The organism is Burkholderia sp. IT-111MI5 (genome assembly GCF_949752865.1).
Classification (GTDB): Bacteria; Pseudomonadota; Gammaproteobacteria; order Burkholderiales; family Burkholderiaceae; genus Burkholderia; species Burkholderia pyrrocinia_C.
The window spans coordinates 1-112,520 of the sequence record NZ_CATKIF010000005.1; the positions used below are offsets into that span (position 1 = coordinate 1).

Sequence of the window (112,520 nt, forward strand, 5' to 3'; positions counted from 1 at the left end):
CCCCGCCCCCCTTCTCGTGGCAACCCCAAATTAAAAAATTCATGTCACGGGAATGCCCGAAATCGCCCGTATGGCGGCGTCGTTCGTCGCTTGTTTGGCGCGGCCAAACGGCGCTCCTCACTTCTTGCCCTACGCGCGATTTCGGGCATTCGCATGTGCGTTCCATACGCGAACAGCCCCTAATCAGTTGAACAGGCCGAGCACGGTCTGGAACAGCGTCGACGCGGTCTGGATCACCTTCGCGTTCGCCTGGTAGAGCTGCTGGTACTGCATCAGGTTGGCCGCTTCCTCGTTCTGGTTCACGCCCGACACCGACTGCTGCGCCTGCGTGATCTGGCCGACCAGCGCGGTCTGCGCGGCGCTCGACGACTTCAGCTGGCTCGTCGTATTGCCGATGCTGTTCACGTAGTTCGCGTATGCGCCCGTCAGCGTGGTCGAGCCGTTGCCGAACGATTTCGAGTTGACGAGCTTCGACAGCGCGAGCGCGTTGCTGCCGTCGTTCGTGCCGCCCGTGTTCGGCGCGACCGTGAACGTGTCACCCACCGCCGGCGTGCCCGACACCGTCACCGTGACGCCGGCCGTCAGCGTGATCGGCGTGCCGGACTGGTACGGCTGCGCGCCGGTGGTCGTCGGCGGCACGGCCGTGTTGTCCGTGACCGTATAGGTCGGCGCGGCCGACGTCCCACCCATCGTGATCGTGTACTTGTGCGCGTTGGCCGCGGCCGCCGCGCTCGTGACCGACAACCCGCCGATCGTCCCGGTACCCGTGTTCGTCGTGGTGGCCGACGGCACGTACGGCGCCGCCGCCGCGATCGCCGAGCCGTTCGACGTCGCGAGGCCGAAGCCGTTCAGCGCGCCGCGTGTCGGCTGCACGGTGAACTTGTCGCCGGCGCTCATCGAGCCCGACGTGAACGAGAAGTTCAGCCCGCCGATCGACGCCGGCATCGACGCCGACGAGCCGACCACCGTGCCGCTCGCGCGATCGGTCAGCGTGTAGTTCGTGCCGTCGTACGACAGCGTGTAGTCGCCCGTGGTCGGCTGCGATGCGTTCGCGAACGACACGGACAGCGCCGCGTTGCCGGTGTTGCCCTGGTTCGCGTAGATGATCGGCGAGCCGGTCGCGAACAGGTTGCCGCCGACATTGCCCGACAGGTCGATGCCGAGCGCATTCTGCGCGTTGACCTGCGCGGCGAAGCTGGTCGCGATCGCGCCGAGCTGCGCCTGCGCGGGGTCGAGCGTCTGGCTGCGGAACGCGAGCAGGCCGCCGAGCGTGCCGCCCGACAGCGACGCGTCGGACAGGAACTGGTTCGGCCCCTGCGGGGTCGCGCCGGCGATCCCCTGCGACACGACGGTCAGCTCGCTCGGATCGGACGGCGACGTGACGGTCGCGAGCTGGTAGCTCTTGTCCGCGACGACGAGCGGCGTGCCGCCCGCGAGAAACACGCTGTAGCCGTCGCTGTTGCGCACGACCTGCACGCCCGCGAGGTTCGACAGGTTCGACACCGCGAGGTCGCGCTGGTCCATCAGCTGGTTCGGCGGCTGGCCCTGGCTGCTCGCGGACGCGATCTGCTGGTTCAGCTGCGCGATCTGCGCGGTGTACGCGTTGATCTGCGTGACGGTGCTCGTGAGCTGCGTGTTCACGCTCTGGCGCAGCGCGTCGTACTGCTGGCCGGCCGCCGTGATCTGGTTCGCGAGCGTCTGCGCGTTGCTCATCGCGGTCTGCCGCACCGACGAGTCGGACGCGCTGTTCGCGACGTTCTGCAGCCCCGTGAAGTAACTCGTGATCGCGGTCGAGATGCCGGCCGTCGGGCTGCCGACGTAGTTGTTCAACTGCGTGACGAGCGAATACCACGTCGACAGCGCGCCGCCCTGCGTCTGCGCGCCGTTCAGCTGGTCGCTCAGGTACTGGCTGTACTGCCGCTGCACGGTGACGGTGTTCACGCCCTGAGGCATGTAGCCGCTGCTCGTGTACTGGCCGCTCGCCTCGGCATAGACGGGTCGTTCGACCGAATAGCCCGGCGTCGCGGCGTTGCTGATGTTCTGGCCGGTCGTCGTGAGGCCCCAGAGCGCGGCATTCAGGCCGCTGACGCCGAGGTTCATGAGTGAGTTGGACATGCGCGATCCTGATGAGCCGGCCGCGCTGCGGCCGCCGGGTTGCGTAACTCCCGGTATAACGGCCGCGGATCGAAAAAATTGAGGAAAAAATGCACGCGCGACGCGCGGGTGCGCAGCGCCGGTCGGAGCGTCCGGCCGGCGGGGCCGGCGGCGGTGCGCGGGCGGCCCGTGCGGGCCGGCGGCCGCGTGCGCGTCAGGCCCGCACGAGCGAGCGGCGCTTCATCTCGAGCTGCGTGATCAGCCGCTGCAGCGTGTTCTCGGCGCTGCCCGGCAGCGACATGTAGCGGAAGCCGAGCTGGTAGCGCCGCGACCCGTTCGGCATCTGCGTCGAGCGCTGCGACACGAGCTGCAGGTCGAGCGACAGCTTGCCGTGGCCGGTCAGCTCGAGCTCGACGTCGGGCAGCAGCGTGCCGACCTCGAGCGCCTCGACGCGTTCGTCGGCCGTGCGCAGCCCCACGCCGCCGAGCGACAGGTTGTGCACCTCGAACAGGAAGCTCTCGCCGTCCGGCAGCTTGCCGCGGCACAGGAACGGATCGACGATCGGCGCGTCGACCCGGAAATATTCACGGCGCTGGATGCACGTCAGGACTTCGGGGAAATCGGCGACGAACGCGGGCAGCCCCTCGTAGCGCGTCTCGCGCGGCGTGCCCGTGGTGAATTCGACGCGCACGCCCTCCGGCGACGCCGCGAACGTGCAGTGCGACGCGCCGAGGATGCCGGCGTTCTGCTCGGACAGCGCACCCCAGTCGAACGTGAACGTCCGCGCGCCGACGTCGACCTCGAGCAGGCGCGTGACGAGCTGGCCGCCCGGATACTGGACGGTCAGGAAATCGCCGCGGTTCACGAGGTTGCGCAGCTGCACGCCGATTTCCAGCGGATTGCGGCGGGCATAGTCGGGCCCGGAGTGGCCTGCGTCCAGGCTGGGGTCCGTCGACATTTCGATATTCATGGCTAGCCGGTCTTTCTTGTCATGGGCGCACGGACAACCGGTGCGCAATAAAACCGGGCCAGAACAAGGCCCGGTCGCAGGTCTCTCACACTTAGCGGCAGTGCTGACCGAAAGTTTAGATCGATTTCCCGATTTTTTTCGCGCAAACGTTGAAACCGCGCGCGGCGGGCTGCCGGGCGCGGTCCTGAGAGGGTAATCGACGGTGGGCCGGAGCCTGTTATCGGCGGGCGCAGGCCCTGGCCCGTCAGCCGATCTGCTGCATGATCGAGATCAGCTTCTTCGCGTAGTTCGGGTCGGTCGCGTAACCGGCCTTCTGCATCCCGTGCGCGAAGCCTTCGACGCTGCGGCTCGCGCTCAGCACGCCCGAGTAGCGCGGATTGTTCTTCAGCAGGTTCGCGTAATCGGTCATCGCGTGCTCGTACGAGTCGTACGCGCGGAATTTCGCGACCACGCGGCGCGGCGTGCCGTTCACGTATTCGGTCGTCAACGCCGACACCGTGCGGCCCGTCCAGCCCTTGTTCGCCTTGATGCCGAACACGTTGTAGCTGGTCGAGCCGTCGGCCGCGCGGATCTCGCGCTTGCCCCAGCCCGATTCGAGCGCGGCCTGGCCGACGATGAAGCGCGCCGGGATGCCGGTCGACGCACTGGCCGCCTGCGCGGGAGCCGCGAGCCGGTCGACGAACGCGTCGGCGTCCGGCGCGCCGCTCGCGCCCTTCAGCGGCGGCGTCAGCGCGCTGCCGGCCGAGTAGCCGCGCGCGCCGGCGAGCCCGCCGTTGTTGCCGGCCGCGTTCGCGTACGCGCGCGCCATCGCGTTCATCGCGGCGAGGCTGCCTTCGTTGCCGGCCGTGCCGAGACCGCCCGCGCCGACGCCGGCCGTGTCGCTGCCCGCGCCCTGCCCCGCATTGCGCAGCAACTGCTTCATCAACGCGTCGGCGACGCCGATCCCGCGCGTCGACATCTGCTGCGCGAGCTGCTGGTCGAGCATCGACGTGTACATCTTCGACGTATGCGAATCGAACAGCCCGCCGTCGGGCGACGCGTCGCGCATGCTCTTGAGCATCATCTGCGTGAACATCGCATCGAACTGGCCCGCGACGGCCTTCGCACCGGCCTGCGGCGACTGCTTCGCCTGCGCGCGCAGCGCGTCGAAACCCTGCACGTCGAGCGCGAAGCGCTGCGTGAGGTCGTTCGCGTTAGGAAGATTCGCTGCCATTTAGATGACCTCCAGGTCGGCGCGCAGCGCGCCGGCCGCCTTCATCGCCTGCAGGATCGACATCAGGTCCGCCGGCGTCGCGCCGAGCGTGTTCAGCGCCTTCACGACGTCGGCGAGGTTCGCGCCGGCCGTCACCATCTTCAGCGCGCCGTTGTCCTGCTTGAGCTGGATCTGCGACTGCTGCGCCACCACCGTCTGCCCGTTCGAGAACGGCCCCGGCTGCGACACGACCGGCTGCGTGTTGACGACGACCGACAGGTTGCCGTGCGCGACCGCGCAGCTCTGCAGCGTGACCATCTGGTTCATCACGATCGAGCCGGTGCGCGCGTTCAGGATCACCTTCGCCGCCGCCTTGTCCGGGCTCACGTCGAGGTTCTGCAGCCGCGCCATGAACGCGACCTGCTGCGCCGAGTCGGCGGGCGCCGCGAGCTGGATCGTGCGGCCGTCGAGCGCCGTCGCGATGCCCGGGCCGAAGCTCGAATTGACCGCGGACACGATCCGCTGCGCGGTGCCGTAGTCCATGTCGTTCAGCTGCAATTGCAGCACGCCGTTCATCTGCGCGATCGCGTTCGGCACCGAACGCTCGACGATCGCGCCGCCGACGATCCGGCCGGCCGCGAGCTGGTTCACCTGCACGCGGCTGCCGTTCGCGCTGGCGCCCGCGCCGCCGACCGCCATGTTGCCCTGCGCGAGTGCGTACACCTGCCCGTCCGCGCCCTTCAGCGGCGTGAGCAGCAGCGTGCCGCCGCGCAGGCTTTTCGCGTTGCCGAGCGACGACACGGTCACGTCGAGCGCCTCGCCGGGCCGCGCGAACGGCGGCAGCGTGGCGGTCACCATCACGGCCGCGACGTTCTTCAGCTGCATGTTGTTCAGCGACGACGAACCGCCGTTGGCCGAGCCGTTGTTGATCGAGATGCCGAGGTTCGCGAGCATGTTCGCGAGCGTCTGCGTCGTGAACGGCGTCTGCATCGTCTGGTCGCCCGTGCCGTCGAGGCCGACGACGAGGCCATAGCCGATCAGCGGGTTGTCGCGCACGCCCTGGATCTGCGCGAGATCCTTCAGGCGTTCCGCGTGCGCGGGCACCGCGCCGAACACGCAGGCCGCGGCCGCGAACGCGACGGCGAGCCGCGCGAACGCTCGCGTGCAGGACGACAGGCGGTTGAAAAGGGGCTTCTGCATCGTCATCACCACGGCGCGATGTTGAGGAAGAAGCGCTGCAGCCAGCCCATCGTCTCGGCTTCGTTGATGTAGCCCTTCGCCGAGTATTCGATCCGCGCGTCGGCGACCTGCGTCGAGTAGACCGAGTTCGCGCCCGAGATCGTGTTCGGGTTGACGATGCCCGAGAAGCGCACGAATTCGTTGCCCTGGTTGATCAGCATCTGCTTCTCGCCGCTGACGACGAGGTTGCCGTTCGGCAGCACGTTGGTGACGGTCACCGTGATCGTGCCGTTGAACGTGTTCGCCGCGCTCGCGCCGCCGGTCGCCGCGAACTTGTTGTTGCCGGCCGCCGACAGGTTCGCCTTCGCGAACAGCCCGCCGAGGAAGCCGGCCGTCGGCACGTCGAAGCCGGTGTTGCCCTGCCGGTTCGTGTTCGCGCCCGACGATTTCGTCGCGTTGATGTTTTCCGCGATCACGATCGTCAGGATGTCGCCGGTGTTGCGCGGCCGCTGATCCTCGAAAAGCGGCCGCCCCGCGTAGCCGGGGTTGTAGATCGAGCCGGGCGCCTGCATCGACATCGGCGCTGGCGGCTGCGCCGTCATCGGCTGCTGGATGATCGGATCGCGCGGGATCTGCGCGCAACCGGCGAGCGCCGCCACCGCGACCGCGCACGCGGCGCGGACGGTGGCTGACGGGAGGAGGCGAACCTGCTTCATGGCGACGACGGGGTGTTCCGGTTAGCTCTTCATCTGCGTGACGGTCTGCAGCATCTGGTCGGACGTGGTCACGGCCTTGCTGTTGATCTCGTAGGCACGCTGCGCCTGGATCATGTTGACGAGCTCCTGCACGACGTTCACGTTCGACGCTTCGACATAACCCTGGTTGAGCACGCCCGCGCCGTTCAGCCCCGGCTGCGACACGTTGGGCGCGCCCGACGACGTCGTCTCGGAGAACAGGTTCTCGCCGCGCGCCTCGAGGCCGGTCGGGTTGATGAAGGTCGCGATCTGCAGCGAGCCGATCTGCACCGCGTTGCCCGAGCCCGGCTGCGTGACCGACACGACGCCGTCCTTGCCGATCGTCAGCGACTGCGCGTTCTGCGGCACGGTGATCGCCGGCAGGATCTGGTAGCCGCTCGACGTGACGAGCTGGCCCTGCGCGTTGGTCTGGAACGAGCCGTCGCGCGTGTACGCATTGGTGCCGTCCGGCATCAGCACCTGGAAGAAGCCCGCGCCGTTGATCGCGACGTCCTTCGAGTTGCCGGTCTGCGTGAGGCCGCCCTGCGTGTACAGGCGCTCGGTCGCGACCTGCTGCACGCCGGTGCCGAGCTGCAGGCCCGACGGCAGCTCGGTCTGCTGCGTCGAGTTCGCGCCGGGCTGGCGGATCGTCTGGTAAAGCAGATCCTCGAACACCGCGCGCGACGCCTTGAAGCCGTTCGTGCTGGTGTTCGCGAGGTTGTTCGAAATCACGTCCATCTGCGCCTGCTGCGCATTCATGCCGGTGGCGGCGATGTAGAGCGAACGGTTCACTTGTCGATTCTCCTGCGTGGGCTGGCGCGGGCGCTCAGCTGAAGTTGAGCAGCTGGTTTGCCGTCTGCTCGTTCTGGTCGGCCGTCTGGATCAGCTTCGACTGAAGCTGGAACGCGCGCGCGTTGTCGATCATCGCGACCATCGCGGACACCGGGTTGACGTTGCTGCCTTCGATCGAATTCGGCGTGACGACCACGTTCGTGTCGGCGTCGGCCGGATTGCCGTCGGCGGTGCGGAACAGCCCGTCGTTGCCGCGCGTGAGCGTGGCCGGATCGGGATTGACGAGCTTCATCTGGTCGACGATCGCGACCGCCGTCGGCGGGTCGCCCGGCATCAGCGCGGACACGGTGCCGTCCTTGCCGATCGTCACTTCCGCGTTCGGCGGCACCGAGATCGGGCCGCCGTTGCCGATCACCGGCAGGTTGCTCGCGTTGACGAGCTGGCCGTTCTGGTCGACGTGCAGGTTGCCGGCGCGCGTGTACGCCTCGCTGCCGTCAGCCGTCTGCACGGACAGCCAGCCGGCGCCCTGCACGGCGACGTCGAGCGGATTGCCGGTGCGCGTGATCGGACCCGGCGCGTAATCCGCGCCGGGCGTCGACGCGAGCACGTAGGTGCGCGTCGTCGTCGGGTCGATGTTGCTGCCGTCGCCGAAATTCATCGGCACCGCGCGATACGTCGCGAGCTGCGCGCGAAAGCCCGTCGTCGATGCGTTCGCGAGGTTGTTCGCGACGATCGCCTGCTGGTCGAGCGACTGCGACGCGCCCGTCATCGCCGTGTAGATCAGTCGGTCCATGGCTGCCGGTTATCCGCGCTTACAGGTTGATGAGCGTCTGGTCGACGGTCTGCTGCGTCTTGATCGTCTGCGCGTTCGCCTGGTAGTTGCGCTGCGCGGTGATCAGGTTGACGAGCTGCGACGTGAGGTCGACGTTCGAGTTCTCGAGCGCGCTGCCCTGCAGCGTGCCGTGGTTCGTGCTGCCCGGCGCCGAGATCTGCGGCACGCCCGATGCGGAGGACTCCGCATACTGGTTGCCGCCGAGGTTGACCAGCCCGTTCGGGTTGTTGAAGTTCGCGAGCGCGATCAGGCCGAGCACGGCGGTCTGGCCGTTCGAGTAATTGCCGGTCAGCTTGCCGTCGGCGCCGATCGAGTAGGTCGTCAGCGTGCCGCTCGCGTAGCCGTCCTGCGCGAGGTTGTTCACGCCGTCCTTGCCGCCGTACTGCGTCGTGCCGGTCAGGTCGAGCGTGAGGCTCTGCGGCGTCACCGAGCCGTCGGTGTTCGGCACCGTGAACTGGAACTGGCCGAGCGACGCGGTCGGCCCGCCCGCGGCCGGCAGCGTCGTGCTCTGGATCGCGCCCGACGAATTGAACGTGACCGTGCCGAGATCGGTCGTGGCGCCGCCCTGGACGCCCGCGTACGCTTCCCACGTGCCGGCCGCCGACTTCACGAAGTACATGTTGACCGCCTGCGAACCGCCGAGCGAGTCGTACACCTGGATCGACGTCGAGTAGTTGTAGGTCGTGGTGTCGGTCGCGTTGAACGGCGTCTTGGCCGGCACCGTGTCCTGCGAGTTCAGGTTGAACTGGCCGGTGATCTTGGTCGTCGCGGTCGGCGCGATGTTGGACGTCGGCGCCTGCAGCGGCACGGTCTGCGCGGTGTTGATCACGCCGCCCGAGCCGGCCGCGTAACCCATCAGGTTGCGGCCCTGCGAGTCGACGATGAAGCCGTTCTTGTCGCGCTGGAACGTACCGTCGCGCGAGTACGTCGTCACGCCGTTGTTCGACATCTGGAAGAAGCCGTTGCCGTTGATCGCGACGTCGAGCGACGAGTTCGTCGTATTGATCGTGCCCTGGCCGAACTGCTGCTGCACCGACGCGAGCGTCGTGCCGATGCCGATCTGCGTGTTGACCGACGTCGCGACCGAGTTCGCGTACATGTCGGCGAACTGCGCGGTGCTCGACTTGAAGCCGACCGTGTTCGCGTTCGCGATGTTGTTGCCGATCACGTCGAGCGCGTTCGATGCGCCGGCGAGGCCGCTCAGACCCTGTTGATAACCCATTTCGGTCTCCGTTTCGGGAAAGCTGAATCAGTTGGACGTAGTGCCGCCGGACGACGACGTGTTCGGGAAAATCGACGCGACCTGGGTGAGCCCCACCGTCGTGCCGTTCGACAGCACGAGCCCCGCCGTGCCGTCTGCCTGCTTGATCACGCTCTGCACCTGCGCGGCCGCGAGCGTCGTGGCCGCCTGCGGCGTGCCGGCGCTGTTGGTGTACGACGCGCTGATCGTGTACTTGCCGTCCGGCAGCGCATTGCCCGCCGCGTCGGTCGGCGTCCAGTTGAACGGCACGGTGCCGGCCGACTGCGCGCCCGCGTTGATCGTGTTCACGACGGCGCCCGCCGAGTTCTTCACGGTGATCGTCAGGTTCGACACCGAGCTTGCCAGCGACACGCCGAACGGCGACGCCGCGCCGCTCTTCACCGCGACGGCGTTGCCCGGCGCGAGCACGTTCGAGCCGATCAGCAGCGCGGCCTGCGTCTGCTGGCCGGCCGTGAGCTGCGTCGACAGCGACGTGAGCGACGTGTTCAGTTGCGCGATGCCGCTCACCGTGTTGATCTGCGCGAGCTGCGACGTCATCTGCGAGCTGTCGACCGGGCTCGTCGGATCCTGGTTCTGCAGCTGCGTGACGAGCAGCTTCAGGAACGTCGCCTGCAGGTCGCTCGCCGACGTGCCGTTGGTCGACGACACTTTGTTGGTGTTCATCGTGTCGGTCGGCAGGGTCGACACGTTCGTGCCGTTGCCGCCGATCGTCGTGCTGGAGGAAGTCATCCTGGGTGGCCTTCTATCGGAACTGTCGGGTCTGTAAGGTCGGTCGGCGCGCGGCTCACGAGCCGATCGTCAGCGTCTTGAGCATCAGCGTCTTCGCGGTGTTCAGCGTCTCGACGTTGGCCTGGTACGAGCGCGACGCCGAGATCATGTTCACCATCTCCTGCACCGGGTCGACGTTCGGCATCTGCACGTAGCCGTTCGCGTCGGCGGCCGGGTTCGCCGGGTCGTAGGTCGACTTCATCGGCGACGGGTCGTCCATCACCTTCGTCACGCGCACGCCGCCCACGCCCTGGCCGGACGCGGTGCGCGCGCCGCCCATCGGGTCGGTCGCGAACACGACCTGCTTGGCCTTGTACGGCTTGCCGTCGGGGCCGGTGGCGCTGTCGGCGTTCGCGAGGTTCGACGCGGTGACGTTCAGGCGCTGCGATTGCGCGGACAGCGCCGAACCGGCGACGCCGAAGATGTTCATCAACGAAGGCATGGAGGCTCCTTGTGCTTGTGCGCGGGTTCGGAAGCGGCGCGCTTACGAGTTCGTCGAGATCGCGGCGATCATGGCCTTGATCTGCTGGGTCATCACGGTCATCCCGGTTTCGTAGTGCAGCGCGTTGTTCGCGAACTGCACGCGTTCGACGTCGAGATCGACCGTGTTGCCGTCGAGCGACGGCTGCAGCGGCATCCGGTACTGCGCGCGGCCGTAGTCGTCGGCCGGGCCGCCCGTCGGGATCAGCTTCGCCGTACCGGCCATATGGCCCGCCGCCGTCGACACCATCGACATGCCGCTCGTCACGCCGGCCGGCTGTGTCATCGGCAGTTGCGCGGCGTTGCTCGGCGCGAGGCCGCCGTTGGTCTGCTTCAGCGAGCGCGCGAGCGTCGACGCGAAATCGACGTCGCGGGCCTGGTAGCCGGGCGTGTCGGCGTTCGCGATGTTCGACGACAGCAGTTCCTGCCGATAGGCGCGCACGTCGAGCGCCTGTCGGCCGAACGCGAATTCCGCATCGAGTTTGTCCAGCATGTGTGCGTCTCTCCGTATGAAGCGCTGCACGCCCCTCGCGCCGGATGGCGACCCGAGAGGCTTTTTTCCATGACAGCGATGGTAGGCGTCGCACGCAACCGGCAATCGGGCGAATAACGCGGCAAAGCCCCCCTCTATTCATCGTTTGCGCGGCGGCCCGGCTCCCTAGAATGCAAATCGGATCAACGGATCGAGGACACGGCTATGACCGGCAGCGCACTTCGCGGCACGAACGGGCGGCTCACGCACGTCCGGCGTGCGTTTGCGCTCGCCGCGGCGCTGTGGATCGCCGCCCCGGCCGTGTATGCGGACGACGGGATGATCGTGATTCCCGGACGCGGCGAGACGGCCGAAACCGCGCTCGCGCACGCCAATGCGGCGAGCGGCGGGCAGTTCGGCGGGAATGCGGGGACGGGTTCGGGCGCAGGCATGGCGCCGGACGCGGGGCGCGCGGCGGCAGCTGCTGTCGGTGTGGGTAGTGCTGTCGGCGCTGTCGGCGCTGTCGGCGCTGTCGGCGCGGGTGGTACTGCCGGCGCGGCCGGTGCTGCCACCGCCGGCTACGCGGCGCAGCCGGCCGGCACGATGGTCGTGACGAACGTTCCGCCGCCGGCCCCCGCGCCGCCCCCCGTCTACGCAGCCGCTCGCGCGAACGCCGCCTACGGCGCGCCGCGCGCCGCCGATCCCAACGCCATCGCGACGGTCGTCGCCGGTACGGCCGAGCCTGCGTCGAATCCCGCGCGGCCGGCGCCGCGGGCAATCGCCGCGCGCATGGCAGCGGCCCGCGCCGCGTCAGCCGCGCCGGCGCCGCGTGCGCCGATGGCTTCCGCCAACCCGGCCCAGGCGGCCCCCGCTGCCCAGCCCGCGACGCCGCCCGGCCAGCAGGACCCCGACTCGATCCGGCGCGCGGCCCTCGCGTTCCTGCAGCAGCAGATCGCGGGCCTGCCCGGCAAGACCACCGCGACGGTCACGACCGCGTTTCCGCGCGGGCTCGCCGCATGCACGACGCTCGAGCCGTTCCTGCCGACCGGCGCGCGCCTGTGGGGCCGCACGACGGTCGGCGTGCGCTGCGCGGGCGAACGGCCGTGGACCGTCTACCTGCAGGCGAAGGTCGCCGTGCAGGCCACCTATTACGTCGCCGCGCGCCAGATCGCGCCCGGCGAGCCGCTGGGCGCGGCCGACCTGGTCGCCCGCGACGGCGACCTGACGGTGCTGCCGCTCGCGGTGATCACCGATCCGGCGCAGGCGGTCGGCTCGACCGCGCTCGCGCGCATCTCGGCCGGGCTGCCGCTGCGGCAGGACATGCTGAAGAGCGCGGCGTCGGTGTCGGCCGGCCAGACGGTGCGGGTCGTCGCGGCCGGCCCCGGTTTCACGATTTCGGCCGAGGGCAGCGTGCTCGCGAATGCGGCGCCCGGCCAGTCGGTGCGGGTGCGGATGGCGGCGGGCCAGATCGTCACGGCAATCGTCAAGGACGCCGGCACCGTGGAAATTCCGCTGTAGGGACGGATCCCGCCGCAAGATTGCAAAGAATTGTTTATTCGGAGAATTTCGGGCTCACGATGCTAAAGTTCGGGCCGACCCGGCCGTTATCTGGGTCAAACCGTACAGGAAACCCATCGTGAAGATCGATTCCACTCCGAAACCGAGCCCCCTCGCGCCGTCCGGCAACGGCGCGGCCCGTGCACAATCCGGCGCGGCCCAGTCGTCCGCGCAGGCGGCCGACGCAGGATCGACCGGCGGCGACGCGACCGTGAACCTGTCGGGTCTGTCCGGCCAGTTGCGCTCGGCATCCGCGTCCGGCAACGCCGATATCGACACGGGCCTGGTCCAGTCGATCAAGGAAGCGCTGAACAACGGCACGCTGACGATCGACGCGAACAAGATTGCCGACGGCGTATTGAACACCGCCCGCGAACTGCTGCAACAGCAGCGCCCGCAGGGCAGCTGAGCCGGCCGCCTCGCGGCCGGTCCCCCCGGTTTGCCGGCGCGCCGCACCCCGCGCTCCGGCGCGACGAGCATGACGCGATGAGAGAAGAGCTGCTGGCCACGGTCAACGACGAACACGCGACGGTCGAGGCGTTCGCGTCCCTGCTCGCCTACGAGGAAAAAGCGCTGACGACGGCGGAGCCGCTCGAGATGCTGCCCGGGATCGTCGAGAAGAAGAGCGAGCTGATCGACCGGCTCGCGCAGCTCGAACGCACGCGCGACACGCAGTTGTCCGCGCTCGGCTTTGCATCGGGCAAGAAAGGGATGGACCAGGCCGCCGAGCGCGATGCGCGCCTCGCCGGCCGCTGGCAGTTGCTGCAGCAGGCCGCCGAACGCGCGCGCCGGGCCAACGCGAACAACGGGATGCTGATCCGGATCCGGATGGACTACAACGAGCGCGCGCTCGCGGTGCTGCGCTCGGCGCCCGCACCGGCCGGCGTCTACGGCCCCGACGGCCGCGTGTCGGCGCTGACGCGCTGACGTCGCGCCGCGCGGCCGCCCGACGGCCGCGCGCCTGCCTTGCCTTTCCTTACAACAGCGGACACGCGGTGACCTGCGTGCCGCGCTCCACGCACAGCCGCTCGTAGTCGCGCAGGTACGCGCGCTCGTCGTCGTCCAGCAGGTCGAGATCGATCAGGTCCCAGTCGTAGCCGACCGTCACGATGTTCTCGAACGTCACCGTATCCGGCTGCGCTTCGTCCGGCCGGATGATCACGATGTTCTCGATCCGCACGCCGCCCTTGCCCGGCACGTAGATGCCCGGCTCGAGCGAAATCACCGCATTCGGCACCAGCCCGTATTTCGCGCCCGGCGCGAAACGCACGCCGCCTTCGTGCACGTGGATCCCGACGCCGTGCCCGGTGCCGTGGCCGTAATCGTGGCCGTGATCGCGGCACACCTGCCGCACGAGCGCATCGACGTCGCTGCCCGTCGCCGAGGCCGGGAAGCGCGTGACGAGCCCCTTGATGCAGGCCTTCAGCGCGACCGTGTAGATCTCGCGCTGCCACGGCTGCGCGACCGTATCCGCGCGCGTGCGGCGCAGCACGACGCGCGTGCAGTCCGTCGCGAAGCCGGCTTCGTAGTACGCGCCGCTGTCGAGCAGCACGAGTTCGCCTTCCGTCAGCTCGACGTCGGCGCTCGCCGCCGTGTAGTGCGCGAACGCGCTGTTCGCACCGTTCGCCGCGATCGACGGAAACGTCAGCCCAACCGCCGAACGCGCGCCGTACGCGTCGTTGATCGTGCGCGCCAGGTCGTATTCGGTGTGGCGTGCGCCCGGCTCGCCGGTCTTCGCCCAGCGCATCGTCTCGGCGATCGCCGCGGAGCTGCGCGCGAACGCGTCGCGGAACCGGTCGAGCACCGCCGGCGTCTTAGCGGCCCGCATCGCCTCGACCGGATTGAAGTCGGCATGCCGCGCGTGCGGCCACACGCGGCTCACCGCATCGACGAGCGCGCAGTTCACCGATTCGAAGCCGTAGCACACGTGATCGACCGCGAACTGCGCGAGAAAGCGCTCGAGCGCCGCGACGTCGCGCCGGATCACGTGCAGCGCCGGATACGACTCGAGCGCGACTTCGCAGCGGTCGCAGCCTTCCGGCAGGAACAGCGCGACCTCCCCGCCGACCGCGAACAGGAAGCCGAGATGCGACGACGCATTCGGGATGTGATAGCCGCGGCTGTTCAGCAAATACGCGAGATCGTCCGACGCGCAGGTGAAGAACGCGGCCTTGCCGTCGGCCGCGCCGGTATGCGCGGCGAGCTTGCGGTTCAGCGTGTCGAGGTTCTGCGCGACGCTCAGGCCCGTCATCGATTCCGGCAGCTCGAAGATCGGCCGCTCGACGACCCAGCCCGGCAGCGCGATCGCGCGGTCGATCTCGCGATCGGCGAGGCTCGTCCAGTCGAGCACCGCGGCCTGCGTCTGCTCGAGCAACCGGTCGCGCTGCGCGACGCTGATCCGCAGCCCGTCGTAGCCGACCCGCGCGAGCCGGCTCGCATGCGCGACCAGCCAGTCGGCCATCGCCTGCCAGATCGTCAGGTTCATCCCGAGCTTCTCGATGCGCACGCGCGCCGGATCGCACTGCTGCTCGGCCTGCAGGTGATAACGGCCGTCGACGAACAGCACGAACGGCGGCACGCCGAGCGCCCGCGCGGTCTCCGCGCTCAGGAAGATCCCGCAGCCGGCCGAGCCGTCGAAGCCCGACAGCGCGTAGCGCGGGTTATTGCTGCGCGGCAGGTACTCGGTGACGTATTCGTCCTGCGACGTGACCACCACCGCGTCGAGCCGCGCGGCGTCGAGCAGGCGCGACAGGCCGGCCTGCGTGTCGGCGACGGACGCGTCGTACGGGGGAAGGCCGGAGAAGCTGTATTTCAGTCGATCGATCATCGGATGCCCACGTTATCCATGGTTGTCGGCGGCCGGCGGCGTGACGCGGCGGGGCGCATGCCTGAAGCAGGCTTGTCGCGGCACGGCGCCGATGGTCGGGCGACGCGCGGCACTGCACGCCGCCGGGCCGCTGTGCAGTGCCAGCGGCAGGTCCGCGGAAATTTTTGTCTCACTTAACTTTGTTTGATGCGCGCGACAGAATCTAGAGCACGCTGAAATTGAGGTCAAGCCAAAATTTTCGTAGGACTAAAATCGGCGACACGGTTCCGCACGCAGGCGCGGCGTGGCCTCGCCCGGCGACACCGCGCGGTACAATGCGCCGGCATCGTCGTCCCGACGGCCGTGCTTCGTGCGATGCGCGGAAAGCAACGTCCCGGCGACTGCACCGCCCCTCCGCTCGCCTCCCGACTCGTTGCCACGAAAGAGATTCATGGATTCAGACATCATGCGTATCGGCCAGCGCATTCGCCGCCTGCGCCGGGAAGCGAAGAAGACGCTGCTGGAAGTCGCGACCGAAGCGAAGCTGTCGGTCGGGTTCCTGTCGCAGGTCGAGCGCCATCTCACGGGCATCTCGCTGTCGTCGCTCGTCAATGTCGCGAAGGCGCTGGGCGTGCCGCTCGGCGCGCTGATCGACCAGCCGCGCCAGGCGCAGCCCGATTCGCACGAAGGCAGCCGCAAGCCGTACGCGGTCGACAGCGCGTCGCAGTGGTACGAACGGCTGTCCACCACGTTCGACGGCAGCCAGATCAACGCGGTCAAGGTGCAGATGATGGAAGGCTACCGCTCGGAATGGGTGTCGCACGGCGGCGACGAATTCGTCTACGTGCTGACCGGCCGCATCTGCTATACGGTAGGCAAGAAGGATTACCCGCTGGCGCCCGGCGACTCGCTGCACTTCGACGCGCGCAAGCGGCATCGCGTCGCCAACGTGGGCGACGGGCCCGCCGAACTGATCGTGGTCGGCACGCTGCCGCTGTTCGACGACAGTTGCGCCGAATTCGTGTCCGCGACGATGGAAATCAGGCAGCCCGAGCCCGGCGTGCGCATTGCGCCGGGCGAGCCGCGCGCGAGCCGCCGCGAACCGGCGCCGAAACGCGGCCGCGACGCCGATCCGGCACGGCCGGCCGGCGCGGCGGAAAAGAAGGCTGCGGCCAAGCCGCGCGCATCGGTCGGCAAACGTCCGGCGGCCGCAACCCCGGCGCGCAAGGCAGCCGCGCGCAAGAAGCCGTAACGGCTGGCGGCCGCGCGCCGCCCACCGCCCGCCGCCGTCATACCTGCCGCCCTATTCGCCGATCGCGAGCGCCTGCGCGACGGCCTGGATCCGCGCGCGATGCACGGCATCCTTGATCTTCTCCGCCTCGTTGCCGATGCCGCGCGCGATCGCGCCGGCATCGACACTGCGCGCGGCCGCGAGCGCCACGCGCAGCCGCTCGGCCTGCGGATACGGCTGCGCGTCGAGCCCGAGCCGCCCGCGCGCATCCGATTCGCAAGCCTGCAGCATCTCGGCGAAACGCGCCGGCTTGCGCAGCGCGTCGCTGCGCTCGAACAGCCGTACCAGCGCGGCCGCGCCCATCTCCATCACGCGATGCAGGTTGCCGTGCTCGCGTGCGACCACGAGCGCGAGATCGCGGCAATCGTTCGGCACGCGCAGCCGCTCGCACAACGGCTTGAGCAGGTCGACGCTGCGGCCCTCGTGGCCGACGTGGCGCGGCAGCACGTCCGCCGGCGTCGTCGCCTTGCCGAGATCGTGCGTGAGCGCCGCGAAGCGCACCGGCAGCGAATAGCCCTGCTTCGCCGCGTAGTCGACGACCATCATCACGTGCACGCCCGTATCGACTTCCGGGTGATAGTCGGCGCGCTGCGGCACGCCCCACAGCGCATCGACCTCGGGCAGGACGCGCGCGAGCGCGCCGCAGTCGCGCAGCACCGCGAACATCCGCGACGGCTTCGCCTCCATCAGCCCGCGCGCGATTTCCTGCCACACGCGTTCGGGCACCAGCGCGTCGGCCTCGCCCGCGTCGACCATCCGCCGCATCAGCGCGAGCGTTTCGTCGGCGACCGTGAAATCCGCGAACCGCGCGGCGAAGCGCGCAATCCGCAGGATCCGCACCGGATCCTCGACGAACGCGTCGCTCACGTGCCGGAACACGCGCGCGCGCAGGTCGGCCTGCCCGTCGAACGGGTCGATCACGGGCCCGACCAGCGCGCCTTCCGGGCTCACCTCGCGCGCCATCGCGTTGATCGTCAGGTCGCGCCGCGCGAGATCCTCGTCGAGCGTCACGTCCGGCGCGTAATGGAACTGGAAGCCGTGATAGCCGGCCGCCGTCTTGCGCTCGGTGCGCGCCAGCGCGTATTCCTCCTGCGTGTGCGGATGCAGGAACACCGGAAAATCCTTGCCGACCGGCCGGAAGCCCTGCGCGGCCATCTGCTCGGGCGTCGCGCCCACCACCACGTAGTCGCGGTCCTGCACGGGCACGCCGAGCAATTCGTCGCGGATCGCACCGCCTACTGCGTAGATGTTCATGGCTGCGGCTCGTATTCGGCGATCACGTTGGTCTCGCGGCGCGCCGCGTCGATCCACCGCTGCACCGCCGGCAGCGCCGTCACGCGCGCCGCGTAGCCGGCCGCGTCCGGCGACAGGCCCGGCTCGTACGTGTTGAATCGCATCACGACGGGCGCATACATCGCATCGGCGATCCCGAACTCGCCGAACAGGAACGGCCCGCCCGACGCCTCGAGGCACGCGCTCCACAGCGCGTCGATGCGCGCGACATCGGCGAGCGCGTCGGGCGTCGCGCCGCGCCCCGGCATCGACGCGCGCACGTTCATGCCCATCTGCGTGCGCAGCGCCGCGAAGCCCGAATGCATCTCGGCCGCGATGCAGCGTGCATGCGCGCGTTCGAGCGGATCGGCCGGCCACATCGGGAACTGCGGATAGCGCTCGGCGAGCGTCTCGGCGATCGCGAGCGAATCCCAGATCGCGACGCCGTGGTCGTCGACCAGGCACGGCACCTTGCCGGACGGCGAATACTCGAGGATGCGCGCGGCCGTGTCGTCGCGGCGCAACTCGACCGCGATCTCGTCGAACGGGATGCCGAAATGCACGAGCAGCAGCCACGGGCGCATCGACCACGACGAGTAGTTCTTGTCTCCAATGACGAGTTTCATGACGGTGTTCCGGAAAACGCGAAGGTGGAAAGGAAGAGGCTGAACGACGGCATCCCGGCCGCGCCTAGCGGCGCGAGCGGAACCAGTCGAACCGCGACCGCTCCGCGGCCTTGCCGAGATACGCGGGCGCAATGCTTTCGAGACTCGCGGGCGAGATCCCGAGTTCCGGCGCGAGCGGCCCCGACAGCACGTTCGGCACCGACATCGACGCGAGATTGTCGCGCGTGAGTACCGGTTCGCCGGGCAGGCACTCGAACACGCTTGCCTGCAGCCGCGCGAGCGCGTCGGGCAGCCGCACGATGCGTGCCTGCCGGCCGACCAGCGTGCCGCAATAGCGCACCAGCTGCTCGAGCGTATAGACGGTCGGGCCGCCGAGCTCGTAGGTCTTGCCGTGCGCGGCCGCGAGATCGAGCGTGTTGACGAACGCGCGCACGACATCGCCGACGAACACCGGCTGGAAGCGCGCGTCGGGCATCGCGAGCGGCAGCACGGGCACCGTGCGCTGCAGGTTCGCGAACGTATTGAGGAATGAGTCGCCGGGGCCGAACACGACCGACGGGCGGAAGATCGTCAGCGCGAGCGAATCGGTCGCCGCGACCGCATGCAGCGCCGCTTCGCCGTCGCCCTTCGAGCGCTGGTACATGCTCGCGCCGTGCGAATCGGCGCCGAGCGCGCTCATGTGCAGCAGGCGCTGCACGCCGACCTCGGTGCACGCGCTCGCGAGCGCGGCCGGCAGCGCGACGTGCGCGCGCTCGAAGCCGGGCCCGTACGGCGTGCCGCGGCCGCCGTGCAGCACGCCGACCAGATTGATCGCCGCGTGCGCGCCGGCGACGAAGCGCGCGAGCGTGCGCGTGTCGAGCGCTTCGAGCTCGACGATCTCGACCGGCAGCATCTGCAGATGGCGCGCGTGGTCGCGCCGCCGCGTGCCGATCCGTACCTGCTTGCCGGCGTCGATCAGCGCATTGACGAGCCGGCTGCCGATGAAGCCGGTGCCGCCCAGCAGCGCGACGGTCTGACGATCCATGTTCGACACTCCTAGGGCCTGTTCACGCTAATAACGGACTTTCGCTGGCCACCAGAAGGGCCGAGCGCAAGGACTGCGACGAAGCGAATACTCGACGTATTCGCAAGGAGCATGACGCAGCGATCGGCCCTTCTGGCGGCCAGCCCCATTCATGACTTTTTCCCGGTCAGGGGAACGTGCCTTGCCGGCCGCATTGCGGCGTCGCGCGTCGCTTGTCCGGCTCGGTCAAACGGCGCCTCCTTGCTTCTTGCACCGCAGCCGGCAAGGCACGTTCGCAAGTCCGTTATTAGCGTGAACAGGCCCTTAAGAACACTGCCGCGTCTCGCGCGGCAGTGTGAAGATTGCGGATCAGGGCGAGATCATGCCTAGACGTTTCTTCAACGACTGCGGTTTGCCCTCGAAGAGCGCCGCGTAGTAGACGGTATTCGACAGCACGTTCTTCACGTAGTCGCGCGTCTCGTTGAACGGAATCGTCTCTGCGAAGATCGCGCCTTCGACCGGCTGCGTCAACACCTGGCGCCACTGGCGCGGCCGGCCCGGGCCCGCGTTGTAGCCGGCGGTGGCCAGCACCGGCGAGCTGTCGAAGTTGTTGTAGATGTCCGCCAGATACCAGGTGCCGAGCTGGATGTTGGTATCGATGTCGTGCATCTGCGCGCGCGTGATCGTGCCCATGCCGAGCTTCTTCGCGACGAGCTGGGCGGTGGCCGGCATCAGCTGCATCAGGCCGCCCGCACCCACCGACGAACGCGCGCTCGTGATGAAGCGCGACTCCTGGCGGATCAGCCCGTACGCCCACTCGATGTCGAGGCCCGTCGATTGCGCATAGCGCTCGACGATGTTGCGGTACGGCGACGGGTAGCGCAGCGTGAAGTCGTGCTCGGCCTTCGTGCGGTCGGCCGTGTTGACCGTGCGGTCGAGCAGCTCGACGCGCTTGCCGTACTCGGCGGCCGCGAGCAGCTGGCGATCGGTCATCCCGCGCAGCGGCCAGTTCCATTCGCGGTTGCCTTCGAGGCGCAGGTTCAGCGCGTAGAAGCGCTGCGCGAGCGCGAAGCCCGGAATCTTGCCCATCGCGTCGATCTCGGCGTCGCTCACCTTCGTGCGCGGCGGGACCGTCGTGCGCTGGCCGAGCTCTTCGCCGGCGAGCTGCCCGTAGAAGTTGAACTGGCCCGCGACCTGCTCGAATTCCTGGTTCGCCTGCAGCGTGTCGCCGCTCTGCTTGAGCGCGCGCGCATGCCAGTAGATCCACGCCGGATCGCTGCGCAGCGACGGCGGCATCTGCTCGATCGACCAGCGCACCATCGGCCAGTTGCCGGCGAGCAGCGCGGCGCGCGTGCGCCATTCGTAGCCCGGGTTCGACAGCGGCGCGTTCGCGGATTTCGCGTACCAGACCGACGCGAGCGGCGAGCGCTTGATCGCGCCCTGGTAACCGATTGCGCCCCATGCGATCGCCTGCTCCTGTTTCGTGAGCGAGCCGGCGACCGACGTCAGCATCCCGGCGGCCGCGTCCGGATCGTTGCGCGCCATACGGCCGAGCGCGATCAGCGCGAGCTGGTGCGACGTCGCGTCGGGGCCGACGCCGCGCGCGAGGAACAGCGGCGGCGCGCTCGTCGCCTGGTCGAAGGCGACCGGGCGCGGGCCGAGCGCGTCGACGATCTTGCCGCCGAGCGTCGTGTAGTTCTGCTCGTACGCGAGGCGCGCCTGCTGCCACACGTCGTCGCTCGTGAACTGCTGGTTGACCGTGAGCGCGGTGATCAGGTCGACGCAAGCGTCGCCGTAATTCTTCGGCTCGACGAGCAGCGCGCGCGCCGCATCGGCGACGTTCTCGCCGCGCGCCGCGCGCGATTCGAGCGCGTAGCACCTGACCTGCGTGTCGTCGTCGAGCACGAAGCGCTTGTATTGATCGTCGAAGCTGCGCCAGTCGTGGCGCGCGCCGAGCACGAGCAGGTAGTCGTTGCGCAGGCGGTCGGCGATCGCCTGGCCGTCGTAGCGCTGCAGGAACGACTGCACCGGCGCGTCCGGCGCGTCGACGCGCGCACGGCCCGTCGAATCGAACAGCTGCGGCTTGATCTGGAAATACTCGACGTAGGACGGGACCGGATAGTTCGGGATCATCGACGCAAGCTGCGCGGCTTTCGCGGCGTCGTTGCGGCGTGCGGCTTCGCGAAGCTGCACGAAGATCTGGTCATCCCCGGCGACCGTGTCGTCGCCCGGCGCGGCGCACGCGGCCGTGCCCGCGACCAGCGCGGCCGCCGAAAGCGTCAGCGCGACCGCGCGATATACTCGGAAAAGGCTGTTCGACATCGTTTTGAATGGAGCACGAATTGAGCGAAAGCATAGCACGCCACCCTGTGCCGAACCCGAAGGCTGCACTGCGCAAAACGCTGTCCGGCGCGCGTCGCGACGCCGCGTCGCAGCCCGCCGCGAACGCCGCGCTCGACGCGCGGCTGCGCACGCTGCTCGACCGGCTCGCGCCGCGCACGGTCGGGTTCTACTGGCCGCTGCCGGGCGAATTCGATGCGCGCGATGCGGTGCTCTCATGGTGTGCGGCAGGCGCCGGCCGGCGCGCCGCGCTGCCCGTGATCGGCGAGCGGCACACGCCGCTCGCGTTCCATGCGTGGGACGCACACACGCCGATGCGCGAGGGTCATCACCGGATTCCGGAACCGGCGGCGGGAATCGTCGTCGTGCCCGACCTGCTGCTGATTCCCTGCGTGGGATTCGATCCGCAGCGCTACCGGCTCGGCTACGGCGGCGGCTACTACGATCGCACGCTCGCCGCGTGGCCGGGCGACACGCTGCCGGTGACGGTCGGCATCGCGTATGAAGCGTGCCGCGTCGACGCGCTGCCGGCCGAAGCGCACGATCTCGCGCTGCGCTGGATCGTGACCGACGGCGCGCTCTATCCGGCCGCCGGATGACGCGGCGCGCGGCGCCACGGCCGTCGCCGCACGCCCGTCAGCGCAACGCCGCGCGCAACACTTTCCGCAATCGTTTACAGCGACGTTTACAACGACGCCGCCGCGCGCGCGGCCGTGTCGTACAGGCCCGATGCGTGGCGCAGCAACTGCGCCGCGTCGCCGATCTGCTCGTTGGTGAGCCCGCTGTCCTTCAGCGTCTCGATCAGGCAGTGCTCGCGCACCTCGCGATACTTCAGGCACAGGTCGCGGCCCGCGTCGGTCGCGAAGAAGAACACTTCCTTGCCGTTTTTCTCGCTCTTCACGTAGCCGCGCGCGATCAGTTTTTTCAGCGCATAGGTCGCGACGTGCGTATCCTCGATATTGAGCACGAAGCAGATGTCGGCGAGCTTCTTCTTGCGTTCGCGATGGCTCACGTGATGCAGCAGCGACACCTCGACCGCCGTCATGTCCTTCGCGCCGGCCGCCGACATGCAGCGCACCATCCAGCGGTTGAACGCGTTGCCGGCCATGATGAGCCCGTATTCGAGCTCCGACAGCTCCGCGCTCGAATCGGAAACGAGGTGTTCGGATGACACGATCTTGGTCGGAGAACGCTTCATGGAAAGGCGGCGCAAGCAGGATGTCAGGGTGTGCCGAGTGTACGTCAGAAGCCCCTGTATACGGGCTAGGCGAAAACGCTTATTGGTAAGTTGTCGATATTTTGTTGACAATGTGCGCTAACATTGCCGTCCGAACCGTGCCAGTCCGATGACGCAACCCCGCTTTTATCCGCTCGGCGATGCCGCCCTCGTCTGCGAGGTGCCGCCGCCCGCCACGCTCGATTGCCAGCGCCGCGTCTGGGCCGTTGCCGAGGCCGCGCGCGCGTGGCCCGACGTGATCGACGTCGTGCCGGGCATGAACAACCTGACCATCGTGTTCGACCCGCTCGCCGCGACGGCCGAGTCGCTCACGCCGGCGCTGCGCGACGCGTGGGAGACCGCCGACGTCGAGCACGCGGACGGTCGCGACGTCGAGATCCCGGTCGAGTACGGCGGTGCCGCCGGCCCCGATCTGGCGGCCGTCGCCGCGCACACGGGCCTGTCGGCCGACGAGGTCGTCGCGCGCCACGCGGCCGGCGAATACGTCGTGTTCTTCATCGGCTTCCAGCCGGGTTTCGCGTATCTCGGCGGCCTCGACGCGTCGCTGCATACGCCGCGCCGCGCGGCGCCGCGCCTCGAGGTGCCGGCCGGCTCGGTCGGCATCGGCGGCGCGCAGACGGGCATCTACCCGGCCACGTCGCCCGGCGGCTGGCAGCTGATCGGCCGCACGTCGCAGGTGCTGTTCGATCCGGCGCGGCCGCAGCCGACGCTGCTGCTGCCCGGCGACCGCGTGCGCTTCACCATTGCAGGAGTCGACGCACGATGACCCAGAGCAACGCACCGGGCACCATCGAGGTGGTGCGGGCCGGCCCGCTGTCGACCGTGCAGGATCTCGGGCGGCGCGGCGCGCGCCATCTCGGCGTCGCGCAGGGCGGCGCGCTCGACGGCCTCGCGCTCGAGGTCGGCAACCGGCTCGTCGGCAACCGCCCCGACGCGGCGGCCGTCGAGATCACGATCGGCCCGACCGCATTCCGCTTCACGCGCGCCACCCGCATCGCGATCACCGGCACCGAGTTCGGCGCGACGCTCGACGGCCGGCGCGTGCATTCGTGGTGGAGCCTGCCGGTCGAAGCCGGGCAGTTGCTCGTGCTGCCGGCCGCGAAACGCGGGATGCGCGGCTACCTGTGCATCGCGGGCGGCATCGACGTGCTGCCGATGCTCGGCTCGCGCAGCACCGATCTCGCGTCGCGCTTCGGCGGCCTCGGCGGCCGCACGCTGCGCGACGGCGATCGGCTCCCGGTCGGCGTGCCGCCGGCCGGCGCGGGCTGCCTCGCGGCCGACGCGCCCGAATTCGGCGTGAAGGCGCCCGCGTGGTGCGCGTTCGCGCGCGTCGACGAGCCGCCGCGCCGCCACCGCCCCGCGCATGCGCCGTGGGCGATGCCCGTGCGCGTACTGCCGGGCCCCGACTACGCGTCGTTCGCAGCCGATTCGCAGCAGGCGTTCTGGGACGACGAATGGCTCGTCACCGCGAACAGCAACCGGATGGGCTATCGCCTCGCCGGCGCCGAGCTCGTGCGCGAGCGGCCGGCCGAGCTGCTGTCGCACGCGGTGCTGCCCGGCACGATCCAGGTGCCGCCGAACGGCCAGCCGATCGTGCTGATGCACGACGCGCAGACCACCGGCGGCTATCCGAAGATCGGCACGGTGATCCGCGCCGACCTGTGGAAGCTCGCACAGGCGCGGCTCAACCTGCCGATCCGCTTCGTGCGCACGACACCCGACGCGGCACGTGCCGCCCTCGCCGCGGAACGCGCGTATCTGCGGCAGATCGACATCGCGATCGACATGCGCGAGGAAGCGCGCCGCCGCGCCCAATCGCGCGCGGCGTGACAATGGCGGAAGCGGTACGGAAGACGCGCCACGCAATCAGTGGACGAGGAACATCATGGAAATCGATCTGAATGCCGATCTCGGCGAAGGATGCGGATCGGACGAGGCGCTGCTCGACCTCGTCACGTCGGCGAACATCGCATGCGGCTGGCACGCGGGCGGCGCCAATGCGATGCGCGACTGCGTGCGCTGGTCCGTGCAGAAAGGCGTGTCGATCGGCGCGCACCCGAGCTTTCACGATCCGGAGAATTTCGGCCGCAAGGAAATGCAGCTGCCGGCCGGCGACATCTACGCCGGCGTGCTGTACCAGCTCGGCGCGCTGTCGGCGATCGCGCAGGCCGAAGGCGGCCGCATCGCGCATGTGAAGCCGCACGGCGCGCTGTACAACCAGGCCGCGCGCGACCCGATGATCGCCGATGCGGTGGTGTCCGCGATCCACGATTTCGATCCGTCGCTCGCGGTGTTCGGGCTCGCGAACAGCGTGTTCGTCGCGGCCGCGCGGCAGGCGGGGCTCGCCGCGGTGGAGGAAGTGTTCGCCGATCGCGGCTACCGCGCCGACGGCTCGCTCGTGCCGCGCAGCCAGCCCGGCGCGCTGATCGACGACGAAGAGGCGGTGCTCGCGCGCACGCTCGACATGGTGCGCAACCGGCACGTGCGTGCATTGAGCGGCGAATGGGTGCCGCTGAACGCGCAGACCGTCTGCCTGCACGGCGACGGGCCGCATGCGCTGGCGTTCGCGAAGCGGATCCGCGCGGCGCTCGAGGCGGCGGGTGTCGACGTCGTGGCACCTGGCGCGCTACAGGCCGACGAAGGCGCGTGACGCGTATCCGTCGCGTGACACGTGCATTGCACGCATCCGTCGCCCAAAAGAAAAAAGCGCCCTCGTGGCGCTTTTACGTTGGCGCAATCGCCGCGGCTTCGCCGTCTGTCGATTCGCCCCCCGAAACCGTCTTTCGACGGTGACCGGAAAAACATTCCGGATTAAAAAACGTCCGCCATCGCCCGATCACTGCATTCCCCGGTCAGACGACGGAACGTTGCTTATCTGCAAGTCGGCCCGCATGCATTTGTTGTGTCCGACGATGATTGGCCCCGCCGTGCATGCAGACACTCCGCGGCCGGCACGCGCTTCACGTGCCGGCAACGCTAACCCCGCGCTTTATTTCTGCTACCCCGTAGAACTTATCTATTCTTTTCATTTTTTCAACTTGTGGGGTGAAGAATAGATATTGGCAGAACAGGATGTCAATCGTTTCAAACGCTATTTTCCGACGATTCAAGGGTTTTCCTTATCGATTGCCGCGGCCGCACCGGCGCCTCGCGACGTGCGCGCGATGGCAATCAAACAGGGGAAGATCGGTGCATGCCGCCGGGCGCGATCAGTTCGCGTCGACCCGGTATCCTTGCTGGCGCAACAATTCGAGCACGCCGCGCGAGCCGCCCAGATGCAGCGCGCCGATCGCGACGAACAGCGGCCGGTTCGGCGCGGCGATTGCCGTCATCCGTGCAACGAAGCGCCGGTTGCGCTCGTACAGGATCTTGTTGTCGATCGACGCCGACAACGCCTTCGAACGCGCGAGCCGCTCGCTCTTCGCGACGGCCCACGCCGAGATCGCGTCGGCGTCGCCAATTCGCCACAGCCGGTGCAGCGCCTTGATGTCGTCCGCGTTCTGCGCGGGTGTCTGCACCATGTCCTGCGCGAGCATCTCGCGCTGCTCGGCCAGCGTCAGCCCGGTGAACGCGCGCATCTGTTCGGCGAGCGTCTCGAGCCCGATCACGCGGCCGCCCTTCTTCTTCAGGAACACGTTCTGCAGTTGCGCCTCGGTGCCGTATTCGGTCTGCAGGCCGGCCGACAGCGAATCGTAGGTCTCGACGACGAGCGCCGCGAGCCACGGCCGCATCTTGCGGATCTCGGCGAGCGCGGCCGGGTTGCCGCGCAGGCGCGCCGCGAGCCGCTGCCAGAGCGGCTCGGGCAGCAGGCGCTGCAGGCACGGGTAGCGGCACACGCCGTACTTCGACACGTCGTCCTGCGATTCGAGCAAGTCGTCGGGCGACAGTTCGAGCGCGAGCGTCGGCGACGCGGCGAGCGCCGCGAGGATGCGCGGCCGGAACGGCTGCGCGCTCGGGTAGTCGGACGGGTCGCCCGTGTGCAGCGTGCCGAGCACGTAGAGCGTGACCTTGCCCCTGGTCGCGACGTAGAACGGCATGCGCGCGGGCTGCACGCGCACCGCGCCGCTCGCGACCGTGCCGTTCGACACGGCAGGCGCGTGAAAGCCCGGCAGGCTCATGCCGGGCGGCGGGACTTGCGACGGATGAATCGGCGAGGTGGCCGGCGCGCGCCCTTCGGCGCGCGCGGCCTCGACGGGAACCGCGAGGCTGGCCGCCACGCACGCACCGGCCAGCGCCGCGCCCGTAACGGTGCGCACGCTCCAGCGCCGCGCGTAGCGGTACGCGCGCATCACGCGCGCGCTGCTTGCCCCCGAACGGCGCACGCCGGACACGCGCGCCGCCAACGCTTCAGGCATTCGCCTCCCCTACCTCCTCGGCGCGATGGCAGGCCACGCGCCGTCCGTCGACCTCGCGCAGTTGCGGCTCCTCGACGCGGCAGCGCTCGACCGCATACGGGCAGCGCTGGTGGAACGCGCAGCCCGACGGCGGATTGAGCGGCGACGGCAGTTCGCCCTGCAGCTTGATCTGCACGCGGCGGTCTTCCTCGAAGATCGCCGGCGTCGCCGACATCAGCGCGCGCGTGTACGGATGGCGCGGCCGCGCATAGATCGTCTCCTTGTCGCCGAGCTCGGCCACGCTGCCGAAGTACATCACCATCACGTCGTCCGCGACATGCTCGACCACCGACAGGTTGTGCGAGATGAACACGTAGCTCGTCTTGAACTGCTCCTGCAGATCCATGAACAGGTTCAGGATCTGCGCCTGGATCGACACGTCGAGCGCGGACACCGGCTCGTCGGCGACGACGATCCGCGGATCGAGGATCATCGCGCGCGCGATCGCGACACGCTGCCGCTGGCCGCCCGAGAACATGTGCGGATAACGCTTCGCGTGCTCGGGCCGCAGGCCGACCGTGCGCATGATCTGCGCGATGCGCTGCGCGCGCTCGGCGGCCGTCAGGTTCGCGTTGATCTCGAGCGGCTCGGAGAGCGTCTGCTCGACGGTCTTGCGCGGGTTGAGCGACGCGAACGGGTTCTGGAACACCATCTGCACGCGGCGGCGCAGGTCGGCGACCCGGTGGCGGTCCGCGCCCGCGACGTCCTTGCCGTCGATCGACAGGTGGCCGGACGTCGGCGTCTCGATCATCGTCAGCTGCCGCGCGAGCGTCGACTTCCCGCAACCGGATTCGCCGACGACGGCGAGCGTCTTGCCGCGCTTCAGCGAAAACGACACGCCGTTGAGCGCCTTCACCGTACCCTGGCCGAACATGCCGCGCTTCACCGTGTAGTGTTTCGCGAGCTGGTCGGCGACCAGTACGACATCGTCGTCGTGCGGCGTGGCGCGCGTTTCGTGGACTGCGTTCATCGTGCGCCTCCCGTCAGGTCGAGGTTGGAAACATGGAGCGGCTTGATGCAGCGTGCGCGCATCGCATCGTTGCCGGACACCAGCGTGTCGAGCGCCGGCCGCGCCTTGCGGCAATCGTCGACGACATACTTGCAGCGCGGCGCGAACAGGCATCCGGACGGGCGATCATCGCGGCCCGGCACCATGCCGGGCAATGCGGCAAGGCGACGCGCCCCCTTATTGTGCTCGGGAATCGCCGCGAGCAGCGCTTCGGTGTACGGATGATGCGGCGTGCGGAAGATCTCGGGCACGCTGTTGGTCTCGATGATCTCGCCCGCGTACATCACCGCGACGCGCTGCGCGACCTCCGACACCACGGCCAGGTCGTGCGAGATCAGCACGAGCGCCATCCCGCGCTCCTTCTGCAGCTTCACCAGCAGATCCATGATCTGCGCCTGGATCGTCACGTCGAGCGCGGTGGTCGGCTCGTCGGCGATCAGCAGCTTCGGGTTGCACGCGACGGCCATCGCGATCATCACGCGCTGGTTCATCCCGCCCGACATCTGGTGCGGGAACGACGCGATGCGGTTCTTCGCATCGGGAATGCCGACCTGGTCGAGCAGTTCGAGCGCGCGCCGGTGCAGCGCGTCGCCGCGCAGGCCTTCGTGCAGCTTCAGCACCTCCTTGATCTGGTAGCCGACCGTATAGCTCGGGTTCAGGCTCGTCAGCGCGTCCTGGAACACCATCGCGATGTCCTTGCCGACGATCTTGCGGCGCGCCTTCGCCGACGCCTTCAGCAGGTCGACGCCGTTGAACGTGACCTCGTCGGCCGTCACCTTGCCCGGCGCGTCGATCAGGCCCATCAGCGCCATCATCGTCACGCTCTTGCCCGAGCCCGATTCGCCGACGACGCCCACCACCTCGCCCGGCGCGATCGACATGTTGATCCGGTCGACCGCGGGGAGACCGTTGAAGTTCACCGCGAGATTGCGGATGGTCAGAAGATCTTGGCTCATGTTCATGCCATCCGCTTCAGTTTGGGATCGAGTGCGTCGCGCAGCCCGTCGCCGAGCAGGTTGATCGCGAGCACCGAAATCAGGATCGACAGGCCCGGCATCGTCACGATCCACCATGCGTTGTCGATGTAGTCGCGCGCGGACGCCAGCATCGCGCCCCACTCGGCGGTCGGCGGCTGCACGCCGAGGCCGAGGAAGCCGAGCGCGGCCGCGTCGAGGATCGCCGACGAGAAGCCCAGCGTCGCCTGCACGATCAGCGGCGCCGTGCAGTTCGGCAGCACCTGCGAGAACATCAGGCGCAGCGTGCCGGCACCGGCCACGCGCGACGCCGTCACGTATTCCTTCTGCAGCTCGCCGAGCGCCGACGCGCGCGTGAGGCGCACGTAGGCCGGCAGCGCGACGATCGCGATCGCGAACATCGTGTTGGTGAGGCCCGGGCCGATGATCGCGACGACCGCGACCGCGAGCAGCAGCGACGGCAGCGCGAGCAGCACGTCCATGATGCGCATCACGGGCGTGTCGGCCCACTTCTGGAAGAACGCGGCGACGAGCCCGAGCACGATGCCGGGGATCAGCGCGAGCACGACCGACACGAAGCCGATCCAGAACGACATCCGCGCGCCGAACATCAGCCGCGAAAGAATGTCGCGGCCCGCTTCGTCGGTGCCGAGGATGAATTTCCAGTTGCCGCCGTCGAGCCATGCGGGCGGGATCTTCACGTAGTCGCGGTATTGCTCGACCGGGCTGTGCGGCGCGATCAGCGGCGCGAGCAGCGCGACCAGGATCAGCGCGATCACGACGATGCCGGCGCCGACGGCGCCGCGGTTGCGCGAGAAGTTGGCCCAGAACTCGCGCAGCGCGAGCGCACGGCCGCCGGCCGGCGCGGATTCGCTCGGCAGGGTGTTTTGCAGATTGCTCATGGAATTACCTCGTGTGGCGGATGCGCGGATTCAGCACGCCGTACAGCAGGTCGACGACCAGGTTCACGACGATCACGAGCGTCGCGATCAGCAGGATGCCGCCCTGGACGACCGGATAGTCGCGGCGGCCGATCGCATCGATCAGCCACTTGCCGACACCGGGCCACGAAAAGAGCGTCTCGGTCAGCACCGCGCCCGCGAGCAGCGTGCCGATCTGCAGGCCGATCACGGTGACGACCGGGATCAGCGCGTTGCGCAGCGCATGCACGACCACCACGCGCACGGGCGACAGCCCCTTCGCGCGTGCGGTGCGGATGTAGTCCTCGCGCAGCACTTCAAGCATCGACGAGCGCGTCATCCGCGCGATCACCGCGAGCGGGATCGTGCCGAGCACGATCGCGGGCAGGATCAGGTGGCTGACCGCCGACTTGAACGAGCCTTCGTCCGGCGCGAGCAGCGCGTCGATCAGCATGAAGCCCGTCGGGTGCGGGAAGTCGTATTCGACGGCGATGCGCCCCGACACGGGCGTCCAGCCGAGGTACGACGAAAACACCATGATGAGGATCAGCCCCCACCAGAAGATCGGCATCGAGTAGCCGGTGAGCGCGGTGCCCATCACGCCGTGGTCGATGACCGAACCGCGCCGCAGCGCGGCGATCACGCCGGCCGGCAGGCCGACGGCGAGCGCGAACACGAGCGCGCACAGCGACAGCTCGACGGTCGCCGGGAAGCGCGCGAAGAACTCGCCCGCGACACTGGTGTTGGTGATGATCGACGTGCCGAGATCGCCGTGCAGCGCACGGCCGATGTAGTGGACGTACTGCAAGGGCAGCGGCTGGTCGAGCCCGAGGCGTTTCATCGCCTCCGCGTGCATGGCGGGATCGACGCCGCGCTCGCCCATCATCACTTCGATGGGGTCGCCCGGTATCAGGTGAATCAGCGCGAACGCGAGGATGGTGATGCCGATGAAGGTCGGGATCACCATCCCCACGCGGCGCAACACGAATCGGAGCATGATGCTTCTCGTATTTTCTTGTGGGAAATGTGCGACCGGCGACGGGGGGCTTTTGGCCTCCCGCCGCCGGATGATTTCAAGCCGGTCTTCTCAAGGACGACAGCTTACGCCGGTCGTATTACTTCACGCCGACGCCGTCGAAGCGCGCATAGCCGAGCGGCTCGATGCGCATGTCGACCACGTTCTTGCGCACCGGCTGGTAGACCGTCGAGTTCGCGATCGGCGAGAACGGCAGCTGTTGCGCGAAGATCTGCTGAGCCTGCGTGTAGAGCTTCGTGCGCGCGTCCTGGCCCGTCGTCGTACGGCCCTTCTGGACCAGCTCGTCGAACGGCTTGTAGCACCAGTGCGAGAAGTTGTTGCCCTTGATCGCCTCGCAGCCGAGCAGCGTGCCGAGCCAGTTGTCCGGATCGCCGTTGTCGCCGGTCCAGCCGATCAGCATCGTGTCCTGCTCGCCGCCGTGCGCGCGCTTGATGTACTCGCCCCATTCGTACGTGACGATCTTCGCCTTCACGCCGATCTTCGCCCAGTCGGCCTGGATCATCTCGGCCATCAGGCGGGCGTTCGGGTTGTACGCGCGCTGCACGGGCATCGCCCACAGCGTGATCTCGAAACCGTTCGCATAACCGGCCTTCGCGAGCAGCGCCTTCGCCTTCGCGGTGTCGTACGCGGCCATCTTCAGGTTCTTGTCGTACGACCATTGGGTCGGCGGCATCGGCGCGCTGGCCGCCTGGCCCGCACCCTGGTAGACGGATTCGAGGATCGCCTTCTTGTTGATCGCCATGTCGAGCGCCTGACGCACTTCGAGCTTGTCGACCGGCTTGTGCTCGACGTTGTACGCGAGATAGCCGAGGTTGAAGCCCGCCTGCGACGGCATGTCGACGTTCGAGTCGGCCTTCAGCGTCGCGATGTCGGCCGGGCGCGGATAGCTCATCACCTGGCATTCGTTGCGCTTGATCTTCTGCACGCGCACGCCCGGATCCGGCGTGATCGAGAAGATCAGCTTCGACAGCTTCACTTCGCCCTTCTTCCAGTAATCAGGATTGCCGTCGAATCGGATCGTCGCGTCCTTCGTGTAGCTGCGGAAGATGAACGGGCCCGTGCCGACCGGCTTCTGGTTGATGTCGGCGGCCTTGCCGGCCTTCATCAGCTGGTCGCCGTATTCGGCCGACAGGATCGACGCGAATTCCATCGCCATGTTCTGGATGAACGGCGCGTTCGGCTCGGACAGCGTGAACTTCACGGTGTACGGATCGACCTTCTCGACCTTCGTGATCAGCTTGTCGAGGCCCATGTCGGTGAAGTACGGGAACGACACCGGATACGCCTTGCGGAACGGCTGGTTCGGGTCGAGCATGCGCTGGAACGAGAACAGCACGTCGTCCGCATTGAATTCGCGCGTCGGCTTGAAGAAGTCGGTCGTGTGGAACTTCACGCCGTGGCGCAGGTGGAACGTGTACACCTTGCCGTCGGACGACACGTCCCACTTCTCGGCGAGGCCCGGCTCGACCTTGGTGCCGCCGCGCTCGAATTCGACGAGGCGGTTGTAGACGGTGAACGTGGCGGCGGTGAAATCGACGCCGGTCGTAAATTGCGCGGAATCAAAACCCGCCGGGCTGCCTTCTGAGCAGTAGACGAGCGTTTTGTTCGGGATCTGTGCGAATGCAGAGCCCGCGACGCCGAGCGATGCCGCTGCCACGCCTGCAATGGCGGTAACACGCAGGGTGTGCAACAGACGGTTGTATTCCATGTTTCCTCCAGGTCTCCAGATCGGAACCGGTCCCGCCAGGGTCCGGCGTACGCGGATATTACTTGAGCTAATGATGTGGCAACAAGCTGGAGAAAAAACTCTTCTATACGCCCCGCCGGGTTTGTGCCAATGTTTAGTGTGGGTAAAAAATGCGAAAACGCGCGCGGGCGACAGTTCCGTGCATCCCGCGCATGTTTCGTTCGAAAACTAAACAATTCGGGTGCGAACGCGAAGGGCCGGCGCGCCGTTTCCCGCGATTGGCCGCATATCATTGCGTTTTGCGAAACGATTCGATGACGGTCTTCTCCCTGTCACGCCGTCACGCCGGCGCGTCGAGGTCGGCGCTGCGCGCGGGCACGAACGCGACCGCGACGATCGACAGCGCGAGCCCGGCCATCACGTAGTAGGTCGGCGCCAGCGGCGTACCCGTGACCTTGATCAGCCACGTGACGATGAACTGCCCGAAGCCGCCGAACAACATCACCGCGACGTTGTACGCGATCGACAGCCCGGTCGAGCGCACGTTGGCCGGGAACAGCTCGGCGATCATCGCGCCGAACGGCCCGTAATAGCCTGCGAGCGTCACCGACAGCACGGCCTGCACCGCGATCAGCCGCCCGATGCTCGGCGCCGCGTCGAGCCACGCGAACAGCGGATACATCAGCACGAGCGTCAGTGCGAGCGACCACAGCGACAGCCCCTTGCGGCCGATGCGGTCCGACCACGCGCCCGCGACCGGCGACAGCACCATCAGCAGCAGGTTGCCGACGATCACCGCGTAGAACGATTCCGAGTACGGCAGCTTCAGCTGCTTCACCGCGAAGGTCGGCAGATAGCTGATCAGCACGTAGATCGTCACCGTCAGCGCGATCACCGAGCCGAGCCCGCACAGCACCTCGCGCGGGTGGCGCGTGAACACTTCGCCGAGCGTCGCGCGGCGCGCGCTCTGCTGCGCATGCAGGAATGCTTCGGAATCGGCGAGATGGCGGCGGATGTAGAAGCCGATCGGGCCGATCACGAGCCCGAGGACGAACGGCACGCGCCAGCCCCAGCTGTGCAGCGCGTCGTGCGACAGCCCGCGCGTGACGGCCGCGCCGACGAGCGCGCCGATCAGCAGCGCGGCCGCCTGGCTCGCCATCTGCCAGCTGCCGTAGAAACCGCGTTTCGAGAACGGCGCGGCCTCGATCAGCAGCGCCGTCGCGCTGCCGAATTCGCCGCCCGCGGAGAAGCCCTGCAGCAGGCGGCCGAGCACGATCAGGATCGGGCCGCCGATGCCGATCGCCGCATAGGGCGGCGCGATCGCGAGCAGGAAGATGCCGAACGTCATCAGCAGGATCACGAGCGACAGCGCGGCCTTGCGGCCGGCACGGTCCGCGTACAGCCCGAATACGATGCCGCCGATCGGGCGCATGAAGAACGCGACGCCGAACGTCGCGGTGGTCAGCAGCAGCGACGAGTATTCGCTGGAGGTCGGGAAGAACAGCTCGGCGATCACGACCGTCATGAAACCGAACACCGTGAAGTCGTACCACTCGAGCGCGTTGCCGATCACGGCGGCCACGACCGCGCGCCGATTCAGCGCACGCTCGGGCCGGATCGTTTTCGTTGAATTCGCAATCGTCGCCATGCGTGCCTCATCCTCGTGAATTCGCCGTGTCGGGCGGCGCGGCGCAGTGTGCCGCGCCGCGCTGGTTTGCAGCGAGTGTAGAAAGCGACGGAACCGTTTTCAAGCAATAAAAACGCCCGCCGTCTTTCGACGGCGGGCGTTTTGCGGTTTTCGCCACATTGCGGCATCGCACGATGCCGCACGGGCCTCAACCCATCTTCGAGAATGCGCTGCACCAGCCCTTCGCCGACACCTGCTTGCCGGGGAAAGCGCCGCACGGGCCCGAAGCGGAACCCTTCTTGCCCTGGTACAGCATGCAGGCCGCGCAATCCTGGCCCGCTGCGTATTTCGGGTACTTTGTCTTGTCGACCTTCGTGGCATCGGCCTTGTAGCCGAGCGCCACCGCGGTCGGATCGGTTTCCGACAGCATCGGCGCATCGGCCAGCGCTTCACGCGACAGCGCCAGCGCCAGCGCGGACACGACGCCAACGCTCGAAATCAGGAAACTCCGACGGGATGTTTTCATGGGGACTCGCTCCAACGTTATCGGTTTGAAAGCTGTTCTGGCGACAGCCGTTCGACAGAATAACCGCCAAGCGAATAAATGTGCGCGCCGAAATGCCGGAGATAAGGGATTTCACACGGCGCGACGCGCACGGGCGCGTCAGCCGTATGCGGCCATGTCGCCGACACGCTGCGCGAGCGCGAGCGACGCGGTGAGCCCCGGCGACTCGATGCCGAACAGGTTCACGAGCCCGCGCACGCCGTGCTGCGCGGCGCCCTGCACGATGAAATCGGCCGGCGGCTCGCCGGGCCCCGCGACCTTCGGCCGAATGCCCGCGTACGCCGGCTGCAGCGCACCGTCGGGCAGGCCCGGCCAGAACGCGCGGATCGACGTGTAGAACGCGGGGGCGCGCGCCGGATCGACTTCGTAGCGCAGCGAATCGACCCATTCGACGTCCGGCCCGAAGCGTGCCTGCCCGGCGAGGTCGAACGTCAGGTGTACGCCGAGCCCCGCGCGGTCGGGCATCGGGTAGACGAGATGCGAGAACGGCGCACGGCCCGACAGGCTGAAATAATTGCCGCGCGCGAGATAGAGCGGCGGCACCCAGTGCGGGTCGAGGCCGCGCGTGCGGCGCGCCAGCGCCTGCGCACCGAGGCCCGCGCTGTTGATCACGCAGGCGGCCTCGATCTCGGCGGGCGTGTCGCCGCCCGTGCGCACGACGAAGCGCCCGCCGCGCAGCACGTCGATCGACTCGACCGGGGATTTCAGCGCGCACACGGCGCCGTCGCGTTCCGCGGCGCCGAGCAGCGCGAGCATCAGCTGGTGGCTGTCGACGATGCCGGTGGACGGCGAAAACAGCGCTTCCACGCATTCGAGCGCGGGCTCGAGCGTCTGCGCCTCGACGCGCGTGAGCGGCAGCAGGTCGAGCACGCCGTTTTCGGCAGCACGCGCGGCGATCGCCTTCAACTGCTTCACCTGCGCGACGCTCGTCGCGACCAGCAGCTTGCCCGTGCGCCGATACGGCACGTGATGCGTGTCGCAGAATTCGTACAGCAGATCGCGACCGCGCACGCACGACATCGCCTTCAGCGAACCGCGCGGATAGTAGAGCCCCGCGTGGATCACTTCGCTGTTGCGCGAGCTCGTGCCCGTGCCGATCGCGTCGGCGGCCTCGAGCACGAGCGTCTCGCGCCCGCGCGCGGCCAGTTCGCGTGCAATCGCAAGGCCGACGACGCCCGCGCCGATCACCACACAATCCATCTGCTCCATGACGTTTCGCGCTGCTAACGCGTCGAGGGGAGAGAAGAGAATTGTACGTCCCGGTTCGCAAGCCTGCCGAAAGCATGTGTGCCGCGTCGCGACGACACTGCGCACGATTCGGCGCGCGCACCTCGGCCGTGCGCGCGCCGCCGGTTCAGAAGCCGATCGGCCTGCGCTTCGCGGCCCCCTCGTCGGCACGGATGTCGTGCGGCCCGATCGCGTCGCGACCGTCGAGCCGCGCGGCGCCGAAGGCATGCAGCAGCGCGCGGCGCATCGTGCGCGGCGGCGTAGCGGCCAGCACGTCGAGCGCGTCGTCGCCGAGCGTGTCGGGGAAGCGCCGACCCCATGCGTGCGACGTGCGGATCTCGTCGTAGATCGTCTGCGCGATCCGGCGCGCACCGGCCGCATCGGGCGGCGCGATCTCGTACACGTTCATCCGGTTGAGCAGCGGCTCCGGAATCGCCTGCGCTTCGTTCGCGGTCGCGACCCAGATCACGTTGCCCGCATCGATCGGCACTTCCGCGAATTCGTCGACGAACGCGCGCGCGGTGTCGTGCTCGAGCAACGCATACAGCGCGCCGAGCGGATCGTATTGCGCATCGCTGCCGGCCTTGTCGATCTCGTCGACCGCGATCACCGGGTTCGCGTAGCTGCCGTTCACGAGCGCGTCGAACACCTTGCCGGGCTTCGCGTTCTTCCATTGCGACGACGCACCCGACAGGATCCAGCCGGCCGTCAGTGAACTCATCGGCACGTAGTGGTACGCGGTGCCGAGCAGTTGCGCGAGCGCCTTCGCGAAATGCGTCTTGCCGATGCCGGGCGGCCCGAGCAGCAGGATCGGCATCAGTTCGAGCCGGTCGTCCGTTTCGAGGCACAGCGCGACCTGCTTGTGCACGTCGTCGAGCGGCTCGGTGAAATTGGGCAACGCGTCGCCGAGCGCGTCGAACGACGGCATCCGGTTCGGCTTCACGCAAAAGCGCAGATTCCCCGTCTTGAGCATCCTTTCGTAGGTGGCGCGCAATGCGTCGCTCGCGCTCTCGTTCAGGTCGCTCAGCGCCGTCTCGACCTGCTCGAGGTCGTACACCGTGCTGAAGGACGCCACCGCCAGTTCCTGTTTCACCATCGCCGTCGTCATACCAACCTCGCTGCCGCTTGCTGTCGCACAACCATCAGACCCTTACGATTTCAGTGTAGCGGGCCCGTATCCGCGCGCAAGCAAGCAGCCGTGCGAGTCTGCTGCTAACACCCGGCGTGCGCTGCACGGCTGCACGGCGCGGCGTATGATCGTCGGTTCACCCACCCGCCTCAAGGCTTCGCCGACGGCGCCCGCGCGGCGCGTCGCGCCCCGTCCCGAAGGTATGCCGATGTCCGCCCCCACCGCTTTCCCGCGCATCGACGCCGATGCGATCGCCGCCGTCGACGCGGCGCTCACGTCGCGCCGCGCGATCCGCGCGTTCCTGCCGACGCCCGTGCCGCGCGACACGCTCGAGGCGATCCTCGAAGCCGCGAGCCGCGCGCCGTCCGGCACCAACATCCAGCCGTGGCGCGTGTACGTTGCGACAGGCGCCACGCGCGATGCGCTCGCCGCCGCGCTGACCGCGGCCCACGACGATCCCGCGCGCGACGAGAAATACGTCGCCGAGTACGACTACTACCCGCGCGAATGGGTGTCGCCGTATCTCGACCGGCGCCGCAAGGTCGGCTGGGACCTGTACGGGCTGTTGAACATCGGCCGCGACGAGAAGGCGCGCATGCACGCGCAGCACGCGCGCAATTTCCGCTTCTTCGATGCGCCGGTCGCGTTGTTCTTCACGCTCGATCGCGTGATGTCGTACGGCGCGTGGCTCGATTGCGGGATGTTCCTGCAGGGCGTGATGACGGCCGCGCGCGCACGCGGGCTCGATACCTGCCCGCAGGCCGCGTTCGTGCCGTTTCACCGGATCGTCGCCGAACATCTCGGCATTCCCGCCAACGAACAATTCGTCTGCGGCATGTCGCTCGGCCATGCGAACCCCGACGCGATCGAGAACCGCCTCGTCACCGAACGCGCGCCCGTCGCCGAATTCGCACGCTTTTTCGCTTGAAAATGCATGACGCGCACCTACCTTTCGGACAGGACCATATTGCGCGACGAACCTGTCGCGGCGCGTCCTGTCACATCACGATCGAAATCGATCGGGCGTAAGATGTGCGTCCGTTCCCCGCTATTCCGCGTTTCCGGAGACGTTTCATGCTGAAACACGGCCTGGCCGTCCTGCTCGCGAGCCTCGCGCTCGCCGCCCATGCGCAGAGCCCCGCACCGGCCTCCGTCGCGTGGGAGATCCAGGTAGTGCGCGACGGTCAGACGATCGACACGTTCCAGCAGCGCACCACCGTGGGTCAGACCCGCACCGATACCCATCGCTATCCGTCCGCCGTGCCGGTCGGCTGCGGCAATGCCGCGCGCGTCGTGCCGACCGAGCGCTCGCGCTCGGTGACGGTCGCGCCGCTCACCGTCGACACCGGCGCGAACACGGTGTCGCTCGCGCTCGACGTGCAGGAAACGCTCGACGACGAAAACGCGACGCGCGGCGATCCGTGCGTGCCCGCGTCGCCGCGACAGATCGTCGCGAGCCACCCCGGCCTGTCGGTCGGCAGCGACGCGTGGACCGACTGGACGCTCGTCGAGCAACGTCCGCACCTCGTGTACCGCGTGCGCGCGCACGTCGCGAAGGACTGAGCGTCATGTCCGCAGACGCCCTGTCCCTGCCGTTCGCCGAACCGCACGCCGCCCCCGACGAAATCACCGCGGTCAGCTGGAACCTGCACAAGGGCCGCTCGCCGCTCGGCTTCACCGCATGGAACGCGATGCGCAACTGGATGCAGTCGACGCACGCCGACGTGTATTTCCTGCAGGAAGCGATGGCGCGCCGCATGCCGCGCCCCGTGCTCGCGCCCGGCTTCGGCGCGCCGATGGACGACGAGGTCGACGACGTATGGCACTGCCAGGCCACCGAGATCGCTCATGCGCTCGACTGGCAGATCGCGCTCGGGCCGAACGTGTTCAAGCCGTCGTGGCGGCACGGCAACGCGATCCTGTCGCCGCATCCGCTCGATCTCGGCGGCCGCTGGGACATCTCCGCGCACCGCTTCGAACGGCGCGGGCTGCTCGTCGCGCGCGCGACGCTCGCGGGTGCGCGCCCGGTCACGCTGCTGTGCGCGCACCTCGCGCTCACGCGCGCCGCGCGGCTGCGCCAGATGCACTGGATCGCGCACTGGATCGTGCGCAACGCGGGCGACGGCCCGCTGATGCTCGCCGGCGACTTCAACGACTGGCGCAACGATTCGGTCGCGCTGTTCGGCGAGATCGGAATGTCCGAGGTCGCGACGCTGCTCGGCGAATCGGGCCGCACCTTCCCCGCGTTCTCGCCGGCGCTCGCGCTCGACAAGATGTTCGTGCGCGGCCTGACGCCGCTCGAATGGCGCGCGCCGTCCGGCGAGGCCGCGTGGCTGTCGGACCACCTGCCGTACATCGCGCGCCTGCGCCTCGATCCGCAATAACGACACGATCGCAATCCGCCGCCAGCGCGGCTGCCGGCGCGTGCGGTGCCCGCTCGGCACGCTGTGCGGCGTGGCGCTCGTCGGCTTCGGCGCGAAACCCGCGGCCGATCGACGAAAGTCAGTTGAAAGAATTCGTTGCGCCAAATCCGCGCAGCCGCGCGGGTCAAGCCCGCGATCAGCGCCAACAGGGTAAAATAACCAGTTCGTCAATCGTCTGTCATCGAGAAGGCGCGTGTCCGACGCGCCGGCCGGCCGATCCTCGATCGGGCCGTCGCACTCGGTTTTTTTGCCCGTTTTTGGGCCCGTTACACGCGTTCGCCACGCGCGTCCGTTTTCAAAGCCATGAGCAAATACGACACCGCCACCGTCCAATCCGTCCACCACTGGACCGACACGCTTTTCAGCTTCACCTGCACCCGTGAGGCGAGCCTGCGCTTCAACAACGGCGAATTCACGATGGTCGGCCTCGAGGTCGATGGCAAGCCGCTCGCGCGCGCCTACTCGATCGTCAGCCCGAACTACGAAGAGCACCTCGAATTCTTCAGCATCAAGGTCCAGAACGGCCCGCTGACGTCGCGCCTGCAGCACCTGAAGGTGGGCGACACGGTATTGATCGGCAAGAAGCCGACGGGCACGCTGGTCGCCGACAACCTGCTGCCGGGCAAGACGCTGTGGATGCTGTCGACGGGCACGGGCCTCGCGCCGTTCATGTCGATCATCCGCGATCCGGACATCTACGACCGCTTCGACAAGGTGATCCTCACGCACACGTGCCGCCTGAAGGGCGAACTCGCGTACATGGACTACATCAAGCACGACCTGCCGGGCCACGAGTACCTGGGCGACATCATCAAGGAAAAGCTCGTCTACTATCCGACGGTCACGCGCGAAGCGTTCGACAACGAAGGCCGGATCACCGACCTGATCGCGACGGGCAAGCTGTTCACGGATCTCGACGTCCCGCCGTTCTCGCCGGAAAACGACCGCGTGATGCTGTGCGGCAGCACCGCGATGCTGAAGGACACGACCGACCTGCTGAAGCAGGCCGGCCTCGTCGAAGGCAAGAACAGCGCGCCGGGCCACTACGTGATCGAACGCGCATTCGTGGACTGATCCGCCCCGAAATTTGTGCCGCATCAAAAAACCGGAGCAAAAGCTCCGGTTTTTTTTCGTCCCCACTTGGCGAATTCGTAACAAACTGGGACCATCTCATCTCAAATAGTTACATTTGGATACGTCATCGCCCGGTGCTTGGGTGTCAGTGTTTTTCCTACAACAGCTTCATCCGGATTGTTCACATTTACCCTTAAATGTCCGCCCGACATGACTTTTACGGAATTTTTGAGATATTATTCGGCGCTCGTGGTCGCCGTTCGGACGGGTGTTGAAGGGTCGGATGCAAACGTTACAAAATGTAACTTTTGTTACCTCGGCATGGAGCGATTCCCTGGCGGCGACCGTCATCGAAACGACAGTCGTTCCACGCAGCCAGCCGGTGTCTGAACCGCTTTCTGACAGCAGGGAGAGTCATGGATACGTCGCTTAACGCGCCCCTGGGCGCCCACGCCCCGTTCCCGTCGCGGCAGCTCGTACAGGGCTGCGCCGCTACTCCGCCCATTGCCGAAGCCGCGTCGAAACGCAACGCCTCCGCTGCGCGCATCGCCGCGCTGTCCGCCCAGCTGCTTGCCGCCGACGAAGCCGCGCGCCGCCATCTGGCCGGCGAGCTGCACGACGGGCTCGGCGCCGAACTCACCGCCGCGCGTTTCGCGCTCGCAAACGTTCAAACGTGGCTGCCGGCCGATGCGCCGGACGGCTGCGTGCGCGCGCTGGAGCTTGCCCAGCAGGCGCTCGACGCCGCGACCGACGCGAATCGCCGGCTGATCGACGAACGCGACACGCCGACGCTCGACGCGGGCGTGGTCGGCGCGCTGTCGTCGTGGGTCGACAGCCATGCGACGCGCACGGGCCTGCGCACCAGCTTCGTGTGCGCGGCCGACGCGCGCCTGACGAAGATCGCCGGCGCCAGCGCGCTCGCGGTGTTCCGCGTCGCACAGGAAGCGCTGTCGAACGTCGCGAAACACGCACGGGCGAAGTCGGTCGACGTGCGGATCGTCACCGACGGCTCGCACCTGTCGCTGATCGTCGCCGACGATGGCACCGGTTTCGCCCGGGGCCGCCGCACCGGCTACGGCCTCGCCGGCATGCGCGCACGCTGCGAAGCGTTCGGCGGCAGCTTCGAGACGGCCACGCCGGAAACCGGCCACGGCACGCGCGTCACCGCGCGCTTCGCGTGGGATTCGCTGCTCGCGACGCCCGTCGCGGCACGCCGCGCGTCGCGTTCGTGAGGTCGTCATGAGCCTGAACATCCTGCTCGTGGACGATCACGCGATCGTCCGGCAAGGGGTCCGCCAGTTGCTGATCGACCGCGGCATCGCGCGCGACGTCACCGAGGCCGAGACCGGCGGCGACGCGATGGCGGCCGTCGACCGGCAGGAATTCGACGTGATCCTGCTCGACATCTCGCTGCCGGACACGAACGGCATCGAGGTGCTCAAGCGCCTCAAGCGCAAGCTGTCGCGCACGCCGGTGCTGATGTTCTCGATGTACCGCGAGGACCAGTACGCGGTGCGCGCGCTGAAGGCCGGCGCCGCCGGCTACCTGTCGAAGACGGTCAACGCCGCGCAGATGATCGGCGCGATCCAGCAGGTCGCGGCCGGCCGCAAGTACGTGAGCCCCGCGATGGCCGAGGCGCTCGCCGAATACGTGTCGTTCGAGAACGAGCCGCTGCCGCACGAGAAGCTGTCCGACCGCGAATACCAGACGCTCTGCATGCTCGCGTCGGGCAAGCGGCTCACCGACATCGCGAACACGCTGTCGCTGTCCGTGAAGACGGTGAGCGTGTACCGGTCGCGGCTGCTCGAGAAGATGCGGCTGTCGAACAACGCGGAGCTCACGTTCTACGTGATGAGCAACCGGCTCGTCGACATGTCGCCCACGGCCGGCGCCTGATTCAACGGATTCGCCCGATACATCGGATTCGTACGATTCAACGGCGCGGCGCACGCCGGGTCGCGCTCGACCGCCGCCCGTTTTCGCGCGCAAGCGCTTGTTTTATCGGACGATTCCGCGCCGCGCCGCTGCGCCGCAGCGGGCCTTGTCCGCCAAATCGGCTAAAATTGCGGGTTTTCACTCAGTCAGCGCCGCCGCGCTCGCGCGCGCTGGCAATTCATCCGCAATGTCCCTCTTCCGCAAGAAAAACGTCGATCGCATGATCGCCGGCGCGCACGCCGCCGGGCTCAAGAAAGCGCTCGGCGCGATCGACCTCACCTTCCTCGGCATCGGCGCGATCATCGGCACCGGCATCTTCGTGCTGACCGGCACCGGCGCCGTGCAGGCCGGCCCGGCACTGATGCTGTCGTTCGTGATCGCCGCGATCGCATGCGGCCTCGCGGCGCTGTCGTACGCGGAATTCGCGTCGACGATCCCCGTCGCCGGCTCGATCTACACGTATTCGTACGCGACGCTCGGCGAGCTCGCCGCATGGATCATCGGCTGGGACCTGATGCTCGAGTACGGCCTCGCGGCGTCGGCCGTGTCGGTCGGCTGGTCGGGCTACCTGCAGTCGCTGCTGCAGGGCTTCGGGCTGTCGCTGCCGACCGTGCTGACGGCGGCACCCGGCGCGGTGCCGGGCGTCGTCACGTGGTTCAACCTGCCCGCGTTCCTCGTGATGCTCGTGATCACGACGCTGCTGTCGATCGGCATCCGCGAATCGACCCGCATCAACAACATCATGGTGTTCATCAAGGTGTCGGTCGTGCTGCTCGTGATCGCGGTCGGCCTGTTCCACGTGACGCCCGCGAACTGGAAGCCGTTCATGCCGCACGGCTGGAACGGCGTGTTCGGCGCTGCGGCCGTGATGTTCTTCGCGTTCATCGGCTTCGACGCGGTGTCGTCGGCGGCCGAGGAAGTGAAGAATCCGAAACGCGACCTGCCGATCGGCATCATCGCGTCGCTCGCGGTGTGCGCGGTGCTGTACGTGACGGTCGCCGCGGTCGCGACCGGCATCGTGCCGTCGGCCCAGTACGCGAACATCTCGCACCCGATCTCGTACGCGCTGCAGGCCGCCGGCGAGAAGTGGGTCGCAGGCTTCATCGACCTTGGCGCCGTGCTCGGCATGCTGACCGTGATCCTCGTGATGAGCTACGGCCAGACCCGCGTGATCTTCGCGATGTCGCGCGACGGGCTGCTGCCGGCGACGCTGTCGCGCGTGCATCCGCGCTACGCGACGCCGTTCCTGACGACCTGGCTCGTCGGCCTGTTCTTCGGGCTGATCGCCGCGCTCGTGCCGCTCAACGTGCTCGCCGAGCTGATCAACATCGGCACGCTCGCGGCGTTCTCGATGGTGTCGATCGCGGTGCTCGTGCTGCGCCGCACGCACCCCGACCTGCCGCGCGCGTTCCGCTGCCCGGGCGTGCCCGTGGTGCCGATCCTCGCGGTCGCGTCGTGCCTGTTCCTGATGCTGAACCTGCAGCCCGTCACGTGGGCCGCGTTCGGCATCTGGCTCGTGATCGGCCTCGTGATCTACTTCCTGTACTCGCGTCACCACTCGAAGCTCGCGCACGGTCACCACGACGCGCACTGACCTCCGCCGCTGCGCGCGCACGCCGCGCGCAGCGGTGCGACACCGCGCCGGGCCGTAACCGGCCTCGTGCGGCACGCCCCTTCCCCGCCGCATCAGCCGCCGCCGGACACGCGCCGCCGTGCCCTTCCCGCGCGCGATCGTGTCCGATCGTCGCGATCTCTTGCCCGATCCTCCGGATTTGCCCGCACGACTTGCACGCTGCCTGCACACGCGCGCCGGGCGGTTCATAATCCCGCCATCGAACGACGGCCCGGACCGGCGGGCCGCCCGGCAACAGGAAAAAGATGATGGAAAGCGTCGATCTCGATGTACTGAAATCCAGCGCGCGCTGGCTCGAAGAAGGGCGCCGCGTGCTGCTCGTGACGGTCGTGAAGACGTGGGGCTCGTCGCCGCGCCCCGAAGGCGCGATGCTGGCGGTGCGCGAGGACGGGCTCGTGGTCGGGTCCGTGTCCGGCGGCTGCATCGAGGACGACCTGATCGCCCGTGTGCACGCAAGCGGGATCGCGGCCGACGCGCGCCCGGAAGCGCTCAAGTACGGCGTGACGGCCGAGGAAGCGCACCGCTTCGGGCTGCCGTGCGGCGGCACGATCCAGCTCGTGCTCGAGCCGCTCACGCGCGACAGCGGGATTGCCGCGCTGTGCGCTGAAGTCGAGGCCGGCCGCCTCGTCACGCGCACGATGACGCTCGCGACCGGCCGCGCGTCGCTGTCGCCCGCGCAGGCGGCCGACGGGCTCGCGTTCGACGGCGAACGGCTCGTGACGATCCACGGGCCGCGCTACCGGATGCTCGTGATCGGCGCGGGCCAGTTGTCGCGCTATCTATGCCAGATCGCGGTCGGGCTCGACTACCAGGTGACGGTGTGCGATCCGCGCGACGAATACACGGATGCGTGGGACGTGCCGGGCACGCGCGTCGTGCGCACGATGCCCGACGATACGGTGCTCGACATGAAACTCGATGCGCGTTCGGCCGTGATCGCGCTCACGCACGATCCGAAGCTCGACGATCTCGCGCTGATGGAGGCGCTGAAGACGCCCGCGTTCTACGTCGGCGCGCTCGGCTCGCGGCGCAACAACGCGGCGCGGCGCGAGCGGCTGCGCGAGTTCGACCTGAACGAAGCGGAACTGGGCCGGCTGCACGGGCCGGCCGGCATCTACATCGGCAGCCGGACGCCGCCGGAAATCGCGATCTCGATCCTCGCCGAGATCACCGCCGCGAAGAACAACGTGTCGCTGCCGACGATCCTGCAGGTCGAGGGCGCAAAGGCCGCGCGAGAAATCGCGGCGAACAGCGGCGCGGCCTGCGGCCTCTGATCCGCACTGGCTAGCCGGACGAAGCGGCTCGCGCCGGCGGCAGGCCGGCGCGAGCGCCGATCAGGTCAGGCCGGCCGCGAGCGCCGCGGCGACCGAACCGACCACCAGCACGACGCCGACCGTGCGGCGCTTGTTCAGCTCGGTCCACAACAGCACGCCCGTCAGCGACAGCAGGATCAGCGAGCCCGCGATCGTATCCATCAGCAGCACCCAGCCGAGGTTCATCCCGACGCCGCGATGCAGGTTGTTCAGCGTCGTCAGGAACGTGTTGTCCGTGCGCTTCACCGACACATAGCCATTGCCGACCCAGTATTCGGCCTGCAGGTTCCGGTGCGGGCCGAACAGGCCGAACTGCCAGTGCTCGGGCTGCATCACACGCTGGTCGCCCCATGCGACGGCCTGCGCGGGATCCTTGCGGATGCGGCCGGGCCGGCCGTCGAAATGCAGTTCCTGCTGCAGCCATTTCGTCATCGCGGCGGGCGTCTTCGGCGCCGGATCGGGCAGCGCGATCTGCATCTGCTCGACCTGCGGCTCGCCGGTCGAAATCTTCAGCGGCGGCGCGCGGTGGTTCAGCACCACGCCCGTCACGCCGAACAGCAGCCCGAGCACCGCGCCCCACAGCCCGACCCAGCCGTGCACCTTGCGCAGCCACTTGATGAAGGTCGCGCGACGCGAGCGCTGGCGGCGCGCGGCCAGTTCGTCGTCGGTCAGCGGGCGGGCCGCCGGATGCAGCACGGTGACGCCCGCGCGCGGCATACCCGCCTTGGGAGAGTCGATCGTTTCGGGCGCGTTCACGCGAAAGTATCCATTCGTTCAAAACAACGGGCGGCGCGCAGAGATCGCACGCCGCCCGGGCAACATGAAAATGAGAATGGATATCATTACATAAATCGAATTCCGGCTCAATCGGTCCGGCTGCGCTGCAGCGCGCTCGACGAGCGAAGAAACGCCGACGAAGCGAACACGTTGCATCGAAATATCGCTCGATAGGCGACCAATGCCGGCCGAATGACCCCGCAAGGCCGAGACAGTGTTTCGTAAGAAGCGGCGCGATGGCGCGCCGTTCAGCGCAGCGGCGGCAGCGGAAAGCGCGGTGCGGCGGCGTCCGGCCCGGGTTCGGTGCGATCGAGCGCGTACAGCCACGCGAGCAGGTCCGCGACGGCCTGGTAGAGCTGCGGCGGAATCCGGTCGTCGAGGTCGACCTGCATCAGCAGCGACACCATCTCCGGCGCGGTATGCACGTACAGCCCCGCATCGTGTGCGCGCGCGACGATCATCTCCGCGAGCACGCCGTAGCCCTTCGCGACCACGCGCGGCGCGGCATCGCCGCCTTTCGGGTCGTAGACGAGCGCGGCCGCGCGCTTGCGGGACGACATGCTCATTGCGGCACCTCGTCGTCGGCGCCCGGTACGCGCGTGCCCGGCCCGCCCGCCGCACCGCGCGCATACGCGGCGGCCGCCGCCTGTGCGGCAAACAGGTCGAAGCCGTCCGGCCCGTCGTCGACCGCGCGGATCGACAGCCCGCCCACCCGTAGCCCCGATCCCTCGAGCCGCTGCCGCAGCGCGGCCTCGTGCCGCGTGAGGCGGTCGGCGCCCGTCTGGTTCGCACGCAGCCGCGCGACGAGCTGCGCGCCGTTCAGCACCAGCTCCGCGTCGACCGTACCGAGCGACGGCAACGTCAGCGTCAGGCGCGTGCGCCATGCAATGCCGTCGCCCGCGTCGTCGCCGCCGCGCGGTGCGCGGCTGCCCGGATCGTCGGGTTCGATCGTCCAGTCGAGCCGCGCGCCGGGCCACGCCTCGCCGGTCCAGCGGAACTGGTCGGTCGCGAGCGCGTCGAGCTGTTGCCTGACGAGCGGCACCGCGGCCGGGTGCACGGGAGCGAGCGGCTGCGCCTGCGGGTCAGACGACGCGGCGGCCAGCCCGGCACGCGCCGGCGTCCAGCGCGGGTCGGCGTGCGCACCGAGCGGATCGGCGGTATCGGGCGGCAACGACGCGCCCTGCCGGGCGGCCGCCGGCAACGCCTGCGCGGCGTCGCGAGCGGGGGCGCCGCCCTGGGCCGGCGCGCCCGCTTGCGCAGTCGCCCGCGCGGTCGCCGGCAGCGGCGGGCGCTGCGCGAGCAGTTCGTCGAGCACGTCGGTCGAGCCGGGCTGCGCGGCATCCGGGTCGGCCGGCGCAAGCGCGGCCGTCAGGCGCGCCTGCGGCTCGCGCATCAGCGCCGCGAGCGGACGCTGGCCGGCCAGCCACTGCGCCAGATGGGATTCGTAGAAGAGGCCGCTCTCGCTCACCGCTTGGGCGAGCGCCGCACGCAACGCCGCGACCGGCAGCGGCGCGGCCGTTTCGCGCGCCGCCGCGGCGGACGACGCCGCAGCGGAAGAAGGCGTGGAAGACGACGCCGCCGGATCGGATGCGGCCGGCGCACGCGCCGGCACGGCCGTATCGATCAGCAGCACGGCGGGATCGGCCAGCAGCGGTGCGCGCCCGGCGATCGCGGGCGTCGCGTCGCCGCCCGCGCGCGAGATCGCGTCGAGCACGCGCCCGACGTCGGACAGCGCGGTCTGCGTGGAGGCTTGCGGCGCGACGGGCGGGCCGCCGGCCGGAGGCGAGGACGACGCGCCGGTGCCCGGCGTGCCGACCTGCGCGGTCGCGCCGCCGCCGGCGGGCGCCGATACGGTGCCGGTCAGCAGGCTGTCGAGGCGGCTCGCCAGCAGCGCGGCCGCAACGGAATCGATACCGGTCATGATCGGAGCCTGCTCACCTCAGCCACATCGTTGCGAATCCGGGAGCGGCACGCCGGTGCCGCCCGCGGGAACAGCGCGCGTGCCGCGTGCGGTAACGGGCACGGGCGCCCCGCGCCCGTCTCCCCGAAAAGCGGGCCCTACCCGCGCGCGCGGTAGAGATCGGTCAATACCTTGGTCGAGCGCCGCGCCTCGAACAGCGCGGACAGCCGCGCGACGTCCGGGCTCGCGAGATCGCGGATCGCGGCGTCGTCGGCCAGGATGCGGCGAATCAGGTCCAGCTTGCGGCCGAGATCCGATTCGTCGAGCGCGACGCCCGGATCGGCTTCCTTCAGCCCGTCGACGAGCTGCATGAATTCGACCTGCAACCCCGGCAACGCGGCCCAGTCGGCGTCGCGCGCGGCGCACAGCATCCGGCCCGACACGGCTGCGAGCGCCTCGTAACGCGCGAAGTATTCGGCCTTGAGATTCATCGTGCTGCTTCCACTGCCTGTTGCGCGGCCATCCGCGCGACTTCCGGGGCGATGCCCGTCCATGCTTCCTCGAGCGTTGCGAGCAGCCCGTCGACCTCGACCAGCATCGCGTCGCTCGCCTGTGCGTTCGCTTCCAGCAGGCGCCGGCCGATATACGCATACAGCGCGTCGAGCCGGCCCGCGATCTCGCCGCCCGCGTCGCGGTTCAGCGACGCCTGCAGGCCGCTCTCGACGATCCGGATCGCCTTGCCGATCGCTTCGCCGCGCGCGGACACGTTGCCCTGCTGCAGATGCATGCGCGCCAGCGCGATCGCCTGCCGCGCGCCCTGGTACAGCATCGCGATCAGCCGGTGCGGGGAGGCGCCCATCACCCCTGTCTCGACGCCGACACGCGCGTAGGCACTGGCTCCAGCGTGTCCTGGGGAAAACATGCGCTTCTCCTTGTCATGCCTTGGCTATACGGGAGCCGCCGCCGTGCATCGCACGACGCGGCCTTCTCCGGAGTTATCGGAAGGGATTTGAAAAGCTTTAGGCGCGCGGGGCCGCGGCCGGGCGCGGAAAACCGGGCCGCCGGCCCCGCCCGGCAAGGCTGGTTGGCCGTCGCCGGGTGGCCGTCGCGGGGATGCCCTTCGCCGGTTGGCCGTCCCCGGGTGCCCGTCGTCGGATGGCCGCCCCCGGGATGCCCGTCGCCGGATGGCCGCCCCCGGATGCCCGTCGTCGGATGGCCGCCCCGTCACACCGACATCTGCATGATGTCGTTGTAAGCGCTCACCAACTTGTTGCGGACCTGAAGCCCGAACTGGAAGCCGACGTTGGCTTTCTGCATGTCGACCATCACGTCGTTCAGCGACACGTTCGGCGCGCCGACCTCGAACGCCTGCGCCTCGCCGAGCGCGTGCTGCTGGTCGCCGCTGATCTTGTCGAGCGACGCCTTCATCGCGCTCGCGAACGTGCCGGCCGTCGCCGCGCCCGAGCCGGCAAGCGCCGCCGTCGGGCTCGCGACGCCGCCGGACGCCTGCGCGGCCATCGACTGCATCTGTTGCAACACCGAACCGATTCCGCTGACGTTCGCAGTCATGCTGTCCCCAGACATAAGAGAAGAGACCCGGACGCACCGGGCGTTTCCGCCAGCGCCGCACCACGCGCACCATGCCGGATCGCGAAAAAGGATAGCAGCGCGCCGCGCGGCAAAGCCGAGAAAGTACGGGGGAAACCCCGCTCTTTTCGGTCGATCGGAGTACGGCCCGGATCACGATAATCGCATCGTGTCATTGTCCGCCCGCTCGCCCGAGCGAGCTCAGTCGTCCCGCTCCGGAGAAACTCGACGCATGGATTCGCAGGCCAACTCGCTGATCAACCCCGACGCCCGCGCGGGCCTCGCCAGCCCGGCGCCCGGCGCCGCCGCGGCCGCCGCGTTGCCGGGCGCGGGCGTCGCCGGCGCGGACTTCGGGCTCGGCGGCTTCGCGGAACGCATTCCCGGCATCTCGCGGATGAAGGGCAACCCGAAGCTGCCGTTCCTGATCGCCGCGGCGCTCGCGATCGCCGCGATTACCGCGCTCGTGCTGTGGAGCCGGACGCCCGACTACCGCGTGCTGTACAGCAACCTGTCGGACCGCGACGGCGGCGCGATCATTACCGCGCTCCAGCAGGCAAACGTTCCCTACAAGTTCGCCGATGCCGGCGGCGCGATCCTCGTGCCGTCGAGCCAGGTGCATGAAACGCGCCTGAAGCTCGCCGCGATGGGGCTGCCGAAGGGCGGCTCGGTCGGCTTCGAGCTGATGGACAACCAGAAATTCGGCATCAGCCAGTTCGCCGAACAGATCAACTACCAGCGCGCGCTCGAAGGCGAGCTGCAGCGCACCATCGAATCGATCAACGCCGTGCGCGGCGCGCGCGTGCATCTCGCGATCCCGAAACCGTCGGTATTCGTGCGCGACAAGGAAGCGCCGAGCGCGTCGGTGTTCGTCGACCTCTACCCGGGCCGCGTGCTCGACGAGGGCCAGGTCCAGGCGATCACGCGGATGGTGTCGTCCGGCGTGCCCGACATGCCCGCGAAGAACGTGACGATCGTCGACCAGGACGGCAACCTGCTGACCCAGCCGGCTTCGGCGTCCGGCCTCGACGCGAGCCAGCTCAAGTACGTGCAGCAGGTCGAGCACAACACGCAAAAGCGCATCGACGCGATCCTCGCGCCGATCTTCGGCGCCGGCAACGCGCGCTCGCAGGTCAGCGCGGACCTCGATTTCTCGAAGATCGAGCAGACGTCGGAAAGCTACGGCCCGAACGGCGTGCCGCAGCAGGCCGCGATCCGCAGCCAGCAGACCAGCAGCGCGACCGAACTCGCGCAGGGCGGCGCGTCGGGCGTGCCGGGCGCGCTGTCGAACACGCCGCCGCAGCCGGCTTCCGCGCCGGTCGTCGCCGGCAACGGCCAGAACGCGCCGCAGACGACGCCGGTCAGCGACCGCAAGGACCAGACGACCAACTACGAGCTCGACAAGACGATCCGCCATCTCGAACAGCCGATGGGCAGCGTGAAGCGGCTGTCGGTCGCGGTCGTCGTCAACTACCAGCCGATCGCCGACGCGAAGGGCCACGTGACGATGCAGCCGCTGCCGCCCGCGAAGCTCGCGCAGGTCGAGCAGCTCGTGAAGGACGCGATGGGCTACGACGAGAAGCGCGGCGACTCGGTGAACGTCGTGAACAGCGCGTTCTCGACCGCGAGCGATCCGTACGCCGACCTGCCGTGGTGGCGCCAGCCCGACATGATCGCGATGGCGAAGGAAGCCGCGAAGTGGCTCGGCATCGCGGCCGCCGCGGCGGCACTCTACTTCATGTTCGTGCGCCCGGCGATGCGCCGCGCGTTCCCGCCGCCCGAGCCGGCCGTGCCGGCGCTCGCGGCGCCGGAAGATCCGGTCGTGCTCGACGGCCTGCCGGCGCCGGTCAAGGCCGACGACGAACCCGACTCGCTGCTGCTCGGCTTCGAATCCGAGAAGAACCGCTACGAACGCAACCTCGACTACGCGCGCACGATCGCCCGCCAGGATCCGAAGATCGTCGCCACCGTCGTGAAGAACTGGGTGTCCGATGAACGCTGAAGGCTTGACCAAGAGCGCGCTGCTGCTGATGTCGATCGGCGAGGAAGAGGCCGCTGAGGTATTCAAGTTCCTCGCGCCGCGCGAGGTGCAGAAGATCGGCGCCGCGATGGCCGCGCTGAAGAACGTCACGCGCGAGCAGGTCGAGAGCGTGCTGCAGGACTTCGTGAAGGAAGCCGAGGAACACACCGCGCTGTCGCTCGATTCGAGCGAATACATCCGCTCGGTGCTGACCAAGGCGCTCGGCGAGGACAAGGCCGGCGTGCTGATCGACCGCATCCTGCAGGGCAGCGACACGAGCGGCATCGAGGGCCTGAAGTGGATGGACTCGGGCGCGGTGGCCGAACTGATCAAGAACGAGCATCCGCAGATCATCGCGACGATCCTCGTGCACCTCGACCGCGACCAGGCGTCCGAGATCGCGTCGTGCTTCACCGAGCGGCTGCGCAACGACGTGCTGCTGCGGATCGCGACGCTCGACGGCATCCAGCCGGCCGCGCTGCGCGAGCTCGACGACGTGCTGACCGGCCTGCTGTCCGGCAGCGACAACCTGAAGCGCAGCCCGATGGGCGGCATCCGCACCGCGGCCGAGATCCTGAACTTCATGACGAGCGTGCATGAGGAAGGCGTGCTCGAAAGCGTGCGCCAGTACGACGCCGATCTCGCGCAGAAGATCGTCGACCAGATGTTCGTGTTCGAGAACCTGCTCGACCTCGAGGATCGCGCGATCCAGATGGTGCTGAAGGAAGTCGAATCGGAAACGCTGATCATCGCGCTGAAGGGCGCGCCGCCCGCGCTGCGCCAGAAGTTCCTCGCGAACATGTCGCAGCGCGCGGCCGAACTGCTCGCCGAGGATCTCGACGCGCGCGGCCCGGTGCGCGTGTCCGACGTCGAGACGCAGCAGCGCCGCATCCTGCAGATCGTGCGCAACCTCGCCGAGAGCGGCCAGATCGTGATCGGCGGCAAGGCGGAAGACGCGTATGTCTGATTCGGCGAGCGATCGCGCGGGCACCCTCACCGCCTACCAGCGGTGGGAGATGGCGTCGTTCGACCCGCCGCCGCCCCCGCCGCCGCCCGACGACGCGGCAGCGGCCGCCGCCGCGCTCGCCGAGGAACTGCAGCGCGTGCGCGATGCCGCGCACGCCGAAGGCCATGCGGCCGGCCACGTTGAAGGCCAGGCGCTCGGCTACCGGGCCGGTTTCGAGCAGGGCCGCGAACAGGGTTTCGAGGCCGGCCAGGCCGCTGCGCGCGAACAGGCCGCGCAGCTCACAGCGCTCGCCGCGTCGTTCCGCGAGGCCGTGTCGAGCGCCGAGCACGACCTCGCCTCCGACATCGCACAACTCGCGCTCGACATCGCGCAGCAGGTCGTGCGCCAGCACGTGAAGCACGACCCGGCAGCGCTCGTCGCGGCCGTGCGCGACGTGCTCGCGGCCGAACCCGCGCTGTCCGGCGCGCCGCATCTCGCGGTGAATCCGGCCGACCTGCCCGTCGTCGAAGCCTATCTGCAGGACGATCTCGATACGCTCGGCTGGAACGTGCGCACCGATGCGTCGATCGAGCGCGGCGGCTGCCGCGCGCACGCCGCGACCGGCGAGGTCGACGCGACGCTGCCCACGCGCTGGCAGCGCGTCGCCGCCGCGATCGGCAAGGTGAGCACGTGGTGACGCGGTCGCCCGAATCGCTCGCGCATGACGGCATGACGCCGCTCGAGCGCGAACTCGCGCTCGCGTCGTTCGGCCCCGCTGGCGCACACGACACCGCACACGACACGCAACCGCATGCGACCGCTTCAACGGCCGCCGCACACGACGCCGCGCCGCGCGCGCCGCACAATCCGCATCTCGCGCACTGGCGCACGCACCTGAACGGGCTCGCCGCGCGCAGCCACCGCGCGCTGCCGCTGCGGCCGTGCGGGCGCCTCACGCGCGCGGCGGGCCTCGTGCTCGAGGCGATCGGGCTGCGCCTGTCGGTCGGCGCCGAATGCACGATCGAATTGCCGCCCGGCAGCACGCTGCCGCACGCGGAAGCGGAAGTCGTCGGCTTTGCCGGCGACCGCCTGTTCCTGATGCCGACCACCGACGTCGCCGGCGTGCTGCCCGGCGCGCGCGTGTGGCCGCTCGAAAGCGCGCCCGTCGCCGATCCGCTCGCGGGCGCGAAGCGGCTGCCGGTCGGCTGGGAGATGCTCGGGCGCGTCGTCGACGCGTCGGGCCGCCCGCTCGACGGCCTCGGGCCGCTCGCATCGAAGGTCGATGCGCCGCTGTCGGCGCCGTCGATCAACCCGCTCGAACGCGAACCGATCCACCACGTGCTGGACGTCGGCGTGCGCGCGATCAACGCGCTGCTCACCGTCGGCCGCGGGCAGCGAATGGGCCTGTTCGCGGGCTCCGGCGTCGGCAAGTCGGTGCTGCTCGGCACGATGGCGCGCTATACGAGCGCGGAAGTGATCGTGATCGGGCTGATCGGCGAACGCGGCCGCGAAGTGAAGGAATTCATCGAACAGATCCTCGGCGAGGACGGGCTCGCGCGCTCGGTCGTCGTCGCGGCGCCGGCCGACGTGTCGCCGCTGCTGCGGATGCAGGGCGCGGCCTACGCGACGTCGCTCGCCGAATATTTCCGCGACCAGGGCAAGCACGTGCTGCTGCTGATGGATTCGCTGACGCGCTACGCGATGGCGCAGCGCGAGATCGCGCTGGCGATCGGCGAGCCGCCCGCGACCAAGGGCTATCCGCCGTCGGTGTTCGCGAAGCTGCCCGCGCTCGTCGAGCGCACCGGCAACGGGCCGGAGGGCGGCGGCTCGATCACCGCGTTCTACACGGTGCTGACCGAAGGCGACGACCAGCAGGACCCGATCGCCGATTCGGCGCGCGCGATCCTCGACGGCCACATCGTGCTGTCGCGCACGCTCGCCGAGGCCGGCCACTATCCGGCAATCGACATCGAGGCGTCGATCAGCCGCGCGATGACCGCGCTGATCGACGAAACGCATCTCGACCACGTGCGGCAGTTCAAGCAGATGCTGTCGCGCTACCAGCGCAATCGCGACCTGATCGCGGTCGGCGCGTACGCACCCGGACGCGACGCGCAGCTCGACCGCGCAATCGCGCTCTATCCGCGCATCGAGGCGTTCCTGCAGCAGGGCTTTCGCGAATGCGCGCCGTTCGCGTCGAGCCTCGCCGGGCTCGATGCGCTGTTCGACGCTTACGGAGGCTGATCACGATGGCTCACGGCTTTCCCCTTCAACTGCTGCTCGACCGCGCGCAGGAAGACCTCGACACGGCCGCGAAGCAGCTCGGCACCGCGCAGCGCGACCGCACCGCGGCTACCGAGCAGCTCGACGCGCTGCTGCGCTATCGCGACGAATACCACGCGCGCTTCGCGCAATCCGCGCAGCACGGGATGCCGGCCGGCAACTGGCGCAATTTCCAGGCATTCATCGACACGCTCGACGCCGCGATCGCGCAGCAGCGCAACGTGCTCGCCGCGGCCGAAGTCCGCATCGACGAGGCACGCCCGAACTGGCAACAGAAGAAACGCACCGTCGGCTCATATGAAATCCTGCAGGCGCGCGGCGTCGCGCAGGAAGCACGGCTCGACGCCCGGCGCGAACAGCGCGACGCCGACGAACACGCCGCGAAGATCCTGCGCATGCGGGCCGACGCGGCCCGCTCGTCGTAACCGACCACCGCATTCGAACGAGAGAACCGCCATGCCTCCCCTGCCCCTGCTCGGCGTGCTGATCGACACCGCCAGCGCCGCACTCAAAGCCGCCCGCGGCGCGGGTTCGTCCGGCACCGCCGCCGGCAACGATGCCGCGACCGCCAAGGCCGCCGTGCCGTTCGCGCAGACGCTGAAGCAAAGCGTCGCCACGCGGCGCGACGCGACGAATCCCGCCACGCCGGATGCGTCGACGACGCAGGCTTCATCGAAGCCGGCCGCCGGCACGAAGCCGTCCGGCACCGACGACGACCAGTCGACCGACGCCGCGAACGCCACCACCAACCCCGACGCCGGCGCACTCGCGGCCGCCGCGGCCGTGCAGGCACAACTGCAGGCGCGCACGGACAACGCGACGCCGGCCGATGCCGCTACCGCCGCCGCCGCTACCGTCACCACGGCCGCCGCTACCGCGCAAAAGACGGCCGTGTCCGGCCAGCCCGATGCGACGGCCGCGCTGGCGGACCACGCGGCCGGGGATGCGGCCGCCCAGCCGGCCACGCCGGCGTCGACCCGCGACGCGCTGCAAGCGGCGCTCGCCAAGCTGACCGGCGGCTCGGGCGCAATCGCGACGCCCGCGAGCGGCACGACGGCTTCGACATCGGCACCGGCATCGTCTGCATCTTCTGCATCGACCGCCGCCGCACCACTGACGCCGAAGGTGCCGACGTTCGACCGCACGCTCGCCGACGCGAAAGAGGTGCTCGCCACGCAGCAGACGCCGACGCAGGCCACCGCGCAGGCGCTGCAGGCCGACGCGAACGTGCAGTCCGGCGCGCAACATGCGCTCGCGGCCGCCAGCGAAGCAACGGACCCGGCCGCCAGCGCGACGCTCGCGGCCGGCGCAACCGCTGCGGCCGCCGCGCAGGCGAACCTGCAGTTGTCGCCCGCCGCGAGCGCGATCGCCGCCGCCAATACGCACGTGCTCGCGCCGCACGTCGGCACCGCCGACTGGACGGACGCGCTGAGCCAGAAGGTCGTGTTCCTGTCGAACGCGCACCAGCAGAGCGCCGAGCTGACGCTCAACCCGCCCGATCTCGGGCCGCTGCAGGTCGTGCTGCGCGTTGCGGACAACCACGCGCACGCGCTGTTCGTGTCGCAGCACGCGCAGGTGCGCGACGCGGTCGAAGCCGCGCTGCCGAAGCTGCGTGAAGCGATGGAAGCGGGCGGGCTCGGGCTCGGCAGCGCGACCGTCAGCGACGGCGGCTTCGCATCGCAACAGCAGAACCCGCAACAGACCTTCGCCGGCGGCCAGTCGCCGCGGCGCGGGCACGGCGGATCGTCAGCCGTCGATGCACCCACCGACGCTGCGCAATCCGCACCGGCCGCCGCGAGCGTGAGCCGCGCCGGCCTCGTCGATACGTTTGCATAGGGCCTGTTCCCGCTAATAACGGGCTTGCGCCGGCCGCCGCCCGGTGCGCGCCGCTCAGCGGCCGTGCACCGCCGCGGCCGCCTCGCCGCGCGGCACGCCGCCCCTGCGCGCGGCGACGATGAAGTCCGCCGCGCGTTCGCCGATCATCACCGACGGCGCATTCGTGTTCCCGCCGACCAGCGTCGGCATCACCGACGCATCCACCACGCGCAGCCCTTCGACGCCGCGCACGCGCAGTTGCGGATCGACGACCGCGCGCGCATCGGAGCCCATCCGGCACGTGCCGACCGGGTGATAGATCGTGTCGGCATGCGCGACGATCGTCGCGCGCAGCTCGGCTTCGCTCTGGTCCGCCCGCGTGTACAGCTCCCGCCCGCCCTGCGATGCGAGCGGTGCCTGCGACAGGATGCGGCGCATCGCCTGCGCGCCGCGCACGAGCAGGTCGAGATCGCGCGGATCGCTGAAGAAACGCGGATCGATCAGCGGCGCGTCGCGCGCATCGCCGCTCGCGAGCGCCACCGTGCCGCGGCTGAACGGCCGCAGCGCGCACACGTGCAGCGAATAGCCGAAGCCCCAGTGCATCTTGCGGTTGTGGTCGTCGACGAGCGCCGTGCAGAAATGCAGCTGCAGGTCGGGACGATCGAGCGACGGATCGCTCTTGATGAAGCCGCCGGCCTCCGCGACATTGCTCGTCATCATCCCCGTGCGGCTCGAGAAATAGCGCGCGAGCGCCGGCGTCATCTTCGCGATCCCGCGCAGGCACACGCCGACCAGTTCAGACGAATTCACGCGTGTGTTGATGATGAAGTCGATGTGGTCGATCAGGTTCGTGCCGACGTCCGGCGCATCCTGCACGACCGCGATCCCGTGCCGGCGCAATTGCTCGGCCGGGCCGATCCCCGAGCACATCAGCAGTTGCGGCGAATTGAACGCACCGGCCGACAGGATCACTTCCGCGCGCGCGCCGAGCGTCTCGACGCGGCCGTTGCGCGATATCGCGACGCCGACCGCGCGCTTGCCGTCGAAGCCGACGCGCAGCACCGTCGCATCGGTGATCACGTGCAGGTTCGGCCGGTTGCGACCATAGATGTACGCACGCGCGACGCTGCAGCGCGAGCCGTCGCGATGCGTGACCTGATAAAAGCCGACGCCTTCCTGCGTCGCGCCGTTGAAGTCGTCGTTCAGCGGATAACCGGCCGCGTGCGCGGCCTGGATGAATCGTTCGGAGAACGGATTGCGAAAGCGCAGATCCGACACCGACAGCGGGCCGTCCGCGCCGTGCCACGCATCGGCGCCGCGCTCGTTGCCTTCCGCGCGGCGGAAATACGGCAGCACGTCCTGCCAGCCCCAGCCCGTTGCGCCGAGCTGCGCCCACTCGTCGTAGTCGCCCGGGTGGCCGCGCGTATAGATCATCGCGTTGATCGCGCTCGAGCCGCCCATCCCGCGCCCGCGCGGCTGGTAGCCGCGCCGCCCGCCGAGGCCCGGCTGCGGCACCGTCTCGTAGCCGTAGTTCGTGCCGAGCTTGAACGGCACCAGCGCCGCGATGCCGACCGGCATGTTGACGAGCAGGTTGCGCTCCGTATGCGAGCCGGCCTCGATCAGCGCGATCGTCGCATCGGGGCAGGCATCGGCGAGGCGGCCTGCCAGGCTCGAACCGCCCGAACCGCCGCCGACGATGATGTAGTCGTATTGCATGTCACGTCTCCGTCGTGTCATGGAAGGCGCCCGGCATCGCCGCGCGACCGTGTCCCCTCTTACAGGGTCTGTTTGCATATGGAACGCACATGCGAATGCCCGAAATCGCTCGTAGGGCAAGAAGTGAGGAGCGCCGTTTGGCCGAGCCAAACAAGCGACGAGCGACGCCGCCATACGGGCGATTTCGGGCATTCCCGTGACATGAACTCTTTAATTTGGGGTTGCCCCGAGAAGGGCCGCTCGCCACGTTGCGCTCCTTGCGAATACGTCAGTATTCGCGGCGTCGCGCGCGTCGCGAGCGGCCCTTCTCGGGGCAACGCATGTGCGTTCCATATGCAAACGGACCCTGGTGTTCGGGCATTGTAGGAATGGCCGTCGTGCGCGCGGCGCGCGGATTCAAGAGCGATTCCTCTAAACGCCCGCGTGAACTAAATTTAAGATGTATCGATTCGCTTCGCGCGACACGCCGGCCACGAGAAGCCGATCCGTCGCGAAACGGGAGAGACGACGATGCAGCGCCAGGTTCTGCAGGCCGTGTGTCGACCGGGTTGTCCGGATGCACCGCACGCGGCCCGCATTTCATTTCAAACGGCTGCCGGCGCGCAGACGTACAACGTCGTGCGCGCAGCCGATCGAAATCGAACGGCACGCGTGGTCGCCGACCGTTTGGACGGCTGTCTGCCGCAGCGGCGCGATGCGCTGCAACCCGTATTGGCGTGCGCGTTGCGCTGCCCCGCTTCGCTGCACCGGCAAGCGCTCGCGCTGCGGCGTCGCGTGCCCGACAGCAGTCGTATCGCGCGGCACGCGAACACGCCGCGGTGCGGTTTTCGGATGCGGATACCGTCGCGCGGATGCGACGCCCGCCGCACGCTGCAACCGATTTTCGAGCATGCGTCGCATCAGGCCGCGCGACGCGCACTACCCCGATCCGCGTCGCCGCGCTCGCCGAGCGCTCGCGTGCGGCGTGACGGCTGGCCGACCAGCCAGGCCCAACTGGAGGAGACAACATGAAGAACGACCTGCCCGAACTGGCACCGCAAGCATTGTCGCCGGCCGATGCGCTGACGTCGCTGCTGCGCGACCAGCGCGCGGCCTACCTGCGCGCACCGTACCCGGCATGGGAAACGCGCGTGCAGCACCTGCGCGCGCTGCGCACGATGCTGATCGACAACGCGGACGCGCTCGCCGAAGCGATCAGCGCCGATTTCGGCCATCGCGCGAAGCAGGAAGTGCTGCTGTCGGAAATCTGGATGGCGAAGGAAGAGATCGACGACGCGCTCAAGCACGGCAAGCGCTGGATGAAGCCGATCCGCAAGCCGATGAACAAGTGGCTGCGCCCGGCGCGCGCGAAGGTGATTCCGCAGCCGCTCGGCGTGGTCGGCATCGTCGTGCCGTGGAACTACCCGGTGCTGCTCGCGGCCGGCCCGCTGATCTGCGCGCTCGCGGCCGGCAACCGCGCGATCGTCAAGATGTCCGAACTGACGCCGCGCACGTCGGCGCTGTTCGAGCAACTGATCGCGAAGACCTTCATGCGCGACCACGTCGCGGTCGTGAACGGCGATGCGGAGGTCGGCGCCGCGTTCAGCGGGTTGCCGTTCGATCATCTGCTGTTCACCGGCTCGACGCAGGTCGGCCGCCACGTGATGCGCGCGGCCGCCGACAACCTCACGCCCGTCACGCTCGAACTCGGCGGCAAGTCGCCGGCAATCGTCGGACCGAATGCGCGCTTCGACGCGGCCGTCGACGCGATCGTCGCGGGCAAGACGCTGAACGCGGGCCAGACCTGCATCGCACCCGACTACGTATTGCTGCCGCGCGGCATGGAAGCCGCGTTCATCGAGCGCGCGCGAGCACGATTCGCGAAGATGTATCCCGACCTGTCGACCAACGGCGACTACACGACGATCGTGTCGCCGCGCCATTACGCGCGGCTGCAGCAACTCGCGAGCGATGCGCAGGCGGCCGGCGCGCAACTGCACCCGCTGTCCGACGCGCAGTCCGACCCCGCGTCGCGCCGCTTCGTGCCGTGCGCGGTCACGCAGGTGCCGGCCGCGTCACAACTGATGCAGGAGGAAATCTTCGGGCCGCTGCTGCCGCTCGTGCCGTACGAGCGGCTCGACGAGGCGATCGCATACGTGAATGCGCGCCCGCGTCCGCTCGCGCTCTACCTGTTCGACGAGGACGGCGGCACGATCGACCGCGTGATGCACGAAACGATCTCGGGTGGCGTGTCGGTCAACGAAACGCTGATGCACATTGCGTGCGGCAGCCTGCCGTTCGGCGGCGTCGGTGCGAGCGGCATGGGTGCGTACCACGGCTACGACGGCTTCGTGACGTTCTCGAAGATGAAGCCCGTGCTCACGCAGCCGCGCCTGAACGCGCGCAACCTGCTCGCGCCGCCGTACGGCAAGCGCTTCGCCGCGCTGATCAAGCTGATGCTGAAGTTCTGAGCCGGACGGGCCGCGCGCATTGCGCCGCGGCCCGCGCAAGCCTGCCGCGCGGCGCCGGTGCCGCGCGCGCCGTCACACGGGCCAGAGCGGCCCTTCCTGCATCGCGCCGATCTGCTCGCGCAGTTCGAGCACGCGCGCTTCCCAGTAACGATGCGTGTTGAACCACGGAAACGCGGCCGGGAACGCGGGATCGTCCCAGCGCCGTGCGAGCCATGCCGCGTAGTGGATCAGCCGCAGCGTGCGCAGCGCTTCGACGAGATGCAGCTCGCGCGGCTCGAATTCGCAGAAATCCTCGTAGCCGGCCAGCAGGTCCGCCAGCGCGCGCGACGCGCCTTCGCGATCGCCCGGCAGCAGCAGCCACAGATCCTGGATCGCGGGCGCCATCCGGCTGTCGTCGAAATCGACGAAATGCGGGCCGCCATCGGTCCACAGCACGTTGCTCGGATGACAGTCGCCGTGCGTGCGCAGCAGGCGGATCTCGCCCGCACGTTCGAACGCGGCCTCGACACCTTCGAGCGCGAGCGTGACCGCCGTCTCGTACGCGGGTCGTACGTCATCCGGAATGAAATCGTGCGCGAGCAGGTAGTCGCGCGGCTCGTAGCCGAACGTATCGATATCGAGCACGGGACGCGCGACATACGGCTGCGTCGCGCCGACCGCATGAATCCGGCCGATGAAGCGGCCGAGCCATTCGAGCGTGTCGCTGCGATCGAGATCGGGTGCGCGGCCGCCGCGCCGCTCGAAGATCGAGAAACGGAAGCCGTCGAACGCGTGCAGCGTGCGGCCGTCGAACGTGCGCGCAGGCACCGCCGGAATCTCGCGCTCGGCGAGTTCGGCGACGAACGCGTGCTCTTCGAGGATCGCATCGTCCGACCAGCGCGCCGGGCGGTAGAACTTCGCGACGACCGGCGGGCCGTCTTCGATGCCGACCTGGTAGACGCGGTTTTCGTAGCTGTTGAGGGCGAGCAGGCGCCCGTCGGTGCGCAGGCCGGCCGGCATCAGCACGCTGTCGAGCGCGTCGAGCACGCACTCGGGCGTGAGGCCGGCGAACGGCGGGCCGGCGGGAGAAGCGGGAGCGGAAGTGGCGTCTGTCATGCCCCGCATTGTGCCGCCAGCCGGGCCGAAAGACGAGCGTCCGGTGCGGTGTTCGCTTAGTGGAGCGCCGCGCCGGCCGGCAGCACGGATTCGCCGGTGTCGATCAGATCCTCGAGAAAGAACGGCTCGGTGTTGAGTTCTTTCGACTCACCCGGCACGCCCGCGTACCAGGTCACCATGGCCATGTCGCCCAGGACGCGCTGGACGATGCCGCGCGCGCCCTTCGGCACCGCGATATGGGTAGTGCAGACAATCGACCCGACATGCATGATGGTTCCCCACTCTTGAATCTTGAAACCCGGCCCGCTGGCGAGCCGGCAAATGCGCGATCCGCGCCGCTCTCGACGGAGCGTTGCGCGTAATCCCATTGTTCACGGTTTATCGAAGCGCGAAAAGAAGAAGAAGCAGGCGAAGTGCCGCGAATTCGTCAAATGTCTCCAATCAACCACTGCGCCGCGCGTGCGCTTGCACGGGCGGACACCCCCATCATACCCTGTCGAATGTGACTGCCCGCCGAATCCGCCCGGCGCTGCGGCGCACCCGCGATCGACGCAATGCGCACATCGTTTGCCGCGTGCCGGGCCGCCAGGAGATTTCGCGTGACCGAGCCTGCGGCGCCACGCCGCTTGCCTCGCACGCTACAGCCTCCTTCCCCCGTCTCGAACACGGCTCGCGCAGCCACCGCGCACAAGCGTCGCCCGGCATCACCTCAACGCGTCTTTCGCCATGCGGGGCCGCCGAACAGTTGTTGCGCCGGATGCCGGCCTTGCAGTACCTTTGACGTTCATTCGCGTTCAACCGCATTCCGACACGATGCATCCGCTCTCGTCCGCCCTCGCAAAATCCCGGCCGCAGTTCGACACGCGGCCGCAGGCGTGCGCGCATCCGTCGGTCCTCCCGCCTCCTGTCGCACCGCCGCTCGTCGGCGCCGCGCCGCCCCCTCCGGCGGCACGCGCCGGCTGACCAGCCGGCTTCCGTTTCGTCTTTCATTCGCCCGTCAGCTTCCGTTCGTGCGTCGTGACGCACGACTCCCTGCTGCACGCGCAGATGGAACGTTCCGATCCGTTCGACAGGTGGATTCACATGGTTTCGTTCAAACGCGCGCTTGCCGCGCATGGAGCGACGTCGCTCTTCGTGCTGCTGTGGAGCAGCGGCGCGATCTTCGCCGAACTCGGTCTGCGTCACGCATCCGCGTTCGTCTTTCTCACCGCGCGTTTCGCGCTCGCGTCGCTCGTGCTGCTCGCACTGGCCTTCATGCGCAAACGCTGGCTGCCGCCGCGCGGCGAGCGGCGCATGGCCGCGCTGACCGGCTTGCTGATGATGGGCGGCTATTCGATCTTCTATCTGCTCGCGCTCGAGCGCGGGATCGCGCCGGGTGTGCTCGCAACGATCCTCGGCGTGCAGCCGATCCTCACGCTGGCGATCGTCGAGCGGCGCTGGCAGCCCATGCGCGTCACGGGGCTCGCGCTGTCGCTGGCCGGCCTCGCGCTCGTCGTATGCCGCGGCGTGGGCGATGCCGGCCTGCCGCTCGCGGGCATCGCGTGCGCGCTCACGGCACTCGTCGCGCTGACCGTCGGCTCGCTGCTGCAAAAGCGCGTACGCGCGGCACCCGCCGACGTGCTGCCGCTGCAGAATGCGATCGGCCTCGCGCTGTGCGTGGCGATCGTGCCGTTCCGGCCGATTTCGTTCGACATGAGCTGGGCGTTCGTCGTGCCGCTCCTGTGGCTCGGCATCGTGATTTCGGTGATCGCGCAACTGCTGTTCTACCGGTTGATGCAGCGCGGCGATCTCGTCAACGTGACGAGCCTGTTCTATCTCGTGCCCGTCGTCACCACGCTGATGGATGCCGTGTGGCTCGGCAACCGGCCCGAACCGCTCGCGCTCGCCGGCATGGGCGCGATCATCGCGGGGCTCGCGCTCGTGTTCCGCGCGCCGGCCGCACGCACGCAACCCGATCGCGCATGAACGGGCGGGCCGCTGCACATGATGGTGTGGCGGCCCGCATCGGACACACACGTCAATTCCGCGAAAATCGAAAGGAACGGGAAAGACGTGTGCAAGGCGTTCGTCGAGCTTGCTGGAAAAATGCGCGATTCGCCGGGCTTTCCGCTGATTTTTAGTGGTTCGGATAGCGAAAAGCGGCGCCGGTTGCCTATACTCGAACTGACCGCCTCGCTCGCAATCGGGTCGGACCAAGACTAGAAACACCCGGCATGGGACTGGAGTCAGCTCAAGCGCCAACTCCGGCCGACGTCCCGCAAGGGGATGGGGCCTGAGTAAATGCTGAAGCGCTGACTCCGGCCGACACTGGAGACACGCATGACCACCTATTTCACGATCGGCGACTTCATCCTGTTGATCCCGATGGCGCTGGCCGGAGCGCTATTTCTCGGCGCGGTGCCGTGCGCAACCGAATTCCGCCACAACCTGCTGCGCGTGCTGGGCGTCATCCTCGGCGTCGGCGTCGCGGTATTGCTGGTCGAAGGTCTGCCTGCGCTGCTCTAGCCTCCCCCCCGTGCCTGACGCGCATCGCTGCGCCGCAACGATGCGACGTGTTGCCTGCAAGCCGGTGATACCGGCATGCGATGTTTCGCATGCCGTATCGACTGCCGGTCAGATCGCCTGATCGGTGGACGGCTTTTCCCACAGATTGATGCCGCCTTCCGTCGCGTAACGATCGATCTCCGCGAGTTCCTCCGCCGAGAATTCGAGGTTCTTCAACGCGCCGACGTTTTCACGCACCTGCTCGGCACGGCTCGCGCCGATCAGCGCGGACGTCACGCGGCCATTGCGCAGCACCCATGCAAGCGCCATCTGCGCGAGGCTCTGGCCGCGCCGCTCGGCGATCGCGTTGAGCTTGCGCACATGCTCGAGGTTATCCGCGCTCAGGTGATCCTGCTTCAGCGAGCCGCCGCCCGGCTTGTTCACGCGCGCATCGGCCGGCACGCCGTTCAGGTACTTCGACGTGAGCAGCCCCTGCGCAAGCGGCGTGAACGCGATGCTGCCCGCGCCGACGTCGTCGAGCGCGCCGAGCAGGTCGCTCTCGATCCAGCGGTTCAGCATGTTGTACGAAGGCTGGTGGATCAGCAGCGGCACCTTGTACTGCGCGAGCAACTCGGCCATCTCGCGCGTCTTCGCCGCCGAATACGACGAAATGCCGATGTAGAGCGCCTTGCCCTGCTGCACGGCCGACGCGAGCGCGCCCGCCGTTTCCTCGAGCGGCGTGTGCGCGTCGAAGCGGTGCGAATAGAAGATGTCGACGTAGTCGAGCCCCATCCGCTGCAGGCTCTGGTCGAGACTCGCGAGCACGTACTTGCGAGACCCGCCGCCGCTGCCGTACGGCCCCGGCCACATGTCCCAGCCGGCCTTCGTCGAGATCAGCAGCTCGTCGCGATACGGCAGGAAATCCTCCTTCAGCAGCCGGCCGAAGTTGGTTTCGGCGCTGCCGTACGGCGGCCCGTAGTTGTTCGCGAGATCGAAGTGGTTGATGCCGAGGTCGAACGCGGTGCGCAGGATCTCGCGCTGCGTCGAGATCGGCGTCGAGTCGCCGAAGTTGTGCCACAGGCCGAGCGACAGCGCAGGCAGTTTGAGCCCGGATTTGCCGCAGGTGCGGTATTGCATGTCCGCATAACGTTCGGAAGCTGCTTCGTAGGCCATGAGTATTTCCCGTCAGGACGTCGGAGGGAGGGGCGCGCGCCGGCCGCGCACAGGGCGCGACGGCGGCGAAGAAAAACGCACGACGGCTATGGTAACGAAGGCGGCCGATGCGCGCACGGCGATGGACGCGACCGCGGTCGTCGCCTACACTGCGGCGTCTCGAATCACCGTTTCAGCGAGGTTGGTATGTCCCGCGTCATCTCGGTTGCGCTGCTCGTCGGCGGCGTCGTGCTGCTGTATTTCGGCGGCCAGTCGTTCCATTCGATCAACGACAACATGTCGCGCCTCTTCACAGGCTCGCCCGCCACGAAGACGATCCTGCTGATCGTGGGCGGCGCCGTCGCTTCGTTCGTCGGCCTGATCGGCCTAGCGATGCCGGGCGGCAAGCGCTGATCGCGCAGCCGCGCGAACGGCCCGCGTCACCCTGATCGGGCCGCGCAAAACGAAACGGGCGGCCAGGCCGCCCGTTGCTTCGTTCGCCCGCGATGCGCCGCATCGCGTGATCGTCGCGGCCTCGCCGCGCCGACCGATCCGCACCTAGAACTGCACTTCCGGCTTCGCCGCCGAGCGCGTGCCCGGCACCGGCCGGTTGCTCGCGCCGTGATACGTATACACCAGCGAGAACTTCACCTGGTCGGAACGGTTCTGCCCGGCCGAATGCAGCGTGTTGCTGTGGAAGAACACGACGTCGCCCGCCTGGAGCGACGGGCACGTGGCCGCGTCGATCATCTTCCGGTTCTCCGGCAGGTCGCTGCGGAAGAACTTCGCATCGTCGAACGCTTCAGGCCCGAATTCGGCCGTATGCGAACCCGGCACGAGCCACAACGCGCCGTTCTCGTTCGTTTCCGGCCCCAGCGCGAGCCATACCGACACCATGTCCGAACGCTCGAACGCCCAGTAGCGGAAGTCGCGATGCCAGCCCGTCAGGCTGCCGTACGCGGGGTGCTTGGTCATCATGCAGTTGTGATGTGCGCGCGACAGCACGGGCTCTTCGCCGAAATACTCGCGCATCCACGCGCCGATTTCGGGTGCGACCGCGCGCTCGGCGAATGCCGGATCGCGCGAGTACGCATCGAGCAGCCGCCGCACCGTGTGCCCGCCCGGCGCATGCTTCGACTCGGGTGCGCCCGGGTAGCGCAGGTCCGCCTCGAATTCGATCGGCTCGGCAGCCTCCTGCAACTGCCGCTCTGCAATCCGTTTAAGCGCCGCGCATTGCTGCTCGCCGACGAGGCCACGCGCGACGACGAACCCGCGTTCGCGCAATTCCGCGACTTGCGCGCGGATCGATTCCGACTGCAATGGAGACGACATGGGATGCCAGACGTTTATTGTGTGAATGTGACGATTGTAAATCGGCGCCGGATGCCGCGAACAGCGCCATTGTCGTACGCAGGGGCATGCCAATCGCCGATTTGATCTGGCGCAAGGGAACTGTGCGGCGCGGCGTTGGCCTCACCGACAGGCGGTATGCGGCACACGCCTTGCGGCACAAGGGTTTATCGCGACTTTTGCCGGTCATGAATCCCCTGTAGCCTGACGCGGCCTGTCAATTCTGGCGGGCGCGGCGCGCAGCGGCTTTCGATATGATCCGTTGCGCAATCCGAGGCCGTTCATACCAGTGCGCTCTTCAAGGGCGCCATCCATACAAGCGAAGCATCGTTCACATGCCATTCCGTCTGACTTCCCGTCTCAGCCGCGCTGCGAAGCGCGTCGCGCCGTCCGCTCCTGCCCGCCCGCTGCGCCATCACCGCGCACGCACGCAGGCGCTGGCCGAGCGCGCGCCCGCGCACAGCCGGCTCGACGGCATCCGTGCGTGGTTCCACGCGTTTTTCTCGATGATGAGTGCGCAGACGTTCGCACGCCGTGCCGGCCTGCGCTCGCTGCTGCAGAAGCCGTCGTCGCTGCGCGCGCTCGCGCTGCGCCGCGCGCTCGGCCCGCAGCGCCGCGTCAACCGCCCGCGCCGCCTCGCGGCCAGCAACGGCTGGTTCGGGTTCGGTGCGCGCTGAAGCAGCGCCGGCGGGCACTGCCCGCCATGATCGCCGCCGTTGCGCCGGCGATCGGAACCCATAAAAAAACCCCGGCATTGCCGGGGTTTTTTGTTTCGGGCGAACGACGCTTACGCGACGCGTGCCGTCGGCTCCACGCCGGCCGCTTCGGCCAGTGCGAGCGCCTTGTCGGTCGCTTCCCACGAGAATTCCGGCTCTTCGCGGCCGAAGTGGCCGTAAGCAGCGGTCTTCTCGTAGATAGGGCGCAGCAGGTCGAGCATCTTGATGATGCCCTTCGGACGCAGGTCGAAGTGCTCGCGCACGAGCTTCGTGATCACCGCATCCGACACGCGGCCCGTGCCGAACGTGTTGACCATCACCGAGGTCGGCTCGGCAACGCCGATCGCGTACGACACCTGGATCAGCGCGCGCGACGCGAGGCCGGCGGCGACGATGTTCTTCGCGACGTAGCGGCCTGCATACGCAGCCGAACGGTCGACCTTCGACGGATCCTTGCCCGAGAACGCGCCGCCGCCGTGCGGTGCGGCACCGCCGTACGTATCGACGATGATCTTGCGGCCCGTCAGGCCGCAGTCGCCCTGCGGGCCGCCGATCACGAACCGGCCGGTCGGGTTCACGAGGAACTTGATGTCGCCCTTGATCAGGTCGGCCGGCAGCGTCGGCTTGATGATTTCCTCGATCACGGCTTCGCGCAGCGCGGGCAGCTCGATGTCCGGTGCGTGCTGCGTCGACAGCACGACGGTGTCGATCGAATCGGGCTTGCCGTCGACGTAGCGGACCGTCACCTGCGACTTCGCGTCCGGACGCAGCCACTGCAGGCGGCCGTCGCGGCGCAGGCTGGCCTGGCGCTCGACGAGACGGTGCGACAGGTAGATCGGCAGCGGCATCAGTTCCGGCGTTTCGTCGCACGCATAACCGAACATCAGGCCTTGGTCGCCCGCGCCCTGGTCGAGGTTGTCGTCGTGTGCACGATCGACGCCCTGGGCGATGTCCGGCGACTGCTTGTCGTACGCGACGAGCACCGCGCAACCCTTGTAGTCGATGCCGTAGTCGGTGTTGTCGTAGCCGATGCGCTTGATCGTGTCGCGCGCGATCTGGATGTAATCGATGTTGGCCGTGGTGGTGATTTCACCGGCCAGCACGACGAGACCCGTGTTGCATAGCGTTTCCGCCGCAACGCGCGAATATTTGTCCTGCTCGAGGATGGCGTCGAGAATCGCGTCCGAGATTTGGTCCGCGACTTTGTCCGGATGGCCTTCGGAGACGGATTCGGACGTGAAGAGATAATCGTTTGCCACTTTTTCAGGCTCCTGTGTGGTTACGGTTGGTTTCACGTAGCCAGCTTCGTTGGGCCTGAAGCGGCGACGCTTTAGCGGATTACCAGGACCGGGCAGCGCGCTTCGCGCCAGCCGGCTTCGCCCCGCAAGTTGTCAGTTAACTCGGCGAAGCCCGTATTATAGCGGCTTTCCTGAATTGTCACAGAGCGCTGCCCGTGCTGTTTCTTCCACTGTCTTACCACCCTGCTCGCAACGCGCCGGCCATCCGGCCCCACGGAGGTGCCGCATGCTAGGCCGCCTCGGCACGCATCTCGCCATCGGCTTCCTGAAGCTGCTCGCCCTGTTGCCGTACGGCCTGACCGCGCGGCTCGGCGACGGTCTCGGCTGGCTGCTGTACCAGATCCCCAGCCGGCGAAAACGCATCGTACACACCAACCTGAAACTCTGCTTCCCGGACTGGAGCGACGAACGGCGCGAGGAAGTGGCCGGCCTGCATTTCCGCCATGCGATCCGCAGCTACGTCGAGCGCAGCGTGCAATGGTTCGGCTCCGCGAAGAAGCTCGAGAAGCTGATCCAGGTCGACAGCGCGGTCGACCTCACCGATCCCGACCTGCCGCCGACGCTGTTCCTCGGCCTGCACTTCGTCGGCATCGAAGCCGGTTCGATCTGGCTCAACCGGTCGCTGCAGCGCCGCTGCGGATCGCTTTACCAGCCGTTCTCGAACGCGGTGCTCGAGGAAGAAGCGAAGAAGGCGCGCGGGCGCTTCGACGCCGAGATGGTCGGCCGCGCGGACAGCGCGCGCGTCGTGCTGCGCTGGCTGCGCGACCGCAAGCCCGTGATGCTCGGCGCCGACATGGACTACGGGCTGCGCAACTCGACGTTCGTTCCGTTCTTCGGCGTGCCGGCCTGCACGCTGACGGCCGTCGGCCGGCTCGCGAAGACGGGCCGCGCGCAGGTCGTGCCGTTCATCGGCGAGGTGCTGCCGAACTACAAGGGCTACCGGCTGAAGGTATTCAAGCCGTGGGATCGGTACCCGACCGGCGACGACGATCTCGACGCGCGGCGGATGAACGAATTCCTCGAGGAACAGATCCCGCTGATGCCCGAGCAGTACTACTGGGTCCACAAGCGCTTCAAGACGCGCCCGCCCGGCGAGCCGGGCCTGTACTGACCCTGCCGGGCGAAACCCGCGGGCGCGCCGTCATGCGCGCGCCTGCGCTCTCGCCACCTTCGGCGCGCCTTTCGCGCGCGCCTGCCAGAGATCGAACGCAGCCTGCTGTGCGAGCCATAGATCCGCACGGCCGCCGCTGTCCTCGCCCAGCCACGCTTCGAGACGCAGCGCCATTTCCGGCGAGATACCGGCATGGCCGTGCAGGATCCGCGACAGCGCCGCGCGCGTCACGCCGAGTTGCGCAGCGGCCTCGGTGACGGTCAGGCCGAGCGCCGGCAGCACGTCATCGCGCAGCGCTTCGCCCGGATGGGGCGGATTGAAGATGCGTGTCATGGCTTAAATCACCTCAGTGGTAATCCTGGTAATTGACCAGGACGACATCGGAGCCGTCGAACCTGAACGTCAGGCGCCAGTTACCGCTCACGCTCACCGCGTAGTAACCGTCCAGCCCGCCGGCAAGGCCATGGAAGCGCCAGCCCGGCACGTTCATGTCGAACGGCCGGCTCGCCACGTCGAGACGGGCAAGCTGGCGCCGCAGTCTTGGAGCATGGTCCGGCAGGATGCCCGCCTTGCTCCCGTTCATGAAAAACGCTTCCAGCCCCTTGTGCTGCCATGACTTGATCATGGACCTCCCACACTCAAGTCGCGATGTCGACAGCATGGCCTACAGATGTATAGCCACACTATACGAATCGCTTGATCACCTTGTCAATTTGACCCGTACGAAAACGCTCATCCGGGTCGTCCCGTGCTTTCACCGTGCATCGGGCACGCATCGCCAAGCCTCGCCTGCGCTGCGACAACGCCCGACCCGCCGCGTCAATTTGTCCCCTCGCCACTGACGCGGCCAGTCGACCGATCGACAGATGCCGCCCGTCCCGTCTCCACTGGCGACGCGAAACGCCCGCCCGCGCGGGACGCCCCTGTCGGCTGCATGTATCATTTACGGCTGAGATCAGCACGACGAACGAGGCCGCCCGGCATGGCCGCCGGCCGTTTGCGTCGTGCCGACCGCCTTGTTCGCCATGGAATCCCGGACCCAGTGAAACTCTCGTTCACCAAGATGCACGGCGCGGGCAACGACTTCGTCGTGCTCGACGGCTATTCGCGCGCGTTGCCGCCGCTCACCGAAGCGCAGGTGCGCGCGCTCGCCAACCGGCACTTCGGCATCGGCGCCGATCAGTTGCTGCTCGTCGAAAAACCGACCGTCGAAGGCGCGGATTTCAAGTACCGGATCTTCAACTGCGACGGCGGCGAGGTCGAACACTGCGGCAACGGCGCGCGCTGCTTCGTGAAATTCGTCAGCGACCGCGGCCTGACCGACCAGCGCAGCGTGCGCGTGCAGGTCATGAAGGGCCTGATCACGCTGACGCTGCAGGACAACGGCGAAGTCGTCGTCGACATGGGTGCGCCCGTGTTCGCGCCGGCACAGGTGCCGTTCGATGCGTCGGGCCTCGACGGCCGCACGGAGGGCCACGACACGCTGTGGCCGCTCGACGTCGGCGGCGCGACGCGCTGGATCTCGACGGTGTCGATGGGCAATCCGCATGCGGTGCAGGTCGTCGACGATGCCGAAGCGTATCCCGTGCTGGAAGAAGGCCCGCTGATCGAGCGCCACGCGCGCTTCCCGCAGCGCGTGAACGCCGGCTTCATGCAGATCGTGTCGCGCAATGAAGTGAAGCTGCGCGTGTACGAACGCGGCGCGGGCGAGACGCTCGCGTGCGGCACGGGTGCGTGCGCGGCGGTCGCGGCCGGCATCCGGCGCGGCCTGCTCGATTCGCCGGTGACCGTGCACACGCACGGCGGCACGCTGACGATCGGCTGGGACGGCGCGCGCGACGAAACCGCCGCGCTGATGATGGCCGGGCCCGCCGCGACCGTGTTCGAAGGCGAGATCGACCTGAACGCCTGACCCTGCAACGTCCTTGATAATTGAACGCTCCAGCCACATGAACGATCGCGAAGTCGCCGACTACCTGCTCGCCAATCCCGAATTCTTCGCGCAGCACGCCGAACTGCTCGCGACGATCCGTCTCGCGAACCCGCACGGCAAGGCCGCGATCTCGCTGCAGGAGCGGCAGATGGAGATGCTGCGCGACAAGAACAAGCATCTCGAGCGCCGCCTAGCCGAGCTCGTGCGGTACGGCCACGAGAACGACAGCCTGTCCGCGAAGTTCAGCCGCTGGACCGCGCGCGTGATCGCGGAACGCGATCCGTACGCGCTGCCGCGCACGATCGCCGACGGCATCGCCGACGTGTTCGACGTACCGCAAACCGCACTGCGCGTATGGGACGTCGCCGACACCTACGCGCAGGCCGACTTCGCGCGCCAGGTCGGCGAGGAAGTGCGCCTGTTCACGAACGGCCTGTCGACGCCGTACTGCGGCGCGAACACGGGCTTCGAGGCCGCGCAGTGGCTCGCGCCCGCGGTAGCCGCCTCGGCCGCGAATGCGGCGGAAGGCGCCGAAGCCGCGCCGGCCGGCGACGGCTCGGCCGCATCGGTCGCGCTGCTCGCGCTGCGCGCGCCGCTCGCCGGCACCGACGCGCCCGCGTTCGGCCTGCTGGTGCTCGGCTCGCCCGACCCGCGCCGCTTCCACGACGGGATGGCCACCGACTTCCTCGCGCAGATCGCGACGCTCGCGAGCGCGGCGCTCACGCGCCTGCTGCCGCACTGACCGCGCACGCGATGACAGACGATCCGGTCGCCGCCTACCTGTCGAACCTGAAGCACATCAGGCAGCTGTCGGAACATACGCTGCGCGCGTACACGCACGAACTCGACGAACTGAAGAAGCTCGCGGCCGGCCGCCCGCTCGACACGCTGACGGCCGTCGACATGCGCGGCGCGGTCGCGCGCGCGCACGCGGGCGGGCTGTCCGCGCGGTCGATCTCGCACCGCCTGTCGGCATGGCGCGCGTTCTACCGCTGGCTCGCGCAGCGCATCGAGATGCCCGCGAACCCGGTTGCCGCGGTGCGCGCGCCGAAGCGGCCGAAAACGCTGCCGAAGGCGCTGTCGGTCGACGACGCGTCGGCACTGATGGACGCGCCGCTCTCCGGCACGACCGAGAGCATCCGCGATCACGCGATCCTCGAGCTGTTCTATTCGTCGGGGCTGCGCCTGGCCGAGCTGATCGGGCTCGACGTCATGTACACGCAGGCCGACGGCTACCGCTCGGCCGGCTGGCTCGATCTCGCCGAAGCCGAAGTCACCGTGCGCGGCAAGGGCAACAAGGAGCGCAAGGTGCCGGTCGGCCGCAAGGCGATCGATGCGCTGAATGCGTGGCTCGCGGTGCGCGGCGAATTCGTGAAGCACGACCCGCATCCGCTGTTCGTGTCCGTGCGCGGCAACCGGATGTCGCCCGGGGTCGTGCGCGAGCGCGTGAAGCGCGCGGCGCTCGCCGCGGGCATTCCCGCCAACGTCCACCCTCACGTGCTGCGCCACTCGTTCGCGACCCACGTGCTGCAGTCGAGCGGCGACCTGCGCGCGGTGCAGGAACTGCTCGGCCACGCGAGCGTCGCCGCGACGCAGGTCTATACGTCGCTCGACTTCCAGCATCTCGCGAAGATTTACGACAGCGCGCATCCGCGCGCGAAGAAGCGCGACTGACGCGCGTCCCGTGTTACCCGCCGCGCGCGGCGACCGGCAACGGTCGGCGTCGGGCGCGGCCCATTTCGATCCCATCATGCAAACCGTCACACTCAAGCCGTCCAAGGAAAAATCGCTGCTGCGCCGCCATCCGTGGATCTACGCCAATGCGATCGACCGCGTCGACGGCAAGCCCGCGCCCGGCGCAACCGTGATCGTGCGCTCGCACGACGGCCGCTTCCTCGCGCGCGGTGCGTACAGCCCTCAGTCGCAGATCCGCGTGCGCGTGTGGAGCTTCGACGAGAACGAGCCGATCGACCACGCGTTCTTCAAGCGCCGCGTGCAGCGCGCGGTCGCGCACCGCACGACGATGGTGTCCGGCACGGGCGCGGTGCGGCTCGTGTTCGGCGAGGCCGACGGGCTGCCGGGGCTGATCGTCGACTACTACGTCGCGGACACCGCGGAAGCCGGCGCGGCGCCGCGCGGCCAGCTCGTCTGCCAGTTCATGGCCGCGGGCGTCGAAGCGTGGAAGGATGCGATCGTCGCGGCGCTCACCGGCGCGACGGGCTGCCCGAACGTGTACGAGCGCTCGGACGTGTCGATCCGCGACAAGGAAGGGCTCGAACAGACGACCGGCGTGCTGGCCGGCGATGCGCCGCCCGCGACGCTGATCGCGAACGAAAACGGCGTGCGCTATCACGTCGACGTGCCGAACGGCCACAAGACGGGCTTCTACGTCGACCAGCGCGACAACCGCGCGCTCGTCGCGCAGTACGCGGCCGACCGCGACGTGCTGAACTGCTTCTGCTACACGGGCGGCTTCTCGCTCGCGGCACTCAAGGGCGGCGCGAAACGCGTCGTGTCGATCGACTCGTCGGGCGATGCGCTCGCGCTCGGGCAGCAGAACGTCGTCGCCAACGGCTTCGATGCCGAACGCGCGACCTGGCTGGACGCGGATGCATTCAAGACGCTGCGCCGCCTCGTCGACGAAGCCGAGCGTTTCGACCTGATCGTGCTCGATCCGCCGAAGTTCGCGCCGACCCGAGACAGCGTCGATCGCGCGGCGCGCGCGTACAAGGACATCAACCTGAGCGGCTTCAAGCTGCTGCGCCCGGGCGGCCTGCTGTTCACGTACTCGTGCTCGGGCGCGATCGACATGGACCTGTTCCAGAAGATCGTCGCGGGCGCGGCTGCCGACGCGAAGGTCGACGCGCGCATCCTGAAGCGGCTCGGCGCGGGCGTCGATCACCCGCTGCTGGCCGCGTTCCCGGAAGGCGAATATCTGAAGGGCCTGCTGTTGCAAATCGTCTGATCGCCCCGATCTTGGCGGACACCCTGGTCCGCCGGCCCCGCCTGGCGGGCCAGCGCTTTCGCCTGTCGTCCGGACGACGGGCGGGGGCTTGACAGGTATGTTTCAATGGATGGTTGTGCGCCCCGGCTCGCAGCGCGAGGGCGCGACGCACATCCTGGTTTTGACCCCGATTCACGAACCACAGGCGACCGACATGGCCACTCCCGTCACCATCCTTACCGGCTTTCTCGGCAGCGGCAAGACGACGCTGCTCAAGCGCATCCTGAACGAACAGCACGGCATGAAGATCGCCGTGATCGAGAACGAGTTCGGCGAAGAGAACATCGACAACGAAATCCTCGTGCAGGATTCGAACGAGCAGATCATCCAGATGAGCAACGGCTGCATCTGCTGCACGATCCGCGGCGACCTCGCACGCGCGCTCGGCGATCTGGCCGCGAAGAAGCGCGAAGGCAAGCTCGACTTCGACCGCATCGTGATCGAGACGACCGGCCTCGCGAATCCGGGCCCCGTCGCGCAAACCTTCTTCATCGACAGCGAAATCGCCGACGATTTCCTGCTCGACGCGGTCATCACGCTCGTCGACGCGAAACACGCGGACGCGCAACTCGACGAACACGAAGTCGTGCAGCGCCAGGTCGGTTTCGCCGACCGCCTGTTCATCACGAAGTCGGACCTCGTCGACGACCAGACCGTCGCCGACCTCAAGCACCGCCTGATGCACATGAACCCGAGGGCCGCGATCAAGGTCGTGAATTTCGGCGAAGCCGACATCAAGGAAATCTTCGACCTGCGCGGTTTCAACCTGAACGCGAAGCTTGAGATCGACCCCGACTTCCTCGCCGAGGACGATCACGCGCACCATCACCACGATCACGACCATGATCATGATCATGATCACGCCGATTGCGACCACGATCACGGCCAATGCGCGCACGATCACGACCACGGCCACCACCATCACCGCCACGCGCACCACGACGACAAGATCAAGTCGTTCGTGTACCGCAACGACCGCCCGTTCGACCCGAACAAGCTGGAAGACTTCCTCGGCGGCATCCTGCAGATCTACGGCGAGCGGATGCTGCGCTACAAGGGCGTGCTGTTCATGAAGGGCGTCGACCGCAAGGTCGTGTTCCAGGGCGTACACCAGATGATGGGCAGCGACCTCGCCGCCAAGTGGCTGCCGGCCGAAAAGAAGACCAACAAGATGGTCTTCATCGGCGTCGACCTGCCCCAGGACCTGATCACCGACGGCCTCGACGCCTGCCTCGCCTGACACGCGCGGGCGCCGCATTTGCGGCCCTTTTTGGCCCTTTGCGCCCCGCCCGCGCCGCCGCTTTCGCGGCGGCCCCGGCGGCGGCGTGCGGGCAGGGTTTCGCCGTCATCGCTTTTTCGCGATTTGCGCGTTATATTTTCTAGATATTGGCGCAGCCGACGGGGATCGACCCGATACGGCGCCCGCTTGCGATTCAGTTACAATACGTGCCCGCTGGAGTACGGCAACAAACAGGCCCGGTTCTTGCTGAACCAGTTTTCCGGGCATCGCAACCGCGCCGGATCGCCAATCCGCCACCCGGCCGCGGCCGATGCGATCTGCCGCGCAGCACACCGGTTCGCCGCGCGCGCAAATCCGCGCCAGGCCTATCCTGGTATTTGAGAACCGGTTTTCCAGAGGCTTTCGGCCCCGCGGCGGCAAATCGCAAATGATTGCAAGCGCGGTTGCGGGTAATCCCAAAGTGCAGGCAATATCTCTTGATTTGCCGCACATTGAAGAAGCAAGCAGATGACGAAGAAACTCTTGACCGAAGCCGAAATCCTGAAGATGAGCGACAAGGATTACATGAATGAGGATCAGCTCGCCTTCTTCAAAAATCGGCTCGAACAGTTGCAGGCGGACATCCTCAAGAATGCAGGCCAGACGACCGAGAACCTGCGCGAGACGGTGATCGTCCCCGATCCCGCCGATCGCGCGACGATCGAGGAAGAGCACGCGCTCGAGCTGCGCACGCGCGATCGCGAACGCAAGCTCCTCAAGAAGGTTCAGCAGTCGCTCGCCCGCATCGATTCCGGCGATTACGGCTGGTGCGAGGAAACCGGCGAGCCGATCGGCATTCCGCGCCTGCTCGCGCGTCCGACGGCCACGCTGTCGCTCGAGGCGCAGGAGCGCCGCGAGTTGCGCCAGAAGCTGTTCGGCGACTGATCGAGCGGCGTTCCGCTCCGACACGCTGCTTCCCGAAAGCGCGCGGCCTGCCGCGCGCTTTTTGTTTTTCCGGCACCGGTTCCCCACCGGCCGATTTGCCCCCCGCCTCTTGATATCCCCGCGCCCGCCCTAAAATGAAACGGACGCGCGCCGGGCCGCTCCCCGGCGCACTGCGATTCACGCGGCGGCGCCTCGCGCCGCCCGACTCTTCCCCGTTTTTCTCAAGGAACGCAGATGGAGCAATTTCACGGCACGACCATCGTTTCGGTCCGGCGCGGCGACAAGGTCGCGCTCGGCGGCGACGGCCAGGTAACCCTCGGCAACATCGTCATGAAGGGTGGCGCGCGGAAAGTGCGGCGGATCTACAACAACCAGGTTCTGGTCGGATTCGCGGGCGGCACCGCCGATGCGTTCTCGCTGCTCGACCGCTTCGAGGCGAAGCTCGAGAAGCACCAGGGCAACCTGACCCGTGCGGCCGTCGAGCTCGCGAAGGACTGGCGCACCGACCGGATGCTGCGCCGCCTCGAGGCGATGCTGATCACGGCCGATGCGACCACCACGCTCGTGATCACCGGCAACGGCGACGTGCTCGACCCCGAAGGCGGCATCTGCGCGATCGGCTCGGGCGGCGCGTATGCGCAGGCCGCGGCCCGCGCGCTCGCCGAGAACACCGAGCTGTCGCCGCGCGAGATCGTCGAGAAGTCGCTCGGGATCGCCGGCGACATGTGCATCTACACGAACCACAACCGCATCATCGAAACGATCGAGTAAGGACCGCCCCATGAGCACCATGACCCCTGCCGAGATCGTCTCGGAACTCGACAAGCACATCATCGGCCAGAACAAGGCGAAGAAGGCTGTCGCGGTCGCGCTGCGCAACCGCTGGCGCCGCCAGCAGGTCGCCGATCCGCTGCGCACGGAAATCACGCCGAAGAACATCCTGATGATCGGGCCGACGGGCGTCGGCAAGACCGAAATCGCGCGCCGCCTCGCGAAGCTCGCCGATGCGCCGTTCATCAAGATCGAAGCGACCAAGTTCACCGAAGTCGGCTACGTCGGCCGCGACGTCGACAGCATCGTGCGCGACCTGATCGAGATCTCGGTCAAGCAGACGCGCGAATCCGAGATGCGCAAGGTGCGCAGCAAGGCGACCGACCAGGCGGAAGACCGCATCCTCGACATCCTGCTGCCGCAACCGCGCGCGGTGGGCTTCGGCGGCAATGCCGAGCACGCGAACGACGACAACAACGCGACGCGCCAGACGTTCCGCAAGCGCCTGCGCGAAGGCCAGCTCGACGACAAGGAAGTCGAGCTCGACCTCGAGCAGCCGTCGGTCGGCATGGACATCATGGCGCCGCCCGGGATGGAAGAGATGACCGAGCAGATCCGCTCGATGTTCTCGAACCTCGGCAGCGGCAAGAAACAGCGCCGCAAGGTGAAGATCAAGGAAGCGCTGAAGCTGCTGACCGACGAGGAAGCGGCGAAGATGCTCAACGACGAGGAAGTGAAGACGAAGGCCGTGCAGAACGTCGAGCAGAACGGCATCGTGTTCCTCGACGAGATCGACAAGATCACGTCGCGCAACAACGAAGGCAGCGGCGGCGAAGTGTCGCGCCAGGGCGTGCAGCGCGACCTGCTGCCGCTCGTCGAAGGCACGACGATCAACACGAAGTACGGGATGGTGAAGACCGATCACATCCTGTTCATCGCGAGCGGCGCGTTCCACCTCGCGAAGCCGAGCGACCTGATTCCGGAACTGCAGGGCCGCTTTCCGATCCGCGTCGAGCTCGAATCGCTGTCGGTGGAAGACTTCGAGGCGATCCTCGATGCGACCGACGCGAGCCTCGTCAAGCAGTACCAGGCGCTGCTCGCGACCGAGGACGTGCAGCTCGAATTCGCCCGGGACGGCATCCGCCGCCTCGCGGAAATCGCGTATTCGGTCAACGAGAAGACCGAGAACATCGGCGCGCGCCGGCTGTACACGGTGATCGAGAAACTGCTCGAGGAAGTGTCGTTCTCGGCCGGCAATCACGCCGGCGAGTGCGTGACGATCGACGCGACGTATGTCGACCGGGCGCTCGGCGAAGTGGCGCAGGACGAGGATCTGTCGCGCTACGTGCTGTAACGCGGCACCCGGCATCCGACGAAAAACGGGCGGCTCCGCTGGAGTCGCCCGTTTTTTTGGAGCGGGCGCGGCGGCCCGTCGACGCCGGCCTGTCAGCGGTCGTACTCGAGCGACACCGTAAACTGCATGTCGAACGAATCCGACCAGCTCAGATTCGCGAACGAAAAATCGGTACCGCCCGTCCAGCCGGCCACCGACGGAAACGCCACGCCCTGATCGCCCGGCACGTTGAGCGTCACCGCGGTGCCCGGCTGCGCGGGCGCGGCGTGCGCGATCCCGTTGACGAAGACCGCCGAAGCCTGCCCCGCCGGTGTCGCGCGAATCTGCACGTTGCCGCGCTTGACGAACGGCAGCCCCGCTTTCGAGGTCCAGCCGAGCGGGAAGGTCGCGCCACCCGCGAACGTGCTGGCCGTGCCCGGCGTCAGCATGTCGCGCGTCGACTGCGCGGGGTCGTGCCACTGGTACTGGCGCAGCGCGTCGGGCAACGGCGACGGAGTCCGCAGCCGGACCGTATAGCTCTTCGCCGGCGCGGCCGTGCTGCCGTTCTGGTAGAGGTCGACCGTATAGGCGCTGAACGGCTTGATGTCGGCCAGCTCCGCTGCGCTCAATTGCGGCTTCGACCACGCCGTGTTGTTGCGCGGCGCGTCGCCGGGCCACGTGAACACGCCCTGGTTCGCCGGGTCCTGCGCGACGCCGGCCAGCCGATAGTTGTTGCGGCATTGGCCGCTCTTCGCGAGCGCCGCGAGCTGGGCCGGCGTCTGCCCGCTGGCGATCTGCGCGCGGATATTGAGCGTGTCGCACGTGCCGCTCGACGGCTGGAGGAACACGCCGTTGCGCAAGCCCGGGCCCTTGACGATCGCGAAATCCACGGCCTTGCCGGCAGCATCGACGATTCCGACCTGCAGGTTCAGCGAGTCGACGAACGCGTTGGTGCCGGTCGACGGATTGGCCGGATTCAGCCAGTCCCACTTCTGCGCGTTCGCATTCACCTTGCTCAGCACCGCGCGCTGGTTGCCGATCACGCGCCAGCCGGTGTCGCCGCTCGCGCGGGCGCCTTCCTTCACCGCCAGCTGCACATGCTGCTGCATGCCGTCGCGGATGCCGTCCGTGCGCGTCCACGACAGCTTGACCCACATCGTGTCGCCGGCGATCACGCGAATCACTTCCGGCAGGCTGAAGCTCGCATTGTTCATCGCGTCGTCAGCCACGATGCCCGGCGCCGTCCCGAACTCCTGTTGCACCGACATCCCGTTGTTGAGGTAGGCCGGGTACGCGCCGGCGTTCAACGCGCCGGGCGCGACGTCGTCGACGACGAGCTGGCTGCAGGCCGGCACGCCGCCGCCGAGACGCGCGGCGGCGGTGGTGCCGGCGAAGCAGTGGTTGAACGCGGCCTGCAGCGACGCGAGATCGCTGGCGCTCGGCAGGTTCGACAGCGGCACGCCGTCGATGGTCGCGACGGCCGGCAGGCTGGCCTTGTCGCCGGCTTGCGGTGCGACGCCGGGCGCGAGCTGAAGCTGTGCGGGCGTATCGCTCGACGTGCCCGCCACCGAGCTGATCTGCACGCCGCCGTCCGGCAGCACGTTGACCTTCAACTGGTCGAGCAGCCGGTCGAGCCCGGGCGCGCCGGCGGTCAGCGGCCCGGCGATCAGGTCGGCGCCGGTGTTGCCGGTCGCGGCCAGCATGTCGGCCAGCGCGGCGGAGTAGGCCTGCACGGTGCCGGCGACGGCCTGCGCCGTCACCTTGCTCTGCAGCAGTCCGGTGTTGCCCAGCAATTTCGTGGGATTGTCGCCGACGATCGTGGCGGCGATCGCATTCGTGAGCGGCGTGATGTTGATCGTCTGCGTGCCCGCGGTGGCGCTGAGCGAGATCAGCGTCGCCTGCGAATCGGCGACATTGCCGACGGCCGACAGCGCGAAGGGCGCGGTCATGCCGGTCACCGTGCAACGGAACGCGCCGGTGGTCGCGTCGGCCGGACAGTCGGCCGATTTGCCCGTCGCGTCGACGAGCGTGACGATCGCGCCCTGCATCGCGGCACCCGCCGCCGCGACGCCGCTGACCGTCTGCGCGGCCGGCGGCGGCGAGCCGCCGGACGACGAATCGCTGCCGCCCCCGCAAGCAGTCAGGATCAGTGCGGCGATACCGAGTACGACAGGTGTGCGTTTCATTGTTTTTCCCCGAGGACCTTCTGGTTATTGCGTGACATACGCGTCGCGCACGCACGCTGAATGGCGGGGATTCTCGCAAAACCGATTTTCCGGATCATCATCCAGGTAGATGAAAATCGCGATCGCGCATGCCCCTGTTCGCAAAGGACCTGTGATAGCCTGACCAAACATTCGGGGTTCGAAGCAAATCATCAGACCAAAGACCGATGCGCCGCGATTGCCACGCGAGCCAACGGGAGCGGGGAAGAACAATGCAAAGGGACCACCTCATCGGCGACCTCTATGAGGCCGCGCTGCGCCCGGACGGCTTTCTCGAAGTCTTTCATCAGGTATCCGAATCACTCGGCGCAAACGTTTTTCACATGTTCAGCTGGGATTCCGCGCGCAATGCGCCGCAGTTCTCGATCTACTCCCCGCGCGCGGAACTGGAAAGTGTCGTCGCGCTCTACGACCAGTACTACGGCGCACTCGATCCGCGCCGCAGCTTTGTCGAGCAGGCACCGCTCGGGCAATTCGTCTGCTGTCAGGATCACCTCACCGAGCAGGATGTCGCGCGCAGCGAATTCTTCCAGGACTACCAGATTCCGTCAGGCATTCGTTATCTGATGGGTGTCCGCCTGGCGCGCCCGGGCGGCGACGACATCCTGCTCGGGTTGCTGAGGGCTTGCGGCCGCCCGCCTTACTCGCCCGAGGAACGCACGGCGCTGTCGGGCATGGCCGGGCATCTGCAACGCGCGATCAACCTCTGGCAGGACGCGAACGTGCTGCACCGCGACGCCGCGCTCGGCGCCGAACTGATGGAAGAGCTGGGTCTGGCCGTGTTCGCGCTGGACCGGCATGCGCGCGTCGTCTTCGTCAATCGGGCGGCGGAATCGATGTTGCGCGCGACGACCTGCCTCAAGCTCGAGCATGGACACCTGAGTGCTGCGAGCGCGCCGCACAACGATGCGCTGAAGGCCGCGCTGGCACGCGTCGCGAAGACCCGCAACGGCGAGAGCCTCGCGCTGGCGGGCTCGCTGGACGGCGCCCACGAAATCTTTCTCGGCATCGCCGCGCTGGCCGGGCCGGCGCTCCATGCCGCGTTCGGCGGCGCGACGCTGCTCGTGACGGCCAGACGGCGAAGCGCCGCGCCGCTCGTCGTCGCGCAACAACTGCGGCAGGCGTTCGGCCTGTCGAGTGCCGAAGCCGCGGTGGCGGAGGCGTTGATCGGCGGCAAAACGCCCGAGGAATGCGCGGCGAGCGCCCGGGTATCGCTCGCCACCATCCGCACCCAGTTGCGCGCGATCTACGAGAAAACGCATTCGCGAAACCAGGCCGAGGCGGTGGGAAGAATGCTGTGGGTGCTTCCGCAGCGCCCACGCGAAAACTGACGCAACGAATCGGCAAGTGTCGCGCACCCGGCCGCCGGTGCGCTCCCGCGGTGATCCTCGCAGCGAACCGCTACCGCCTGCGTCCGAAGCGACGGCTGCGGCAGCGGCAGCGGGCGCGCGACCCGACGCCTGCGCCCTCGCGCGAACGGCCTGCCGCGCGAAACCGCGCGCGCCGGACTTACTGCCGCACCGGCTTCTTCGCGAGCTTGCGCTGCAGCGTGCGGCGGTGCATGTTCAGCGCGCGCGCGGTCGCCGAGATGTTGTTGTTGTTCTCCGCGAGCACGCGCTGGATGTGCTCCCATTCGAGCCGGTCGACCGACAGCACGACCGGGTTCTCGAGCGCCTCGTCGGCCTGCACTTCGGTCGCGTTGGTCTGCAGCGCGGCCAGGATCGATTCGACGTTCGCGGGCTTCGCGAGATAGTTGTCGGCGCCTTCCTTCACCGCCTGCACGGCGGTCGCGATGCTCGCATAGCCGGTCAGCACCAGAATCCGCGCATCGGGCTGCAGGTCGCACAGCGGCGCAATCAGGCTCAGGCCCGAATCCTCGCCGAGATGCAGGTCGACGGTGATGAACTGGAACTTGCCGCCCGCGGCGAGCCTGAGCGCCGTCTCCTTGTCGTGCGCCTGCTGGACCGCATAACCGCGGCGCTCGAGGCCGCGCGCGAGCGTGCCCGCGAACACCTCGTTGTCGTCGATCACCAGGAAATTGTTCTCGCTCATGTGGTTTCTCCGTCTACGTGTTGGTTGAGGCGGCCAGCGCCGCGACGCGCACGACCGGCAGGCGCAGCACGGCCCGCGTGCCGCGTCCGGCGGCTGCACCGGCCGCGCGGCTGTCCGGCGTGCCGGCCGTTCGTTCTGCCATGCGTTCGCCCGCGCGTTGACTCGCGCGTTGGCCCGATACGGCAGCGGCCTGGCCATTCGCCGCACCGCCGGCCCGCCCGTTGCCGCCCGTCGCGCGCGGCGTGACATCGGACAGCTCGATCGCGCCGCCGAGCCGCGCGGCCGCACTGAACGCGAGATACAGGCCGACCCCGTGCCCGCCCTGCGTGCTGTCGACCGGCATCGCGCCGAGCGACTCGCGCAGCGCGGCCGGAATGCCGGGCCCGTCGTCGCATACCTCGAATTCGATCTCGTCGGCCGCGCGGTCGTGCGCGACCTTCGCGGCCAGCGTCACGCGCTGCGGGCTCGCGCGCGCGGCGTTGTCGAGCAGGATCGTCAGGATCTGGCCGGCCGCGACCGTGTCGTCGAGCGCGACGCCCGCCGGACGCGCGCCGAGCAGCTCGAACTGCACGTGCGGATGCCGCAGGCGCCAGTGCTCGACGAACGTGTCGAGCCAGTCGTCCACCGGCTGGCGGCTCGCGGGCGCGCTCGCGCGGCTGCGCAGGCGCGCGAGCGCCGACGTGCAGAGCGTCATCTGTTCCTCGAGCACCTTCAGGTCGGCCTCGTAGCGGGCGAGCCCCGGATCGGCGCGCGCCGCGTCGCGCAATTCCTCGGCGAGCATCGCAATCGTCGACAGCGGCGTGCCCATCTCGTGCGCGACGGTGGCGGCCTGCACGCCGAGCGCGACCGCCCGCTCGTCGCGCAGCAGGTGCTGCTGCGCTTCGCCGAGCGCCGCATCGCGCTGGCGCAGCGCATTCGACATGCGCGCGACGAACCACGCGATGAGCCCGACGCTGACCATGAAGTTCGCCCACATCCCGGTGCGGTAGTAGTCGAACAGGTTCGCGGGATTGTCCATGTTGAGCGGCACCGAATCGAAGCCGAGCGCCGCGTAGCACGCGACCGCGAACGCCGCGAGCCAGATCATCAGGTGCCACGGCAGCACGGCCGCCGCGATCGCGAGCGACGGCAGGTACAGCGACACGAACGGGTTGGTCGTGCCGCCCGACAGGAACAGCAGCGCGGACAGCGCGCCGAGGTCGACCCACAGCTGGCCGAGCAGCTCGAAATTGGTTTCCGGCCGCGCGCGCAGCACGCGCACCCAGGTCAGCGCGTTGAAAACGATTTCGAGCGCGATGACCATCAGCATCGCCGGCAGCGGCAGATGCACGCCGAAATAGGTCTGCACGACGCCGATCGTCACGAGCTGGCCGACGATCGCAAGATTGCGGAGCCAGAACAGGTGACTGAGGTTGACGCGCCCGGTGGTGGTGATTCGTTGCATCCGGGCAGTTTACCCGTTTAGCGGGCGGCGCCTCCAGCGGGGCCGGATCGGAGCGGGCGACCGGGGCGCCCCGCATGCCCGGCCGGCGCCGTCAGCCGGCCGCGCCGGCCATGCGCCGCGCGATCTCGTCGGCCAGGCACTCGGGGCACCGGCAGCGTATGCCGGCCGCGGGCTGCGTGCCGCCGGGCAGCGCCGGCATCGACGCGCACCAGCAGTCGAACGGCTGCGTGTGCGCGCCGCAGTCGAAGCCGCGCCCGCAGTGCGGGCAGCGCGCGCGGCGCGGGGCGGAACGGGCGTCGGCGGCGGAATCGGTCATGGCGCAATCGCGGAAACGGGCGTGAAGTCGCCCCACGCGACAAGCATAGCGCGGCGCACGGATTTTGCGCGCCGGCCTCCCGGCCGAGGTGCGTCGCGAGCGCACGCGAACCTGCCCGCCGCCGCCGTCCGCGCATCGTCGCCCGCATCGCGCAGCGCCATAGCCGGCGGGCCGCCGCGTGCGGTGTCCGAGCCGCGCCGCCAGCGCTCCGGCCCACCCAAAAACCGATGCTGCGCTGCGCCACTCCTGTACAATTCGCCGTGTTTCAACCGTTCCCAGCCTGAGCCGCCGCCATGTCCGAGCCCATCGACCTCTCGCAGATCGCCCCCACGCTGAAAGCAGAAATCCTCGCCGAGGCACTGCCGTACATCCGCCGCTACCACGGCAAGACCGTGGTCATCAAATACGGCGGCAACGCGATGACGGAAGAGCGGCTCAAGCAAGGCTTCGCGCGCGACGTGATCCTGCTGAAACTGGTCGGCATCAATCCGGTGATCGTCCACGGCGGCGGTCCGCAGATCGATCATGCGCTGAAGAAGATCGGCAAGGCCGGCACCTTCATCCAGGGCATGCGCGTCACCGACGAAGAGACGATGGAAGTCGTCGAATGGGTGCTGGGCGGCGAAGTGCAGCAGGACATCGTGATGCTGATCAACCACTTCGGCGGCCACGCGGTGGGCCTGACGGGCAAGGACGGCGGCCTGATCCACGCACGCAAGCTGCTGATGCCGGACCGCGACAACCCGGGCCAGTACATCGACATCGGCCAGGTCGGCGAAGTCGAGGCGATCAACCCGGCAGTCGTGAAGGCGCTGCAGGACGACGCGTTCATCCCGGTGATCTCGCCGATCGGCTTCGGCGAAGACGGCCTGTCGTACAACATCAACGCGGACCTCGTCGCGGGCAAGCTCGCCACGGTGCTGAACGCCGAGAAGCTGCTGATGATGACCAACATCCCCGGCGTGATGGACAAGGACGGCAACCTGCTGACCGATTTGTCCGCGCGCGAGATCGACGCGCTGTTCGAGGACGGCACGATCTCCGGCGGCATGCTGCCGAAGATCTCGTCGGCGCTCGACGCGGCGAAGAGCGGCGTGAAGTCGGTGCACATCGTCGACGGCCGGATCGAACACTCGGTGCTGCTGGAAATCCTGACCGAGCAGCCGTTCGGCACGATGATCCGCTCGCATTGAGCGCGCGCCGCAAGACCGCCAGCCCCGACCTGCCGGCGCCGCTGCGGCGCCGGCGCATCTCGCGCAGCCGGCCGCGCGCTGGCGCGCCCGTCTGGCTGTTCGATCTCGACAACACGCTGCACCACGCATCGCACGCGATCTTTCCCGAGATCAACCGCGCGATGACGCAATACATCATCGACACACTCAACGTCGAACGCGCCGAAGCCGACCGCCTGCGCACCGGCTACACGCAGCGCTACGGCGCCGCGCTCCTCGGCCTCACGCGCCATCATCCGATCGATCCGCACGACTTCCTGCGCGCGGTCCACACGTTCACCAACCTTCCCGCCATGGTGCGCGCCGAGCGCGGCCTTGCGCGCATCGTCGCCGCGCTGCCGGGCCGCAAGTTCGTGCTGACCAACGCGCCGGAGAACTACGCGCGCGCGGTGCTGCGCGAACTGCGCATCGAACGGCTGTTCGAGCGCGTGATCGCGATCGAGCATATGCGCGACCGCCGCACGTGGCGCGCGAAGCCCGACCACACGATGCTGCGCCGGACGCTGCGCGCCGCGCATGCTCGCTTTTCGGATGCGATCCTCGTCGAGGATACGCGCGACCACCTGAAGCGCTACAAGCGTCTCGGCATCGGCACGGTATGGATCACCGGCCACCTGCCCGGCCATTTGCCGGGCACCGGGCGCCCGCATTATGTCGACCAGCGGATTCGTTCGTTAAAATCGCTGCGACTGGGCACACGATCGGGGCGACAGAAATGCAGCCGACTTACCCGCAGGACCAAGCCGTAACGGAAGGCCAGGCCACACCCGCCCGCCCGCGCCCGAAGCCGGGCGAGCGCCGCGTGATGATCCTGCAGACGCTCGCGACGATGCTCGAGGCACCGAAGCGCGAGAAGATCACGACGGCCGCGCTCGCGGCCCGGCTCGACGTGTCGGAAGCCGCGCTGTACCGCCATTTCCCGAGCAAGGCGAAGATGTACGAAGGGCTGATCGAGTTCATCGAGCAGTCGCTGTTCGGCCTCGTCAACCAGATCGTCGCGAAGGAGCCGAACGGCGTGCAGCAGGCGCGCACGATCGCGCTGACGATGCTCAATTTCGCCGCGAAGAACCCGGGGATGACGCGCGTCCTGACGGGCGAGGCGCTGGTCGGCGAGGACGAGCGGCTCACCGAGCGCGTGAACCAGTTGCTCGACCGCATCGAAGCGACCGTCAAGCAGTGCCTGCGGGTCGCGCGCACCGAAGCAAATGCGCCGCCGGACGGCGCGGCGCCGTTCGCGCTGCCGGCCGATTACGATCCGGCCGCCCGCGCGAGCCTGCTCGTCAGCTACGTGATCGGCAGATGGCACCGCTTTGCGAAGGGCGGGTTCCAGAAGCCGCCCGGCGAGCAGGCCGACGCGCATTTGCGGCTGATCCTGCAGTAGCGCCGCGCCTGCCCCTGTCCGGCAACGCACACCGGTTTCGCGCATTCGACGCCGGACGGTGCGGCCGCTCCGCCCCGTCGGCTCGCACCTTCCCGCCTGCTTCTGCCGGCAGCGAATGCCCCCCGCGAATTCGAACTCGTCCAATTTCACACCGCCGTCTCACGAGTTAAATTTATCTACCATAGATAAATTCAGGTGAAATGGTGAATCGCAGATTCCGACATTCCCGGATGAGGGCAGCCCGACGCCTCGCCCATTCGGCATTGCTTGCGGGGGCGGCAATACCATGGCCGTCGGCCGCGCAGGTGACCAACGGCGGGCCGCAACAGGCTGACGGCGTCGCGCTTGAAATCGCACCGGGCGAATATTCGACGACACAACCGGGCAAGGCCGTGCTTTCCGCCGTCAATGGCGGCACGCTGGTGACGACCGACAAGACGCGCGTGTTCTCCACCGCCTATTTCGCGGCGGGCGCGGCCGCGCTAGGCGCCGGCTCGAGCGTCACGCTGAACGATACTGAAATCCGCACCCGCGGCACCTCCAGTGCCGGCATCGACATCCGATACGGCGGCAGCGCGAGCGCGGAACGCATCTCGATCGATACCGACGGCGATTATTCGCACGGTGCGTCCGTCTACAGCGCCGACAGCCGGCTCCGCATCGCCGACAGCGTCATCGTCACGCGGGGCAAGGAGGCGTATGGCATCCTGGCGAACTACGTGCCGGGCGGCGTCATCGACGTCGCCGACACGCTGATTCGCACCAGCGGCCTGTATGCCCATGGCGTGGCCATCAGCTACGACGGCGTCCGTGCGACGCTGAATCGCACGGGTATCCGGACCGATGGCGACTATGCGTCGGCGCTGTACCTGCCGAACGCGTCCGCGGTCTCATTCGCCGACAGCCGCCTCGAAACCGCTGGCGATTACGCGCTCGGCGTGGACACCCGCGAAGGGCGCGTCGAACTCGCGCGCACGCAAGTCGTCACGCATGGCCGCAGCGCACACGGGCTGTATGCGTCGATGGAATATACCGACACCCCGACCATCGACGCGATCGATACGCAGGTGACAACCACCGGCGCCCGTTCGGTCGGCGCACTGGCCCGGCTCGGCGGCCGGGTCACGATGACACGCGGCGGCATCGTGACGACCGGCGAGCGCGCGCGCGGTGCGATGTCCGCCGGCACGGGGTCGGTTGCGTCGCTCGTCGACGCAACCGTCGAGACGCACGGCAACGAGGCCGCAGCGCTCCATGCAAGCGCCGGCGGCAGCATCGACCTGCTGCGCACCGATGCCCGCGCGACCGGCGACGCCGCGCCTGCCGCGAGCGTCCACGGCGGCAGGCTGACGGCCGACGGCGGCTCGCTCTTCAGCGAACGGCATGCGGCCATCGACGCGTCCGACGCCGAGGTCACGCTGCAGAACGGCGCCCGCGCCGCCAGCGGCAACGGCACGCTGCTGTCGGTCCGGGCCCAGTCGGGCGCGCCCGTGCGCCTGACGCTCGGCACCGGCGCGCAAGCGGCGGGCGACATCGTGAACCAGCCGACCGACGACGGCAGCCCGACCTCCGCCGTGACCGACGTCGCGCTGTCCGGTGCGTCGACATGGCGCGGCGCAACGGACGCCGTCCGCACGCTGTCGCTCGATACCGACAGCCGCTGGATCGTCACCGCCGATTCGTCGGTCGGATCCGTCGCGCTGAACGACTCGACGATCGCATTCGCAGCGCCGGACGCCGGCACGCCGCCCGCGCCGCGCACGCTCGTCGTCAACGGCGACTACGCGGCCCGCAACGGCAAGCTGGTCATCCATACCGCGCTGCGCGACGACGCGTCGCCCACCGACCGGCTCGTGATCGACGGCGGCCACGCGTCCGGCCATACCGGGGTCGTCGTGAAGCGCACGAGCGGCGAAGGCGCGCAGACGACGGTCGGCATCCCGATCGTCGAAACCCGCAACGGCGGCACCACCGATGCCGCGGCCTTCGCGCTCGACGCGGCATCGGACGGCTACCGGCAGGGCTTCGGCACGCTGTCCGCCGGCGGCTACGACTACATGCTCAAGCGCGGCGGGAACGGCGGTCGGCCGGACGACTGGCATCTGGTCTCCGCCGCGAAACCCGAACCGCCTTCGCCACCCGGCCTCGTCGACCCCGATCCGCCGGTCCAGCCGGAAATCGAGCCGCCGCCGCAGCGCGCCGCCGCACCGGAGCCCGACGCGTATCTGGCGAACGCCGACGCGGCGGCCACGATGGCGATCCATACGTTGCACCAGCGCGAAGACAGCTCGCTGCGCGCGACGGAGGCGGCACCGCGCGCGCTCGACGGCGCCGTCTGGCTGCGCGCCGAGGGGCAGTTCATGTCGATGTCGGGCGGTGCGCGCAGCGTATCGGGCAACGGCCGCCTGATTCATGCGGGCGCCGACCTGTTCCGGTTCGACGACGGCCGCGGCGGCAGCGTACGCATCGGCGCGATGGGCCTGTACGGCAGCCAGACGAACTGGTCGACGCGGCCGCTGTGGAACCCGATCGAACAGCGCATGACGAACGCCACCGCGCGCGGCAGCGTATCGGGCTACAACGCGGGGCTGTACGGCACCTGGTACGGCAACCGCGACATCCTGTCGGGCCCGTACGTCGATGCGTGGGTCATGTATGGCGCGTATGCGAACCACGTCGGCGGCAGCCTCGCCGGCGATTCCTATCGCTCGCGCACCGTCACGGGTTCGCTCGAGGCCGGCCATTCGTTCCTGTTCCACCGCAGCGGCGACACGCGCTTCTTCGTCGAACCCGAAGCGCAGCTCGTCGTGACGGACTACCGCGCGGCCGCGCACGCCGCGCCGGGCGGCCGGCTCGACACGCAGCGCTCGACCGACGTGCTGACCCGCGTCGGCGTGCGCGTGCACGGCGTGACGGCAATGTCGTCCGGCCGCGAGCTTCGGCCGTTCATCGAAGCGAACTGGTGGCACGGCCCGGGGTCGCGCTCGCTGGCGCTCGACGGCAACGCGTTCTCGTTCAGCGTCCCGCGCGATCGAGTGGCACTCCGGATCGGCGCCACCGGACAGATCGCCAGGCGCTTCGCCGTCTCGGCCAGCATCGGCGTGGAAGGCAACCTGTCCGACTACTCGGTGGTCAAGGGGCAACTCGCGGCGAAATACCGCTGGTGACGCAGCCGCCGGCGGCGGGCGGGGGAAATTCGCGCGATCCGGATTTCCGCTATACTTTGCCGACCTGCAGCCCCCTCGGCGGCAGGTCGGAAGCGCGCCGATTTGCTGACTCGATTGCGGGCGCGCGAACCGGCCGGAGCCTTGATTTTGTCTTTGCCCCGGCGGTTCACTACAAATGCGGCTAAAGAGGTCGTCAGCCGCGCATCTCCGACTCCGCGCATCGCCGACACCATTTAGCCGCCCAGTCATAAGGCGGAACGAATGGAATCGATCGGCATCGTCGCTCCACAGACCATGCACTTCGCCGAACCGCTGCGCTTGCAAAGCGGCAGCACGATCGGCAACTATCAACTCGTCGTCGAGACGTACGGCGAACTCAACGCCGCGCGCTCGAACGCGGTGCTCGTCTGCCACGCGCTCAACGCGTCGCATCACGTCGCCGGCATCTACGCGGACGACCCGCGCAGCACCGGCTGGTGGGACAACATGGTCGGCCCCGGCAAGCCGCTCGACACCAACCGCTTCTTCGTGATCGGCGTGAACAACCTCGGCTCGTGTTTCGGCTCGACCGGCCCGATGAGCATCGATCCGTCGACCGGCAAGCCGTACGGCGCGCGCTATCCGGTCGTCACCGTCGAGGACTGGGTGCACGCGCAGGCGCGCGTCGCCGACGCGTTCGGCATCGAGCGCTTCGCCGCGGTGATGGGCGGCAGCCTCGGCGGGATGCAGGCGCTCGCATGGAGCCTGATGTATCCGGAGCGCGTCGCGCACTGCATCGACATCGCGTCGACGCCGAAGCTGTCCGCGCAGAACATCGCGTTCAACGAGGTCGCGCGCTCGGCGATCCTGTCCGACCCCGACTTCCACGGCGGCGACTACTACGCGCACGGCGTGAAGCCGAAGCGCGGCCTGCGCGTCGCGCGGATGATCGGCCACATCACGTATCTCTCCGACGACGACATGGCCGAGAAATTCGGCCGCGCGCTGCGCCGCGCCGACGGCGCGCTCGACGCGTACAACTTCAGCTTCGACGTCGAATTCGAGGTCGAGTCGTACCTGCGCTACCAGGGCGACAAGTTCGCCGACTACTTCGACGCGAACACCTACCTGCTGATCACGCGCGCGCTCGACTACTTCGATCCGGCGAAGGCGTTCGACGGCAACCTGACGGCCGCGCTCGCGCACACGCAGGCGAAATACCTGATCGCGAGCTTCTCGACCGACTGGCGTTTCGCGCCCGCGCGTTCGCGCGAAATCGTGAAGGCGCTGCTCGACAACAAGCGCACGGTCAGCTACGCGGAGATCGACGCGCCGCACGGCCACGACGCGTTCCTGCTCGACGACGCGCGCTATCACAACCTGATCCGCGCGTATTACGAACGAATCGCCAACGAGGTGGGCGCATGAACCAGCAAGCGCTGAATTCCCTGTCCGCGCGCGCGGACTTCCGCACGATCGCACGCTGGGTCGAGCCGCGCTCGACCGTGCTCGACCTCGGCTGCGGCGACGGCTCGCTGCTCGCGCTGCTGATGGAGGAGCTGGACGTCACCGGCTACGGCATCGAACTGAACGACGCGGGCGTGCTCGCGAGCGCGAAGAACGGCATCAACGTGATCCAGCAGAATCTCGAGGACGGCCTGCGCCTGTTCGAGGACCACAGCTTCGACATCGCGATCCTGTCGCAAACCCTGCAGACGATCCACCAGACGGCCGCGATCCTGCGCGAGACGGCGCGCGTCGGCCGCGAATGCATCGTGTCGTTCCCGAACTTCGGCTACTGGCCGCACCGGCTGTCGGTGCTGCACGGCCGGATGCCCGTGTCGAAATCGCTGCCGTACCAGTGGCACAACACGCCGAACGTGCGCGTGCTGACGATCAAGGATTTCGAGGCGCTCGCGCCCGAAGTCGGCGTCACGATCCTCGACCGCGTCGTGCTGCACGAAGGCCAGCCGATTCGATGGGGAGCGAACTGGCGTGGTAGTCTTGCTGTCTACCGCGTCAAGCGCAGCTGAGCCGGGGGGCCGTTGACGGACGCCGGGCCCGGCCCGCGCTGCTCCCGCCACCGCGCGCTGCCGCCGCAATCAGTCAACGCTACCCAGTTCCAGTCCATGTCGAAAACGCCACACGAGGCGCCCGCACTCACCGCTCACGAGGATCACCCCGGCTGGCGAGCCTATCTGAACACGCACATGCTGATCTGCGTGTTCCTGGGCTTCACGTCGGGCCTGCCCCTGTTCACGCTCGTCTACCTCGTGCAGGCATGGCTGCGCTCCGAGGGCGTGAACCTGAAGGAAATCGGCCTGTTCGCGCTGATCCAGTTCCCGTATACGTGGAAGTTCCTGTGGGCGCCGCTGATGGACCGCTACCTGCCGCGCCTGCCCGGCTGGCAGCCGGGCCGCCGGCGCGGCTGGATGCTGCTCACGCAGGTGCTGGTCGCAGGCGCGATCGCCACGCTCGGCTTCGTGTCGCCGCGCGACTCGATCTGGACGGTCGCCGCGCTCACTACGCTCGTCGCGTTCTTCGGCGCGAGTTCCGACATCGTGATCGACGCGTACCGCCGCGAACTGCTGCGCGACACCGAGCAGGGCCTCGGCAACGCGGTGCACGTGAACGCGTATAAGCTCGCCGCGCTGATCCCCGGCTCGCTGGCGCTGATCCTGTCCGATCACATGCCGTGGGACGTCGTGTTCGCGATCACCGGCGCGTTCATGCTGCCTGGCATCCTGATGACGCTCGTCGTGCGCGAGCCCGAAGTGGTCGGCGCACCGCCGCGCAACCTGCGCGACGCGATCGTGCTGCCGTTCCGCGAATTCATCCAGCGCGACGGCTGGACCGGCGCGCTGCTCGTCATCGCGTTCATCTTCCTGTTCAAGATCGGCGACACGATGGCCACCACGCTGTCGACGTCGTTCTTCCTCGACATCGGCTTCACGCGCACCGAGATCGGCATCGTCGCGAAAACCACCGCGCTCGTCGCGAGCGTCGCCGGCGGCATCATCGGCGGCGTCTGGCTCGTGAAGATCGGCATCGGCCGCGGGCTGTGGATCTTCGGCGCGCTGCAGATGGTGTCGACGCTCGGCTTCGCGTGGCTCGCGCAGCTCGGCCCCGGTTCGCCCGTGCTCGCGGTGCTCTACGACTTCACCGTTTCGACGAGCCATGCGATCGCATCGGCGCTGTCGGTGTTCGGCATTGCCGTCGCGCCGCAATTCAGCCCGATGACGGTCGCGCTCGCGATCGTCTACGGCGTCGAAACCTTCACGACGGGCCTGACGATGGCCGCGTTCGTCGCGTATATCGCCAGCACGACCGACCCGCGCTACACGGCCACGCAGTTCGCGCTGTTCACGAGCCTCGCATCGGTGCCGCGCACGCTCGCATCGGCCGCGAGCGGCTTCATCGTCGCGAAGATCGGCTGGTTCGACTACTTCATCGTGTGCACCGCGCTCGCGATTCCCGGCATGCTGCTGCTGTTCAGGATCGCGCCGTGGAACGGTGCCGCCCGCAACGGCGAGGCCAGCCGTGCTCAGTAAGCGCCTGCACCGCGTCGCGCGCGTTGCGGCTTCGCTGAGCGTCGGTGCCGCGGCACTCGCCGCGGGGTTCGCGCACGCAGCCGACACCGGCGCGGCCGCGGCAGGCTCCGCGCCGGCCGCTGCGCAGGCAACGCCATCCACGCCGGCAACTTCGGCCGCGCCCGTCGCGCCGTCCGCCGCCGAAGCCGCGCAGCCGACCGGCGGCGCCGTGTCGACGAAGGCGTATACGCCGACGCCGCAGCAGGTCCGCTACGGCAACGAGATCGCGTTCCGCACGCTGCTTCCGTCACCGCTGCTCGAGCAGCTCACCGGGAACGAATACGCGCAGATCGTGCAGGCGGCCGCCGACAGCAACCGCCTGCTGCCCGCGACCCAGCCGCGCGTGAAGCGCCTGCGCGCGATCGTCGCGAAGCTCGCGCCGTATTCGGTGAAGTGGAACGATCGCGTGAAGAACTGGGCGTGGGACGTCAACGCGATCCGCTCGCGCGACATCCGCCTGACCTGCCTGCCGGGCGGCAAGGTGCTCGTGTACGGCGGCTTGCTCGACCGCATCCGCCTGAACGACGACGAGTTCGGCGTGCTGCTCGCGCACGGCATCGCGCACGCGCTGCGCGAACACGCGCGCAGCAACTTCAGCGCGACCTCGCAGACGTCGCTGCGCGCGGCTACGCTGCCGCCGCTGTTCGGCGTCGGCGATCCGCTGCCGCAGGCACTGAACCTCGGCGAGCGCCTGCAGGCGCTCCACTACGACCCGACCGACGAGACCGAAGCCGACGTGATCGGCGGCGACATCGCCGCCCGCGCGGGCTTCGATCCGCGCGCGGCGATCACGCTGTGGGACAAGCTCGCGGTCGCGACACGCGCGAACAAGGCGTCGGGCTTCATCTACACGCACCCGTACAGCACGGCCCGGCGCCAGGATCTGCTGAACCGCCTGCCGGACCTGATGCCGCTATACGCGAAGGCGATCGGCAAACGCGTCGACACGCTGCCCGACTACGCGGGCATCAGCGCGCAACGGCGCAAGGTCGCGCGGCGCTGAGCGGCGCGCGACGCCGATCGTTTATGCGCCGACGTCCGCCGCGGCCGGCTTGGCCGACGCCGCGCCCGCCGGACGGCTGCCGCTCTCGCGCATCCAGCGCACCTCGTCACCCGGGCTGCGGCCGAACAGCCGCTTGAACTCGCGGCTGAACTGCGACGCGCTCGCATAACCGACGCGCGCAGCGGCCGTGCCGGCGCCGACTCCGTCCTGCACCATCATCAGCCGCGCCTGATGCAGCCGCGCAGCTTTCACGTACTGCATCGGCGACGTCGCCGTCACGTGCTTGAACTGCGCGTGGAACACCGCGAGGCTCATTCCGGCCTCGCGCGCGAGCGTCTCGACGTCGAGGTCGGCCTTCAGGTCGACGTGGATGCGCCGCAGCGCCTTCGCGATGCGGCCGAAATGATGCTGCTGCACGAGCGCCGCGCGGATCGCGTCGCCCTGCGCGCCCGTCAGCACGCGATACGCGATCTCGCGCATGATCGCCGGCCCCAGCACGCGCGTGTCGTGCGGCGACGCAAGCGTTTCGAGCAGCCGCACCACCGCGTCGGCCAGCGGCGCGTCGAGCGGCGTCGAATAGACGCCGAGCGGCTCGCTGGCGGCCGCGCCGAGCGTCTCGTCGAGCAGGATCGCGAGTTCGGCGATCACCGCGAGATCGACGCGGATCGAGATCGCGAGAAACGGCTCCTCCATGCTCGCGAAGGTCTCGCATTCGAACGGCAGCGGCACCGACAGCACGAGATACTGCTGCGCGTCGTAGACGAACGAGCGGTCGCCGAGATAGCCGAGCTTGCGCCCCTGGCACACGACGATGATGCTCGGTTCGTACAGCACGGGCATGCGCGGCACGGGACGGCTCACGCGGATGAAGCGCACGCCGTCGAGCGCCGCGAGCGTGTCGCCCTCGTCTGGAGCCAGGCGCGTGTGCAGTTCGATCATGCGGCGCCGCACGCGCTCGCCCGTGTCGGCGAAAAGGGGCTGGAAGCTCATCGGCGTGGTCCTGTCCGGCAAGAGAATCTGGCTCGAAATGTAGCACCTTGAATGTGTTTTGACGGCCGTTCGCGTGCAATTCGAGAGGAATAGGCAAATCTTCCAGACCTTCGTGTATTTCGCCGCGGCGCCGTGCTCCTTACGATGACGTCCTGCCTCGCCGCATCGCCACATGGTGCGACGGCAGTCTGTTTCGCCGGATGTCTTTCCCGGACAAGGAGCCCCCTGCATGAGCACCACCTACGCTTACGCGGCGACCGATTCGCAATCGCCGCTCGCCCCGTTCGAATTCCAGCGTCGCGCGCTGCGCGATCTCGACGTCCGGATCGACGTCCTCTACTGCGGCGTCTGCCACTCGGACCTGCACCAGGCCCGCAACGAATGGCGCAACACGATCTACCCGGTCGTGCCGGGCCATGAGATCGTCGGCCGCGTGACCGCGACCGGCCCGCAGGTATCGCGCTTCAAGGTCGGCGAGCTGGTCGGCGTCGGCTGCCTCGTCGATTCGTGCCGCACCTGCGCGAGCTGCGCCGACGGCCTCGAGCAGTATTGCGAGAACGGCTTCGTCGGCACCTACAACGGCCAGGATCGCGTGACGGGCGACGTCACGTACGGCGGCTATTCGACGCAGCTCGTCGTCGACGAGGCGTTCGTGCTGCGCGTGCCGGAGACGCTCGACCCGGCCGGCGCCGCGCCGCTGCTGTGCGCGGGGATCACGACCTACTCGCCGCTGCGACAGTGGAACGTCGGCCCCGGCAAGAAGGTCGGCATCGTCGGCCTCGGCGGGCTCGGCCACATGGGCGTGAAACTGGCGCGTGCGATGGGCGCGCACGTCGTGCTGTTCACGACGTCGCCGTCGAAGATCGACGACGGCAAGCGCGTCGGCGCGCACGAAGTCGTGATCTCGAAGGACGAAGCGCAGATGAACGCGCACCTGAACAGCTTCGACTTCATCCTGAATACGGTCGCCGCGCAGCACGACCTGAACCCGTTCCTGAACCTGCTGAAGCGCGACGGCACGATGACGCTGGTCGGCGCGCCGGAGCACGACCATCCGTCGCCGCAGGTGTTCAACCTGATCTTCAAGCGCCGCCGCCTCGCGGGCTCGCTGATCGGCGGGATCGCGGAAACGCAGGAAATGCTCGACTTCTGCGCGCAGCACGGGATCACGTCGGACATCGAAACGATTCCGATGCAGCAGATCAACACGGCCTACGAGCGGATGCTGAAGAGCGACGTGAAGTATCGGTTCGTGATCGACATGGCGTCGATCAAGCAGTGAGCGTCGCCGGGCGGCATGCACGATCGCCGCACCGGAGCAGAAACGAAACGGGCCGCATGTTCGACATGCGGCCCGTTTTGCATCCGGCGGCCGGATGGTTCGACCGCTACGCGCGCTGCGTAGCGCCGGCGGTCACTTCTTGTAGTCGTAGTCCACCGTCAGCGGCGCATGATCGCTGAACTTGATGTCCTTGAAGATCGACGTGCTCTTCGCGGTGCCGGCCACGCCCGGCGTCGCGATCTGGTAGTCGATCCGCCACCCGACGTTCTTCGCGTACGCCTGGCCGCGGTTGCTCCACCACGTGTACTGCTCGGGGCGCTGGTCGAGCGTGCGGAACACGTCGACATAACCGACGTCGTCGAACAGCTTCGTGAGCCACTCGCGCTCTTCCGGCAGGCAGCCCGAGTTCTTCTGGTTGCTCTTCCAGTTCTTGATGTCGATTTCCTTGTGGACGATGTTCACGTCGCCGCACAGGATCACTTCGCGCTTCTTCTTGAGCTGCGCGAGGTGCGGCATGAATTCGTCCATGAAGCGGTACTTCGCCTGCTGGCGCTCTTCGCCGCTCGAGCCGGACGGCACGTACACCGACACGACCGACAGCTTGCCGTAGCGCGCCTCGACGTAGCGCCCCTCGGAATCGAATTCGCTGCTGCCGAAGCCGATGATCACGTCGTCGGGCTCGTGGCGGCTGTACACGCCCGCGCCGCTGTAGCCCTTCTTCTCGGCGTGGTGGAAATAACTCCTGAAGCCGTGCGGCTCGACGAATTCGGCCGGCAGGTCGTCGGCCGATACCTTGATTTCCTGCACGCACACGCAATCGGCGTTCTGCTCGCCGAGCCAGTCGAAGAAGCCCTTCTTCGCGGCGGAGCGGATGCCGTTCAGGTTGGCGGTAATCACTCGCATCATGTCGGGTTCCGTTCAGTTCGATGTTTTACAGGGTGGCAGCTTAACGGATCTTCACGCCTTCGAGCTCGGGCTTCGGCGGCGGGAATTCCAGCTTCATGTCGGTCATCGTGCGCAGCAGCAGCTCGGCGATCATCACGTTGCGGTGCGTCTTCGAGTCCGCCGGGATCACGTACCACGGCGCATGCTCGGCCGACGTCGCGGCGAGCGCGTCGCGGTACGCTGACTGGTACGCGTCCCAGTGCTTGCGCGCGTCGAGATCGGAGATGTCGAACTTCCAGTGCTTGGTCGGATCGTCGATGCGCGCCTGCAGCCGCGCGCGCTGCTCGTCCTTCGAGATGTGCAGGAAGCACTTGACGATCGTCGTGCCGTTCTCGACCAGCATCGTCTCGAAATCGCGGATCTGCCGGTAGCGGCGCTCGCATTCCTTGCTGTCGATCGTATCGAGCACGCGCGGCACCAGCACGTCTTCATAGTGGCTGCGATTGAAGATCGCGAGCTCGCCCGCGGCCGGCACCTGCGCGTGTACGCGCCACAGGAAATCGTGCACGGCTTCGATCGGCGTCGGCGCCTTGAACGACACGACGCGCAGGCCGAGCGGATCGACCTCGCGGAACACCGCGCGCACGGTGCCGTCCTTGCCGCTGGTATCCATCCCCTGCAGCACGAGCAGCACGCGCTTCTTCTGCTGCGTGTGCAGGCGCTCCTGCTGCGTGTCGAGTTCGATCGACACGGCCGACAGCCGTTCGCGGTCGGCATCCTTCGAACCGGACGAGAACGGCTTCGCGGCCGGGTCGAACGCATCGAGCTTGAATGCGGCGGCTTCCTTCTCGCGCGTGCTGTACGGCACGCGGAAATCGTCGAGCGACGGTTGTTTCGCCATGCGTTCCTCCGTTGGGCGGTGTGGTGCATACGATAACGCACCCACCAAACGCGACGGGCCGCCCGGAACAAGTTCGGGGCGGCCCGTCGTCAAGCGCGGTTCAGGCGCGCGATCATGTTCAGCCGAGCTTTTTCTTCAGCAGTTCGTTGACCTGCTGCGGATTGGCCTTGCCCTTCGTCGCCTTCATCGCCTGGCCGATCAGCGCGTTGAACGCCTTTTCCTTGCCCGCGCGGAATTCCTCGACCGACTTCGCATTCGCTGCGAGCACCTCGTCGATGATCGCTTCCAGCGCGCCGGTGTCGGATATCTGCTTCAGCCCCTTCGCGTCGATGATGCGGTCGGCCGCGCCTTCGTCGTCCGCCTTCTCGTCCCAGATCGTCGAGAAGATTTCCTTCGCGATCTTGTTCGAGATCGTGCCGTCGGCGATACGCTGCAGCACGAGTGCAAGCTGGGCCGCCGACACCGGAATCGCGTCGATCTCGATGCCGTCGCGGTTCAGCTGCGACGACACGTCGCCCATCAGCCAGTTCGCGGCGATCTTCGCGTTCGCGGCGCCGGCCTTCGCGACCACGGCCTCGAAATACGCGGCCATCGCCTTGCTCGACGTCAGCACGCCCGCGTCGTACGCGGACACGCCGTACTGCTCGACGAAGCGCTGCTGCATCGCGGCCGGCAGCTCGGGCATCCCGGACTGCACGCGCTCGATCCAGTCCTGGCCGATCACGAGCGGCATCAGGTCGGGGTCGGGGAAGTAGCGGTAATCGTGCGCGTCTTCCTTGCTGCGCATCGAACGCGTCTCGCGCTTGTCCGGATCGTAGAGGCGCGTTTCCTGCACGACTTCGCCGCCGTCCTCGATCAGCTCGATCTGGCGACGCACTTCGTAGTTGATCGCTTCCTCGAGGAACCGGAACGAGTTCAGGTTCTTGATTTCCGCGCGCGTGCCGAACTTCTCCTGGCCGACCGGCCGCACCGACACGTTCGCATCGCAGCGGAACGAGCCTTCCTGCATGTTGCCGTCGCAGATGCCGAGCCACACGACGAGGCCGTGCAGCGCCTTCGCATAGGCCACGGCTTCGGCCGCGCTGCGCATTTCCGGCTCGGTGACGATCTCGAGCAGCGGCGTGCCCGCGCGGTTCAGGTCGATCCCCGTCATCCCGGCGAAGTCTTCATGCAGCGACTTGCCCGCATCTTCCTCGAGGTGCGCGCGGGTCAGGTTGACCGTCTTCTCGTACGCTTCCTTGCCGGCCTTTTCGTTGGCGGGCACCTGGATCGTGATCTGGCCGCCCTGCACGACCGGAATCTCGTACTGGCTGATCTGATAGCCCTTCGGCAGATCGGGGTAGAAATAATTCTTGCGCGCGAAGATGCTGCGCGGCGCGATGGTCGAGCCGATCGCGAGGCCGAAGCGGATCGCGCGTTCGACCGCGCCGCGGTTCAGCACCGGCAGCACGCCCGGCAGCGCCAGGTCGACCGGGCATGCCTGCGTGTTCGGCTCGGCGCCGAACTGCGTCGGCGCGCCCGAGAAAATCTTCGAGACGGTCGACAGTTGCGCGTGCGTCTCGAGGCCGATAACGACTTCCCATTGGGTCATGCTTGCACTCCTGCCGGAACTTGCTTGTGCCAGTCGGTCGCGCGCTGGAACGCGTCGGCAACCTGCAGCATCCGGGCTTCGTTGAAATAGTTGCCGATGATCTGCAGGCCGACCGGGCGCTTCGCATTCGCGCCCGCGCCGAAGCCGCACGGCACGCTCATGCCGGGCAGGCCGGCGAGGCTCACCGACAGCGTATAGATATCCGCGAGATACATCTGCACCGGATCGTCGCCCTTCGCGCCGAGATCCCATGCGACCGTCGGCGATGCCGGGCCCATGATCACGTCGCAGGACTTGAACGCTTCCTGGAAATCCTGCGCGATGATGCGGCGGATCTTCTGCGCCTGCAGGTAGTACGCGTCGTAGTAGCCGTGCGACAGCACGTACGCGCCGACCAGAATCCGGCGCTTCACCTCGGGGCCGAAGCCTTCGGCGCGCGACTTCTTGTACATGTCGAGCAGGTCGCCGTACTGCGCGGCGCGATGGCCGAAGCGCACGCCGTCGAAACGCGACAGGTTCGACGACGCCTCGGCCGGCGCGATCACGTAGTACACGGGGATCGACAGTTCCGTCTTCGGCAGCGACACCGGCACGAGCGTCGCGCCGAGCGCTTCGTAAGCTTTAAGCGCCGCGTCGATCGTCGCGCGCACGTCGTCGGCGAGGCCGTCGCCGAAATACTCGTTCGGCAAGCCGATGCGCAGGCCCGCGAGCGGCTTGCCCGCATCGTTGCCGGCCGCCCACGGCTGGCCGAGGTGGCGCGTGAAATCCTCGTCGTCGCGCTCGAGGCTCGTCGAGTCGCGCTCGTCGAAGCCGGCCATCGCATTGAGCAGCAGCGCGCAGTCGGACGCGCTCTGCGCCATCGGGCCGCCCTGGTCGAGCGACGACGCGAACGCGATCATCCCGTAGCGCGACACGCGGCCGTAGGTCGGCTTGATGCCCGTCACGCCCGCGAACGACGCGGGCTGGCGGATCGAGCCGCCGGTGTCGGTGCCGGTCGCGGCCGGCGCGAGGCGCGCGGCGACGGCGGCCGAGCTGCCGCCCGAACTGCCGCCCGGCACCGCGTTGGTGTCCCACGGGTTCTTCACCGCGCCGAACGCGGAGTTCTCGTTCGACGAGCCCATCGCGAACTCGTCCATGTTGGTCTTGCCGAGCGTGACCATGCCGGCCGCCTGCAGGCGGGCGACGACGGTCGCGTCGAACGGGCTCTCGTAGTTCGCGAGCATCTTCGAGCCGGCGGTCGAGCGCCAGCCGCGCGTGACGAAGACATCCTTGTGCGCGATCGGCAGGCCGGTCAGCGCGCCGCCCGCGCCGCGCGCGAGCTCGGCGTCGGCGGCTTTCGCCTGCGCGAGGGTCAGATCGGCGTCGACGTGGACGAACGCGTTCAGGTCGCGCGCGGCGTCGATCCGTTTCAGGTAGAGCTGCGCGAGCTCGACGGCCGAGCATTCCTTGGCGGCGAGCGCGGCGCGCAGTTCGGTCAGGCTTTTTGCGTGCATTGAGTGGTTTTCCTGGGAATTCTGGGTGGCGCGCGGTGCTGGCCGGCGCGCTTGTCGTCGAATGCTTACTCGATCACCTTCGGCACGAGATAGAGGCCGTCCTGGACGGCCGGCGCCGGACGCTGGTTGTCGTCGCGATTGACGACTTCCGTCACGGCGTCGTCGCGCAGGCGCTGCGCGACTTCCTGGATCTGTTCGATCGGGTGGGCGAGCGGCGCGATGCCGGCGGTGTCGACCGCCTGCATCTGCTCGACGAGGCCGAAGAATTCATTGAGCTGGCCGAGCATGTGCTCGGCGTCGGCGTCGGCCATTTCGAGTCGCGCCAGGTGCGCGATGCGTTTCACATCGGTCAGGGTCAGGGCCATGCGATCACCGGAAAAACAAGGCTGCGCAGCGCATCAGAAGCAGCGCTGCGGCGGGGGTTGAAGGGTGCGATCCCACCCTCAAAAATCGGGACCGAAGCGGCAAAAATACCGCCCGTTTCGATTCAAATACCGTGAAATTATAAGGTATCATTACGCGTTCGACCCAAACCCGGCAGCCTTTTCCCGCACCGTTTCGCCCCGTTTCGGCAAGCCGTGCGTGCTTCGTGCGATCCCCGGTAGACATCACTCGCAGCTTCGTGCGCCGCGGCGGCCGCTTCCGCCACGCTTCCCGAGGCTGTTATTTTTTCCGCTGCCGCCCCCAGCGCTCGCTATACAGGGCCGGCCCAGAGCGAAACAGGATTCTGAATGTTCGGTTTTTTGCGCAGCTACTTCTCCAACGATCTCGCGATCGATCTCGGCACCGCAAACACCCTGATCTACATGCGCGGCAAGGGCATCGTGCTCGATGAACCGTCCGTCGTGTCGATTCGCCAGGAAGGCGGCCCCAACGGCAAGAAGACGATCCAGGCGGTCGGCAAGGAAGCCAAGCAGATGCTCGGCAAGGTGCCGGGCAACATCGAGGCGATCCGCCCGATGAAGGACGGCGTGATCGCCGACTTCACCGTCACCGAGCAGATGATCAAGCAGTTCATCAAGACGGCGCACGAGTCGCGCATGTTCTCGCCGTCGCCGCGCATCATCATCTGCGTGCCGTGCGGCTCGACCCAGGTCGAGCGCCGCGCGATCAAGGAAGCCGCGCACGGCGCCGGCGCATCGCAGGTCTACCTGATCGAGGAGCCGATGGCGGCCGCGATCGGCGCGGGCCTGCCGGTGTCGGAAGCCACCGGCTCGATGGTCGTCGACATCGGCGGCGGCACGACGGAAGTCGGCGTGATCTCGCTCGGCGGCATCGTGTACAAGGGCTCGGTGCGCGTCGGCGGCGACAAGTTCGACGAGGCGATCGTCAACTACATCCGCCGCAACTACGGGATGCTGATCGGCGAACAAACGGCCGAGGCGATCAAGAAGGAAATCGGCTCCGCGTTCCCGGGCTCCGAAGTCAAGGAAATGGAAGTGAAGGGCCGCAACCTGTCGGAAGGCATTCCGCGCAGCTTCACGATCTCCAGCAACGAAATCCTCGAAGCGCTGACCGATCCGCTGAACCAGATCGTGTCGTCGGTGAAGATCGCGCTCGAACAGACGCCGCCGGAACTCGGCGCCGACATCGCCGAACGCGGGATGATGCTGACGGGCGGCGGCGCGCTGCTGCGCGACCTCGACCGCCTGCTCGCGGAAGAAACCGGCCTGCCGGTGCTCGTCGCCGAAGATCCGCTCACCTGCGTCGTGCGCGGTTCGGGCATGGCGCTCGAGCGCATGGACAAGCTGGGCAGCATCTTCTCGTACGAGTGATCGTCTAGGGGGCTGTTTTCCCATGAAACGTACGTGCGAATGCCCGAAATCGGTCGTCCCCCAAGGGGACTTCCTTGCGGGGCGCAAGCAAGAAGTGAGGAGCGCCGTTTGGCCGCGCCAAACAAGCGACGAACGACGCCGCCATGCGGCCGATTTCGGGCATTCCCGTGGAATGAATTTTAAATTTGGGGTTGCCCCGAAACGGGCCGCTCGCTGCGTCATGCTCCTTGCGAATACGTTCAGTATTCGCGGCGTCGCGATCCTTGCGAGCGGCCCGTTTCGGGGCAACGCACGCACGTTTCATGGAAAAACAGCCCCCCAGTTTCGTTGATATGACGCACCTGCGGCGTGGCCGGATCGCTCGTTTAGAACGAACCGCCGCGCCGTTTGCGCGTCTGAGCATCATTTAACCGATCACACGCGCCCGGCGCCGACCATGGAATACAGTCCGCCGCCCCTCTTCAAGCAAGGTCCGCCCGCGCTCGCGCGGCTCATCTTCTTCGTTGCCCTCGCCATCGCGCTCCTCGTGTCGGACGCGCGCTTCAGCACGCTCGAAATCCTGCGCGGCGTGCTCGGCACCGTGCTCTATCCGCTGCAGCGCGCGGCGCTCGTGCCCCGCGACCTGTTCATGGGCGCGGCCGACATCGCCGTCACCGGCGCATCGCTGCGCCACGAGAACGACGACCTCCGCAAGCGCAACCTGCAACTGTCGACGCAGGCCAACCAGGCCGCCGTGCTCGCGCAGGAAAACATGCACCTGCGCGCGGTGCTCGAACTGCGCCAGCACATCGCGACGCAATCGACGCCGGTCGAGATCCAGTACGACACGAGCGATCCGTTCACGCAGAAGATCGTGGTCGGGCAAGGTTCGCAGCAGGGCATCCAGAACGGCGCGCCCGTGGTCAGCGAGGACGGCGTGGTCGGCCAGATTACGCGCGTGTTCCCGCTGCAGTCCGAAGTCACGCTGGTCACCGACCGCGATCTCGCGATTCCGGTGCAGGTGCTGCGCACCGGCCTGCGCAGCGTGATCTACGGCACGCCGAAGGGCGATTCGCTCGACCTGCGCTTCGTACCGACGAGCGCGGATCTCGTGGTCGGCGACGAACTCGTCACGAGCGGCCTCGACGGCGTCTATCCGCCCGGCCTGCCGGTCGCGAAGGTCGCGCGCGTCGACAAGCTCGCCGACACCGCATTCGCGCGCGTGACCTGCGCGCCGGTCGCGGCCGTGCGCGGCGCGCGCCAGATGCTCGTGCTGCATTACCAGAACGACATCCCGCCGCGCCCGGTCGAGCTCGAACCGGCCGCCGACAAGAACGCGAAGGGCGGCAAGAAGGGCGCGAAAGCCGCCGCGAAGGGCGAGAAAGCCGACAAGGCCGACGCGAACGCAAAGCCGGCCGCCGCCGCCCAGCCCGGCGCGAAGCCCGCGCCGGCCGCGCCCGCCGCGCCCGCCGCTCCGGCCAAGCCCGCCGCCGCACCCGCGAAGCCCGCGGCCGGGCAACCAGGAGCCCAGCGATGAACCGCCCGCAATACATCCTGCAGCCGGTCAATCCGTACTTCATCGTCTTCAGCCTCGCCGCCGCGTTCCTGCTGAACCTGATGCCGTGGGGCCGCCTGCCCGGCGTGCCCGACTTCGTCGCGCTCGTGCTGCTGTTCTGGAACATCCACCAGCCGCGCAAGGTCGGGATGGGCGTCGCGTTCGCGCTCGGCATCCTGATGGACGTGCATGACGCGGGGCTGCTCGGCGAGCACGCGCTCGCCTATACGCTGCTGTCGTACGGCGCGATCACGATCCACCGCCGCGTGCTGTGGATGCCGATCGGCGTGCAGGTGCTGTATGTCACGCCGCTGCTCGTCGTCGCGCAGCTCGTGCCGTTCGTGATCCGTCTCTTGATGGGCGCCGCGTTCCCCGGCTGGCGCTATCTGGTCGACGGCTTCGTCGAGGCCGCGCTGTGGCCGATCGCGAGCCACCTGCTGCTGATGCCGCAACGCCGTCCGGTCGATCCGGACGATACGCGCCCCATCTGAGCCGGACGACCTTTGAATACCCGCCGCCCCCAATCCCGCCGCGCGCCGCGCTCCGGGGCGGCACCTCGCCCGCCCGCGCGCGGGTCGGATAGACGCTCAACCGCATGACCGAATTCAACGACACCCAACAGCAGCTCTCGAAGTTCCGCCTGCGCGTCGCGGCGGCGGGCGTGTTCGTGTTCGTCTGCTTCGGGCTGCTCGCGAGCCGCTTCTTCTACCTGCAGCTGATGCAGCACGGCAAATACGCGCTGCAGGCCGAGGAAAACCGCATCTCGGTCGCGCCGATCGTGCCGAACCGCGGGATCATCACCGACCGCAACGGCGTGATCCTCGCGAAGAACTATTCGGCGTACACGCTCGAGATCACGCCATCGAAGCTCGACGACACGCTCGACAACACGATCGACAAGCTGTCCGAGATCATCCCGATCGACGCACGCGACCGCCGCCGCTTCAAGAAGCTGCAGGAAGACTCGAAGAACTTCGAGAGCCTGCCGATCCGCACGCGGCTCACCGACGCGGAAGTCGCGCGCTTCACCGCGCAGCGCTTCCGCTTCCCCGGCGTCGACGTGCGTGCGCGGCTGTTCCGCCAATATCCGCTCGGCACGACGGCCGCACACGTGATCGGCTACATCGGCCGGATCTCGAAGCGCGACCAGGATCGGATCGACGCGATCAGCGACGACAACGACAGCGACCAGGAAAACTACGATCCGCGACGCGACGCGAACAACTACAAGGGCACCGACTACATCGGCAAGATCGGCGTCGAGCAGAGCTACGAGACCGAGCTGCACGGGTTGACCGGCTTCGAGGAAGTCGAGGTGACGGCCGGCGGCCGGCCCGTGCGCACGCTGTCGCGCACGCAGGCGACGCCCGGCAACAACCTCGTGCTGTCGCTCGACATCGGGTTGCAGCAGGTTGCCGAGCAGGCGTTCGCCGGCAAGCGCGGCGCGCTCGTCGCGATCGAGCCGAAGACGGGCGACGTGCTCGCGTTCGTGTCGTCGCCGAGCTTCGACCCGAATTCGTTCGTCGACGGCATCGACCAGCAGACCTGGGACGAGCTGAACAACTCGACCGACAAGCCGCTGCTGAACCGTCCGCTGCACGGCACCTACCCGCCCGGCTCGACGTACAAGCCGTTCATGGCGCTCGCGGGCCTGACGCTCGGCAAGCGCTCGCCGGGCTGGGGGTTCCAGGATCCCGGCTACTTCACGTTCGGCGGCCACACGTTCCGCAACGACGTGCGCTCGGGCCAGGGCTGGGTCGACATGAACAAGGCGATCATGGTGTCGAACGACACCTACTTCTACATGCTCGCGCGCGACCTCGGCGTGAACGCGATCGCGAACTTCATGAAGCCGTTCGGCTTCGGCCAGATCACCGGGATCGACATCCAGGGCGAAGCGCGCGGGATCCTGCCGTCGACCGACTGGAAGAAGAAGGCGTTCAAGAAGGCCGCGCAGCAGAAGTGGTTCGACGGCGAGACGATCAGCCTCGGGATCGGCCAGGGCTACAACTCGTTCACGATCCTGCAGCTCGCGCACGCAACCGCGACGCTCGCGAACAACGGCATCGTGATGAAGCCCCACCTCGTGAAGGAAGTCGAGGATCCGATCTCGCGCGGGCGCCGCCTGACCGTGCCGAAGGAAAGTGAAACGATCCCGCTCAAGCAGGCCGACATCGACGTCGTGAAGCGCGGGATGGAGAACGTGATCGAGAACCCGTCCGGCACCGCGTACAAGGTGTTCCGCGGCGCGCCGTATCTCGCCGCCGGCAAGACCGGTACCGCTCAGGTGTTCTCGCTGCAGGGCTCCAACTACAAGGGCCACCTGCTCGCCGAGCATCTGCGCGACCACGCGCTGTTCATCGCGTACGCGCCGGTCGACCATCCGCAGATCGCGTTGGCGCTGGTCGTCGAGAACGGCGGCTGGGGCGCGCAGGCCGCAGGCCCGATCGCGCGCCGCGTGCTCGACTTCTTCCTCGTCGAGCGCCAGAACCCGCAGAACGAAGCCGCGGCCGTGGCTGCCGCGGCGTCGGCGACCGAACCCGTGAATGCACCGGTGATCGGCGACGCGAACAAGCCCGCCGCCGTCGCCGCCGGCTTCAAGGCGCTGCCGCAGCCCGTCGTGCCGACCGCGGCCAGCGCGGCGGATGCGGCATCGGCCGCGTCGGCGCCCGATGCGTCGGGTGCGGCCGGTGCAAACGCAGCGCAGCCGGCGAGCGCCGCGGCGCCGATGGCCGCGAGCCTGCCGCCGATCCGGCGCCCGCACCGGCCGCGCCGGCCCGCCAGCGACGCGCAGCCGCTCGTCGCCGCGCCGCGGGACGACAACCACCGTGCGACGGCCCCCGCGAAAGCGGCGGACGCCGGCACCGCTCATTAACGGAGAAAGGCATGCAATTCGACAAGCGCGCCTGGCTCGACAAGATCAAGCAGATGTTCGCGGGCTTCGACCGCCCGCTCGCCCTCATCGTGTTCCTGCTGCTGTGCGTCGGCATCGTCACGCTGTACAGCGCGGCGATCGACATGCCGGGCCGCGTCGAGGACCAGTTGCGCAACATCCTGCTGACGTTCGTGCTGATGTGGGTGATCGCCAACATCCCGCCGACCACGCTGATGCGCTTCGCGGTCCCGCTCTATACGTTCGGGGTCGCGCTGCTGATCGCGGTCGCGCTGTTCGGGATGACGAAGAAGGGCGCGAAGCGCTGGCTGAACGTCGGCGTCGTGATCCAGCCGTCGGAGATCCTCAAGATCGCGACGCCGCTGATGCTCGCGTGGTACTACCAGCGCCGCGAAGGCGGGCTGCGCTGGTACGACTTCCTCGCCGCGTTCGGGATCCTGATGGTGCCGGTCGGACTGATCGCGAAGCAGCCCGACCTCGGCACGGGCCTGCTCGTGTTCGCGGCCGGCTTCTTCGTGATCTACCTCGCCGGCCTGTCGTTCAAGCTGATCGTGCCGGTGCTCGTCGCGGGCGTGATCGCGGTCGGGTCGATCGCCGTGTTCGAGGACCGCATCTGCCAGCCCGAAGTGCAGTGGCCGCTGATGCACGACTACCAGAAGCACCGCGTGTGCACGCTGCTCGACCCGACCTCCGACCCGCTCGGCAAGGGCTTCCACACGATCCAGGCCGTGATCGCGATCGGCTCGGGCGGCGTGCTCGGCAAGGGCTACCTGAAAGGCACGCAGGCGCACCTCGAATTCATTCCGGAGAAGCACACCGACTTCATCTTCGCGGTGTTCTCGGAGGAATGGGGGCTGGTCGGCGGGATCGTGCTGCTGACGCTGTACATGGCGCTGATCGCGCGCGGGCTCTATATCGCCGCGCAGGGCGCGACGCTGTTCGGCCGCCTGCTCGCGGGCTCGCTCACGCTCGCGTTCTTCGTCTATGCGTTCGTCAACATCGGGATGGTGAGCGGCGTGCTGCCGGTCGTCGGCGTGCCGTTGCCGTTCATGAGCTACGGCGGCACCGCGCTCGCGACGCTCGGCATCGCGATCGGGATGATCATGAGCGTCGGGCGACAGCGGCGGCTGATGAAGAGCTGACCGCGCGGCACGGCCGCGGCCAAGAAAAACGGCGCCCCGGCGCCGTTTTTTATCGTGCACGTCGAACGCGGCAACGCGGCGCGTCGCCCGCTCACTGCGGTGCCGCGCGTGGGCTCCCCGGCTCGGCACCGACGCCCGACGCCGGCCCCTGCGCCTTCAGCCGCGCGCTCAATTCCTTGAATTTCAATCCGGCCGTCTCGTCGCCCTGCGCGGCCGCCGCCGCGTAATAGGCCCGCGCGATGTTCAGGTTCTGCGCAACGCCGTCGCCGCCGCGCTCGTAGAACGACGCGGTCACGTACTGCGCGGTCGGCTCGCCCGCATCGGCGGCCTGCTTGTACCACGCGAACGCCTGCCGGTTGTCACGTGGTGTGCCGCGCCCGTCGAGGAACTGGTTCGCGAGCGACAGCTCGGCCTGCACGTGCCCCTGCTTCGCCGCCCGCAGGAACCAGCGATGCGCTTCGGCCGGATTGCGCGCGACGAACTCGCCGTCGTCGAACATCCGGCCGTACACGTACTGCGCATGCGACATGTTCGCGTCGGCCGCGCGCTTCAGCCAGCGCAGCCCTTCGTCGACGTTCGCCGTCACGCCTTCGCCCGTCAGCAGCATCATCGCGTAGTTGAATTGCGCGAGACGGTCGCCGCGCTCGGCTGCGTCGTGGAACTGCACCAGCGCCGCGCGATAGTCGCCGGCGTTGTAGTCGGCGACCGCCGATTGCGTCTCGCGCGACGGATCGGGCTTCGCTTGCGGCGCGCCCTGCGCGGCCGCCGCGACACACACGGCCCACAGGCCGAGCATCGCGCCGAACCGCCCGCGCGCACCGGCCGCACCCTGCGCGCGCCCGCAAGACGCGCCGTCGCCGTTCATGACCGTACCTCCTGCAGCGCTTGCCGCGTCGCACGCAGCAGCCAGCTCACGTCGGCCGACAGCGTGATCATCCGGTAGCCGGCCTCGCGGTACTGCCGCGCGCCCGCCGTGTCGCCCGCGAAGATGCCGACCGCGACGCCGGCCTGCTTGCCGGCCGCGAGCACGCGCGCCATCGCGGTTTCGACGTCCGGGTGGCGGATGTCGCCGAGATGCCCGAGGCTCGCCGCGAGATCGGCCGGGCCGATGAACAGGCAGTCGACGCCGGGCGTCGCCGCGATCCGCTCGACTTCGTCGACGCCGCGCGCCGATTCGATCTGCACGATCACCGCGACCTGCGCATTCGCCGTCAGCACGTAATCGCGGCGCATGCCGAACGCCGCCGCGCGCACCATGCCCGCGACGCCGCGCAGCCCGTCAGGCGATTCCGGCGACGGGAAGCGCGTGAGCCGCACCGCGTGCGCGGCGTCGTCTGGCGTCTCGATGCACGGAAACATCAGCGTGCGTGCGCCGGCGTCGAGCGCGCGCTTCACGAGCCACGGCTCGCGCGCCGGCACGCGCACGACAGGCTCGCTCGGCAGGTGCGCGGCGGCGATCGCGCGCAACTGCGACACGACGTCGCGACTATCGTTCGGCGCGTGCTCCATGTCGATGCAGAGCCAGTCGTAGCCGGCGTGCGCGAGCGCTTCCGCGGCCGAGTCGCTGCCGAGCGACAGCCACAGGCCATACAGCGGCTCGTCGCCGTCGCGCAGGCGTTGTTTGAGGGAATTGGTGAGCGTGCTCATCGATACGGCCTCCTGGACGGAACGGCAATCGAACGGGACAAGCATCAGGCGAAGCGGGGCGGCGGCGCCAGACCGCGCCTTTCAACGTTAGTCGGCCGTGGGCGGCCGATCTGACAGCGCGGGCCGCGCGACCGCGCACGGGTGCGTTTTACGGTGCCACGCAACGATCATAGCGCGGCGTTAAGCGGAATGTGGGAACGGACGGGGAGCAGCGCCGGCGCGGGACGAGGCCGCGGGGCGCGGT

The 112,520-nt window shown here is 68.3% G+C and carries 104 protein-coding genes; 51 read left to right on the forward strand and 53 right to left on the reverse strand.

Annotated features, from left to right (window positions below; all coding sequences use genetic code 11):
* Positions 1-183: 183 nt before the first annotated feature.
* From flgK to flgB, 11 genes are all read right to left on the reverse strand, one after another.
* Complete coding sequence (flgK, locus tag ACM6JT_RS04055; RefSeq protein ID WP_034179261.1) at positions 184-2,115, reverse strand: flagellar hook-associated protein FlgK; 1,932 nt, start codon at positions 2,113-2,115, stop codon at positions 184-186.
* Between the two features lie 193 nt (positions 2,116-2,308).
* Entirely contained in the window at positions 2,309-3,064 is a 756-nt protein-coding gene (locus tag ACM6JT_RS04060; RefSeq protein ID WP_034179262.1) for a flagellar brake protein, read from the reverse strand.
* Positions 3,065-3,308: 244 nt separating this feature from the next.
* Positions 3,309-4,277, reverse strand: a complete 969-nt coding sequence (flgJ, locus tag ACM6JT_RS04065) for a flagellar assembly peptidoglycan hydrolase FlgJ (protein WP_414856007.1) — start codon at positions 4,275-4,277, stop codon at positions 3,309-3,311.
* Positions 4,278-5,456: a flagellar basal body P-ring protein FlgI gene (locus tag ACM6JT_RS04070; protein ID WP_414856008.1), complete on the reverse strand. Its 1,179-nt coding sequence runs from the start codon at positions 5,454-5,456 to the stop codon at positions 4,278-4,280.
* Between the two features lie 5 nt (positions 5,457-5,461).
* Positions 5,462-6,151 (reverse strand): flagellar basal body L-ring protein FlgH, encoded by a 690-nt coding sequence (gene flgH, locus ACM6JT_RS04075; RefSeq protein WP_072437537.1) that lies wholly within the window; start codon positions 6,149-6,151, stop codon positions 5,462-5,464.
* Between the two features lie 21 nt (positions 6,152-6,172).
* Complete coding sequence (gene flgG / locus ACM6JT_RS04080) at positions 6,173-6,961, reverse strand: flagellar basal-body rod protein FlgG (RefSeq protein ID WP_414856009.1); 789 nt, start codon at positions 6,959-6,961, stop codon at positions 6,173-6,175.
* 34 nt (positions 6,962-6,995) lie between these two features.
* Positions 6,996-7,754, reverse strand: a complete 759-nt coding sequence (flgF, locus tag ACM6JT_RS04085; protein WP_034179266.1) for a flagellar basal-body rod protein FlgF — start codon at positions 7,752-7,754, stop codon at positions 6,996-6,998.
* Between the two features lie 19 nt (positions 7,755-7,773).
* A complete protein-coding gene (flgE, locus tag ACM6JT_RS04090) occupies positions 7,774-9,015 on the reverse strand; it encodes a flagellar hook protein FlgE (protein ID WP_034179267.1) in 1,242 nt (413 codons plus the stop codon).
* A 27-nt stretch (positions 9,016-9,042) separates the two neighbouring features.
* Positions 9,043-9,783, reverse strand: coding sequence for a flagellar hook assembly protein FlgD (gene flgD / locus ACM6JT_RS04095; protein WP_034179268.1), 741 nt, complete (start codon positions 9,781-9,783; stop codon positions 9,043-9,045).
* 55 nt (positions 9,784-9,838) lie between these two features.
* Complete coding sequence (flgC, locus tag ACM6JT_RS04100; RefSeq protein WP_006485701.1) at positions 9,839-10,264, reverse strand: flagellar basal body rod protein FlgC; 426 nt, start codon at positions 10,262-10,264, stop codon at positions 9,839-9,841.
* A 42-nt stretch (positions 10,265-10,306) separates the two neighbouring features.
* Positions 10,307-10,795, reverse strand: coding sequence for a flagellar basal body rod protein FlgB (gene flgB, locus ACM6JT_RS04105; protein WP_034179269.1), 489 nt, complete (start codon positions 10,793-10,795; stop codon positions 10,307-10,309).
* Positions 10,796-10,999: 204 nt separating this feature from the next.
* Between flgB and flgA the strand changes: the two genes are divergently transcribed.
* The 3 genes from flgA to ACM6JT_RS04120 all read left to right on the forward strand — a co-directional run bounded on the left by flgA (position 11,000) and on the right by ACM6JT_RS04120 (position 13,258).
* Complete coding sequence (gene flgA, locus ACM6JT_RS04110; RefSeq protein ID WP_414856010.1) at positions 11,000-12,292, forward strand: flagellar basal body P-ring formation chaperone FlgA; 1,293 nt, start codon at positions 11,000-11,002, stop codon at positions 12,290-12,292.
* Between the two features lie 118 nt (positions 12,293-12,410).
* Complete coding sequence (gene flgM, locus ACM6JT_RS04115; RefSeq protein ID WP_034179271.1) at positions 12,411-12,740, forward strand: flagellar biosynthesis anti-sigma factor FlgM; 330 nt, start codon at positions 12,411-12,413, stop codon at positions 12,738-12,740.
* A 77-nt stretch (positions 12,741-12,817) separates the two neighbouring features.
* A complete protein-coding gene (locus tag ACM6JT_RS04120) occupies positions 12,818-13,258 on the forward strand; it encodes a flagella synthesis protein FlgN (protein ID WP_034179272.1) in 441 nt (146 codons plus the stop codon).
* Between the two features lie 49 nt (positions 13,259-13,307).
* On the opposite strand, the gene ACM6JT_RS04125 is transcribed toward ACM6JT_RS04120, so the two are convergent.
* The gene (locus ACM6JT_RS04125) at positions 13,308-15,158 is read right to left on the reverse strand and encodes a M24 family metallopeptidase (protein WP_414856011.1); all 1,851 of its coding nucleotides are present in this window, start codon (positions 15,156-15,158) and stop codon (positions 13,308-13,310) included.
* Between the two features lie 430 nt (positions 15,159-15,588).
* Here ACM6JT_RS04125 and ACM6JT_RS04130 point away from each other — a divergent pair, with 430 nt between their 5' ends.
* Positions 15,589-16,389: a helix-turn-helix domain-containing protein gene (locus tag ACM6JT_RS04130; protein WP_105389537.1), complete on the forward strand. Its 801-nt coding sequence runs from the start codon at positions 15,589-15,591 to the stop codon at positions 16,387-16,389.
* A gap of 51 nt (positions 16,390-16,440) precedes the next feature.
* Here the strand turns inward: ACM6JT_RS04130 and ACM6JT_RS04135 are convergent, their stop codons facing one another.
* From ACM6JT_RS04135 to ACM6JT_RS04150, 4 genes are all read right to left on the reverse strand, one after another.
* Positions 16,441-17,682, reverse strand: coding sequence for a multifunctional CCA addition/repair protein (locus tag ACM6JT_RS04135; RefSeq protein ID WP_034179275.1), 1,242 nt, complete (start codon positions 17,680-17,682; stop codon positions 16,441-16,443).
* Entirely contained in the window at positions 17,679-18,326 is a 648-nt protein-coding gene (locus ACM6JT_RS04140; RefSeq protein WP_034179276.1) for a glutathione S-transferase family protein, read from the reverse strand. Before ACM6JT_RS04140 ends, ACM6JT_RS04135 begins: the two co-directional genes overlap by 4 nt.
* A 64-nt stretch (positions 18,327-18,390) precedes the next feature.
* A complete protein-coding gene (locus ACM6JT_RS04145) occupies positions 18,391-19,350 on the reverse strand; it encodes a complex I NDUFA9 subunit family protein (protein WP_175749022.1) in 960 nt (319 codons plus the stop codon).
* A gap of 348 nt (positions 19,351-19,698) precedes the next feature.
* Positions 19,699-21,651, reverse strand: coding sequence for a lytic transglycosylase domain-containing protein (locus ACM6JT_RS04150; protein WP_034179278.1), 1,953 nt, complete (start codon positions 21,649-21,651; stop codon positions 19,699-19,701).
* Between the two features lie 8 nt (positions 21,652-21,659).
* Between ACM6JT_RS04150 and ACM6JT_RS04155 the strand changes: the two genes are divergently transcribed.
* Positions 21,660-22,268 (forward strand): 5-formyltetrahydrofolate cyclo-ligase, encoded by a 609-nt coding sequence (locus ACM6JT_RS04155; protein WP_051983605.1) that lies wholly within the window; start codon positions 21,660-21,662, stop codon positions 22,266-22,268.
* Positions 22,269-22,354: 86 nt separating this feature from the next.
* On the opposite strand, the gene ACM6JT_RS04160 is transcribed toward ACM6JT_RS04155, so the two are convergent.
* Positions 22,355-22,867 carry a winged helix DNA-binding protein gene (locus ACM6JT_RS04160; protein WP_034179280.1) on the reverse strand — a complete coding sequence of 171 codons (513 nt, stop codon included), beginning with the start codon at positions 22,865-22,867 and terminating at the stop codon, positions 22,355-22,357.
* Between the two features lie 148 nt (positions 22,868-23,015).
* On the opposite strand from ACM6JT_RS04160, the gene pxpB reads away from it, so the two are divergent.
* The 3 genes from pxpB to pxpA are packed head-to-tail and all read left to right on the forward strand — an operon-like array spanning position 23,016 to position 25,556.
* Entirely contained in the window at positions 23,016-23,672 is a 657-nt protein-coding gene (gene pxpB / locus ACM6JT_RS04165; RefSeq protein ID WP_034179281.1) for a 5-oxoprolinase subunit PxpB, read from the forward strand.
* Entirely contained in the window at positions 23,669-24,736 is a 1,068-nt protein-coding gene (locus ACM6JT_RS04170) for a biotin-dependent carboxyltransferase family protein (protein ID WP_414856012.1), read from the forward strand. The genes pxpB and ACM6JT_RS04170 overlap by 4 nt, the downstream gene beginning before the upstream one ends.
* Before the next feature lie 55 nt (positions 24,737-24,791).
* On the forward strand, positions 24,792-25,556 hold the full coding sequence (gene pxpA / locus ACM6JT_RS04175; RefSeq protein WP_034179283.1) for a 5-oxoprolinase subunit PxpA: 765 nt from the start codon (positions 24,792-24,794) through the stop codon (positions 25,554-25,556).
* Between the two features lie 559 nt (positions 25,557-26,115).
* Here the strand turns inward: pxpA and ACM6JT_RS04180 are convergent.
* The 10 genes from ACM6JT_RS04180 to ACM6JT_RS04225 form a co-directional block, all read right to left on the reverse strand.
* On the reverse strand, positions 26,116-27,261 hold the full coding sequence (locus ACM6JT_RS04180; protein ID WP_414856013.1) for a TraB/GumN family protein: 1,146 nt from the start codon (positions 27,259-27,261) through the stop codon (positions 26,116-26,118).
* Positions 27,254-28,270, reverse strand: coding sequence for a peptide ABC transporter ATP-binding protein (locus ACM6JT_RS04185; protein ID WP_034179285.1), 1,017 nt, complete (start codon positions 28,268-28,270; stop codon positions 27,254-27,256). The genes ACM6JT_RS04180 and ACM6JT_RS04185 overlap by 8 nt, the downstream gene beginning before the upstream one ends.
* Entirely contained in the window at positions 28,267-29,265 is a 999-nt protein-coding gene (locus tag ACM6JT_RS04190; protein WP_034179454.1) for an ABC transporter ATP-binding protein, read from the reverse strand. Before ACM6JT_RS04190 ends, ACM6JT_RS04185 begins: the two co-directional genes overlap by 4 nt.
* A gap of 2 nt (positions 29,266-29,267) precedes the next feature.
* Positions 29,268-30,185: an ABC transporter permease subunit gene (locus ACM6JT_RS04195; protein WP_034179286.1), complete on the reverse strand. Its 918-nt coding sequence runs from the start codon at positions 30,183-30,185 to the stop codon at positions 29,268-29,270.
* Positions 30,186-30,189: 4 nt separating this feature from the next.
* Positions 30,190-31,200, reverse strand: coding sequence for an ABC transporter permease subunit (locus ACM6JT_RS04200; protein WP_034179287.1), 1,011 nt, complete (start codon positions 31,198-31,200; stop codon positions 30,190-30,192).
* 118 nt (positions 31,201-31,318) lie between these two features.
* The gene (locus tag ACM6JT_RS04205) at positions 31,319-32,947 is read right to left on the reverse strand and encodes an ABC transporter substrate-binding protein (protein ID WP_034179288.1); all 1,629 of its coding nucleotides are present in this window, start codon (positions 32,945-32,947) and stop codon (positions 31,319-31,321) included.
* A gap of 319 nt (positions 32,948-33,266) precedes the next feature.
* Positions 33,267-34,574, reverse strand: a complete 1,308-nt coding sequence (locus ACM6JT_RS04210; RefSeq protein ID WP_111015898.1) for an MFS transporter — start codon at positions 34,572-34,574, stop codon at positions 33,267-33,269.
* A 187-nt stretch (positions 34,575-34,761) separates the two neighbouring features.
* A complete protein-coding gene (locus tag ACM6JT_RS04215) occupies positions 34,762-35,079 on the reverse strand; it encodes a high-potential iron-sulfur protein (RefSeq protein WP_414856014.1) in 318 nt (105 codons plus the stop codon).
* Positions 35,080-35,217: 138 nt separating this feature from the next.
* A complete protein-coding gene (locus ACM6JT_RS04220; RefSeq protein ID WP_175749027.1) occupies positions 35,218-36,327 on the reverse strand; it encodes an NAD(P)/FAD-dependent oxidoreductase in 1,110 nt (369 codons plus the stop codon).
* Between the two features lie 145 nt (positions 36,328-36,472).
* Positions 36,473-37,453: an AAA family ATPase gene (locus ACM6JT_RS04225; protein WP_414856015.1), complete on the reverse strand. Its 981-nt coding sequence runs from the start codon at positions 37,451-37,453 to the stop codon at positions 36,473-36,475.
* Positions 37,454-37,682: 229 nt separating this feature from the next.
* Here ACM6JT_RS04225 and ACM6JT_RS04230 point away from each other — a divergent pair, with 229 nt between their 5' ends.
* From ACM6JT_RS04230 to ACM6JT_RS04265, 8 genes are all read left to right on the forward strand, one after another.
* A complete protein-coding gene (locus ACM6JT_RS04230; RefSeq protein WP_034179456.1) occupies positions 37,683-38,402 on the forward strand; it encodes a nitroreductase in 720 nt (239 codons plus the stop codon).
* Positions 38,403-38,548: 146 nt separating this feature from the next.
* On the forward strand, positions 38,549-39,037 hold the full coding sequence (locus ACM6JT_RS04235; protein WP_034179293.1) for a hypothetical protein: 489 nt from the start codon (positions 38,549-38,551) through the stop codon (positions 39,035-39,037).
* A 5-nt stretch (positions 39,038-39,042) separates the two neighbouring features.
* Positions 39,043-39,858, forward strand: coding sequence for an endonuclease/exonuclease/phosphatase family protein (locus ACM6JT_RS04240; RefSeq protein ID WP_034179294.1), 816 nt, complete (start codon positions 39,043-39,045; stop codon positions 39,856-39,858).
* A 342-nt stretch (positions 39,859-40,200) separates the two neighbouring features.
* Positions 40,201-40,971 carry a ferredoxin--NADP reductase gene (locus tag ACM6JT_RS04245; RefSeq protein WP_034179295.1) on the forward strand — a complete coding sequence of 257 codons (771 nt, stop codon included), beginning with the start codon at positions 40,201-40,203 and terminating at the stop codon, positions 40,969-40,971.
* A 416-nt stretch (positions 40,972-41,387) separates the two neighbouring features.
* Positions 41,388-42,203, forward strand: a complete 816-nt coding sequence (gene rqpS, locus ACM6JT_RS04250) for a quorum system sensor histidine kinase RqpS (protein ID WP_131947909.1) — start codon at positions 41,388-41,390, stop codon at positions 42,201-42,203.
* 7 nt (positions 42,204-42,210) lie between these two features.
* The gene (rqpR, locus tag ACM6JT_RS04255) at positions 42,211-42,867 is read left to right on the forward strand and encodes a response regulator transcription factor RqpR (RefSeq protein WP_034179297.1); all 657 of its coding nucleotides are present in this window, start codon (positions 42,211-42,213) and stop codon (positions 42,865-42,867) included.
* 226 nt (positions 42,868-43,093) lie between these two features.
* A complete protein-coding gene (locus ACM6JT_RS04260; RefSeq protein ID WP_034179298.1) occupies positions 43,094-44,500 on the forward strand; it encodes an amino acid permease in 1,407 nt (468 codons plus the stop codon).
* A 287-nt stretch (positions 44,501-44,787) separates the two neighbouring features.
* Positions 44,788-45,813 carry an XdhC family protein gene (locus ACM6JT_RS04265; RefSeq protein ID WP_414856016.1) on the forward strand — a complete coding sequence of 342 codons (1,026 nt, stop codon included), beginning with the start codon at positions 44,788-44,790 and terminating at the stop codon, positions 45,811-45,813.
* A 60-nt stretch (positions 45,814-45,873) separates the two neighbouring features.
* Here the strand turns inward: ACM6JT_RS04265 and ACM6JT_RS04270 are convergent, their stop codons facing one another.
* From ACM6JT_RS04270 to fliE, 6 genes are all read right to left on the reverse strand, one after another.
* Positions 45,874-46,608: a PepSY-associated TM helix domain-containing protein gene (locus ACM6JT_RS04270; RefSeq protein WP_131947908.1), complete on the reverse strand. Its 735-nt coding sequence runs from the start codon at positions 46,606-46,608 to the stop codon at positions 45,874-45,876.
* Positions 46,609-46,877: 269 nt separating this feature from the next.
* A complete protein-coding gene (locus ACM6JT_RS04275; protein ID WP_034179301.1) occupies positions 46,878-47,195 on the reverse strand; it encodes an EscU/YscU/HrcU family type III secretion system export apparatus switch protein in 318 nt (105 codons plus the stop codon).
* Positions 47,192-48,550, reverse strand: a complete 1,359-nt coding sequence (locus ACM6JT_RS04280; protein WP_414856017.1) for a flagellar hook-length control protein FliK — start codon at positions 48,548-48,550, stop codon at positions 47,192-47,194. Before ACM6JT_RS04280 ends, ACM6JT_RS04275 begins: the two co-directional genes overlap by 4 nt.
* Before the next feature lie 137 nt (positions 48,551-48,687).
* Positions 48,688-49,020, reverse strand: a complete 333-nt coding sequence (locus ACM6JT_RS04285) for a flagellar protein FliT (protein ID WP_034179303.1) — start codon at positions 49,018-49,020, stop codon at positions 48,688-48,690.
* A complete protein-coding gene (fliS, locus tag ACM6JT_RS04290) occupies positions 49,017-49,451 on the reverse strand; it encodes a flagellar export chaperone FliS (RefSeq protein WP_034179304.1) in 435 nt (144 codons plus the stop codon). Before fliS ends, ACM6JT_RS04285 begins: the two co-directional genes overlap by 4 nt.
* A 302-nt stretch (positions 49,452-49,753) precedes the next feature.
* Complete coding sequence (gene fliE / locus ACM6JT_RS04295; protein WP_034179305.1) at positions 49,754-50,098, reverse strand: flagellar hook-basal body complex protein FliE; 345 nt, start codon at positions 50,096-50,098, stop codon at positions 49,754-49,756.
* A gap of 250 nt (positions 50,099-50,348) precedes the next feature.
* On the opposite strand from fliE, the gene fliF reads away from it, so the two are divergent.
* The 6 genes from fliF to ACM6JT_RS04325 are packed head-to-tail and all read left to right on the forward strand — an operon-like array spanning position 50,349 to position 57,198.
* Positions 50,349-52,115, forward strand: coding sequence for a flagellar basal-body MS-ring/collar protein FliF (fliF, locus tag ACM6JT_RS04300; RefSeq protein ID WP_034179306.1), 1,767 nt, complete (start codon positions 50,349-50,351; stop codon positions 52,113-52,115).
* Positions 52,105-53,100: a flagellar motor switch protein FliG gene (gene fliG / locus ACM6JT_RS04305; RefSeq protein ID WP_034179307.1), complete on the forward strand. Its 996-nt coding sequence runs from the start codon at positions 52,105-52,107 to the stop codon at positions 53,098-53,100. The genes fliF and fliG overlap by 11 nt, the downstream gene beginning before the upstream one ends.
* Positions 53,093-53,776 carry a flagellar assembly protein FliH gene (fliH, locus tag ACM6JT_RS04310; RefSeq protein ID WP_034179308.1) on the forward strand — a complete coding sequence of 228 codons (684 nt, stop codon included), beginning with the start codon at positions 53,093-53,095 and terminating at the stop codon, positions 53,774-53,776. Before fliG ends, fliH begins: the two co-directional genes overlap by 8 nt.
* The gene (gene fliI / locus ACM6JT_RS04315; protein ID WP_175749031.1) at positions 53,770-55,323 is read left to right on the forward strand and encodes a flagellar protein export ATPase FliI; all 1,554 of its coding nucleotides are present in this window, start codon (positions 53,770-53,772) and stop codon (positions 55,321-55,323) included. Before fliH ends, fliI begins: the two co-directional genes overlap by 7 nt.
* A 5-nt stretch (positions 55,324-55,328) precedes the next feature.
* Positions 55,329-55,787: a flagellar export protein FliJ gene (fliJ, locus tag ACM6JT_RS04320; RefSeq protein ID WP_072437578.1), complete on the forward strand. Its 459-nt coding sequence runs from the start codon at positions 55,329-55,331 to the stop codon at positions 55,785-55,787.
* 31 nt (positions 55,788-55,818) lie between these two features.
* Complete coding sequence (locus tag ACM6JT_RS04325; protein ID WP_414856018.1) at positions 55,819-57,198, forward strand: flagellar hook-length control protein FliK; 1,380 nt, start codon at positions 55,819-55,821, stop codon at positions 57,196-57,198.
* 54 nt (positions 57,199-57,252) lie between these two features.
* Here the strand turns inward: ACM6JT_RS04325 and ACM6JT_RS04330 are convergent, their stop codons facing one another.
* A complete protein-coding gene (locus ACM6JT_RS04330; RefSeq protein WP_414856019.1) occupies positions 57,253-58,893 on the reverse strand; it encodes a GMC family oxidoreductase in 1,641 nt (546 codons plus the stop codon).
* 1,007 nt (positions 58,894-59,900) lie between these two features.
* On the opposite strand from ACM6JT_RS04330, the gene ACM6JT_RS04335 reads away from it, so the two are divergent.
* Positions 59,901-61,343, forward strand: a complete 1,443-nt coding sequence (locus ACM6JT_RS04335) for a coniferyl aldehyde dehydrogenase (protein WP_414856020.1) — start codon at positions 59,901-59,903, stop codon at positions 61,341-61,343.
* A gap of 72 nt (positions 61,344-61,415) precedes the next feature.
* Here ACM6JT_RS04335 and ACM6JT_RS04340 read toward each other — a convergent pair whose 3' ends face one another.
* Both ACM6JT_RS04340 and ACM6JT_RS04345 read right to left on the reverse strand, forming a co-directional pair.
* Positions 61,416-62,438: a serine/threonine protein kinase gene (locus ACM6JT_RS04340; RefSeq protein ID WP_081938356.1), complete on the reverse strand. Its 1,023-nt coding sequence runs from the start codon at positions 62,436-62,438 to the stop codon at positions 61,416-61,418.
* Between the two features lie 56 nt (positions 62,439-62,494).
* Complete coding sequence (locus ACM6JT_RS04345) at positions 62,495-62,707, reverse strand: hypothetical protein (protein ID WP_011353523.1); 213 nt, start codon at positions 62,705-62,707, stop codon at positions 62,495-62,497.
* Positions 62,708-63,521: 814 nt separating this feature from the next.
* Between ACM6JT_RS04345 and ACM6JT_RS04350 the strand changes: the two genes are divergently transcribed.
* A complete protein-coding gene (locus ACM6JT_RS04350; protein ID WP_414856021.1) occupies positions 63,522-64,403 on the forward strand; it encodes a DMT family transporter in 882 nt (293 codons plus the stop codon).
* Positions 64,404-64,757: 354 nt separating this feature from the next.
* Positions 64,758-64,943 carry a hypothetical protein gene (locus ACM6JT_RS04355; RefSeq protein WP_014895742.1) on the forward strand — a complete coding sequence of 62 codons (186 nt, stop codon included), beginning with the start codon at positions 64,758-64,760 and terminating at the stop codon, positions 64,941-64,943.
* Between the two features lie 108 nt (positions 64,944-65,051).
* Here the strand turns inward: ACM6JT_RS04355 and mgrA are convergent, their stop codons facing one another.
* Positions 65,052-66,095, reverse strand: a complete 1,044-nt coding sequence (gene mgrA, locus ACM6JT_RS04360) for an L-glyceraldehyde 3-phosphate reductase (protein ID WP_131947895.1) — start codon at positions 66,093-66,095, stop codon at positions 65,052-65,054.
* A gap of 186 nt (positions 66,096-66,281) precedes the next feature.
* On the opposite strand from mgrA, the gene ACM6JT_RS04365 reads away from it, so the two are divergent.
* Entirely contained in the window at positions 66,282-66,488 is a 207-nt protein-coding gene (locus tag ACM6JT_RS04365) for a DUF3185 family protein (protein WP_034179318.1), read from the forward strand.
* Between the two features lie 144 nt (positions 66,489-66,632).
* Here the strand turns inward: ACM6JT_RS04365 and ACM6JT_RS04370 are convergent, their stop codons facing one another.
* Entirely contained in the window at positions 66,633-67,406 is a 774-nt protein-coding gene (locus ACM6JT_RS04370) for a phytanoyl-CoA dioxygenase family protein (protein ID WP_034179319.1), read from the reverse strand.
* Positions 67,407-67,759: 353 nt separating this feature from the next.
* On the opposite strand from ACM6JT_RS04370, the gene ACM6JT_RS04375 reads away from it, so the two are divergent.
* Complete coding sequence (locus tag ACM6JT_RS04375; RefSeq protein WP_034179320.1) at positions 67,760-68,101, forward strand: hypothetical protein; 342 nt, start codon at positions 67,760-67,762, stop codon at positions 68,099-68,101.
* Positions 68,102-68,211: 110 nt separating this feature from the next.
* On the opposite strand, the gene metK is transcribed toward ACM6JT_RS04375, so the two are convergent.
* Positions 68,212-69,399: a methionine adenosyltransferase gene (metK, locus tag ACM6JT_RS04380; RefSeq protein WP_006482984.1), complete on the reverse strand. Its 1,188-nt coding sequence runs from the start codon at positions 69,397-69,399 to the stop codon at positions 68,212-68,214.
* A 265-nt stretch (positions 69,400-69,664) separates the two neighbouring features.
* Here metK and lpxL point away from each other — a divergent pair, with 265 nt between their 5' ends.
* Complete coding sequence (gene lpxL, locus ACM6JT_RS04385) at positions 69,665-70,549, forward strand: lauroyl acyltransferase LpxL (RefSeq protein WP_034179321.1); 885 nt, start codon at positions 69,665-69,667, stop codon at positions 70,547-70,549.
* 30 nt (positions 70,550-70,579) lie between these two features.
* On the opposite strand, the gene ACM6JT_RS04390 is transcribed toward lpxL, so the two are convergent.
* Positions 70,580-70,882 carry a HigA family addiction module antitoxin gene (locus tag ACM6JT_RS04390; RefSeq protein WP_105389518.1) on the reverse strand — a complete coding sequence of 101 codons (303 nt, stop codon included), beginning with the start codon at positions 70,880-70,882 and terminating at the stop codon, positions 70,580-70,582.
* A gap of 13 nt (positions 70,883-70,895) precedes the next feature.
* A complete protein-coding gene (locus ACM6JT_RS04395) occupies positions 70,896-71,174 on the reverse strand; it encodes a type II toxin-antitoxin system RelE/ParE family toxin (RefSeq protein ID WP_034179323.1) in 279 nt (92 codons plus the stop codon).
* A 417-nt stretch (positions 71,175-71,591) separates the two neighbouring features.
* Here ACM6JT_RS04395 and dapF point away from each other — a divergent pair, with 417 nt between their 5' ends.
* The 8 genes from dapF (at position 71,592) to hslU (ending at position 79,775) form a co-directional block, all read left to right on the forward strand.
* Positions 71,592-72,461, forward strand: coding sequence for a diaminopimelate epimerase (dapF, locus tag ACM6JT_RS04400; protein ID WP_414856022.1), 870 nt, complete (start codon positions 71,592-71,594; stop codon positions 72,459-72,461).
* A 37-nt stretch (positions 72,462-72,498) separates the two neighbouring features.
* Positions 72,499-73,224, forward strand: coding sequence for a DUF484 family protein (locus ACM6JT_RS04405; protein WP_072437587.1), 726 nt, complete (start codon positions 72,499-72,501; stop codon positions 73,222-73,224).
* Positions 73,225-73,235: 11 nt separating this feature from the next.
* Complete coding sequence (gene xerC, locus ACM6JT_RS04410; protein ID WP_034179326.1) at positions 73,236-74,156, forward strand: tyrosine recombinase XerC; 921 nt, start codon at positions 73,236-73,238, stop codon at positions 74,154-74,156.
* 76 nt (positions 74,157-74,232) lie between these two features.
* Complete coding sequence (locus ACM6JT_RS04415) at positions 74,233-75,447, forward strand: class I SAM-dependent rRNA methyltransferase (protein ID WP_414856023.1); 1,215 nt, start codon at positions 74,233-74,235, stop codon at positions 75,445-75,447.
* 97 nt (positions 75,448-75,544) lie between these two features.
* Positions 75,545-76,726: a CobW family GTP-binding protein gene (locus ACM6JT_RS04420; protein WP_414856024.1), complete on the forward strand. Its 1,182-nt coding sequence runs from the start codon at positions 75,545-75,547 to the stop codon at positions 76,724-76,726.
* 507 nt (positions 76,727-77,233) lie between these two features.
* A complete protein-coding gene (gene dksA, locus ACM6JT_RS04425) occupies positions 77,234-77,650 on the forward strand; it encodes an RNA polymerase-binding protein DksA (protein ID WP_006477498.1) in 417 nt (138 codons plus the stop codon).
* Positions 77,651-77,884: 234 nt separating this feature from the next.
* Positions 77,885-78,421, forward strand: coding sequence for an ATP-dependent protease subunit HslV (hslV, locus tag ACM6JT_RS04430; RefSeq protein WP_006755256.1), 537 nt, complete (start codon positions 77,885-77,887; stop codon positions 78,419-78,421).
* Positions 78,422-78,431: 10 nt separating this feature from the next.
* Complete coding sequence (gene hslU / locus ACM6JT_RS04435; protein WP_034179328.1) at positions 78,432-79,775, forward strand: ATP-dependent protease ATPase subunit HslU; 1,344 nt, start codon at positions 78,432-78,434, stop codon at positions 79,773-79,775.
* A 92-nt stretch (positions 79,776-79,867) separates the two neighbouring features.
* Here hslU and ACM6JT_RS04440 read toward each other — a convergent pair whose 3' ends face one another.
* Positions 79,868-81,940: a hypothetical protein gene (locus ACM6JT_RS04440; protein ID WP_414856025.1), complete on the reverse strand. Its 2,073-nt coding sequence runs from the start codon at positions 81,938-81,940 to the stop codon at positions 79,868-79,870.
* Positions 81,941-82,191: 251 nt separating this feature from the next.
* Between ACM6JT_RS04440 and ACM6JT_RS04445 the strand changes: the two genes are divergently transcribed.
* Positions 82,192-83,310 carry a helix-turn-helix transcriptional regulator gene (locus ACM6JT_RS04445; protein WP_105389514.1) on the forward strand — a complete coding sequence of 373 codons (1,119 nt, stop codon included), beginning with the start codon at positions 82,192-82,194 and terminating at the stop codon, positions 83,308-83,310.
* Positions 83,311-83,488: 178 nt separating this feature from the next.
* Here the strand turns inward: ACM6JT_RS04445 and ACM6JT_RS04450 are convergent, their stop codons facing one another.
* The 3 genes from ACM6JT_RS04450 to ACM6JT_RS04460 form a co-directional block, all read right to left on the reverse strand.
* Entirely contained in the window at positions 83,489-84,031 is a 543-nt protein-coding gene (locus ACM6JT_RS04450) for a response regulator transcription factor (protein ID WP_011546464.1), read from the reverse strand.
* Between the two features lie 13 nt (positions 84,032-84,044).
* Positions 84,045-85,475: an ATP-binding protein gene (locus ACM6JT_RS04455; RefSeq protein WP_034179331.1), complete on the reverse strand. Its 1,431-nt coding sequence runs from the start codon at positions 85,473-85,475 to the stop codon at positions 84,045-84,047.
* Positions 85,476-85,566: 91 nt separating this feature from the next.
* On the reverse strand, positions 85,567-85,791 hold the full coding sequence (locus tag ACM6JT_RS04460) for a cysteine-rich CWC family protein (protein ID WP_414856026.1): 225 nt from the start codon (positions 85,789-85,791) through the stop codon (positions 85,567-85,569).
* A gap of 293 nt (positions 85,792-86,084) precedes the next feature.
* Between ACM6JT_RS04460 and argB the strand changes: the two genes are divergently transcribed.
* The 8 genes from argB to ACM6JT_RS04500 all read left to right on the forward strand — a co-directional run bounded on the left by argB (position 86,085) and on the right by ACM6JT_RS04500 (position 96,143).
* The gene (argB, locus tag ACM6JT_RS04465; RefSeq protein ID WP_006490510.1) at positions 86,085-86,984 is read left to right on the forward strand and encodes an acetylglutamate kinase; all 900 of its coding nucleotides are present in this window, start codon (positions 86,085-86,087) and stop codon (positions 86,982-86,984) included.
* Entirely contained in the window at positions 86,981-87,772 is a 792-nt protein-coding gene (locus ACM6JT_RS04470; protein WP_034179333.1) for a pyrimidine 5'-nucleotidase, read from the forward strand. Before argB ends, ACM6JT_RS04470 begins: the two co-directional genes overlap by 4 nt.
* Positions 87,739-88,404, forward strand: a complete 666-nt coding sequence (slmA, locus tag ACM6JT_RS04475; RefSeq protein ID WP_034179334.1) for a nucleoid occlusion factor SlmA — start codon at positions 87,739-87,741, stop codon at positions 88,402-88,404. Before ACM6JT_RS04470 ends, slmA begins: the two co-directional genes overlap by 34 nt.
* 230 nt (positions 88,405-88,634) lie before the next feature.
* A complete protein-coding gene (locus ACM6JT_RS04480) occupies positions 88,635-91,571 on the forward strand; it encodes an autotransporter outer membrane beta-barrel domain-containing protein (protein ID WP_414856027.1) in 2,937 nt (978 codons plus the stop codon).
* 261 nt (positions 91,572-91,832) lie between these two features.
* A complete protein-coding gene (gene metX / locus ACM6JT_RS04485; RefSeq protein WP_407970968.1) occupies positions 91,833-92,978 on the forward strand; it encodes a homoserine O-succinyltransferase MetX in 1,146 nt (381 codons plus the stop codon).
* On the forward strand, positions 92,975-93,583 hold the full coding sequence (metW, locus tag ACM6JT_RS04490; RefSeq protein ID WP_034179337.1) for a methionine biosynthesis protein MetW: 609 nt from the start codon (positions 92,975-92,977) through the stop codon (positions 93,581-93,583). The genes metX and metW overlap by 4 nt, the downstream gene beginning before the upstream one ends.
* A gap of 96 nt (positions 93,584-93,679) precedes the next feature.
* Positions 93,680-95,101, forward strand: coding sequence for an AmpG family muropeptide MFS transporter (locus ACM6JT_RS04495; RefSeq protein WP_105389508.1), 1,422 nt, complete (start codon positions 93,680-93,682; stop codon positions 95,099-95,101).
* The gene (locus tag ACM6JT_RS04500) at positions 95,091-96,143 is read left to right on the forward strand and encodes a M48 family metallopeptidase (protein WP_243565005.1); all 1,053 of its coding nucleotides are present in this window, start codon (positions 95,091-95,093) and stop codon (positions 96,141-96,143) included. The genes ACM6JT_RS04495 and ACM6JT_RS04500 overlap by 11 nt, the downstream gene beginning before the upstream one ends.
* Positions 96,144-96,164: 21 nt before the next feature.
* Here the strand turns inward: ACM6JT_RS04500 and ACM6JT_RS04505 are convergent, their stop codons facing one another.
* Complete coding sequence (locus tag ACM6JT_RS04505) at positions 96,165-97,133, reverse strand: AraC family transcriptional regulator (protein ID WP_243565006.1); 969 nt, start codon at positions 97,131-97,133, stop codon at positions 96,165-96,167.
* Positions 97,134-97,362: 229 nt separating this feature from the next.
* On the opposite strand from ACM6JT_RS04505, the gene ACM6JT_RS04510 reads away from it, so the two are divergent.
* On the forward strand, positions 97,363-98,415 hold the full coding sequence (locus ACM6JT_RS04510; protein ID WP_414856028.1) for an NAD(P)-dependent alcohol dehydrogenase: 1,053 nt from the start codon (positions 97,363-97,365) through the stop codon (positions 98,413-98,415).
* Between the two features lie 132 nt (positions 98,416-98,547).
* On the opposite strand, the gene ACM6JT_RS04515 is transcribed toward ACM6JT_RS04510, so the two are convergent.
* The 5 genes from ACM6JT_RS04515 to gatC form a co-directional block, all read right to left on the reverse strand.
* Positions 98,548-99,321 carry an exodeoxyribonuclease III gene (locus ACM6JT_RS04515; RefSeq protein ID WP_034179341.1) on the reverse strand — a complete coding sequence of 258 codons (774 nt, stop codon included), beginning with the start codon at positions 99,319-99,321 and terminating at the stop codon, positions 98,548-98,550.
* A gap of 40 nt (positions 99,322-99,361) precedes the next feature.
* On the reverse strand, positions 99,362-100,201 hold the full coding sequence (locus ACM6JT_RS04520; protein WP_034179342.1) for a polyphosphate kinase 2 family protein: 840 nt from the start codon (positions 100,199-100,201) through the stop codon (positions 99,362-99,364).
* Between the two features lie 118 nt (positions 100,202-100,319).
* Positions 100,320-101,792, reverse strand: a complete 1,473-nt coding sequence (gatB, locus tag ACM6JT_RS04525) for an Asp-tRNA(Asn)/Glu-tRNA(Gln) amidotransferase subunit GatB (RefSeq protein ID WP_034179343.1) — start codon at positions 101,790-101,792, stop codon at positions 100,320-100,322.
* Positions 101,789-103,285 carry an Asp-tRNA(Asn)/Glu-tRNA(Gln) amidotransferase subunit GatA gene (gatA, locus tag ACM6JT_RS04530; RefSeq protein ID WP_034179344.1) on the reverse strand — a complete coding sequence of 499 codons (1,497 nt, stop codon included), beginning with the start codon at positions 103,283-103,285 and terminating at the stop codon, positions 101,789-101,791. Before gatA ends, gatB begins: the two co-directional genes overlap by 4 nt.
* Positions 103,286-103,350: 65 nt before the next feature.
* Complete coding sequence (gene gatC / locus ACM6JT_RS04535) at positions 103,351-103,650, reverse strand: Asp-tRNA(Asn)/Glu-tRNA(Gln) amidotransferase subunit GatC (RefSeq protein ID WP_006477478.1); 300 nt, start codon at positions 103,648-103,650, stop codon at positions 103,351-103,353.
* A gap of 366 nt (positions 103,651-104,016) precedes the next feature.
* Between gatC and ACM6JT_RS04540 the strand changes: the two genes are divergently transcribed.
* The 5 genes from ACM6JT_RS04540 (at position 104,017) to rodA (ending at position 110,629) form a co-directional block, all read left to right on the forward strand.
* Complete coding sequence (locus tag ACM6JT_RS04540) at positions 104,017-105,060, forward strand: rod shape-determining protein (protein ID WP_004189550.1); 1,044 nt, start codon at positions 104,017-104,019, stop codon at positions 105,058-105,060.
* A 436-nt stretch (positions 105,061-105,496) separates the two neighbouring features.
* Positions 105,497-106,576, forward strand: coding sequence for a rod shape-determining protein MreC (gene mreC, locus ACM6JT_RS04545; protein WP_105389502.1), 1,080 nt, complete (start codon positions 105,497-105,499; stop codon positions 106,574-106,576).
* A complete protein-coding gene (gene mreD / locus ACM6JT_RS04550; protein ID WP_006482567.1) occupies positions 106,573-107,085 on the forward strand; it encodes a rod shape-determining protein MreD in 513 nt (170 codons plus the stop codon). Before mreC ends, mreD begins: the two co-directional genes overlap by 4 nt.
* Before the next feature lie 104 nt (positions 107,086-107,189).
* Positions 107,190-109,469 (forward strand): penicillin-binding protein 2, encoded by a 2,280-nt coding sequence (mrdA, locus tag ACM6JT_RS04555; protein ID WP_034179346.1) that lies wholly within the window; start codon positions 107,190-107,192, stop codon positions 109,467-109,469.
* Positions 109,470-109,480: 11 nt separating this feature from the next.
* A complete protein-coding gene (gene rodA / locus ACM6JT_RS04560) occupies positions 109,481-110,629 on the forward strand; it encodes a rod shape-determining protein RodA (protein WP_034179347.1) in 1,149 nt (382 codons plus the stop codon).
* Positions 110,630-110,720: 91 nt separating this feature from the next.
* Here the strand turns inward: rodA and ACM6JT_RS04565 are convergent, their stop codons facing one another.
* Positions 110,721-111,494 carry a tetratricopeptide repeat protein gene (locus ACM6JT_RS04565; protein WP_034179348.1) on the reverse strand — a complete coding sequence of 258 codons (774 nt, stop codon included), beginning with the start codon at positions 111,492-111,494 and terminating at the stop codon, positions 110,721-110,723.
* Positions 111,491-112,276 (reverse strand): HpcH/HpaI aldolase family protein, encoded by a 786-nt coding sequence (locus tag ACM6JT_RS04570; protein WP_034179349.1) that lies wholly within the window; start codon positions 112,274-112,276, stop codon positions 111,491-111,493. Before ACM6JT_RS04570 ends, ACM6JT_RS04565 begins: the two co-directional genes overlap by 4 nt.
* Between the last annotated feature and the right edge of the window lie 244 nt (positions 112,277-112,520).

What these genes read in the sequence shown, in the direction of transcription:
- ACM6JT_RS04275 (WP_034179301.1), bottom strand. Translation starts at nt 47,195, where the DNA reads ATGAGCATGTCGTCCCGCAAGCGCGCGGCCGCGCTCGTCTACGACCCG.
- rqpS (WP_131947909.1), top strand. Translation starts at nt 41,388, where the DNA reads ATGGATACGTCGCTTAACGCGCCCCTGGGCGCCCACGCCCCGTTCCCG.
- ACM6JT_RS04520 (WP_034179342.1), bottom strand. Translation starts at nt 100,201, where the DNA reads ATGGCGAAACAACCGTCGCTCGACGATTTCCGCGTGCCGTACAGCACG.
- ACM6JT_RS04150 (WP_034179278.1), bottom strand. Translation starts at nt 21,651, where the DNA reads ATGTCGAACAGCCTTTTCCGAGTATATCGCGCGGTCGCGCTGACGCTT.
- ACM6JT_RS04140 (WP_034179276.1), bottom strand. Translation starts at nt 18,326, where the DNA reads ATGAAACTCGTCATTGGAGACAAGAACTACTCGTCGTGGTCGATGCGC.
- ACM6JT_RS04455 (WP_034179331.1), bottom strand. Translation starts at nt 85,475, where the DNA reads ATGCAACGAATCACCACCACCGGGCGCGTCAACCTCAGTCACCTGTTC.
- ACM6JT_RS04390 (WP_105389518.1), bottom strand. Translation starts at nt 70,882, where the DNA reads ATGACACGCATCTTCAATCCGCCCCATCCGGGCGAAGCGCTGCGCGAT.
- ACM6JT_RS04510 (WP_414856028.1), top strand. Translation starts at nt 97,363, where the DNA reads ATGAGCACCACCTACGCTTACGCGGCGACCGATTCGCAATCGCCGCTC.
- dksA (WP_006477498.1), top strand. Translation starts at nt 77,234, where the DNA reads ATGACGAAGAAACTCTTGACCGAAGCCGAAATCCTGAAGATGAGCGAC.
- xerC (WP_034179326.1), top strand. Translation starts at nt 73,236, where the DNA reads ATGACAGACGATCCGGTCGCCGCCTACCTGTCGAACCTGAAGCACATC.
- ACM6JT_RS04280 (WP_414856017.1), bottom strand. Translation starts at nt 48,550, where the DNA reads ATGACCGGTATCGATTCCGTTGCGGCCGCGCTGCTGGCGAGCCGCCTC.
- ACM6JT_RS04135 (WP_034179275.1), bottom strand. Translation starts at nt 17,682, where the DNA reads ATGAACATCTACGCAGTAGGCGGTGCGATCCGCGACGAATTGCTCGGC.
- ACM6JT_RS04395 (WP_034179323.1), bottom strand. Translation starts at nt 71,174, where the DNA reads ATGATCAAGTCATGGCAGCACAAGGGGCTGGAAGCGTTTTTCATGAAC.
- ACM6JT_RS04420 (WP_414856024.1), top strand. Translation starts at nt 75,545, where the DNA reads ATGTTTCAATGGATGGTTGTGCGCCCCGGCTCGCAGCGCGAGGGCGCG.
- ACM6JT_RS04155 (WP_051983605.1), top strand. Translation starts at nt 21,660, where the DNA reads ATGGAGCACGAATTGAGCGAAAGCATAGCACGCCACCCTGTGCCGAAC.
- ACM6JT_RS04245 (WP_034179295.1), top strand. Translation starts at nt 40,201, where the DNA reads ATGAGCAAATACGACACCGCCACCGTCCAATCCGTCCACCACTGGACC.
- ACM6JT_RS04220 (WP_175749027.1), bottom strand. Translation starts at nt 36,327, where the DNA reads ATGGAGCAGATGGATTGTGTGGTGATCGGCGCGGGCGTCGTCGGCCTT.
- ACM6JT_RS04230 (WP_034179456.1), top strand. Translation starts at nt 37,683, where the DNA reads ATGTCCGCCCCCACCGCTTTCCCGCGCATCGACGCCGATGCGATCGCC.
- ACM6JT_RS04180 (WP_414856013.1), bottom strand. Translation starts at nt 27,261, where the DNA reads ATGCCTGAAGCGTTGGCGGCGCGCGTGTCCGGCGTGCGCCGTTCGGGG.
- flgC (WP_006485701.1), bottom strand. Translation starts at nt 10,264, where the DNA reads ATGCCTTCGTTGATGAACATCTTCGGCGTCGCCGGTTCGGCGCTGTCC.
- metW (WP_034179337.1), top strand. Translation starts at nt 92,975, where the DNA reads ATGAACCAGCAAGCGCTGAATTCCCTGTCCGCGCGCGCGGACTTCCGC.
- ACM6JT_RS04190 (WP_034179454.1), bottom strand. Translation starts at nt 29,265, where the DNA reads ATGAGCCAAGATCTTCTGACCATCCGCAATCTCGCGGTGAACTTCAAC.
- ACM6JT_RS04210 (WP_111015898.1), bottom strand. Translation starts at nt 34,574, where the DNA reads ATGGCGACGATTGCGAATTCAACGAAAACGATCCGGCCCGAGCGTGCG.
- hslV (WP_006755256.1), top strand. Translation starts at nt 77,885, where the DNA reads ATGGAGCAATTTCACGGCACGACCATCGTTTCGGTCCGGCGCGGCGAC.
- argB (WP_006490510.1), top strand. Translation starts at nt 86,085, where the DNA reads ATGTCCGAGCCCATCGACCTCTCGCAGATCGCCCCCACGCTGAAAGCA.
- ACM6JT_RS04225 (WP_414856015.1), bottom strand. Translation starts at nt 37,453, where the DNA reads ATGACGACGGCGATGGTGAAACAGGAACTGGCGGTGGCGTCCTTCAGC.
- mreD (WP_006482567.1), top strand. Translation starts at nt 106,573, where the DNA reads ATGAACCGCCCGCAATACATCCTGCAGCCGGTCAATCCGTACTTCATC.
- ACM6JT_RS04405 (WP_072437587.1), top strand. Translation starts at nt 72,499, where the DNA reads ATGAACGATCGCGAAGTCGCCGACTACCTGCTCGCCAATCCCGAATTC.
- ACM6JT_RS04440 (WP_414856025.1), bottom strand. Translation starts at nt 81,940, where the DNA reads ATGAAACGCACACCTGTCGTACTCGGTATCGCCGCACTGATCCTGACT.
- ACM6JT_RS04070 (WP_414856008.1), bottom strand. Translation starts at nt 5,456, where the DNA reads ATGCAGAAGCCCCTTTTCAACCGCCTGTCGTCCTGCACGCGAGCGTTC.
- ACM6JT_RS04565 (WP_034179348.1), bottom strand. Translation starts at nt 111,494, where the DNA reads ATGAACGGCGACGGCGCGTCTTGCGGGCGCGCGCAGGGTGCGGCCGGT.
- mgrA (WP_131947895.1), bottom strand. Translation starts at nt 66,095, where the DNA reads ATGGCCTACGAAGCAGCTTCCGAACGTTATGCGGACATGCAATACCGC.
- ACM6JT_RS04515 (WP_034179341.1), bottom strand. Translation starts at nt 99,321, where the DNA reads ATGATGCGAGTGATTACCGCCAACCTGAACGGCATCCGCTCCGCCGCG.
- flgK (WP_034179261.1), bottom strand. Translation starts at nt 2,115, where the DNA reads ATGTCCAACTCACTCATGAACCTCGGCGTCAGCGGCCTGAATGCCGCG.
- gatB (WP_034179343.1), bottom strand. Translation starts at nt 101,792, where the DNA reads ATGACCCAATGGGAAGTCGTTATCGGCCTCGAGACGCACGCGCAACTG.
- ACM6JT_RS04120 (WP_034179272.1), top strand. Translation starts at nt 12,818, where the DNA reads ATGAGAGAAGAGCTGCTGGCCACGGTCAACGACGAACACGCGACGGTC.
- ACM6JT_RS04325 (WP_414856018.1), top strand. Translation starts at nt 55,819, where the DNA reads ATGCCTCCCCTGCCCCTGCTCGGCGTGCTGATCGACACCGCCAGCGCC.
- ACM6JT_RS04200 (WP_034179287.1), bottom strand. Translation starts at nt 31,200, where the DNA reads ATGCTCCGATTCGTGTTGCGCCGCGTGGGGATGGTGATCCCGACCTTC.
- ACM6JT_RS04330 (WP_414856019.1), bottom strand. Translation starts at nt 58,893, where the DNA reads ATGCAATACGACTACATCATCGTCGGCGGCGGTTCGGGCGGTTCGAGC.
- ACM6JT_RS04240 (WP_034179294.1), top strand. Translation starts at nt 39,043, where the DNA reads ATGTCCGCAGACGCCCTGTCCCTGCCGTTCGCCGAACCGCACGCCGCC.
- rqpR (WP_034179297.1), top strand. Translation starts at nt 42,211, where the DNA reads ATGAGCCTGAACATCCTGCTCGTGGACGATCACGCGATCGTCCGGCAA.
- lpxL (WP_034179321.1), top strand. Translation starts at nt 69,665, where the DNA reads ATGCTAGGCCGCCTCGGCACGCATCTCGCCATCGGCTTCCTGAAGCTG.
- flgA (WP_414856010.1), top strand. Translation starts at nt 11,000, where the DNA reads ATGACCGGCAGCGCACTTCGCGGCACGAACGGGCGGCTCACGCACGTC.
- ACM6JT_RS04375 (WP_034179320.1), top strand. Translation starts at nt 67,760, where the DNA reads ATGCCATTCCGTCTGACTTCCCGTCTCAGCCGCGCTGCGAAGCGCGTC.
- ACM6JT_RS04445 (WP_105389514.1), top strand. Translation starts at nt 82,192, where the DNA reads ATGCAAAGGGACCACCTCATCGGCGACCTCTATGAGGCCGCGCTGCGC.
- fliE (WP_034179305.1), bottom strand. Translation starts at nt 50,098, where the DNA reads ATGACTGCGAACGTCAGCGGAATCGGTTCGGTGTTGCAACAGATGCAG.
- flgD (WP_034179268.1), bottom strand. Translation starts at nt 9,783, where the DNA reads ATGACTTCCTCCAGCACGACGATCGGCGGCAACGGCACGAACGTGTCG.
- ACM6JT_RS04235 (WP_034179293.1), top strand. Translation starts at nt 38,549, where the DNA reads ATGCTGAAACACGGCCTGGCCGTCCTGCTCGCGAGCCTCGCGCTCGCC.
- ACM6JT_RS04260 (WP_034179298.1), top strand. Translation starts at nt 43,094, where the DNA reads ATGTCCCTCTTCCGCAAGAAAAACGTCGATCGCATGATCGCCGGCGCG.
- flgF (WP_034179266.1), bottom strand. Translation starts at nt 7,754, where the DNA reads ATGGACCGACTGATCTACACGGCGATGACGGGCGCGTCGCAGTCGCTC.
- fliF (WP_034179306.1), top strand. Translation starts at nt 50,349, where the DNA reads ATGGATTCGCAGGCCAACTCGCTGATCAACCCCGACGCCCGCGCGGGC.
- ACM6JT_RS04355 (WP_014895742.1), top strand. Translation starts at nt 64,758, where the DNA reads ATGACCACCTATTTCACGATCGGCGACTTCATCCTGTTGATCCCGATG.
- ACM6JT_RS04340 (WP_081938356.1), bottom strand. Translation starts at nt 62,438, where the DNA reads ATGACAGACGCCACTTCCGCTCCCGCTTCTCCCGCCGGCCCGCCGTTC.
- flgH (WP_072437537.1), bottom strand. Translation starts at nt 6,151, where the DNA reads ATGAAGCAGGTTCGCCTCCTCCCGTCAGCCACCGTCCGCGCCGCGTGC.
- fliG (WP_034179307.1), top strand. Translation starts at nt 52,105, where the DNA reads ATGAACGCTGAAGGCTTGACCAAGAGCGCGCTGCTGCTGATGTCGATC.
- gatC (WP_006477478.1), bottom strand. Translation starts at nt 103,650, where the DNA reads ATGGCCCTGACCCTGACCGATGTGAAACGCATCGCGCACCTGGCGCGA.
- ACM6JT_RS04460 (WP_414856026.1), bottom strand. Translation starts at nt 85,791, where the DNA reads ATGACCGATTCCGCCGCCGACGCCCGTTCCGCCCCGCGCCGCGCGCGC.
- gatA (WP_034179344.1), bottom strand. Translation starts at nt 103,285, where the DNA reads ATGCACGCAAAAAGCCTGACCGAACTGCGCGCCGCGCTCGCCGCCAAG.
- ACM6JT_RS04415 (WP_414856023.1), top strand. Translation starts at nt 74,233, where the DNA reads ATGCAAACCGTCACACTCAAGCCGTCCAAGGAAAAATCGCTGCTGCGC.
- ACM6JT_RS04365 (WP_034179318.1), top strand. Translation starts at nt 66,282, where the DNA reads ATGTCCCGCGTCATCTCGGTTGCGCTGCTCGTCGGCGGCGTCGTGCTG.
- ACM6JT_RS04505 (WP_243565006.1), bottom strand. Translation starts at nt 97,133, where the DNA reads ATGAGCTTCCAGCCCCTTTTCGCCGACACGGGCGAGCGCGTGCGGCGC.
- ACM6JT_RS04205 (WP_034179288.1), bottom strand. Translation starts at nt 32,947, where the DNA reads ATGGAATACAACCGTCTGTTGCACACCCTGCGTGTTACCGCCATTGCA.
- rodA (WP_034179347.1), top strand. Translation starts at nt 109,481, where the DNA reads ATGCAATTCGACAAGCGCGCCTGGCTCGACAAGATCAAGCAGATGTTC.
- ACM6JT_RS04125 (WP_414856011.1), bottom strand. Translation starts at nt 15,158, where the DNA reads ATGATCGATCGACTGAAATACAGCTTCTCCGGCCTTCCCCCGTACGAC.
- ACM6JT_RS04495 (WP_105389508.1), top strand. Translation starts at nt 93,680, where the DNA reads ATGTCGAAAACGCCACACGAGGCGCCCGCACTCACCGCTCACGAGGAT.
- mrdA (WP_034179346.1), top strand. Translation starts at nt 107,190, where the DNA reads ATGACCGAATTCAACGACACCCAACAGCAGCTCTCGAAGTTCCGCCTG.
- ACM6JT_RS04450 (WP_011546464.1), bottom strand. Translation starts at nt 84,031, where the DNA reads ATGAGCGAGAACAATTTCCTGGTGATCGACGACAACGAGGTGTTCGCG.
- flgB (WP_034179269.1), bottom strand. Translation starts at nt 10,795, where the DNA reads ATGCTGGACAAACTCGATGCGGAATTCGCGTTCGGCCGACAGGCGCTC.
- hslU (WP_034179328.1), top strand. Translation starts at nt 78,432, where the DNA reads ATGAGCACCATGACCCCTGCCGAGATCGTCTCGGAACTCGACAAGCAC.
- ACM6JT_RS04160 (WP_034179280.1), bottom strand. Translation starts at nt 22,867, where the DNA reads ATGAAGCGTTCTCCGACCAAGATCGTGTCATCCGAACACCTCGTTTCC.
- ACM6JT_RS04145 (WP_175749022.1), bottom strand. Translation starts at nt 19,350, where the DNA reads ATGGATCGTCAGACCGTCGCGCTGCTGGGCGGCACCGGCTTCATCGGC.
- fliH (WP_034179308.1), top strand. Translation starts at nt 53,093, where the DNA reads ATGTCTGATTCGGCGAGCGATCGCGCGGGCACCCTCACCGCCTACCAG.
- pxpB (WP_034179281.1), top strand. Translation starts at nt 23,016, where the DNA reads ATGACGCAACCCCGCTTTTATCCGCTCGGCGATGCCGCCCTCGTCTGC.
- fliJ (WP_072437578.1), top strand. Translation starts at nt 55,329, where the DNA reads ATGGCTCACGGCTTTCCCCTTCAACTGCTGCTCGACCGCGCGCAGGAA.
- metX (WP_407970968.1), top strand. Translation starts at nt 91,833, where the DNA reads ATGGAATCGATCGGCATCGTCGCTCCACAGACCATGCACTTCGCCGAA.
- ACM6JT_RS04215 (WP_414856014.1), bottom strand. Translation starts at nt 35,079, where the DNA reads ATGAAAACATCCCGTCGGAGTTTCCTGATTTCGAGCGTTGGCGTCGTG.
- flgJ (WP_414856007.1), bottom strand. Translation starts at nt 4,277, where the DNA reads ATGGCAGCGAATCTTCCTAACGCGAACGACCTCACGCAGCGCTTCGCG.
- ACM6JT_RS04285 (WP_034179303.1), bottom strand. Translation starts at nt 49,020, where the DNA reads ATGAATCTCAAGGCCGAATACTTCGCGCGTTACGAGGCGCTCGCAGCC.
- ACM6JT_RS04335 (WP_414856020.1), top strand. Translation starts at nt 59,901, where the DNA reads ATGAAGAACGACCTGCCCGAACTGGCACCGCAAGCATTGTCGCCGGCC.
- ACM6JT_RS04570 (WP_034179349.1), bottom strand. Translation starts at nt 112,276, where the DNA reads ATGAGCACGCTCACCAATTCCCTCAAACAACGCCTGCGCGACGGCGAC.
- ACM6JT_RS04370 (WP_034179319.1), bottom strand. Translation starts at nt 67,406, where the DNA reads ATGTCGTCTCCATTGCAGTCGGAATCGATCCGCGCGCAAGTCGCGGAA.
- ACM6JT_RS04480 (WP_414856027.1), top strand. Translation starts at nt 88,635, where the DNA reads ATGAGGGCAGCCCGACGCCTCGCCCATTCGGCATTGCTTGCGGGGGCG.
- ACM6JT_RS04130 (WP_105389537.1), top strand. Translation starts at nt 15,589, where the DNA reads ATGGATTCAGACATCATGCGTATCGGCCAGCGCATTCGCCGCCTGCGC.
- flgE (WP_034179267.1), bottom strand. Translation starts at nt 9,015, where the DNA reads ATGGGTTATCAACAGGGTCTGAGCGGCCTCGCCGGCGCATCGAACGCG.
- fliS (WP_034179304.1), bottom strand. Translation starts at nt 49,451, where the DNA reads ATGTTTTCCCCAGGACACGCTGGAGCCAGTGCCTACGCGCGTGTCGGC.
- ACM6JT_RS04060 (WP_034179262.1), bottom strand. Translation starts at nt 3,064, where the DNA reads ATGAATATCGAAATGTCGACGGACCCCAGCCTGGACGCAGGCCACTCC.
- ACM6JT_RS04540 (WP_004189550.1), top strand. Translation starts at nt 104,017, where the DNA reads ATGTTCGGTTTTTTGCGCAGCTACTTCTCCAACGATCTCGCGATCGAT.
- ACM6JT_RS04265 (WP_414856016.1), top strand. Translation starts at nt 44,788, where the DNA reads ATGGAAAGCGTCGATCTCGATGTACTGAAATCCAGCGCGCGCTGGCTC.
- mreC (WP_105389502.1), top strand. Translation starts at nt 105,497, where the DNA reads ATGGAATACAGTCCGCCGCCCCTCTTCAAGCAAGGTCCGCCCGCGCTC.
- ACM6JT_RS04185 (WP_034179285.1), bottom strand. Translation starts at nt 28,270, where the DNA reads ATGAACGCAGTCCACGAAACGCGCGCCACGCCGCACGACGACGATGTC.
- ACM6JT_RS04170 (WP_414856012.1), top strand. Translation starts at nt 23,669, where the DNA reads ATGACCCAGAGCAACGCACCGGGCACCATCGAGGTGGTGCGGGCCGGC.
- ACM6JT_RS04345 (WP_011353523.1), bottom strand. Translation starts at nt 62,707, where the DNA reads ATGCATGTCGGGTCGATTGTCTGCACTACCCATATCGCGGTGCCGAAG.
- pxpA (WP_034179283.1), top strand. Translation starts at nt 24,792, where the DNA reads ATGGAAATCGATCTGAATGCCGATCTCGGCGAAGGATGCGGATCGGAC.
- ACM6JT_RS04350 (WP_414856021.1), top strand. Translation starts at nt 63,522, where the DNA reads ATGGTTTCGTTCAAACGCGCGCTTGCCGCGCATGGAGCGACGTCGCTC.
- slmA (WP_034179334.1), top strand. Translation starts at nt 87,739, where the DNA reads ATGCAGCCGACTTACCCGCAGGACCAAGCCGTAACGGAAGGCCAGGCC.
- ACM6JT_RS04195 (WP_034179286.1), bottom strand. Translation starts at nt 30,185, where the DNA reads ATGAGCAATCTGCAAAACACCCTGCCGAGCGAATCCGCGCCGGCCGGC.